General features: G+C 73.5%; 111 protein-coding genes and 1 pseudogene (2 of these 112 only partly in view). 62 read left to right on the plus strand and 50 right to left on the minus strand.

Translation table 11 applies throughout. The features are described 5' to 3' along the window. On the plus strand, window positions 1-241 hold the final stretch of the coding sequence (locus PH189_RS11240) for a hemerythrin domain-containing protein (protein ID WP_274188867.1). It extends 269 nt beyond the left edge of the window; only the last 241 of its 510 coding nucleotides appear in the window; the start codon falls outside the window, past its left edge; the stop codon is at window positions 239-241. 24 nt (window positions 242-265) lie between these two features. Here PH189_RS11240 and PH189_RS11245 read toward each other — a convergent pair whose 3' ends face one another. Then, window positions 266-1,417, minus strand: a complete 1,152-nt coding sequence (locus PH189_RS11245) for a hypothetical protein (protein WP_274188868.1) — start codon at window positions 1,415-1,417, stop codon at window positions 266-268. A gap of 198 nt (window positions 1,418-1,615) precedes the next feature. On the opposite strand from PH189_RS11245, the gene macS reads away from it, so the two are divergent. The 3 genes from macS (at window position 1,616) to PH189_RS11260 (ending at window position 4,867) form a co-directional block, all read left to right on the plus strand. Beyond that, window positions 1,616-2,767 (plus strand): MacS family sensor histidine kinase, encoded by a 1,152-nt coding sequence (gene macS, locus PH189_RS11250; protein WP_274188869.1) that lies wholly within the window; start codon window positions 1,616-1,618, stop codon window positions 2,765-2,767. Beyond that, window positions 2,767-3,405, plus strand: coding sequence for a response regulator (locus PH189_RS11255; RefSeq protein WP_274188870.1), 639 nt, complete (start codon window positions 2,767-2,769; stop codon window positions 3,403-3,405). Before macS ends, PH189_RS11255 begins: the two co-directional genes overlap by 1 nt. A gap of 70 nt (window positions 3,406-3,475) precedes the next feature. Next, on the plus strand, window positions 3,476-4,867 hold the full coding sequence (locus tag PH189_RS11260; RefSeq protein ID WP_274188871.1) for a carotenoid oxygenase family protein: 1,392 nt from the start codon (window positions 3,476-3,478) through the stop codon (window positions 4,865-4,867). Between the two features lie 50 nt (window positions 4,868-4,917). Here PH189_RS11260 and PH189_RS11265 read toward each other — a convergent pair whose 3' ends face one another. From PH189_RS11265 to PH189_RS11280, 4 genes are all read right to left on the minus strand, one after another. Next, window positions 4,918-5,709 (minus strand): SirB1 family protein, encoded by a 792-nt coding sequence (locus PH189_RS11265; RefSeq protein WP_274188872.1) that lies wholly within the window; start codon window positions 5,707-5,709, stop codon window positions 4,918-4,920. A 41-nt stretch (window positions 5,710-5,750) separates the two neighbouring features. Further along, entirely contained in the window at window positions 5,751-7,220 is a 1,470-nt protein-coding gene (locus PH189_RS11270; RefSeq protein WP_274188873.1) for an N-acetylmuramoyl-L-alanine amidase, read from the minus strand. A gap of 202 nt (window positions 7,221-7,422) precedes the next feature. Further along, a complete protein-coding gene (locus tag PH189_RS11275; RefSeq protein ID WP_274188874.1) occupies window positions 7,423-8,037 on the minus strand; it encodes a hypothetical protein in 615 nt (204 codons plus the stop codon). Between the two features lie 39 nt (window positions 8,038-8,076). Next, window positions 8,077-8,727, minus strand: coding sequence for a hypothetical protein (locus tag PH189_RS11280; RefSeq protein WP_274188875.1), 651 nt, complete (start codon window positions 8,725-8,727; stop codon window positions 8,077-8,079). A gap of 199 nt (window positions 8,728-8,926) precedes the next feature. On the opposite strand from PH189_RS11280, the gene PH189_RS11285 reads away from it, so the two are divergent. Further along, complete coding sequence (locus tag PH189_RS11285) at window positions 8,927-10,456, plus strand: carboxylesterase/lipase family protein (protein ID WP_274188876.1); 1,530 nt, start codon at window positions 8,927-8,929, stop codon at window positions 10,454-10,456. Here the strand turns inward: PH189_RS11285 and PH189_RS11290 are convergent. The 5 genes from PH189_RS11290 to recC form a co-directional block, all read right to left on the minus strand. Further along, window positions 10,453-10,722, minus strand: a complete 270-nt coding sequence (locus PH189_RS11290) for a hypothetical protein (protein WP_274188877.1) — start codon at window positions 10,720-10,722, stop codon at window positions 10,453-10,455. The two genes, PH189_RS11285 and PH189_RS11290, sit on opposite strands and share 4 nt — an antisense overlap. Window positions 10,723-10,750: 28 nt before the next feature. After that, on the minus strand, window positions 10,751-12,061 hold the full coding sequence (locus tag PH189_RS11295) for an SLC13 family permease (RefSeq protein ID WP_274188878.1): 1,311 nt from the start codon (window positions 12,059-12,061) through the stop codon (window positions 10,751-10,753). 99 nt (window positions 12,062-12,160) lie between these two features. Next, the gene (gene recD, locus PH189_RS11300; RefSeq protein ID WP_274188879.1) at window positions 12,161-14,032 is read right to left on the minus strand and encodes an exodeoxyribonuclease V subunit alpha; all 1,872 of its coding nucleotides are present in this window, start codon (window positions 14,030-14,032) and stop codon (window positions 12,161-12,163) included. Next, window positions 14,029-17,409, minus strand: a complete 3,381-nt coding sequence (locus PH189_RS11305; RefSeq protein ID WP_274188880.1) for a UvrD-helicase domain-containing protein — start codon at window positions 17,407-17,409, stop codon at window positions 14,029-14,031. Before PH189_RS11305 ends, recD begins: the two co-directional genes overlap by 4 nt. After that, window positions 17,406-20,642: an exodeoxyribonuclease V subunit gamma gene (recC, locus tag PH189_RS11310; RefSeq protein WP_274188881.1), complete on the minus strand. Its 3,237-nt coding sequence runs from the start codon at window positions 20,640-20,642 to the stop codon at window positions 17,406-17,408. The genes PH189_RS11305 and recC overlap by 4 nt, the downstream gene beginning before the upstream one ends. Before the next feature lie 152 nt (window positions 20,643-20,794). Here recC and PH189_RS11315 point away from each other — a divergent pair, with 152 nt between their 5' ends. Beyond that, window positions 20,795-21,742, plus strand: a complete 948-nt coding sequence (locus PH189_RS11315) for a zinc-binding dehydrogenase (RefSeq protein ID WP_274188882.1) — start codon at window positions 20,795-20,797, stop codon at window positions 21,740-21,742. 160 nt (window positions 21,743-21,902) lie between these two features. On the opposite strand, the gene PH189_RS11320 is transcribed toward PH189_RS11315, so the two are convergent. The 6 genes from PH189_RS11320 to PH189_RS11345 form a co-directional block, all read right to left on the minus strand. Next, window positions 21,903-22,454, minus strand: coding sequence for a DUF3558 family protein (locus PH189_RS11320; RefSeq protein ID WP_274188883.1), 552 nt, complete (start codon window positions 22,452-22,454; stop codon window positions 21,903-21,905). Between the two features lie 11 nt (window positions 22,455-22,465). Then, window positions 22,466-22,798, minus strand: a complete 333-nt coding sequence (locus PH189_RS11325) for a PE domain-containing protein (RefSeq protein WP_274188884.1) — start codon at window positions 22,796-22,798, stop codon at window positions 22,466-22,468. Between the two features lie 136 nt (window positions 22,799-22,934). Next, window positions 22,935-23,714, minus strand: coding sequence for a MerR family transcriptional regulator (locus PH189_RS11330; protein WP_274188885.1), 780 nt, complete (start codon window positions 23,712-23,714; stop codon window positions 22,935-22,937). A 45-nt stretch (window positions 23,715-23,759) separates the two neighbouring features. Continuing rightward, the gene (locus PH189_RS11335; RefSeq protein WP_274188886.1) at window positions 23,760-24,149 is read right to left on the minus strand and encodes a hypothetical protein; all 390 of its coding nucleotides are present in this window, start codon (window positions 24,147-24,149) and stop codon (window positions 23,760-23,762) included. Further along, window positions 24,146-25,192, minus strand: coding sequence for an S-adenosylmethionine:tRNA ribosyltransferase-isomerase (locus tag PH189_RS11340; protein ID WP_274188887.1), 1,047 nt, complete (start codon window positions 25,190-25,192; stop codon window positions 24,146-24,148). The genes PH189_RS11335 and PH189_RS11340 overlap by 4 nt, the downstream gene beginning before the upstream one ends. Next, window positions 25,189-25,887, minus strand: a complete 699-nt coding sequence (locus PH189_RS11345) for an SDR family NAD(P)-dependent oxidoreductase (protein ID WP_274188888.1) — start codon at window positions 25,885-25,887, stop codon at window positions 25,189-25,191. Before PH189_RS11345 ends, PH189_RS11340 begins: the two co-directional genes overlap by 4 nt. A 91-nt stretch (window positions 25,888-25,978) precedes the next feature. Here PH189_RS11345 and PH189_RS11350 point away from each other — a divergent pair, with 91 nt between their 5' ends. The 10 genes from PH189_RS11350 (at window position 25,979) to helR (ending at window position 36,586) form a co-directional block, all read left to right on the plus strand. Beyond that, window positions 25,979-26,293: a hypothetical protein gene (locus tag PH189_RS11350; protein WP_274188889.1), complete on the plus strand. Its 315-nt coding sequence runs from the start codon at window positions 25,979-25,981 to the stop codon at window positions 26,291-26,293. Then, window positions 26,293-27,303, plus strand: a complete 1,011-nt coding sequence (locus PH189_RS11355; RefSeq protein WP_274188890.1) for a putative T7SS-secreted protein — start codon at window positions 26,293-26,295, stop codon at window positions 27,301-27,303. The genes PH189_RS11350 and PH189_RS11355 overlap by 1 nt, the downstream gene beginning before the upstream one ends. 223 nt (window positions 27,304-27,526) lie before the next feature. Further along, on the plus strand, window positions 27,527-27,799 hold the full coding sequence (locus PH189_RS11360; RefSeq protein ID WP_274188891.1) for a hypothetical protein: 273 nt from the start codon (window positions 27,527-27,529) through the stop codon (window positions 27,797-27,799). Between the two features lie 56 nt (window positions 27,800-27,855). Beyond that, window positions 27,856-28,725 (plus strand): LysR family transcriptional regulator, encoded by an 870-nt coding sequence (locus tag PH189_RS11365; protein WP_274188892.1) that lies wholly within the window; start codon window positions 27,856-27,858, stop codon window positions 28,723-28,725. A 109-nt stretch (window positions 28,726-28,834) separates the two neighbouring features. Further along, window positions 28,835-29,926, plus strand: a complete 1,092-nt coding sequence (locus tag PH189_RS11370) for a hypothetical protein (protein WP_274188893.1) — start codon at window positions 28,835-28,837, stop codon at window positions 29,924-29,926. Next, on the plus strand, window positions 29,926-30,816 hold the full coding sequence (locus PH189_RS11375) for a fumarylacetoacetate hydrolase family protein (protein ID WP_274188894.1): 891 nt from the start codon (window positions 29,926-29,928) through the stop codon (window positions 30,814-30,816). The genes PH189_RS11370 and PH189_RS11375 overlap by 1 nt, the downstream gene beginning before the upstream one ends. 10 nt (window positions 30,817-30,826) lie before the next feature. Then, window positions 30,827-31,768 carry an MBL fold metallo-hydrolase gene (locus PH189_RS11380; protein WP_274188895.1) on the plus strand — a complete coding sequence of 314 codons (942 nt, stop codon included), beginning with the start codon at window positions 30,827-30,829 and terminating at the stop codon, window positions 31,766-31,768. 125 nt (window positions 31,769-31,893) lie between these two features. Then, window positions 31,894-33,093: an amidohydrolase family protein gene (locus tag PH189_RS11385; protein WP_274188896.1), complete on the plus strand. Its 1,200-nt coding sequence runs from the start codon at window positions 31,894-31,896 to the stop codon at window positions 33,091-33,093. 168 nt (window positions 33,094-33,261) lie between these two features. Next, a complete protein-coding gene (locus PH189_RS11390) occupies window positions 33,262-34,245 on the plus strand; it encodes a sensor domain-containing diguanylate cyclase (RefSeq protein WP_378014877.1) in 984 nt (327 codons plus the stop codon). Window positions 34,246-34,366: 121 nt separating this feature from the next. Beyond that, on the plus strand, window positions 34,367-36,586 hold the full coding sequence (gene helR, locus PH189_RS11395; RefSeq protein WP_274188898.1) for an RNA polymerase recycling motor ATPase HelR: 2,220 nt from the start codon (window positions 34,367-34,369) through the stop codon (window positions 36,584-36,586). Here the strand turns inward: helR and PH189_RS11400 are convergent. Genes PH189_RS11400 through PH189_RS11435 form a run of 8 tightly spaced genes read right to left on the minus strand, consistent with a single transcriptional unit; the run spans window position 36,567 to window position 42,665 of the window. After that, complete coding sequence (locus tag PH189_RS11400) at window positions 36,567-37,262, minus strand: GntR family transcriptional regulator (RefSeq protein WP_274188899.1); 696 nt, start codon at window positions 37,260-37,262, stop codon at window positions 36,567-36,569. The two genes, helR and PH189_RS11400, sit on opposite strands and share 20 nt — an antisense overlap. 27 nt (window positions 37,263-37,289) lie before the next feature. Then, window positions 37,290-38,099, minus strand: coding sequence for a carboxymuconolactone decarboxylase family protein (locus tag PH189_RS11405; protein WP_274188900.1), 810 nt, complete (start codon window positions 38,097-38,099; stop codon window positions 37,290-37,292). Continuing rightward, window positions 38,096-38,980: an NAD(P)-dependent oxidoreductase gene (locus PH189_RS11410; RefSeq protein WP_274188901.1), complete on the minus strand. Its 885-nt coding sequence runs from the start codon at window positions 38,978-38,980 to the stop codon at window positions 38,096-38,098. The genes PH189_RS11405 and PH189_RS11410 overlap by 4 nt, the downstream gene beginning before the upstream one ends. Next, on the minus strand, window positions 38,977-39,384 hold the full coding sequence (locus PH189_RS11415; RefSeq protein WP_274188902.1) for a carboxymuconolactone decarboxylase family protein: 408 nt from the start codon (window positions 39,382-39,384) through the stop codon (window positions 38,977-38,979). Before PH189_RS11415 ends, PH189_RS11410 begins: the two co-directional genes overlap by 4 nt. After that, window positions 39,381-39,770 (minus strand): cupin domain-containing protein, encoded by a 390-nt coding sequence (locus PH189_RS11420; protein ID WP_274188903.1) that lies wholly within the window; start codon window positions 39,768-39,770, stop codon window positions 39,381-39,383. Before PH189_RS11420 ends, PH189_RS11415 begins: the two co-directional genes overlap by 4 nt. Further along, window positions 39,767-40,663, minus strand: a complete 897-nt coding sequence (locus PH189_RS11425) for an NAD(P)-dependent oxidoreductase (RefSeq protein WP_274188904.1) — start codon at window positions 40,661-40,663, stop codon at window positions 39,767-39,769. Before PH189_RS11425 ends, PH189_RS11420 begins: the two co-directional genes overlap by 4 nt. After that, on the minus strand, window positions 40,660-41,469 hold the full coding sequence (locus PH189_RS11430; protein WP_274188905.1) for an N-acyl homoserine lactonase family protein: 810 nt from the start codon (window positions 41,467-41,469) through the stop codon (window positions 40,660-40,662). Before PH189_RS11430 ends, PH189_RS11425 begins: the two co-directional genes overlap by 4 nt. After that, on the minus strand, window positions 41,466-42,665 hold the full coding sequence (locus PH189_RS11435; RefSeq protein ID WP_274188906.1) for an alpha/beta fold hydrolase: 1,200 nt from the start codon (window positions 42,663-42,665) through the stop codon (window positions 41,466-41,468). The genes PH189_RS11430 and PH189_RS11435 overlap by 4 nt, the downstream gene beginning before the upstream one ends. 129 nt (window positions 42,666-42,794) lie before the next feature. Here PH189_RS11435 and PH189_RS11440 point away from each other — a divergent pair, with 129 nt between their 5' ends. After that, window positions 42,795-44,159, plus strand: coding sequence for an MFS transporter (locus PH189_RS11440; RefSeq protein ID WP_274188907.1), 1,365 nt, complete (start codon window positions 42,795-42,797; stop codon window positions 44,157-44,159). 61 nt (window positions 44,160-44,220) lie between these two features. On the opposite strand, the gene PH189_RS11445 is transcribed toward PH189_RS11440, so the two are convergent. Continuing rightward, complete coding sequence (locus PH189_RS11445; RefSeq protein ID WP_274188908.1) at window positions 44,221-45,117, minus strand: SDR family oxidoreductase; 897 nt, start codon at window positions 45,115-45,117, stop codon at window positions 44,221-44,223. Window positions 45,118-45,213: 96 nt separating this feature from the next. Here PH189_RS11445 and PH189_RS11450 point away from each other — a divergent pair, with 96 nt between their 5' ends. Next, on the plus strand, window positions 45,214-45,786 hold the full coding sequence (locus PH189_RS11450) for a TetR family transcriptional regulator (RefSeq protein WP_274188909.1): 573 nt from the start codon (window positions 45,214-45,216) through the stop codon (window positions 45,784-45,786). On the opposite strand, the gene PH189_RS11455 is transcribed toward PH189_RS11450, so the two are convergent. The 3 genes from PH189_RS11455 to PH189_RS11465 form a co-directional block, all read right to left on the minus strand. After that, window positions 45,783-47,267 carry an FGGY-family carbohydrate kinase gene (locus tag PH189_RS11455; protein ID WP_274188910.1) on the minus strand — a complete coding sequence of 495 codons (1,485 nt, stop codon included), beginning with the start codon at window positions 47,265-47,267 and terminating at the stop codon, window positions 45,783-45,785. The genes PH189_RS11450 and PH189_RS11455 overlap by 4 nt on opposite strands. 91 nt (window positions 47,268-47,358) lie before the next feature. After that, window positions 47,359-48,576, minus strand: coding sequence for a cytochrome P450 (locus tag PH189_RS11460; protein ID WP_274188911.1), 1,218 nt, complete (start codon window positions 48,574-48,576; stop codon window positions 47,359-47,361). After that, a complete protein-coding gene (locus PH189_RS11465) occupies window positions 48,573-49,400 on the minus strand; it encodes a TetR/AcrR family transcriptional regulator (protein ID WP_274188912.1) in 828 nt (275 codons plus the stop codon). The genes PH189_RS11460 and PH189_RS11465 overlap by 4 nt, the downstream gene beginning before the upstream one ends. 80 nt (window positions 49,401-49,480) lie before the next feature. Between PH189_RS11465 and PH189_RS11470 the strand changes: the two genes are divergently transcribed. Together PH189_RS11470 and PH189_RS11475 are read left to right on the plus strand one after the other, a co-directional pair. Beyond that, the gene (locus PH189_RS11470) at window positions 49,481-50,416 is read left to right on the plus strand and encodes an ABC transporter ATP-binding protein (RefSeq protein WP_274188913.1); all 936 of its coding nucleotides are present in this window, start codon (window positions 49,481-49,483) and stop codon (window positions 50,414-50,416) included. Continuing rightward, window positions 50,413-51,231: an ABC transporter permease gene (locus PH189_RS11475; protein ID WP_274188914.1), complete on the plus strand. Its 819-nt coding sequence runs from the start codon at window positions 50,413-50,415 to the stop codon at window positions 51,229-51,231. Before PH189_RS11470 ends, PH189_RS11475 begins: the two co-directional genes overlap by 4 nt. Here PH189_RS11475 and ligD read toward each other — a convergent pair. After that, window positions 51,228-52,115, minus strand: a complete 888-nt coding sequence (gene ligD / locus PH189_RS11480; RefSeq protein ID WP_274188915.1) for a non-homologous end-joining DNA ligase — start codon at window positions 52,113-52,115, stop codon at window positions 51,228-51,230. The genes PH189_RS11475 and ligD overlap by 4 nt on opposite strands. Window positions 52,116-52,159: 44 nt before the next feature. On the opposite strand from ligD, the gene PH189_RS11485 reads away from it, so the two are divergent. Continuing rightward, the gene (locus tag PH189_RS11485; protein WP_274188916.1) at window positions 52,160-52,675 is read left to right on the plus strand and encodes an RNA 2'-phosphotransferase; all 516 of its coding nucleotides are present in this window, start codon (window positions 52,160-52,162) and stop codon (window positions 52,673-52,675) included. Here the strand turns inward: PH189_RS11485 and PH189_RS11490 are convergent. Beyond that, on the minus strand, window positions 52,657-53,037 hold the full coding sequence (locus tag PH189_RS11490) for an NUDIX domain-containing protein (RefSeq protein ID WP_274188917.1): 381 nt from the start codon (window positions 53,035-53,037) through the stop codon (window positions 52,657-52,659). The genes PH189_RS11485 and PH189_RS11490 overlap by 19 nt on opposite strands. 81 nt (window positions 53,038-53,118) lie before the next feature. Here PH189_RS11490 and PH189_RS11495 point away from each other — a divergent pair, with 81 nt between their 5' ends. Both PH189_RS11495 and PH189_RS11500 read left to right on the plus strand, forming a co-directional pair. Further along, window positions 53,119-54,390 (plus strand): ferric reductase-like transmembrane domain-containing protein, encoded by a 1,272-nt coding sequence (locus PH189_RS11495; RefSeq protein WP_274188918.1) that lies wholly within the window; start codon window positions 53,119-53,121, stop codon window positions 54,388-54,390. Window positions 54,391-54,413: 23 nt separating this feature from the next. Then, on the plus strand, window positions 54,414-55,241 hold the full coding sequence (locus PH189_RS11500) for an endonuclease/exonuclease/phosphatase family protein (protein WP_274188919.1): 828 nt from the start codon (window positions 54,414-54,416) through the stop codon (window positions 55,239-55,241). A 2-nt stretch (window positions 55,242-55,243) separates the two neighbouring features. On the opposite strand, the gene PH189_RS11505 is transcribed toward PH189_RS11500, so the two are convergent. Next, a complete protein-coding gene (locus tag PH189_RS11505) occupies window positions 55,244-55,663 on the minus strand; it encodes an ester cyclase (protein ID WP_274188920.1) in 420 nt (139 codons plus the stop codon). A 121-nt stretch (window positions 55,664-55,784) separates the two neighbouring features. Between PH189_RS11505 and PH189_RS11510 the strand changes: the two genes are divergently transcribed. Next, window positions 55,785-56,237 (plus strand): DNA polymerase ligase N-terminal domain-containing protein, encoded by a 453-nt coding sequence (locus PH189_RS11510; protein ID WP_274188921.1) that lies wholly within the window; start codon window positions 55,785-55,787, stop codon window positions 56,235-56,237. On the opposite strand, the gene PH189_RS11515 is transcribed toward PH189_RS11510, so the two are convergent. Together PH189_RS11515 and PH189_RS11520 are read right to left on the minus strand one after the other, a co-directional pair. After that, window positions 56,228-56,707, minus strand: coding sequence for a Rossmann-fold NAD(P)-binding domain-containing protein (locus PH189_RS11515; RefSeq protein WP_274189051.1), 480 nt, complete (start codon window positions 56,705-56,707; stop codon window positions 56,228-56,230). The two genes, PH189_RS11510 and PH189_RS11515, sit on opposite strands and share 10 nt — an antisense overlap. 26 nt (window positions 56,708-56,733) lie before the next feature. Then, window positions 56,734-57,093: pseudogene (locus PH189_RS11520) on the minus strand (NAD(P)H-binding protein); the annotation flags it as partial. Window positions 57,094-57,175: 82 nt separating this feature from the next. On the opposite strand from PH189_RS11520, the gene PH189_RS11525 reads away from it, so the two are divergent. Then, window positions 57,176-57,880, plus strand: a complete 705-nt coding sequence (locus PH189_RS11525; protein ID WP_274188922.1) for a TetR/AcrR family transcriptional regulator — start codon at window positions 57,176-57,178, stop codon at window positions 57,878-57,880. A 10-nt stretch (window positions 57,881-57,890) separates the two neighbouring features. On the opposite strand, the gene PH189_RS11530 is transcribed toward PH189_RS11525, so the two are convergent. Then, the gene (locus PH189_RS11530; RefSeq protein ID WP_274188923.1) at window positions 57,891-58,616 is read right to left on the minus strand and encodes a DUF4253 domain-containing protein; all 726 of its coding nucleotides are present in this window, start codon (window positions 58,614-58,616) and stop codon (window positions 57,891-57,893) included. Between the two features lie 70 nt (window positions 58,617-58,686). On the opposite strand from PH189_RS11530, the gene PH189_RS11535 reads away from it, so the two are divergent. The 4 genes from PH189_RS11535 (at window position 58,687) to PH189_RS11550 (ending at window position 61,615) form a co-directional block, all read left to right on the plus strand. Beyond that, the gene (locus PH189_RS11535; RefSeq protein ID WP_274188924.1) at window positions 58,687-59,766 is read left to right on the plus strand and encodes a glycoside hydrolase family 172 protein; all 1,080 of its coding nucleotides are present in this window, start codon (window positions 58,687-58,689) and stop codon (window positions 59,764-59,766) included. Between the two features lie 101 nt (window positions 59,767-59,867). Next, entirely contained in the window at window positions 59,868-60,236 is a 369-nt protein-coding gene (locus PH189_RS11540; RefSeq protein ID WP_274188925.1) for a hypothetical protein, read from the plus strand. 53 nt (window positions 60,237-60,289) lie between these two features. Beyond that, complete coding sequence (locus PH189_RS11545; RefSeq protein ID WP_274188926.1) at window positions 60,290-61,174, plus strand: MOSC domain-containing protein; 885 nt, start codon at window positions 60,290-60,292, stop codon at window positions 61,172-61,174. 93 nt (window positions 61,175-61,267) lie between these two features. Next, entirely contained in the window at window positions 61,268-61,615 is a 348-nt protein-coding gene (locus PH189_RS11550; protein ID WP_274188927.1) for a hypothetical protein, read from the plus strand. Window positions 61,616-61,730: 115 nt separating this feature from the next. Here the strand turns inward: PH189_RS11550 and PH189_RS11555 are convergent, their stop codons facing one another. Beyond that, the gene (locus PH189_RS11555; RefSeq protein ID WP_274188928.1) at window positions 61,731-64,778 is read right to left on the minus strand and encodes a DEAD/DEAH box helicase; all 3,048 of its coding nucleotides are present in this window, start codon (window positions 64,776-64,778) and stop codon (window positions 61,731-61,733) included. A 333-nt stretch (window positions 64,779-65,111) separates the two neighbouring features. Between PH189_RS11555 and PH189_RS11560 the strand changes: the two genes are divergently transcribed. Beyond that, window positions 65,112-65,870 (plus strand): SDR family NAD(P)-dependent oxidoreductase, encoded by a 759-nt coding sequence (locus PH189_RS11560; RefSeq protein ID WP_274188929.1) that lies wholly within the window; start codon window positions 65,112-65,114, stop codon window positions 65,868-65,870. 8 nt (window positions 65,871-65,878) lie between these two features. Here PH189_RS11560 and PH189_RS11565 read toward each other — a convergent pair whose 3' ends face one another. Beyond that, the gene (locus tag PH189_RS11565; protein ID WP_274188930.1) at window positions 65,879-66,367 is read right to left on the minus strand and encodes a hypothetical protein; all 489 of its coding nucleotides are present in this window, start codon (window positions 66,365-66,367) and stop codon (window positions 65,879-65,881) included. 96 nt (window positions 66,368-66,463) lie between these two features. Between PH189_RS11565 and PH189_RS11570 the strand changes: the two genes are divergently transcribed. From PH189_RS11570 to PH189_RS11585, 4 genes are all read left to right on the plus strand, one after another. Beyond that, window positions 66,464-66,814 carry a hypothetical protein gene (locus PH189_RS11570; protein ID WP_274188931.1) on the plus strand — a complete coding sequence of 117 codons (351 nt, stop codon included), beginning with the start codon at window positions 66,464-66,466 and terminating at the stop codon, window positions 66,812-66,814. A gap of 112 nt (window positions 66,815-66,926) precedes the next feature. After that, window positions 66,927-67,580 (plus strand): hypothetical protein, encoded by a 654-nt coding sequence (locus tag PH189_RS11575; RefSeq protein WP_274188932.1) that lies wholly within the window; start codon window positions 66,927-66,929, stop codon window positions 67,578-67,580. Between the two features lie 87 nt (window positions 67,581-67,667). Then, the gene (locus PH189_RS11580) at window positions 67,668-68,210 is read left to right on the plus strand and encodes a YbhB/YbcL family Raf kinase inhibitor-like protein (RefSeq protein WP_274189048.1); all 543 of its coding nucleotides are present in this window, start codon (window positions 67,668-67,670) and stop codon (window positions 68,208-68,210) included. Between the two features lie 15 nt (window positions 68,211-68,225). Continuing rightward, window positions 68,226-68,879, plus strand: a complete 654-nt coding sequence (locus PH189_RS11585; RefSeq protein ID WP_274188933.1) for a TMEM175 family protein — start codon at window positions 68,226-68,228, stop codon at window positions 68,877-68,879. Here PH189_RS11585 and PH189_RS11590 read toward each other — a convergent pair. Next, the gene (locus PH189_RS11590; RefSeq protein WP_274188934.1) at window positions 68,837-69,037 is read right to left on the minus strand and encodes a hypothetical protein; all 201 of its coding nucleotides are present in this window, start codon (window positions 69,035-69,037) and stop codon (window positions 68,837-68,839) included. The genes PH189_RS11585 and PH189_RS11590 overlap by 43 nt on opposite strands. Before the next feature lie 34 nt (window positions 69,038-69,071). Here PH189_RS11590 and PH189_RS11595 point away from each other — a divergent pair, with 34 nt between their 5' ends. Next, window positions 69,072-69,647: a YdeI/OmpD-associated family protein gene (locus PH189_RS11595; protein ID WP_274188935.1), complete on the plus strand. Its 576-nt coding sequence runs from the start codon at window positions 69,072-69,074 to the stop codon at window positions 69,645-69,647. Between the two features lie 43 nt (window positions 69,648-69,690). Here PH189_RS11595 and PH189_RS11600 read toward each other — a convergent pair whose 3' ends face one another. The 3 genes from PH189_RS11600 to PH189_RS11610 form a co-directional block, all read right to left on the minus strand. Next, window positions 69,691-74,493 carry a helicase HerA domain-containing protein gene (locus PH189_RS11600; RefSeq protein ID WP_274188936.1) on the minus strand — a complete coding sequence of 1,601 codons (4,803 nt, stop codon included), beginning with the start codon at window positions 74,491-74,493 and terminating at the stop codon, window positions 69,691-69,693. Window positions 74,494-74,786: 293 nt separating this feature from the next. After that, on the minus strand, window positions 74,787-76,424 hold the full coding sequence (gene mads7, locus PH189_RS11605) for a methylation-associated defense system protein MAD7 (RefSeq protein WP_417281526.1): 1,638 nt from the start codon (window positions 76,422-76,424) through the stop codon (window positions 74,787-74,789). Beyond that, the gene (locus PH189_RS11610; protein WP_274188938.1) at window positions 76,421-80,209 is read right to left on the minus strand and encodes a protein kinase domain-containing protein; all 3,789 of its coding nucleotides are present in this window, start codon (window positions 80,207-80,209) and stop codon (window positions 76,421-76,423) included. Before PH189_RS11610 ends, mads7 begins: the two co-directional genes overlap by 4 nt. A 243-nt stretch (window positions 80,210-80,452) precedes the next feature. Between PH189_RS11610 and PH189_RS11615 the strand changes: the two genes are divergently transcribed. From PH189_RS11615 to PH189_RS11630, 4 genes are read left to right on the plus strand one after another with little or no spacing between them, the layout of a single operon-like run. After that, a complete protein-coding gene (locus tag PH189_RS11615) occupies window positions 80,453-80,659 on the plus strand; it encodes a YdeI/OmpD-associated family protein (protein WP_274188939.1) in 207 nt (68 codons plus the stop codon). 10 nt (window positions 80,660-80,669) lie between these two features. Further along, window positions 80,670-80,969, plus strand: a complete 300-nt coding sequence (locus PH189_RS11620; RefSeq protein WP_274188940.1) for an antibiotic biosynthesis monooxygenase family protein — start codon at window positions 80,670-80,672, stop codon at window positions 80,967-80,969. An 18-nt stretch (window positions 80,970-80,987) separates the two neighbouring features. Then, window positions 80,988-81,296 (plus strand): DUF6092 family protein, encoded by a 309-nt coding sequence (locus PH189_RS11625; protein WP_274188941.1) that lies wholly within the window; start codon window positions 80,988-80,990, stop codon window positions 81,294-81,296. Beyond that, window positions 81,293-81,826 (plus strand): nitroreductase family protein, encoded by a 534-nt coding sequence (locus PH189_RS11630; protein ID WP_274188942.1) that lies wholly within the window; start codon window positions 81,293-81,295, stop codon window positions 81,824-81,826. The genes PH189_RS11625 and PH189_RS11630 overlap by 4 nt, the downstream gene beginning before the upstream one ends. On the opposite strand, the gene PH189_RS11635 is transcribed toward PH189_RS11630, so the two are convergent. Continuing rightward, complete coding sequence (locus PH189_RS11635; RefSeq protein WP_274188943.1) at window positions 81,823-84,084, minus strand: M20/M25/M40 family metallo-hydrolase; 2,262 nt, start codon at window positions 84,082-84,084, stop codon at window positions 81,823-81,825. The two genes, PH189_RS11630 and PH189_RS11635, sit on opposite strands and share 4 nt — an antisense overlap. A 136-nt stretch (window positions 84,085-84,220) precedes the next feature. On the opposite strand from PH189_RS11635, the gene PH189_RS11640 reads away from it, so the two are divergent. The 3 genes from PH189_RS11640 to PH189_RS11650 are packed head-to-tail and all read left to right on the plus strand — an operon-like array spanning window position 84,221 to window position 86,886. Continuing rightward, window positions 84,221-85,045, plus strand: coding sequence for a mycofactocin-coupled SDR family oxidoreductase (locus tag PH189_RS11640; RefSeq protein WP_274188944.1), 825 nt, complete (start codon window positions 84,221-84,223; stop codon window positions 85,043-85,045). Continuing rightward, a complete protein-coding gene (locus PH189_RS11645) occupies window positions 85,042-85,929 on the plus strand; it encodes an AAA family ATPase (RefSeq protein ID WP_274188945.1) in 888 nt (295 codons plus the stop codon). Before PH189_RS11640 ends, PH189_RS11645 begins: the two co-directional genes overlap by 4 nt. Window positions 85,930-85,977: 48 nt before the next feature. Continuing rightward, window positions 85,978-86,886: a vWA domain-containing protein gene (locus PH189_RS11650; protein WP_274188946.1), complete on the plus strand. Its 909-nt coding sequence runs from the start codon at window positions 85,978-85,980 to the stop codon at window positions 86,884-86,886. Here the strand turns inward: PH189_RS11650 and PH189_RS11655 are convergent. Then, complete coding sequence (locus PH189_RS11655; RefSeq protein ID WP_274188947.1) at window positions 86,879-88,072, minus strand: DUF998 domain-containing protein; 1,194 nt, start codon at window positions 88,070-88,072, stop codon at window positions 86,879-86,881. The two genes, PH189_RS11650 and PH189_RS11655, sit on opposite strands and share 8 nt — an antisense overlap. A gap of 254 nt (window positions 88,073-88,326) precedes the next feature. Then, on the minus strand, window positions 88,327-89,286 hold the full coding sequence (locus PH189_RS11660) for an AraC family transcriptional regulator (RefSeq protein WP_274188948.1): 960 nt from the start codon (window positions 89,284-89,286) through the stop codon (window positions 88,327-88,329). A 157-nt stretch (window positions 89,287-89,443) separates the two neighbouring features. Here PH189_RS11660 and PH189_RS11665 point away from each other — a divergent pair, with 157 nt between their 5' ends. The 6 genes from PH189_RS11665 to PH189_RS11690 all read left to right on the plus strand — a co-directional run bounded on the left by PH189_RS11665 (window position 89,444) and on the right by PH189_RS11690 (window position 96,178). Then, window positions 89,444-91,177 (plus strand): PEP-utilizing enzyme, encoded by a 1,734-nt coding sequence (locus PH189_RS11665; RefSeq protein WP_274188949.1) that lies wholly within the window; start codon window positions 89,444-89,446, stop codon window positions 91,175-91,177. Then, window positions 91,174-91,989, plus strand: a complete 816-nt coding sequence (locus PH189_RS11670) for an inositol monophosphatase family protein (RefSeq protein WP_274188950.1) — start codon at window positions 91,174-91,176, stop codon at window positions 91,987-91,989. Before PH189_RS11665 ends, PH189_RS11670 begins: the two co-directional genes overlap by 4 nt. Beyond that, on the plus strand, window positions 91,986-93,017 hold the full coding sequence (locus PH189_RS11675) for a cobalamin-independent methionine synthase II family protein (protein ID WP_274188951.1): 1,032 nt from the start codon (window positions 91,986-91,988) through the stop codon (window positions 93,015-93,017). The genes PH189_RS11670 and PH189_RS11675 overlap by 4 nt, the downstream gene beginning before the upstream one ends. After that, on the plus strand, window positions 93,010-94,074 hold the full coding sequence (locus PH189_RS11680) for a cobalamin-independent methionine synthase II family protein (RefSeq protein WP_274188952.1): 1,065 nt from the start codon (window positions 93,010-93,012) through the stop codon (window positions 94,072-94,074). Before PH189_RS11675 ends, PH189_RS11680 begins: the two co-directional genes overlap by 8 nt. A 152-nt stretch (window positions 94,075-94,226) precedes the next feature. Further along, a complete protein-coding gene (locus PH189_RS11685) occupies window positions 94,227-95,009 on the plus strand; it encodes a hypothetical protein (protein WP_274188953.1) in 783 nt (260 codons plus the stop codon). A gap of 95 nt (window positions 95,010-95,104) precedes the next feature. Beyond that, window positions 95,105-96,178: a sigma factor-like helix-turn-helix DNA-binding protein gene (locus PH189_RS11690; protein ID WP_274188954.1), complete on the plus strand. Its 1,074-nt coding sequence runs from the start codon at window positions 95,105-95,107 to the stop codon at window positions 96,176-96,178. Window positions 96,179-96,191: 13 nt separating this feature from the next. Here the strand turns inward: PH189_RS11690 and PH189_RS11695 are convergent, their stop codons facing one another. The 4 genes from PH189_RS11695 to PH189_RS11710 all read right to left on the minus strand — a co-directional run bounded on the left by PH189_RS11695 (window position 96,192) and on the right by PH189_RS11710 (window position 98,891). After that, window positions 96,192-96,878, minus strand: coding sequence for a hypothetical protein (locus PH189_RS11695; protein ID WP_274188955.1), 687 nt, complete (start codon window positions 96,876-96,878; stop codon window positions 96,192-96,194). Window positions 96,879-97,063: 185 nt separating this feature from the next. Further along, on the minus strand, window positions 97,064-97,396 hold the full coding sequence (locus tag PH189_RS11700) for a hypothetical protein (protein WP_274188956.1): 333 nt from the start codon (window positions 97,394-97,396) through the stop codon (window positions 97,064-97,066). Beyond that, a complete protein-coding gene (locus PH189_RS11705; protein ID WP_274188957.1) occupies window positions 97,393-98,604 on the minus strand; it encodes a WXG100 family type VII secretion target in 1,212 nt (403 codons plus the stop codon). Before PH189_RS11705 ends, PH189_RS11700 begins: the two co-directional genes overlap by 4 nt. Continuing rightward, entirely contained in the window at window positions 98,601-98,891 is a 291-nt protein-coding gene (locus PH189_RS11710; RefSeq protein ID WP_274188958.1) for a hypothetical protein, read from the minus strand. The genes PH189_RS11705 and PH189_RS11710 overlap by 4 nt, the downstream gene beginning before the upstream one ends. A 78-nt stretch (window positions 98,892-98,969) precedes the next feature. Between PH189_RS11710 and PH189_RS11715 the strand changes: the two genes are divergently transcribed. The 8 genes from PH189_RS11715 (at window position 98,970) to PH189_RS11750 (ending at window position 104,660) form a co-directional block, all read left to right on the plus strand. Then, the gene (locus tag PH189_RS11715) at window positions 98,970-99,404 is read left to right on the plus strand and encodes a DUF3293 domain-containing protein (RefSeq protein WP_274188959.1); all 435 of its coding nucleotides are present in this window, start codon (window positions 98,970-98,972) and stop codon (window positions 99,402-99,404) included. Further along, window positions 99,401-100,735, plus strand: a complete 1,335-nt coding sequence (locus PH189_RS11720) for a serine/threonine-protein kinase (protein WP_274188960.1) — start codon at window positions 99,401-99,403, stop codon at window positions 100,733-100,735. The genes PH189_RS11715 and PH189_RS11720 overlap by 4 nt, the downstream gene beginning before the upstream one ends. Window positions 100,736-100,755: 20 nt before the next feature. Beyond that, window positions 100,756-101,169 carry a nitroreductase family deazaflavin-dependent oxidoreductase gene (locus PH189_RS11725; RefSeq protein ID WP_274188961.1) on the plus strand — a complete coding sequence of 138 codons (414 nt, stop codon included), beginning with the start codon at window positions 100,756-100,758 and terminating at the stop codon, window positions 101,167-101,169. Then, a complete protein-coding gene (locus PH189_RS11730) occupies window positions 101,169-101,900 on the plus strand; it encodes a uracil-DNA glycosylase family protein (RefSeq protein WP_274188962.1) in 732 nt (243 codons plus the stop codon). Before PH189_RS11725 ends, PH189_RS11730 begins: the two co-directional genes overlap by 1 nt. 63 nt (window positions 101,901-101,963) lie before the next feature. After that, the gene (locus PH189_RS11735) at window positions 101,964-102,413 is read left to right on the plus strand and encodes a PE domain-containing protein (protein ID WP_274188963.1); all 450 of its coding nucleotides are present in this window, start codon (window positions 101,964-101,966) and stop codon (window positions 102,411-102,413) included. Further along, a complete protein-coding gene (locus tag PH189_RS11740) occupies window positions 102,410-102,976 on the plus strand; it encodes a DUF3558 domain-containing protein (protein WP_274188964.1) in 567 nt (188 codons plus the stop codon). Before PH189_RS11735 ends, PH189_RS11740 begins: the two co-directional genes overlap by 4 nt. Then, window positions 102,973-103,560 (plus strand): nucleoside/nucleotide kinase family protein, encoded by a 588-nt coding sequence (locus PH189_RS11745; RefSeq protein WP_274188965.1) that lies wholly within the window; start codon window positions 102,973-102,975, stop codon window positions 103,558-103,560. The genes PH189_RS11740 and PH189_RS11745 overlap by 4 nt, the downstream gene beginning before the upstream one ends. A 35-nt stretch (window positions 103,561-103,595) precedes the next feature. Beyond that, window positions 103,596-104,660: an EcsC family protein gene (locus PH189_RS11750; protein ID WP_274188966.1), complete on the plus strand. Its 1,065-nt coding sequence runs from the start codon at window positions 103,596-103,598 to the stop codon at window positions 104,658-104,660. Between the two features lie 110 nt (window positions 104,661-104,770). On the opposite strand, the gene PH189_RS11755 is transcribed toward PH189_RS11750, so the two are convergent. After that, complete coding sequence (locus tag PH189_RS11755) at window positions 104,771-109,354, minus strand: AAA domain-containing protein (RefSeq protein ID WP_274188967.1); 4,584 nt, start codon at window positions 109,352-109,354, stop codon at window positions 104,771-104,773. 177 nt (window positions 109,355-109,531) lie between these two features. Here PH189_RS11755 and PH189_RS11760 point away from each other — a divergent pair, with 177 nt between their 5' ends. The 6 genes from PH189_RS11760 to PH189_RS11785 are packed head-to-tail and all read left to right on the plus strand — an operon-like array spanning window position 109,532 to window position 113,228. Next, window positions 109,532-110,740: a DUF2786 domain-containing protein gene (locus PH189_RS11760; protein ID WP_274188968.1), complete on the plus strand. Its 1,209-nt coding sequence runs from the start codon at window positions 109,532-109,534 to the stop codon at window positions 110,738-110,740. 24 nt (window positions 110,741-110,764) lie between these two features. Further along, on the plus strand, window positions 110,765-111,154 hold the full coding sequence (locus PH189_RS11765; protein WP_274188969.1) for a hypothetical protein: 390 nt from the start codon (window positions 110,765-110,767) through the stop codon (window positions 111,152-111,154). A gap of 29 nt (window positions 111,155-111,183) precedes the next feature. Next, a complete protein-coding gene (locus PH189_RS11770) occupies window positions 111,184-111,726 on the plus strand; it encodes an NADPH-dependent FMN reductase (protein WP_274188970.1) in 543 nt (180 codons plus the stop codon). Further along, complete coding sequence (soxR, locus tag PH189_RS11775; RefSeq protein ID WP_274188971.1) at window positions 111,723-112,181, plus strand: redox-sensitive transcriptional activator SoxR; 459 nt, start codon at window positions 111,723-111,725, stop codon at window positions 112,179-112,181. The genes PH189_RS11770 and soxR overlap by 4 nt, the downstream gene beginning before the upstream one ends. Window positions 112,182-112,239: 58 nt before the next feature. Further along, a complete protein-coding gene (locus tag PH189_RS11780; protein ID WP_274188972.1) occupies window positions 112,240-112,650 on the plus strand; it encodes a VOC family protein in 411 nt (136 codons plus the stop codon). Next, on the plus strand, window positions 112,647-113,228 hold the full coding sequence (locus tag PH189_RS11785; protein WP_274188973.1) for a TetR/AcrR family transcriptional regulator: 582 nt from the start codon (window positions 112,647-112,649) through the stop codon (window positions 113,226-113,228). The genes PH189_RS11780 and PH189_RS11785 overlap by 4 nt, the downstream gene beginning before the upstream one ends. Here the strand turns inward: PH189_RS11785 and PH189_RS11790 are convergent. Further along, a complete protein-coding gene (locus PH189_RS11790; RefSeq protein WP_274188974.1) occupies window positions 113,212-114,096 on the minus strand; it encodes an ABC transporter substrate-binding protein in 885 nt (294 codons plus the stop codon). The two genes, PH189_RS11785 and PH189_RS11790, sit on opposite strands and share 17 nt — an antisense overlap. 50 nt (window positions 114,097-114,146) lie before the next feature. After that, window positions 114,147-114,456: the 3' portion of a nuclear transport factor 2 family protein gene (locus tag PH189_RS11795; RefSeq protein WP_274188975.1), read on the minus strand. It continues 53 nt past the right edge of the window; only the last 310 of its 363 coding nucleotides appear in the window; its start codon lies off the right edge, out of view; the stop codon is at window positions 114,147-114,149.

The following is a 114,456-nucleotide window of genomic DNA, read 5'->3' on the forward strand; positions in this document are numbered from 1 at the left end:
CGCGACCGTCGGCAGCCAGGAGTGGTGGGACGCCATCGACGAGACCGACAAGGCGAACAACCACCACATGGCCGAGGAGGAGAGCGACGACCTCGCGCCCTTCCGCAGGGTCACCTCGCTCGCGTTCCGCCAGGAGCTGGGCGCGAAGTTCGAGCAGTTCAAGGTCGAGCACGCCGAGGGTCGTGGTCTGTCCTTCGAGCAGAAGGACGCCGAGGAGTACGTGGAGGCCGTGACCTCCTGACCTCGCCGCCCGGGCTCGAGGGGGTCAGCGCGGCGGGGTCAGCGGCGGGTCCCCGCCCTGGTCGAACCCGATCGGGATGATCGGGGACACGGCGTCGGCGTTCGGCGCGAGGCCGGGGATGTCGGGATCGGTGACGAGCACCGCGGCGGACCCGGCCAGGACGAAGACCAGAAGCGTGGACAGCGCGGGCACGACCCAGCCCGGCCGCTCGCCGCGTGGGCCCTCGGCGCGCGGCAGGGGGACGAGCGCGCCGTCCGGCAGCGGGAAGCCGTCGGTCGGGCACGGGTCGTCCACCGGGCCGGCGTCCTCCTCGTACCGCGGAAGCACCAGGGCCGCGGCCCACGGCAGGGAGCCGGCCTCCGGGGGAGCCCAGAGCAGTGTCGCGTCGGCGCCCTCCGGGTCGGTCAGATGCTCCACGACCGGCGTCTCACGGTCGGCCACGACGATCGTGAGGACGTCGGTTACGTCGTCGCCGAGGCCGTCGGTGATGATCTCGAGCAGCGCGTGCTCGACGAGGCGCGTGAACTCGCCGCGGGTGAGGTAGACCTCGGCCTCGCCCGCGGTCACCACCAGCTCCTCGCCGTCCGAGACGCACATGATGCGGCGGGCCTCGCGCAGCTCGCGGGACAGGTGGGCGGCGTCGCGCCGGCCGACGGCGTCGGAGCGGTCACGCAGCGAATCGGCGAGCTCCGGCGCGACGACCGCGAGCTTGGCGTGCACGACACCCGCCAGCAGGCCGTCGAGGCGCGCGTTCAGGTCGACCGCACCGCCCTCGGCGATCTCGACGCCGTCGTCGGCGGCGCGTACCGGCCACACGGCGAGCTCGTCGCCCCGGGTGTCGACGACCACTGCAGCCGTGCCCGCGGGCGAGCGCGCGAGCTGGTCTCCGGCCCACGCCACCGCGTCGGGCAGCCAGGAGGGGTCGGGCAGGCCCGCGAGGCTGACGGCTTCGGTCAGGACCGCGAACCGGTGCTCGTCGAGGTCGCCGGGCACCACGAGCACGAGGTGGTCGGGCTGACTGCCCTCGGCAGCCACGAGCTCGGCCAGCGAGGCGCCCAGCACCTCGGTGTCACCGTCGGCGAGCTCCGCGTCGATCGCGCGGTACTCGGCCTCGTCCACCCGGATCGCCGCCAGGGAGCCAGGGACGGCTTCCAGCACCATGACCCACCGGTCCACGTCTCCCCCTCCAGCCGCTGTACTCCGAACAGGTCAATCTTCACTCGTCTGTTCAATCGACGAACGCGTGACGTTAGCCGGTTGCCGGGATCTTCACTCATCGGTGATCGAGAGTGATAGTCCGTTCGGCGATTGGGCGAGGACATGTCCGTTAGGCTCGCGCTCCTCGCCCGGGCAGGTGCGCCGACGGGAGGTGTGGTGATCACCGCCGACGCCTCCCCGCGCGCCCGCACCCATCCCCACCTCGTGCCACTGTGGCGGGGGCTGGTGGTCTACCGGGTCGTGGCGCTGGTCGCGGCCGTGGTCAACATCGTGCGCTTCGACGACGAGTGGGCACGCCCGGTGCTCGGGATCGTGGTGGTCGCCGCGATGGCCGTCTGGACCGCGATCTCCTCGCGGCGCTACCTGCGCTCCGGCGACCCGGCCACCGCTGTCGCCGACCTCCTGCTGACCGCGCTCGCGACCGCGTCGACGCTGCTCGTCGACACCCCCGACCGCCTCGCCGCGGGTGGCCCGGTGATCACGACCGTCTGGTCGGCGGGCCCGGTGCTCGCCCTGGCGATCGCGTTCGGGTGGCGGGGCGGGCTGTCCGGCGCGCTGGTCACCCTCGCCGTCCTGTTCGGGGTGCGCCGCGCGCTCGACGCCGACCTGCTCTTCGACGCCCAGCTGCTGCTCGTCGCCGGGCTCGCCGTCGGGCTGGCGGCCGACACGATGCGCCGCTCGGTCGAGCAGCTGCGCGCCGCCGCCGCCCGCGAAGCAGCGACGGCCGAGCGCGAGCGACTGGCCCGCGACATCCACGACGGCGTGCTGCAGGTGCTGGCCCTCGTCCGCCGGCGCGGCGACGAGCTCGCCCGCCACGGGGTCGACGCGCCCGCCGTCGAGCTCGCCCGCCTCGCCGGGGAGCAGGAGGTCGCGCTGCGCCGCCTGATCACCTCGGCGCCCGTGCCGGCGTCCGACGGCACGGTCGACCTGTCCTCGCGCCTCGCCGGCCTGCTGCCGACGCACGCCTCGCTCGCGGTGCCCGCGCACGCCGTGCCCCTGCCCGCGACCGTCGTCGACGAGCTCGCAGCCGTGCTCCGCGAGGCCGTCACCAACGCCGCGGAGCACGCCCCGGACGCCGGGTTGTGGGTGCTGGTCGAGGCCGACGACGACGCGGTCACCGTGAGCGTGCGCGACGACGGTCCCGGCATCCCGGACGGGCGCCTGGAGCAGGCCGCAGCGGAGGGCCACCTCGGCGTCGCGGGATCGATGCGCGGGCGCGTCCGGGACCTCGGCGGCACCCTGTCGCTGCACACCGGCCCCGGCGAGGGCACGGAGTGGGAGATCGTCGTTCCGCGCAAGGAGGCGTGATGGTCCGCGTCATGGTCGTCGACGACCACCCGATCTGGCGCGAGGGCGTCGCCCGCGACCTCACCGAACGCGACATCGAGATCGTCGCCACCGCCCCGGACGGGGCCGCTGCAGTGCGGATCGCGCGCGCCGTGCGGCCCGACGTCGTGCTCATGGACCTGCAGCTCCCGGAGCTCTCCGGCGCCGAGGCGACGGCGGCGATCCGGGAGGCGCTGCCCGACACCCGCGTCCTCGTGCTCTCGGCGAGCACCGAGCACGGCCACGTCCTCGAGGCCGTGCGGGCGGGCGCGTCGGGCTACCTCGTCAAGTCGGCCGGCATGGAGGAGCTCGTCGACGCGATCGACCGCACGGCCCGCGGGCAGGCCGTCTTCTCGCCCGGGCTGGCCGGGCTCGTGCTCGGCGAGTACCGGCGGCTCGAGTCCGAGGGCCCCGACGAGCCGCGCCTCACCCCGCGCGAGACCGAGGTCCTGCGCCTCGTCGCCAAGGGGCTGACGGCCCGGGCCATCGCCACGCGGCTGACGCTCTCGCACCGGACCGTCGAGAACCACGTCCAGAACTCACTGCGCAAGCTGCAGCTCACCAACCGCGTGGAGCTGACGAGGTATGCCATCGAACGCGGTCTGGACGCCGACGAGTGACGGGCCCCGGGGCCGGCCGAGCATCGGCCCCAGCTCGACATGTCCGTACGGACAGGTTGAGGGTGGGGCCATGGCCACCACGCCCGCCCCCGCCCCGATCGGGCGTCGCCCGGAGCTCGGCGGGCGGTTCACCCCCGTGCCCGACGAGATCGACGCCGTCGACCTCCCCGTCGAGGGGACCCTGCCGCCCGAGCTCACCGGGCGCTACCTGCGCAACGGCCCCAACCGGCTGCCCGGCGAGGAGCCCGGCCACCTCTTCACCGCGCACGGAATGCTGCACGGCGTGCGTCTGCGCGAGGGGCGCGCGGAGTGGTACCGCAACCGCTGGGTGCGCACCCGCGCGCTCGAGGGGCACCCGTTCCTGTCCGAGGCCGGCGTCGACCTGGCCGCGGTCCCCGCGAACACCCACGTCATCGAGCACGGCGGGCGGCTGTTCGCGCTGGTCGAGAACGGGCTGCCCTACGAGGTGGACGCCGACCTCGGCACCGTCGGGCCCTGCGACTTCGGCGGACGCCTCACCACGGCGATGACCGCGCACCCGAAGACCGACCCGGTCAGCGGCGACCTGCACTTCTTCGGCTACTCGCCGTTCCCGCCGTTCCTGACCTACCACCGGCTCTCCGCCGACGGCGGCGACCTCGTCAGCCGCGGGGTCGACGTCGCGGGGCCGACGATGATGCACGACTTCGCGGTCACCGCCGAGCACGTCGTGTGGCTCGACCTGCCGATGACCTTCCAATGGCAGCGGATGGCGACGGGCATGCCGTTCGGCTGGGACGAGTCGTACGGGGCGCGCCTCGGCGTGATGCGCCAGGACGACCCCGCGGGCGCGGTGACGTGGTTCGACGTCGACCCCTGCTACGTCTTCCACGTGGGCGGGGCGCACAGCGACGACGACGGGCGCGTGGTGGTGGACGGCGCGCGCTACGCGCCCGCGGACGTCGGGGTGATGTGGGGCGGGCCCGTACCGGGCGACCCCGCGGCGGCCGCCGCGGCGACGGGCGCGGCCCGGATGCACCGCTGGGTGCTCGACCCGCGCGACGGCTCGGTGACCGAGACGGCGCTCGAGGAGCGGGGCGTCGAGTTCCCGACGATCGACGAGGCGCTGGTGGGCCGCCCGGCGCGCTGGCGCTACGCCGTCGCCGACCGCGGGGCGGGCGGCGAGCGGGCCGGCGCCGTGGTCAAGGTCGACAGCGACGGCACTCTGGCCGCCCACGAGCTGGGCCCCGACGTCGTGGCCGGCGAGGCCGTGTTCGTCGCGTCCGAGGCACCCGGGCGCGCCGAGGACGACGGCTGGCTGCTGACGATCACCACGACGCGCGACGGCGCGGCGTCCCGGCTGCTGGTGCTCGACGCGACGGACGTCAGCGGGCCCCCGGTCGCCGCGGTGACCCTCCCCCGCGGCGTGCCCTCGGGCTTCCACGGCAGCTGGATTCCCGACAGGTGCGCTCCGCGCATGTGAGCACTTCGGAGTGCCATGGCACTCCGAAGTGCTCACATGCCGAAGGCACCTCAGTTCAGGTGCGCGCGCCAGCGGCGGGCGTGGCGGCGGAGCTCGTCGGCGTCGCGGGGCAGGTGCTCCGCCCAGTGCTCGAGCAGGGCCGCGGCCTCGCCGAACGCCGCGCGGCGGCCGCGGATCTCGGCCAGCTCGGCGACCTCCACCGCGGAGACCCCGGGCAGGGCGAGACGCATGCGCAGCACCCAGCCGAGCTGGGCGAGGTCGCCGCGCGTCCGGTGGATGCCCCGCAGGTTGGCGAGCATCCGCACGAGCACGGCCTCGCTGCTGACCGGCGCGAGGAAGGCGTCGTCGAACGCCACCTCGGGACCGAGGCCCGTCGACTCCCGGAAGCGGCGCTCGCACTGCTCGCGATCGAGCATCTCCCCGGTGAACGGGTCGAGGTGGCGCGCCGAGCCCACGGGGTGCACGAGGAAGTGCCCCGGCATCCCGACCGGCTCGAGCGCGACGCCCGCGCGACGCCCGACCTCCACGCACAGCACGGCGAGCGTGATCGGGATGCCCGTGCGGCGGCCGAGCACCTCGATCAGCGAGGAGTTCCGGGGGTCGTAGTAGTCCTCGCTGTCGCCGTGGAAGCCCTCCTCGACGAAGAGCCGGTGCACCAGGGCGTCGACGTCGGTGATCCCCACGGCGAGCCGGTCGATCTCGGCGCGCGCCTGCTCCGCGTCGGCGGACGGGTCGGCGGCGCGGGCGATCTCGAGCGCGCCCTCCAGCAGGTCCGGCTCCCCCGCCGCGACGAGGGCGAGGAACCGCTCCACGGCCGCCCGGCGCGCCGCGTCGTCGTCCACCCCGCGCATCCTGCCCCCGCGGGCGCCGCACCGCCGGGTGGTCAGGCGGGCGCGGCGACCGTCCCGCTACCCCGGGTCCAGGTCAGCGCTCCGTGCTCGAAGTTCTGCTGCCGCCCGGTGGGGACGTCGTACTCGGCGCTGGTCGGATAGCCCAGCCGCGAGCCCTCGGCCCCGGCGCCCCGCCAGTGCTCGGCGATGGCGCCGGTCACCGGCCACGCCCCGGTCCGCGGCGACCAGACCACCGTGCCGCGCTCGAAGTCGGTGCGCCGCCCCGTCCCGTCGACGGTCGGCGACTCGACGCGGGTCGGCTCGCCGAGCGCGTCACGGTCGGCCGACCAGGCCGTCCGGACGTCCGACGCCGCCCCGGCGATGAGCGCCTGGACCTTCGCGCGCAGCGGGGCCATCTGGGTGTACGCGATGTCGCCGGGACAGGAGGTGTTCCCGACGTCGCGGTGCGCGAACAGCGCGGGCACCGTCGTCGTCTGACCCTTCGGGAACCGCGAGGTGCCTCCGCCGCTGGAGGTGAGCCGCACCTGCTCGCCGGGGTCGCGGTACAGGCCTCCGAGCTTCCATGCCGCGAGGGCCGCCACGGAGTTCATGGTGGCGGCGTTCGGGGGCAGCGTGGAGTAGTTGCCCATCATCGCGATGCCGAAGGTCTCGCGGTTGAACCCGCCCGCGTGGGCGGCGGTGACGTTGCGGTCGAGCCCGCCCGCGCGTCCCTCGAAGATCGTCCCGTACTTGTCGACCAGGGCGTTGTAGCCGATGTCGCCCCAGCCCTGGCTCTCCGCGTGGTACGCGAAGATCGCGCGGACGATGCCCGGGGAGTCGGCGGGCGAGTAGTCGTTGGACTCGCTGGTGTGGTGGATGGTCACCGCGCGCAGCGCCGGGGTCGTCTGGGGCGGCCAGGTCATCTTCGACTCGTCGGCGCCCCACTGGGCCCGCGTCACGTACTTCGGTGCGGCCGGCCCGCGCGCCGAGCCCATCGACCCGATCGCCTGGTCGTTGCTGCCGACGCCCGGGTCGATCCGCACGACCTGCACCTGGTCGGTCACCGGCTGCCCGGCGCGCATCGCGCGGACCTCCACCCCGGTGCGGTCGCCCACCCAGATCGGGTCGGTCCCACCGCGCCCGGGCGCGCCGGCGTCCTCGCGCTCGCTGCCCGCAGGGTCGAGGTTCGTCCAGGTGCCCCACCGCCCGGCGGCGTCGGTCGAGCGCAGGGACACCGAGTCCGGTGCCGGTCCCGCCCAGGTCACGGCGACGAGACGCAGCGGGCTCTCGCTGCGCACCTGTCGCGCGCCGAGCGCGTCACGGGCACCCGGCGCGTACGTGACGGGCGCGACGCCGGCGGCCACCGGGGCCGCGGGCGGCAGACCGGCGGGCGGCATCACCGCGTGCGACGGGTCGAGCTGCGAGACACCGGTGGGCGCCGGCGGGTCGGGGGGCACCTCCGGACCGGCCGGCTGCGCCAGCGCCGGGCTCGGGAGCAGCAGGGCCCCCGTCGTCAGCAGCACGACGGCCCCTGTCCGCGTCCGCGCCACCCTGCGGGCACGCCCCCTCGGAGCACCGGACCCGACCATCGCGCACACACCTCCGCTCGCGTCGGCGGCATCGTCATGATCCGCCGACGCCCACGATGACCCCCACATGCGCACCACTCGCCACACCACGCGCAGAAGGCGCCCGGTCGGGTGACTTCGCGTCAGCGCATCCCGCTCACAGGTGAGCCTGCGCGAACGTCGCCACCGTCCTCATCGCCATGGCGTCCGACCCCGCGCCGATGGGGCCCGCGACGACGGGGATGAGCTTGGTGACGTTGAGGGCGCCCCGTCGGGTGAAGCGCGAGGTCAGGCGGTAGCCGATGCGGGTGTCCAGCTGCCCGCGCACCTCGGGCGGCAGCCGGCGCAGGCCGTACAGGAGGGAGGCGTTGACGAGGTCGAGTCCCGTGCGCTCGGCGAGCTCGGTGCCGTCGCCACCCAGGACGCAGACGAGCGCCGCCGTCCGGATGACCGGGTCCTCGAGGTCCCGGCCGCGCAGGTGGGCGACCGCCGCGGCGAGGCGCGTGCCGAGCAGGTAGAGCCCGGTCATCCCCGCCGGCGCGGTGACGACGAGCGTCGCGGCGCCCCCGAGGCTGGTCAGCAGGCCCGAGCTGGCCGCGAGCCTGACGTGGCTGCCGACGACCCGGCGCACGGCGGCCTCGACGTCGTCCTCCGTCGCGCGCAACGCGTCCTCGGCCACCGACGCCGCACCCGCGAACGGGCCGATCCCGCCGACCGCGCGCCGCCACAACTCGTCGATCAGGGTGTCGGGCAGACCCCGCGAGCTCGCCACACCGACCAGTGTGTCGGAGGGCCCGCGGCGCGGGCGTCCTCAGGCGAGGAGGTCGCAGGCGGCGGTGAGCGTGCCGGCCCAGCGCTCGCGCGCGTCGCGGTCCCGGGCGCGCTCGAGGCGCACGCGCTGGGTGTCGGCGTGCGCCCAGGCCAGGATCCTCGGGTCGACGCGCGCGCCGTAGAAGGCGTCGACGACGAGCTCGGCGAGGTGGTGGTCCGCGCTCGCGATCTCCTTGTACTCCCAGATCGCGATCAGCCGCGCGGGCGGCTCACCGAGCGCGCCGACGCTGTCGAGCATCCCCACGGCCGTCGCGCCCCCGGGGGCGTCCGGGTGCATGTCCAGCAGCGCCGACCACACCGCGTCGGCGAGGTCGCGCACCGCGTCGCGCTCGAGGTCGCCCCAGGTCGCCCAGTTCTCGGCGATCCGGCCCAGCACGGTGCGCAGGTCCACCCGCTCGTCGGTCAGCGCCGTACGCAGCAACCACGGAGTGAGCGCGCGCAGGTCGTCCGGCGTGCCCAGCGTGTTGCCCAGGGTGAGCGCCAGCGTGAGCGGGTCGGCGTCGGCGACCGACACCTCGCCGCCGTGGCACTGCGGGCAGCCCGCCAGCGACCGGGGGGCCGGGTGCGCCACGAAGGCGGCCTCGAGTCCCCACAGCGCCGCGTCGACACCCGCGTCCGTCTGCACGTCCATCGAGAGAAATCTTCGTCCTCGCAACGCGACACGCTGAGCCGATAGGGCGAATATCCATCAGTGGTGTGACCGAGTGTCGCTCCGCGTACCGCCGAGCGTGTCATGGCGTCCACTCGTCTTGTCGTCGAGGCGCCGGATCTCCACCGCGACACGCCCGGGACGGCCACACAGATCACATCGGCGGGCGTGCGAGGGCGCCGTGGACGAGAGTCGGGACATGCGCTCGCGGCCCCAGGCACTCACTCCCGGTCCCGAGATCAAGACCACCGGCGGCGTCGTCCGGGGCATCACCACGCACGACGTGCACACCTGGCGGGGTGTCCCCTACGCGGCGCCGCCCGTCGACGATCTCCGCCTGCGCGCCCCGCAGCCCGTGGTGCCCTGGGAGGGGGCGCGCGACGGCTCGCGGTACGGGCCGGTGCCGATCCAGGAGCGCATCGGCGAGTTCATCGGTGCCGGCAGACACACGCCGATGGGCGAGGACTGCCTGACGCTCAACGTCAGCGCCCCGTCCACCCCGTCCGACGAACCGCGCCCCGTGATGGTCTGGTTCTACGGCGGCGCGTTCGTCGTCGGGGCGTCGTCGGCGCCCACCTACCGCGGCTACGACGTCGTGCGTCGCGGCGAGTGCCTCCTCGTGACCGTGAACTACCGCCTGGGCGCGCTCGGCTACCTCGACTTCTCCGGCTACGGGACGCCCGAGCGGCCCATCGAGTCGAACCTCGGCCTGCGCGACCAGATCGCCGCCCTGGAGTGGGTGCGCGACAACATCGCGGCCTTCGGCGGAGACCCCGGGCAGGTCACGGTCTTCGGCGAGTCGGCGGGCGCGATCTCGGTGACGACGCTGATGGCCACACCCGCCGCCCACGGCCTGTTCCACCGGGCGATCGCCGAGAGCTCCGCGCCGGGGATGGTGTTCGGCCAGGAGCGCGCGCGGGGCTGGGCCGCGGGGTTCGTCTCCGCCCTGGGCGCCGACGACGACCCGCTCCGTGGCCTCACGACCGCCACCCCGGACGAGCTGCTCGCCGCCGCCCGCATCCTGCGCGAGACCATCGGCGACCAGCCGGGCACGATCCCCACCGCGCCCGTCGTCGACGGTGACCTCCTGCCCGAGTCACCGCTCGACGCGTTCGAGGGCGGCCGGGCGGTGGACGTCCCGCTGATCATCGGCACGAACGACACCGAGGGGCGCCTCTTCGAGCTCCCCCGCATGCGGATGGACGTCCTCGTCAGCGAGGAGCGGGCGTCACAGATGTTCGCGCTCACCCAGCCCGAGCTGCGTGACCAGGTGCTCGCCGCCTACGAGGGCACGGCGCACCGCAAGGACCTCGGCGGGGACTACATGTTCTGGTACCCGTCGGTGCGCGTCATGCAGGCCCACCGCGGGCCGGTGTGGGCGTACCGCTACGACCTCACGACCCCGGTGCTGAACCTGATGGGCGTGCGGGCCACGCACGGCATGGAGCTCTACGCGGTCTTCGGTCTCGTCGACTCGGGCGCGGCCCGCGTCCTGACCGCGCTCGGCGGGCGTCGCCACCTGCGGGCCCTGTCCGAGCGCATCCAGGCCGACTGGGTGCACTTCGCCCGGCACGGCACGCCGGCGGGCCACTGGCCGACCTACGACACCGACACCCGCCTGACGAAGATCTTCGATCGCACCGACCGCGTCGAGTCCGACCCGCGCCGTGAGCGCCGGCTCGCCTGGCAGGGGTTCCGGGGTTACGACTAGGACTTCTGCTGCGGCTTGGCGTTCCGCTTCCGGGACGCCACGCGCAGGGTGATCGCGAGGGCCACGAGCGCCACGACGGCGAAGACGATGCCGAGCACGATGTCCTCGAGCACGAAGAAGAAGATCAGCGCGACGCCCACCGACAGGGCCGTGCCGAGGACCCCGATCCCGACGTTGAGCTTGAGCTCGCTCTGCTTCTCGGGCGCGTGGTCCGGGTCCGCGGCGGGGTTGCGGGCCTTCGGGGTCTTGCCCTGCTCCTCGGTCATGGGGTCCCGGGTACCCGGTCGGGGGCTCCTACAGCCATCCGGGCAGGACGAGCAGGGCCCACGCCAGCAGGGGGCCCGTCACCACGACGATCCCGCTGTAGACGAGCATGCGCCGGTAGAACGCCTCCCGGTCGACGTCGGCCGGTGTGGACGCGAGCACCAGCGCGCCGTTGGTCGAGAACGGGCTGACGTCGACGACCGTGGACGCGACCGCGAGCGCCGCGACCAGCCCGATCGCGCTCACCGCCCCCTGCTGGAGGAACGGCAGCGCCAGCGGGATCGCGACGCCGAGGATGCCCGCCGACGACGCGAACGCCGAGAGCACGCCGCCGAGGTAGCAGAGCAGCAGCGCCGCGATCAGCGGGACGCCGAGCGCGACGATGGCCTGCCCGACGTAGTCCACGGTGCCCGCCTCCTGGAGCACCGCGACGTAGGTGAGCACGCCGCAGACCAGCAGGATCGTGGACCAGGCGATGCCGCCCGCGGCCTCGCGGTGCCCGGCCGGGCAGAGGATCCCGAGCACCACCGCGATCGTCAGCGACAGCACGCCGACGTCGAGGCCGAACGCCACCGTGCCCACCGCGAGCGCCAGGATGCCGATCAGCGTGAGCACCTGGGCGCGGTCGACGGGCGGGGCCTCCTGCTGCTCCCCGGCGTCATCCCCGCCGTCCTCCCCGGCGTCCTCCCCGGTGTCCTGGCCCTCCGGACCCCCCACCGGGACGTGGTGCACCACCCGCACCCCGGCCAGGGACCGGCCGCCGAGGACGACGAAGAGCACCGCGGCGATCACCAGGTTGATCACGAGCGGGGCGAGGAAGAGCACCGTGGGGCTGAACGGGATCCCCGTCGGGCCCACGACGCCGGCCACGAAGGTGCCGTAGACGCTGATCGGGGAGAAGGCGCCCGCCAGCGAGCCGTGGACGACCATCATGCCCATGAGCAGCAGGTCCACCCCGTAGCGGCGGGCGAACGGCATCGCCAGCGGCGCCACGATCGCGACCGCGAACAGCGCGCCGATCGCCGAGAACACCGCGGACAGGGTGAAGAAGATCCACGGTGCGGCGACGAGATGGCCCCGCACGAGGCGCATGGACCAGCGCACCAGCAGGTCGACGGTGCCGTTCTGGTGGGCGACCGCGAAGAGGTAGGTCAGCCCGAGCAGGATGAGGAACAGATCGCCGGGGAACCCGGCGAGCACGTCGTCGAGGCTCATGCCGACGACGAGCACGCCGACGCCCGCCGCCGCCACGAACCCGAGTGCGCCGAGATTGATCGGCAGCACGGTCGCGATCACGAACATCGCGACCAGCACCACGATGGAGACGACCACCGGCGTCACGCGCTCTCCTCCCGCCGGGCAGGCCACCCCGCCCGCCGAGGGGAGGATTCGCCCATACGGGTGGTCGCGGCGTCAATCCCGACGCGCGGGTACGCCCGATCAGCGGCGTCGCCGCAGCCCCGAGGCCCGTCCGATGGGTCGGGCGATCGCGGCCCGGACGGCGTCCTCGCTGCCGACGAGCCGCACCATCGTGCGGGCACGGGTGACCGCCGTGTAGAGCAGCTCGCGGGTCAGCAGCGGCGACTCGGCGGGCGGCAGGATCACCGAGACGCGGGCGAACTGGCTGCCCTGGGCGCGGTGCACCGTCATCGCGTGGACGGTCGCGATGCCGTCGAGCAGGGCCGGCGCGATCTCCACCGGCGCCCCGCCCCGGGCGAACACCGCCCGGGCCCCCCGAGGCGTGGAGATCACCACCCCGGTGTCGCCGTTGTAGATGCCGCGGTCGTGGTCGTTGGCCGTCACCAGCAGCGGGCGTCCGGGGTACCACTCCTCGTCGCGGTCGGCGACGGGCCCGGCCTCGAGCATCCAACGCTCGACGTCGGCGGCCCACCGGGTCACGCCCCACGGGCCGCGGCGGTGCGCGCACAGCAGGCGGTGCTCGTCGAGGCGCGTCAGGGCGAGCGACGCGTCACCGTCGAGCGCGGCGAGTTCGGTCTCGGCGGCGCCGCCGACGACCTCCTCGCGCAGCTCCCGCAGGCCGCCCGGGTCGCGGGTGGTGAGGTCGGCGTCCTCGACGAAAACCACGTCGTGGTGCCCGGCGCGCAGGGCGGCGACCGCGGCGTCGGCGTCGCCCTCGCGGATCGCGGCGGCGAGCGTGGCGATGGTGCCGTGGAACCGCCAGGTGCGGTCCAGCACCGTCACCCCGCCGCGCACCGGCGGGCCCGGCGCGCCGACGCGCTCCAGGGCCCGGTCGAACACCGGCTCCGGGTCGGCGGGCGCGGCGACGAGGTCGCCGAGCACCGCGCCCGCCTCGACCGAGGCGAGCTGGTCGGGGTCGCCGACGAGCACGAGACGTGCGTCGGGGCGCACGGCCTCGAGCAGCCGGGCCATGAGCGTCAGCGACACCATCGACGTCTCGTCGACCACCACCACGTCGAAGGGCAGGTGCCGGTGGCGGTCGTGACGGAACCGCGACGACCCGCGGATCGGCCCGAGCAGGCGGTGGATCGTCGAGGCGGACAGCCCCGTGATGCGGGCGCGGTCGGCGGCCGGGAGGTCGACCTCGGCGAGCGCCTCCGACAGCCGCGCGGCCGCCTTGCCCGTGGGGGCGGCCAGCGCGATGCGCAACGACGGGTCCTGGTCGCGCAGCACCGCCAGGAGCGTCGCGACCGTGGTGGTCTTGCCGGTGCCGGGGCCGCCGGCGAGCACGCTGGTCCAGCGCAGGGTGCACACGGCGACGGCGCGGCGCTGGGCATCGTCCGGGGCGCCCTCGCCTCCTTCGCGGGCGCGGAAGAGGCGGTCGAGCGCGACGTGGAGCCGGTCCTCGTCGACGTCCGGGGGCGGGGCGGCCGCGCGCTGCCCGAGTGTGGCGCGGACCTGCTCCTCCTGGCGCCAGTACCGGTCGAGGTAGAGCAGGCCGTCGACCAGCCGCAACGGGCGCCCGGCCGCGGTGGCGGCGTCGTCGGCGACCAGGGGAGACGCGGCGACAGCCGCCGTCCACGGGACGGGGTCGGGCCACGGCAGGTCCGAGGTGTCGACGACCTCGTCGCCCTCGGCCAGCACCGTACGGTCGACGGCGGCGAGGTCCAGGCAGACCGATCCGGCCCGCAGCGCGCGCACCACCAGGGCGGCGGCGAGCAGGACCTGCTCGTCGTCCTCGCCGCCGAGGCGCCCGAGGCGGCGCGCGACATGGACGTCGGTGGGCGCGAGGACGCCGCGCGCGTTGAACGCGGCGAGCAGGCCCGTGGCCCGCGTCGCGAAACGGATGCCGTCCTCGGCGAGGAGGTCGCCGGCGACTGTCGGCGCGCTCACCGCGGGCCCCCGTCGAGCAGGGAGCCGAGCTCGACGACGAGCGCGGGCGGCGGCGACCACGCGAAGACCCCGCACGTCGTGCCCCCGACGACCGGGGTGTCCGGGCCGCACATGCCGCGCAGGAACAGGTAGAGCACGCCCCCGAGGTGGGTCGCGGGGTCGTAGCCGCGCAGCCGCCAGCGCAGGAACCGGTGCAGCGCGACCGCGTAGAGCACGGCCTGCAGCGGGTAGTGCGCGCCGATCATCGCGGTGGCCATCGCCGTCGGCCCGTAGTGAGCGGCGGTCAGCGGCTCGCGGCCGGTCGGCCCCACCGGCCCCAGCCAGTTCGTCTTGTAGTCGACGACGACGAACCGCCCGTCCGGGCCGCGCAGGACACCGTCGATGCTGCCGGTGAGGTAGCCGCGCAGAACCTGGTCGCCGAGGCCGTGCGCCTGGTGCTCGAGGGCGTCGGGGTAGGCGGCGAGCGGGTCGTCCGCGGGCAGGTGGCGCCGCAGGAGCGCCGCGACGGCGGCGAGCGTCACCAGCGGCGTGTCCGCGCCCGCGCGGTCGCCGCCGGCGAGCGGGAGCTCGAAGTCGAGCTCGGCGAGCCGGTCGGCGGGGGTGACGTCCGCGAGGCTGGCCGGGCCGCCGCGCGGCAGCGGCGTGCGCATCACCGGCAGGAGCGCGTCGGCGAGCGTCGTCGCGTCGACGTCGGCGTGCGGATGGTGGCGCAGCTCCTCGGTGGCCGCGGCGGCGAGCGCGGCGTGCAGATCGCCGGTGGCGGTGTCGACGGTCTCGAGCACGGAGTGCACGAGCGTCCCGAACGCCGCCCCGACCGGCAGGTCCGCCATCGGGGACGGGACGGGCTCGACGTCGTCGGGGGTCGGCGCCGCGGCGTCGTCCGGGTCGTCCTCGTCGACGATCGTGCGTTCCTCGGGCTCGCTGACCGGGGCACCGGCGTGCGCGCCGGCGGTGAGCGAGGAGTACGACGAGCGCCGCCAGGCGAGGTCGAGGGGGCGGTCGAACGGGGCCGCGGCCAGGGCGTGCGCGTGGCCCGCGGACGGGACGAAGGGCACCGCCGTGCGCGGCTCGACCCGCTCGACGGCGATGTCGTCGCCGGCCAGCACGCTGAGCTCTGCGAGGACGCGCTCGTCCTCGACCACGGGGTAGGCGCCGTCCGGGCTGGTGCCCGGGGCGGGCCGGCCGAGGAACAGGCGCTGCACCGCGGAGTTCGCGGTGGTGGTCGCGGGCGCCCACCAGCACACGACCTGGCCCTGCGCGCGGGTCAGCGCGACGTAGAGCAGGCGCAGGTCCTCGCCGTCGTCCTCGGCGCGGGCCGCGGCGACGTGCTCGGGCCACGCGGGGTCGTCCTGCCCGCCGACCGCGCGCACCCGGTGCCCGTGCTCGTCGTGGTGGGTGACGACGGTCGGGGTGTCGGAGACCCAGCGGTCCCACCCGAACGGCACGTAGACCACCGGGAACTCGAGGCCCTTGCACTTGTGCACGGTGAGCACCTGGACCGCGCTGGCGTCGGACTCGAGCCGCCGGCTGCGCTCGGGACGCAGCTCGCCGGTACCCGCAGCGGCCTCGGCCATGCGCACCCGGAGCCACTCGACCAGCGCGACGACGCCGAGACGCGACTCGACCGCCGCGGCGTGCAGGACCTGGCCGATGTGGCGGATGTCGGTGATGCGCCGCTCGCCGTCGACGCGGGCGAGCACCCGCGCGGCCAGCCCGGTCTCCGCCGCCACGGCCTCGAGGAACGCAGCGACGCCCCGGTCGTGCAGCGCGGCGCCCCAGCGGCGCAGCATCGCGCCGACCTCGGGCAGGACGGCGTCGGCGTGGGCGTCGAGGTCGGTGGCGGCGTGGCCGAGGAACACCGTGAGCGCGGCCGCCCGCACCCGTCCCGTGCGGCCGGGCTGCTCGACGGCCTCGAGCAGGGTCAGCCACTCCTCGGCGCTCTCGGTGGCGAACACGCTGGTGGCCCCGGCGAGGACCGAGGGCACGCCGGCGGCGGCGAGGGCCTCGCGCACCAGGCCCGCCTGCGCGTTGGTGCGCACGAGCACCGCGACGTCGCCCGGTCCGAGCGAGGGGTCGTCCCGGCCGTCCTCCCAGCGGGAGTCGGCGGCGACCAGCTCGGCGATGTCGGCGGCCAGATCGGCCGCGATGCGCTCACGGACCGGGCCGACCATCGGGAGCCCGGTCTTCCAGTGCGCCCGCAGACCGGCGCGCGGCAGCACCCGCAGGCGGAACGGCGCCGGCCGGGGCGCGCCGACGAGCCTGCGCGCCGGGTGGGCGGACCCGACCCGCGGCACGACGATCTTCTCGTCGCCCAGCGCGGCGCCGCCGAACACGGTGTCCAGGGCGCGGACCAGCGGCTCGTCACTGCGCCAGTTCGTCGTGAGCCCCTCGCGCGTGCCCGCGGTCTCGACGGCCTGCAGGTAGCTGACGACGTCGGCGCCGCGGAAGGCGTAGATCGCCTGCTTGGGGTCGCCGATGAAGGTCAGCGCCGTGGGCCGCTCCGCGGACTCCTCGTGGAAGGCGGCCCGCAGGATGTCCCACTGGATGGGGTCGGTGTCCTGGAACTCGTCGACCAGCACCACCGAGAACCGCGCCCGCAGCCGCGCGCGGGCGGCGGCGCCGAGCTGCGGATGGCGCAGCGCACGGTGCAGGCGCAACAGCATGTCGTCGAACGTGAACAACCGGCGCCCGCGCTTGCGCCTCTCGACCTCGGCGCGCACGGCCTCGGCGAACCCCGCCCGCGCCCCCGCCGCGTCGGGGGCGTCGCGCCCGGGCTCGATGCGCGCGCCGGGGTCGTTGACCACGGCCTGGCCGATGGCCAGCGCCGTGGCGCGGTCGAAGTCGGGGGGCTTCGCACCGGGGACGGCGTACTTGCGCAGGTAGAAGTCGTCGACGACCTCGGTCACCACGTCGTCGATGCGCTCGACGAACGTGCCGTCGGGATCGGTGTCGCCGACGATCCCGAGGCCGGTGAGCATGTCCTGGCAGAACTGGTGGGTGGTCGCGATCGTGGCGGCGTCGAAGCCCGCGAGCGCGGCGCCCAGCCGGGCGCGCCGGAGGGCCACGACGGCGTCGTCGCCCTCGGCGAGGAGCCGGATCACGGGGTCGTCGTGGCGGCGCGCACCCGCCGGGTCGGCCAGCGCGCGTTCGGTGGCCACGAACCGGCCCCGCACCCGCTCGCGCAGCTCGCGCGTGGCCTCGCGGCCGAACGTCACGAGCATGACCTGCGGCAACGTCGCGTGACCCTCGGCGACGTAGCGGGCCGCGAGCGCGGCGATCGTGTACGTCTTGCCGGTGCCCGCGCTGGCCTCGAGCACCGTGGTGCCGCTCGGGAGGTCGCCGCAGACGTCGAAGGGGCGCGTGAGCGTGGCGGTCATCGGCTGCCCAGCTCCTCGGCCTCGCGCACCGGCGTCCACAGCCGCGTGGCCAGCCCCGCGAACCGGCTCGGCGCCTCGCCCGTCGCCGCCCCGACGAGGTCGTCGAGCAGGCGGCGGCGCCCCCAGACGAGGACGTGCGCGGGGTCGTCCTGCTCGCCAGCGTAGCGATTCGTCCACTTGTCGCGCGCCCGGTTCATGGCCGCGCTCTCGCCCTTCGTCGCCCGCGCCTGGGCGTACGCCTCCGACGTCTGACACATCAGCGGCAGCGGCTCGAGCATGCCGTCGGTGTGCAGGGCGAGGAGGTCGGCGAGCACCTTCTGCGCCACCTCGGGCTCGAGCGGCCCGAGAGTGGAGACGGCCGTCGGCTTGTCCCAGGAACCGCGGCCGACGGTGACGGCCCGCCAGCTGCGGTCGGGGTGGGCGGCGCTGAGCGCGAGCAGGCCGATCCACGCGCGTAGCCGGTGCTTGGGCGCCAGCCGGGAGAACGTCACGGTGACCAGCGTCGACTCGTGCACCCCGGCGACGGAGCCGACGAGGGTGTCCGAGGTGATGTCGACGTCGGTGGCGGCCGCGTCGCGCAGCCCGGTGACGGCGGCGGTCAACGGCTCGACCTGACGGCCGATGTCGCGCACCAGACGGTCGCCGAGCGGGCCGGGCGGGAGATCCCCGCGCCGGCGCTCCGCCTCCATGCAGGCCACCACGTCGCGGCCGTCGAGCCGGTCGCGCAGCAGGCGCTCGCCGATCGCCCAGCGCGCGAGGCCGTCGGGCTCGACCGGCACCGCCTCCGCCGTCTCCTCCTCCTCGCCGCGGGCGAACACCCCGAGGCGCTGGCGCAGGAACGCCCGCACCGGGTGCTCGACGAACCGCACGAGGTCGTCGAGGTCGAGCGGCCCGCGCGGGCGCGCCGGCAGCGGGCCCGGCAGGAACGGCACGACGGCCGAGCGCTCGGCGCGCAGCGCGCGGGTGCCGGCGAGGGCCGCGCCGTCGAAGGAGAACGGTGCGCTGGCGTCGAAATCGCCCGCGTCGAACGGCTGGAGCGGATTGCGCCGCGTGAGGTGGTCGCGAGCCAGCTGCCCGTCGGCGAACGCGAAGGTGGCGTCGAGGGTGTCGAGCAGCTCGCCGATCGGCACCGCGGGCGGCCGGTCGGCGCCGGTGCGCTCGTCGGCGCCGGAGTGGACGACCACCAGGTGGTCGGTGGCGGCGACGATCGCGTCGAGCAGCAGCTGGCGGTCCTCGGCGGCGGGGTCGCGCTCGCCCACGCGCGGGTCGCGGGCCAGCACGTCGTCGCCGTCCGCGCGGGTCTCGCGGGGGAAGACCTGGTCGTCCATGCCGAGCAGGCACACCACCCGGTGCGGCACCGAGCGCATCGGCATCAGCGTCGCCACCGTGAGCGTGCCGGTGCGGAAGTTGGCGCGGGTGGGGCGCCCGGCGAGGCGGTCGGCGAGCACCGCCCGCACGTCGTGCAGCGTCATCGTCGGGTCGTGCGGGGCGCTCTCGAGCACCGCGGTGAGCTCCGCGCGCGCCTGCGCGAGCTGCCACGCGTCGGCCGGGACCGTGGCCGTCAGGCCGTCGAGCCCCCGGCGCAGGGCGTCGATCCACGCGGCGAGGGGCTTCTCGCCGCGCAGGTCCTCGAGCACCGCGCCCACGCGGTCGACCAGCTCGCCGAGGCGCCCGACGCGCTCGGCGTCGCCGGAGTCGACCTCGTCGAGCGGCAGCGCGTCGCCCAGCCAGTCGCCGCCGTCGGCGGACATGGCCACGCCGACCAGGAGGCGGTCGAGCCCCTGCGACCAGGTGTTCTCGCCGAAGCGCGCGAGCGAGAACGCCGCACGGTGCGGCGCGTCGAGCCCCCAGCGGACCCCGGCGCGCTCGGCGAGCTCGCGCAGGCGCGGGAGGTCCTCGTCGTCGAACCGGAAGCGGCGGCGGACCGGGTCGGACTCCGCGAGGTCGAGCAGCTGGGAGGCCGTCACCCGCGCGTCGGCGAGGTCGAGCAGCGTGGCGAGCGTGCCGAACAGCGGGTTGACCTCGCGCAGCGAGCGGTCGGCGAGCCGGACCCACAGCCGGTGCCCGGGGTGGGCGGTCGCCTCCCCGTCACCCGGCCCGAAGGACGCCGTGACGAGCGGGGCGAACGTCTCGATGTCCGGACACAGCACGATGACGTCGCGCGGCTCGAGCGTCGGGTCGGCGCGCAGGATGCCGAGGATCGTCTCGCGCAGGACCTCGACCTGCCGGTCCGGACCGTGGCAGCGGTGCACGCGGATGCTGCCGTCGTCGACCGCGGGGCGGGCCACGGGTGCGCGGTCGTGGCGCAGGTCGTCCTGGAGCTGGGCGAGCAGGGTGGTCGGCGTCGTGGCCGCCGCGTGGTGCCGGTCGGTGCGCGCGGCGCGCCCCGGGCGGGAGAGGCGCAGCTGCAGCTCGCGGACGTCGCGCCCGAGGCTCGCGAGCAGGGGGTGCGCCACCGCCTGCGCGCTCGTGTCGTCGGCACGCCGGCTGCCCTCCCACCCCTCGAGGCTCGTCCAGAGCGCGGGCGAGGGGTGGGGCAGCCAGAGGTGGACGTCGTGGTCGACGGCGAGGGCGTCGAGGACGGTGAGCTCGGTGTCCGAGAGCCGGGTCGCCCCGAACAGCGAGAGGCGTGCCGGGAAGCGGCCTGCGGGCACGCGGACGTCCGCGACCGTCTCGGCCGGGCTCACCGTCGCCACCCGCGCCCGCAGCCGGCGCCACAGCTCGGGCTGCCAGCGAAGGTCGTCGGGCGTCTGCGTGTCGTCCCCGTCCGCCCAGGCGCGGACCAGCGCGGGCCGGTGGTCGGCGTAGCGGCTGAAGAGCCGGGCGAGGTGGCGCGCGGCAGCGAACCGGCGCCCGCGTCGCGTGTCCCCCTGGTCGCCGACGCCGAGGAAGGCCCCGAGCGGCGCGCACCACGGCTCCTCGGCGCACTCGTCGATGGTCTCGAGCAGCGGCCACACCAGGCGCTCCGGACGCCACGGGTCCTCGTCCGGGACGGCGAGCACGCGCCCGACGACGTCCGCGGGCGACGGGAAGACGACGTTGGCGCACACCCCGTCGTCCCCGCCGGTGACGCCGAGCCGGTGGGACAGCCGCTGCGCGAGCCATCGCTCGATCCCGCGCGTCGGGACGGCGACGAGCTCGGGAGCGAAGGGGTCGTCCGGCGGGTCGGCGAGCACGTCGGCCAGGGCCTCGACGAGCCGGTCGGCGCGCTCCGCCCGGTGTACGTGCAGCACGCCCCCACCTCCCCCTGGCGACCCGATCCTGCTCGAGTCGCGACGCTAGACGAGGGGGCCGACAGCGTTGCCCGCCGGGCTCGTGCGTGTCTTGACCTCGACCTTCCTCCAGGCCGCAGCCTCGGGTGCGTCGTCCGGCGGAAGGAGTGGCCATGCGTGCGGTGCTGGTGGAGGAGTTCGGTGGGCCCGAGGTGCTGCGTCCCGTCGACGTCCCGGATCCGGAGCCGGGACCCGGCGAGGCAGTGATCGCCGCGTCCGCGTCCGACGTGATGTTCCTGGACACGCTGCTGCGCTCGGGGTGGGGCGAGGGCTTCTTCCCGGTCCGCCCGCCCTACGTGCCGGGGAGTGGTGTGGCGGGAACCTGCGCCGGGCGCCGCGTCGTCGCCGACACCAAGCAGGTCGTGAGCGGGTCGGAGATCCCGGTCGGGGGTTATGCCGAGCGAGCTGTGGTGCCGGAGTCGGAGCTGATCCCGATCCCCGACGGCCTCACCGACCAGCAGGCCGTGTCCCTGCTGCACGACGGTCCGACGCTGCAGTCGCTGCTCGACGCCGTGGCTCCGTCTCCGGGCGAGCGGGTGCTCGTCCTGGCGGCCGCCGGCGGCGCCGGGGTCCTGCTCGTCCAGGAGCTGACGCGGCGCGGGGTGCACGTCGTCGGAGCGGCGCGGGGTTCGGTGAAGACGGAGCTCGTGCGCTCGCTGGGCGCCGCGGAGGTCGTGGACTACGGGTCCCCGTCGTGGACCTCCCACGTCGGCTCCGTCGACGCCGTGCTCGACGGCGCCGGCAGCGCGCTCGGACGGGCGGCGTTCGCGATCGTGGCCGACGGCGGCCGCTTCGTCTCCTACGGCACGGCGGGCGGTGAGTTCGCGTCGCCCGACCCGGACGAGGCTGCGCGTCGGCGCATCGCCGTGACGGGTCTGACCGACCTCCCCCGCCTCGACCGCGCCGCCCGGCGAGCACACGTCGAGCGGACCCTGGTCGAGGCGGCGGAGGGCCGCTACCGGCCGGTGATCGGCCAGACCTTCCCGCTCGAGAAGGCCTCCGACGCCCACGCGGCCATCGCGGCGCGTGATGCGGTGGGGAAGACGCTGCTGGTGCCGTGAGGCCCGGGGTGGGCGTGGCGAGATCTGCACTTCTGGAGCGGGCGTTCCGCTGAGCGGAGCGTTCGCTCGACGGATCGGGATCTCTCCACGGATCGGGATTTTCGATGTGCGGCAGGGGGCGGGGTGGGGCGCGACGAACCGTGTCCTGAGGACACGGTTCCTACTTGGGGGGGAGGGGTGGGAGGGAGGCGACGATCCGCTCGGCGACCCGGAGCGCTCGGCCGCAGGGATCATTCGCCTGCCCGTCCGAACCCAGCTCGTACTCAGAATGATTCAGGATGAAGCCCTGGTTCTCAGCCGTCCCGACGGTGACTGTGCAGGAGATACTGTCGGGCGCACTCTGCTCCACGGTTGCCGGGAGTGGACCGACCGTCATGGGGCGGAACAGGGCGAACTGCCTAACCCTGTAGGTATCAACGAGGACATCTCTCCCGGGGACGAGAATGAACGACAGCGCCCGCGCACCGTTGAGCCCTTCTCGGTCACACAACCTGTCCCCGGTCATGAGGGTCTGAACAGCGCCCGCCGCCTCGAATCCGAGTTCCCGCCAGCCCCGTGCGTCCAACGGCCCAGCGCACGGGTCTTGGCGTAGTGGGCGAACGTCGCGAGGAGACTCCACCGGCGGCGCGCCGAAGCGATCGACAGTGGAGGCCGGAGGCGAGGGACTTTCTTGCGCGCAAGCGCCGAGGACGAGCAGGAGCGCGACGAGCACGCCAGCTCGTTTCATGACAGCTGACGCAGCTGATCTTCGTTTTCTGCGTCGCCGGCCCGATAGGCCTCGAATCCTGCGCGAAGGGATTCGATCATTCGCGACACTTCTTGAATTCCGTCGTCAAGCGCCTGCATGAATGAAGTGGCCCCGCCTGTGGCTACCTGACCCAACAGCTGAGCGGCGTCAAGACTGACCTGGTCTCGCGCTGGAGGGTTCACCTGCCCGAGCGCTTGGGCCTCGTTCTTGATGCTCCGGAGTTCCTCCCGAGCCTGCTCCAACTCCCGGATCGCCTTCGGCGCCCGGGCGATGTCCACGGCGAACGACCCGCCGACGGGTTGGGTCATCGCGTCGCCCTCCTCCTGATCACCGACAGCTCACGCTAGCCACCGATGCCCCGCCGTGGGTGCGATTCGAGCGAAGATCCAGGGTTCGGTGACGAACCCCCGCAGATCTGCAGGGGTTCGTCACCGAGACAGCGATCTACTGCCGCTCCGCGTTGGCGTGCACCGCGTCCCGGACGTACTGGGCGAGCCCGGGGGCGATGTCCTCGTACGTCTTGGTGAAGCGGGGGTCGGAGACATACATGTCCGAGATGCACGCGTGCATCTCGGCCGGGCAGTCGTAGAACCACCGCGTGATGTGCCGGCGGTGGGCCTCCGCGGCGTCCACCGCCGCCGGCCCGTTCGCGGGCTCACCCGCCTGCAGCGCGGCGACGAAACGGCCGTGGATCTCGTCCATCTCGGCCTTGATCGCCTGCCAGTCGGCCTTCGTGTACTGCGAGGTGCGCTGCTGGGAGTGACGCCACGCCTCCGTCTCGCCCCACCGCTCGCGCGCCTCCTCCTGGTACTCCTCCTTGTAGTCCTCGCCGAACAGTTCGCGCTGCTCGGCGGGGGTCAGCCGGATGCCGGACACTTCTGCCTCCAGGGCTCGGTCGATGGCCGTGACGAGCTCGCCGAGCTCGTCCAGCCGGGACATGACCGCGGCGCGCTGCCGGCGCAGGTGCCCGGCGACGTCGGCCTCGGGGTCGTCGAGGAGGACGGCGACCTCCTCGAGCGAGAACCCGAGCCGCCGGTAGACGACGACGTGCTGCAGGCGCACGAGGTCCTCGTCGGTGTAGAGCCGGTACCCCGACGCACTCCGGCGGCTCGGGCGCAGGAGCCCGGTCTCGTCGTAGTGGTGCAGGGTCCGGACCGTCACCCCGGAACGCTCGGCGACCTGGCCGACCGTCAACGTGGTCGTCCCCGGTGCCGTCTCGGTCATGGGAACCACCCTCGGGCCTTCCGTCGCGTGAGGGTCAAGTGTCGCTCAGGGACGCACGAAACCGATGAGCCGCGGCACCACGCGCCGCGGCACGTCCCCGGCGACGTCCGGCCGGAAGACGTCCCCGACGACGTCCTCCTCGGGCTCGCCGTACATCTCCAGGCGCTCGACCGAGCAGTGCTCCATCACCTCCGCGATGTAGGGGTCGGACAGGCGCCAGTGCTCCACGATCGCCGCCGAGTCCGGATAGAGCTGGAAGCTGTGGGCGACGAGCCGCTCGTCGTCGATGAAGACCTGGACGGCGAGCTGCGGCCCGTGCTCCTCGACGAACGCCACCGCTCGCTCCACGGCCACCCGGAACTCGCCGAGGTGTCCCTCGGTGATCCGCATCGAGTTGTGCAGCAGGAGCGGCGCGTGCCGCGTGGACCGGCTCACGACGCCACCCCCTCCGGCAGCAGGAGCGTCGAGTCACCGAACTCGTGCCACAGGTACCGCTCGGCCACCGCCGCCTCGTACGCCCGCCCCACGAGCGCCGGCCCGGCCACTGCCTCGAGCAGCGCCAGGTGGCTCGCCTCCGGCTCGTGCAGGCCGGAGATCAGCCCGTCGACGGTCCACGCCGGGCGGTGGGGGCCGAGGACGAGGTCGGTCCAACCGTGTCCCGAGGACACGGTCCCGTCGGGCGTCGCGACGGTCTCGAGCGCCCGCGCGACGGTCGTCCCCACCGCGACGACCCGCGCGCCGGCCGCCCGCGCCGAGTTGACGAGACGGGCCGTCGACGCCGGCACCCGGAACCGCTCGGCCGCCGGCGGCTCGTGCTTCTCCTGGCTCGACACCCCGGCGTGCAGCACGAGCGGGGCGGCGGTCACGCCGCGCGCCATCAGGCGCACGAGCAGCCGCTCGGACAACGGGCGCCCGGCGCTCGGCATCTCGGCGCTGCCGGGCTCGGTGGCGTAGACGGTCTGGTGGTCCGCGAGCGGGAAGCGTCCGGCGAGGTGCCCGTACGCGATCGGGTGCCCGTACCTCGCGAGGTAGCCCGCCCTCCCGACCGCCGGCCACGGCCGCGCCCGCCACAACCGTCGCGGGGCGTGCTCGTCCGGGTAGGGCGCGACGAGGGTGAGGACGACGCCGGGCAGCGTGAGCCGGTCGCCGGCCGCGACGTCGCGCTCGGGCCCGTCGGGGCGACGTGGTTCGACCACCCAGTCGCCGTCGTCGAGATCGGTCGCCACGTGCAGCACCATCGCCCGCCCGTCGCGGTGACGGGCGTCGAGGGCGGCCGGGAGGGTGGCGGAGGTGTTGACGACGAGCAGGTCGCCGGGATCGAGGACGTCGGCGAGCTCGTGGAACCGCCGATGCTCGACGACGCCGGGACGGGCGACGAGCAGCCGCACGCCGTCCCGGGCGAGCCCTCGGTGCTCGGGGGGTTCGTGGGCCTCCGCGCCCGGTGGGAGCCGGAAGGACGTCACGGGCAGCACGGTCATGACGCCACCGCCGGCGTGAGGTCGGCGGCGCGGTAGCGGCCGCTCGGGTGGTCGCCGTCGACGAGGACGCGCAGCGCAGGGACCACGGTCTCGGGCTCGGGGCGGTCGCTGATGTCCTCACCCGGGAAGGCCTCCTGGTGCATCACGGTGCGCATGTCGCCGGGGTCGACGACGTGCACGCGCCACTGCGGGTTCTCGACGGCCAGCACCGCGCCGAGGTGCTCGAGCGCCGCCTTCGACATGCCGTAGCCGCCCCACCCGGCCATCGCCTCGGTGCCGGCGTCGGAGGTGACGGCGACGATCCGCGCCCCGGGACGCAGCAGCGGGCGCAGTGTCTGGACGAGGCCGAGCGGCGCGACCACGTTGACGCGCAGCACCTGCTCGAGCACGTCGAGGGGGTAGTCGGCGAGCTCGGGCTGCGGGCTCGGTCCGAGCAGGCTCGCGTTGAGGACGAGCAGGTCGAGGCCGCCGAGGTCGTCGGCGGCCTCGGCGAGCGCGGTCCGGTGGACGGGGTCGGCGACGTCCCCGGGGACCGTGACGACGCCGGGCAGGCCGGCGACGGCGGCGGCGAGCTCGTCGCCGTGGCGCGCGTCGACGACGACGCGCCACCCGTCGCCGGCCAGGTCGGCCGTGAGAGCACGCCCGAGGCCGCGGGACGCGCCGGTGATCAGTGCTGTGGGCTGGTGTCCGCTCATGTGCTCGACGGTGCGACCTGGACGGAAGTCGAGGTCAAGCGTTCCTCCGAACGGCACCCGGCGAACCCGTCGTCGTGCCAGCCTCACGACCGTGGCGGGCGGGTACGCGGTCGGCCTCGAGGCGCTGGGCCGTAGTGCCCGGGGCGTGCGCGACACCGTCGACCAGGTCGAGGTCGGGCGTCTCGACGGCGTCGGGTCTGCGCCTGGTCACGACCGCCTGGGCGCCGCACTCGCGGAGTTCGCCACGCGGTGGCAGCAGGGTGTGGAGGCGCTCGCCGAGGACGGCCGTGCCGTCGCCGACCGGCTCGCGGCGGCCGAGGCCGGCTACCGGCGGGCGGACAACGGAGCCGCCCGCGGTCTCGACGGGCAGGTGCGTGGTGCGGGTCCCGACCCGGGAGGGGGCTGATGCCGGAGCTGGGGGCCTCCGAGGACCCGGCCGCCCTGATCCCCGGCGACCCCGTCGTCCTGCGCACCGCCGGTGCGACCTACCGGCGGTACGCGCTGACGCTCGAGGACGCGTCCACCGGACTCGGCCGGGTCGGGACGCCGGAAGGCTGGTCCGGGCCGGCGGCGGACGGTTTCCGCGCGGCGTTCGCTCCCGAGCCCCGACGCTGGCAGGACGCCGCCACGGCCTTCGGTGACGCCGCCCGCGCCACCGACGACCACGCCGCCGCGCTGGAGTGGGCGCGGGGTCGGGCCGCCGAGGCCGTCATCCGTTGGCGCGAGGCGCAGATGGCGTCCGCGACGGCCCGCGCGCAGTACGACCGGGCGATCGCGAACGGCGCCGCACCCGTGCCCTTCCTCGACCCCGGGGACGGCGCACGCGCCGACGCGCAGCGGCTCCTCGCCCAGGCCCGGCAGCACGTGCGCGACTCCGGCGATCGGTCCGCCGCCGTGGTCACCGCGGCCTGCGCCGCCGCCCCGGCCGCACCGGGGTTCTGGAGTGAGCTCGCCGACGGTGCCGGCGCGGTCGCGGCGGAGGCGGGCAATGCGCTGGCCTCGGTCGGGAACGCCCTGCTCCGGAACCCGCTCGACGTGGCGGCCGTGGTCGGCGGCGGCGCGCTGGCCGCGGTCAGCGCCGCCGGAGTCGTCGGGTCCGTGGCCCTCGACGCGACCGGAATCGGCGCCGTCGCGGGTGTCCCCTGGGCGGACTGTCGCTCGCCGGGGTGGCGACGGGCGTGGGCATCGCCGGCGTCGGCGCGGCGGACGCGATCGCCCACGCGGTCGGCGACGACCGCGTCGCGGCCTTCACGGTCGCCGCGGACGCCGACGCCGGAGCGGACCTGCCGCTCGCGCCTGCGGAGCGGATCCCGACCGTGGGCGAACCCGGCGACAACGAGCGCATCCGCGTACTCCCGAATGCGCAGGCCGTCCGCGACCTCTACGAGGAACTCGCCGAGAACGGCACATCGGTGAGCTGGGGCGGCTACCGGGGACAGGCGGTACTTCTTCCCGACGGAACGCAGATCGGGCTGCGCGACGATTCGAAGTCCGGAGGCCCGACACTGGACGCCAATCTGCCGAACGGAGAGCAGTGGAAAGTTCATCTACCCCGGCGCTGACAGATGACGACGGTGCGGCGAAGATCCTTCTTCGAGGGCAGGACGACTGGGTCAGCCTGGCTGAGGCCCGATTCCTCGTGAGCCTTGCCGAACCAGGTTCACCCGACGCGGTCCGCGAGGCGACGCTGCGGGCGATCACACTGCTCGTCGAGCACGACCTCGCCCGCCTCGGCGAACTCAATCCCCGCTTCGAGCCGTGGTCCCTGTCGAAGGACGAGGGTCTGACGCGCGTCCGCCGGGAGTGGTGGGACCCCGAATGCGCCCTCGTCCCCGGCAACGTGGTCTGGATCGACAACACTCCCGCCGGCGACGAGGTCGCGCGCCGGATCGAGGCGGCCCGCGACACCTGAACCCGTTCCTCCCAGCCCCACCGCGCAGTAGCGTCGCCGGTCACGGAGGCGTTCCCATGGACATCCAGGCGCTCCGCTACGCGGTGACGCTGGCGGAGGAACTGCACTTCCGGAAGGCTGCGGAGCGCCACTACATCGCCCCGCAGGCCTTCGGGCGGCACGTGCGCGCGCTGGAGAGGGAGGTCGGGGCCCGCCTCTTCGACCGCACGAGCCGCCGCGTCACCCTCACCCCGGCCGGGGTCCGCCTCGTCGAACGGGCGTGCGACGTGCTGGCGCGCGTCGACGACCTCGCCGCGGCGGTCCGCGACGCGCAGCCGGCGAACGACGACGGCGTCGTGCGCGTCGGGATCCTCGGCTTCGGAGCGGCCGACCGCTGGACCGCGCTGCGCCGCCTGGTGCAGGCCCAGCTCCCCGAGAGCCTGCTCGTGCACATCGAGCTTGACTGGGACTCGCAGTTCGACGCCGTGCGCGAGGGCGAGGTCGACGTCGCGGTGGTCCACGACGTCGGGCCGGTCGACGGGCTGCGTCTCGACCACGTGCTGACGGCGGACCGGGTCGCGGTCGTCCCGGTCTCGTCGCCGTTCGCCGACGCGGAGCACCTCGACGAGGACGACGTCGGAGGGTCGGCGTGGGTGCGGCCGATCGGGCGCCATCCCGGCCTCGGGCGGTGGGCGGGGCCGGCGATGCAGGTGTCGCGCCGCAGCCCGGTGGTGCGCACCCCCGCCGCGATCCCCGCGGCGGTCGCGACGTCGGGGATGCTCGGCATCCACGGCGACCCCGCGCGGCGCTTCTTCGCCCGCCCCGACGTGCGGTTCGTCCCGCTGGCGGGCGAGCAGTGCCACGTCTCGGTGGCCACGCGCGTCGACGACGACTCGCGCATCGCACTCGCGTTCCGCCAGGCGGCGGATCTCGTCACCCTCGCCTGAGCTGTCAAGGGACGGATCGCAACCGAAACGGCACCTGATCCGGCGGACGACCTGGGCCACGGTGGGTCCACGACCCCGACGACCGACCCCGACGACGTGGGAGGCCACGATGGCCCGGCGACTCAGTGACCACTTCGGCCACCTCTTCCCGACGACCGCGGTGGGCTCCTACCCGCGGCCGAAGTGGAACACCTTCGACCTCGGCGGCGAGGACATCCGCGTGGCCATGCGCCGTGGCGACTTCGCCGAGGCCTACTCGGACGGCGTGCGCGCGATGATCGGCGACCAGATCGACGCCGGCATCGACCTGCCCACCGACGGCCACCTCTGGTACGACCGCCACGAGGGCTTCATCTCGTCGTTCCTGCTCTACCCCGCCTACCACCTCGACGGCATCACGGTGGAGCCCGCGCCGAACCACCTGTTCGACATGTTCGGCACCGAGACCGCGGCGCCCTTCGCCGGGACGTGGAGCGAGACGGCCGTGACCGGCCCGATCGGGCGCGGCACCATGCACCTCGCCGACCTGTGGCGCAGCGCGCGCGCCGTCAGCCCCCGCACCGTGAAGTTCTGCAGCGGGATGGGCCCGGCCAACCTCGCCGGCTGGCTGACCGACCGCCACTACCACGACAAGAAGGCCCTCTACCGCGACCTCGCGGCGGCCTACAACGCCGAGTTCAAGGATGCCGTCGCCGCCGGGGTCGAGGTGCTCCAGCTCGACGACGTCGGCTTCACCCTGCACCAGCCCGAGGACTACCCCCTCGTCGTCGAGACGCTCAACCAGGCGCTCGAGGGCGTCGACGCGCTGACGATCTTCCACATCTGCCACCTCGCCAGCGGCGTCCCGGTCGGCATCACGCCGTACGCCGGGTTCCACGAGCTCGTCGCGAACGAGCTGCGGGTCGACGCCGTCGAGTACGCCTTCGCCGAGACGGGCTTCCCGGACGAGGACTTCGACCTGTGGTCGCGCTTCCCCAGCGACAAGGGCCTCGGCGTCGGCTGCATCGACATCAAGCGGCTCGTCGTCGAGACGCCGGACGCGATCGCCGCGGGCGTGCGCAAGGCCCTCGAGCACGTCTCGCCCGACCGCGTCCACCTGACCTCGGACTGCGGCCTGTTCTCGCTGCCACGGCCGATGGCGCGCGGGAAGCTCGTCTCGATGGCGAAGGCGGCCGAGCAGCTCCGGGCCGAGCTCGCCTGATGCGCTGGAGCACCTTCCGCGACGCCGACGGCGCCGAACGGGTCGGGGTGTGGCGCGACGAGCGCCTGCATCCCGTCCCGGAGCCGACGACGCTGCTCGCGCTGATCAGCGACGACCGCCTCGACGCCGCGGCCCGCGCTGCCGCCGACCAGCCGCCCGTCGACGGCGTCGAGCTGCTCGCCCCGATCCCGCGTCCACCCTCGATCCGCGACTTCATGGCGTTCGAGGAGCACGTCGTCACGGCGAGCGCGGCGATCGGGCTGGAGGTCGACCCGCTCTGGTACCAGCAGCCGGTCTTCTACTTCACCAACCCCGCGTCGCTGCGCGGGCCGCAGGCCGACGTCGCCGTCCCGCCGGGCACCCGGGCGCTGGACTACGAGCTCGAGATCGCCGCGGTCATCGGCCGCGAGGGCAGCGACCTCGCGCCGGCCGACGCCGCCGACCACATCGCGGGCTACGTGCTGTTCTGCGACTGGAGCGCCCGCGACCTCCAGGGCGCCGAGATGGCGCTCAACCTGGGCCCGGCGAAGGGCAAGGACTTCGCCTCGAGTTGCGGGCCGTGGATGCTCACGCCCGACGAGCTGGTGCCCGGGGCCGCCATGTCCGCGTCCGTGAACGACCGGCCGTGCAGCGCGGGCCGTCTCGACAGCCTGTACTGGACCTTCGCCGAGATGATCGCCTACGCGTCACGCGGCACCCGCGTCGTGCCCGGCGACCTCATCGGCTCCGGCACGGTCGGCACCGGCTGCCTGCTCGAGCTCTCGCGCGTGCACGGTGCGCAGGCGTATCCCTACCTGGTCCCCGGCGACCGCGTACACCTCGAGGCCGAGGGCCTCGGCGCCGTCGACGCCGGCGTCGTTCCCGGTCCCGATCCCATCCCGTTGCGCTGAGGAGACCCCGATGAGCTCCCGTCACGACGACATCACCGTCCCCGGACCCCCGCGGTGCGAGGAGGTCTCCGACGGCATCCACGCCTACATCCAGCCCGACGGCACGTGGTGGATCAACAACACCGGTTTCGTGGTCGGCCCGCAGGGCGTGACCGCGATCGACGCGTGCTCCACCGAGCGGCGCACCCGCGCGTTCCTGGACACGATCGCCTCGGTGACCGACCGGCCGGTGCGCACCCTGGTGAACACCCACCACCACGGCGACCACACCTTCGGCAACGCCCTCTTCGGGAACGCGGCGATCGTGGCGCACGAGAAGACGCGGTCCGAGGCCATCGCGTTCGGCCCCGCCCGCGAACTGCCGTACTGGCACAACCCCGAATGGGGCGACCTGCCCCTCGACCCGCCGTTCATCACCTTCACCGACCGCGTCGCGGTGCACGCCGGCGACCTGCGCGGCGAGGTGCTCCACGTCGGCACCCCGGCGCACACCACCAACGACTCGATCGTCTGGTTCCCCGACCGCTCGACGCTGTTCTGCGGCGACCTGGTCTTCCACGGCGGCACGCCGTTCCTGCTCATGGGCTCGGTGGCGGGTGCGATCGACGTGCTCGAGAACGTCCTGGTGCCCCTCGGTGCGCAGACGATCGTGCCCGGCCACGGGCCGGTGTTCCACGACCGGGCGCCGCTGGACGCGACGCTGGACTACCTGCGCTTCGTCCTCGACGTCGCCGAACGCGGCCGCGCCGCCGGCGTCACCCCGCTGCAGGCCGCGCGGGACACCGACCTCGGCCGGTTCACCGACTGGCCCGACGCCGAGCGCATCGTCGGCAACCTCCACCGCGCCTACGCCGAGCTCGACGGCCTCGAGCGTGGCGGGACGATCGACGTCTTCGGCGCGCTCGACGACATGGTCACCTACCACGGCGGCCCGTTGACCTGCTTCGCCTGAGACCCGCCGCCCGGGAGGATCAGCACGGCGAAACCCACCTCTCGAGGTCCTCGGGAGGTCTCTTCCGCCCTGCTGATCTCGGTGCGATGCGACCCTGGTCCCCTGTCGGCAGGGGAGGCAGAGCGATGACGACGATCTCCGGCGCGCGGGTGTTCGACGGGAACGACGCCCTCGGCGTGGCGAGCGTGACCGTCGAGGACGGGGTGATCACCGCCGTGCGCCCCGGGGCGGACGACGGGACGGGGGACGTCGACGGCCGGGGCATGACCCTGCTGCCCGGGCTGATCGACGCGCACGTGCACCTGCGCGGCGCCGGCAACCTCGGCCAGGACCTTCGCCACGGCGTCACGACGGTGCTCGACATGTTCTCCGCGCCGCCCCAGTTCACCGCGATGCTCCGGCGACGGGCACGGGCGCGCACCGACGAGGCCGACCTGCGCAGCTCGGGGCTCATGGCCGGCGCGGTCGACGGCTGGCCCGCGGTGATGCTCCCGCCCGATCCGTCGGGCTGGCGCATGCCCGGGCTCTCGGGTCCGCAGGACGCCGAGCAGTTCGTGAGCGACCGCGTCCGCGAGGGCTCCGACTACCTCAAGATCTTCGTCGAGAACAGCGCCGACGTCACCCGCCCCACCCTGAGCCCGGAGACGGTGGCCGCCGTGTGCGCGGCCGCGCGGTCCCACGGCCTGCAGACCGTGGCGCACGCGCCGACCCGGTGGGCGTTCCGGACCGCGCTCGAGGCCGGGGTCGATGTCCTCACCCACGTCCCGCTGGACGGCCCGATCGACGACCTGGTCCTCGACACCGACCTCGCCGGCCTCGTCGTCTGCCCGACGCTGGCGATGATGCGGGCCCGGGCCGACGCCGCCAGCACCGACGAGCTCCTCGCCGACCCGCGCCTGCTCGCGGGGCTCGACCCCGAGGTCGCCGCCGCCCTGCGCGCCGGCGACCGGGGCCATCTGCCCGTCAGCACCGCGCCCGGCGTGTCCTACGACCACGCGGCCGGGAACGTCGGTCGCCTCGTCGACGCGGGCGCGACGATCCTCGCCGGCACCGACGCCAACGACGTCCCCGGCCACGCCGCGGCGGTGCTGCACGGGGCGTCGATGCACCTCGAGCTGGAGCTGCTCGCGCGCGCGGGCCTCACGCCGCGCCACGTCCTGCGCGCCGCGACCTCGCTGCCGGCGGACGTGTTCGGCCTCGCGGACCGCGGCCGGATCGCGCCGGGCAAGCGCGCCGACCTGCTGCTCGTCGAGGGCGACCCGCTCGACGACGTCACCGCCACCCGCGACGTCCGCGCCGTGTGGCGCGCGGGCGTTCGCCTCTGACGGAGTATCCGGCCGTCTCGCGGAAGCGCTAGACGGCCTGAGAGAGCCCGATCGTCGCCACCCGACGTCTGCCGCTCGCCACAACGGGTGATGACCGGGACCTCCCCGACCGGCGCGGTGCCGCGGAGGCAACACTGGACGGAGCATCGCGCCGGGGGAGGCATGATCGTGACGTCCGCTCAGGATCTCCGCGTCGCCGCGGAGCTCGCACCGCCGCGCGCCTTCGACGCGGCCTGCCGCATGGTGGTCGACTACCTCGCCCGCGTCGTCCCGCTCGACGCCTGGGCCGTCACCCGCGTCGCGGACGGCCGGCAGACGATGCTCGTCACCGCCGACTCGGCCTACGGCCTCGAGCCCGGCGTGAGCGCGGCGTGGACCGATTCGATGTGCCAGTACATGGTCGCCGGGACGGCGCCGCGCATCGTCCCGGACACCCGCGCGGTCCCCGACCTCGAACGCATCGCGTGCACCTCCGCGGAGCAGGGGATCGAGGTCGGCACCTACGTCGGCACCCCGATCGTCTCCGGCGACGGGTCGCTGTTCGGCACCGTCGTCGGGATGAACCGCGAGCCGGTCACGACGACCCTGGACGACCAGGAGCCGCTGCTCGACCTGCTCTCCAGCCTGCTGTCCTCGGTGCTCGAGGCCGACTCCGCCGCGGTCGACACGGCGCGCGCCCTCGAGCGCGCAGTGAGCGACGCCGAGACCGACCCGCTCACCGGGCTGCTCAACCGCCGCGGGTGGGAGCGCTGGCTGGCGCGCGAGGACGAGCGCTTCCGGCGCTTCGGCGACCCCGCGTCGGTGGTGATGCTCGACAGCGACGGGCTCAAGACCGTCAACGACACCGAGGGGCATGAGGCCGGCGACCGGCACCTACGGCACACCGCCGCGGTCCTGCGCTCAGCGATCCGCAGCACCGATCCACTCGCCCGTCTCGGCGGTGACGAGTTCGCGCTCGTGGTGCAGGTGGGCACCGAGGACGCGGAAGGTCTGGTCATCCGCCTGCGCGAGGCCTTGGACGCCTCGGGCGTGCCGTGCTCGATCGGCTCGGCCCCGTTCACGGTCTCCGAGGGCTTCCCGGGCGCCTGCGTGGCGGCCGACACCGCGATGTACGCCGACAAGCGGGCCCGGCGCGGCGGCGACCGCACCTGATCTCTGCCCTTTCCAACGTATAGCCGACCACGGGGCTTGCGGCAAGACCCGGGTCCCGGCGGACGATCGCCGCTCACCAGCACCTGGATCGGCGCCGTCGCGCGGCGCTGTGGGGAGGCCCGTGTCCACGCCGGGGTACGACGAGGAACTGCGATCCGAGCGCGACCACGTGTCCGGGCTGTACGCGCGGCTCGACGCGGAACGCGCGCGGGTGAAGGGCGAGTACGACGCGGCGCTGAAGGGCACCGGCGAGTCGCCCATGGAACGCGACGTCGCGGTGCGCGCCGCGGCCGCGCAGATGACGCGGCTGGACGTCGCGGACAACGGGCTGTGCTTCGGGCGGCTCGACGCGCATTCCGGCGAGCGCTCCTACATCGGGCGGATCGGGCTGCGCGACGAGGACGACGAACCGGTGCTGCTCGACTGGCGCGCCCCGGCCTCGCGCGCCTTCTACGTCGCCACCGGCGCGCATCCCGAGGACATGCGCCGGCGTCGCCAGTTCCACACGCGCGGACGCCGCGTCGTCGACTTCACCGACGAGATGCTCGGCCGTCCCGGCGCCGGCAGCCGCGACGGCGCCGACCGGGACGCCGACGCGGCCCTGCTCGCGGCCGTGAACGCCCCACGCGGCGAGGGCATGCGCGACATCGTCGCGACGATCCAGGCCGAGCAGGACGAGATCATCCGGCTCGACCACCCCGGCGTGCTCGTCATCGAGGGCGGCCCGGGCACCGGCAAGACCGTCGTGGCGCTGCACCGCGTCGCGTATCTGCTGTACACGCAGCGCGAGCGGATGGAGCGCCACGGCGTGCTCGTGGTCGGGCCTAACCCGGCGTTCCTCCACCACATCGGCCGCGTCCTGCCGTCGCTGGGCGAGTCCGACGTCGTGTTCATGACGACCGGCGACCTCGTGCCGGGCCTGCACGTCACGGCCGAGGACACGCCCGAGGCGACCCGGCTCAAGGGCTCGCGAGCGATGCTCGACGTGCTCGCGGCGGCGATCGCGGACCGGCAGCGGCTGCCGGAGGAGCCGCTGACGATCGCGCTCGAGGACGTCACGGTGCGCATCGACGCCGAGACCGTGCAGTGGGCCCGCGAGGAGGCGCGCGAGAGCGGGCTCCCGCACAACGAGGCCCGCCCGGTGTTCGCCGAGATCGTCACCTACGTGGTCACCGAGCGGGCGGTGGGCCGGATCGCGCGGGGCTGGATCACCCGGTCCGACCGTGCCGCGTGGGCGCAGCTGCGCACCGACGTGCTCGACGAGCTGGCGAGATCCGAGGCGTTCACCGCCGCGCTCGGCGAGCTCTGGCCGATCCTGACCCCGGCGACGCTGCTCGGCCCGCTCTACGCCTCGCCCGACCGGCTGCGCGCGGCCGGCGCGGACCCCGCGCTGTGGCGGGCCGACGGCGACGCCTGGACCGTGCCCGACGTGCCGCTGCTCGACGAGCTGGTCGACCTGCTGGGACGCGACAAGGCGGCGGTCGACGCGCAGGAGCGCGTGGCCCGGCAGGAGCGGCAGGCGGAGTCCGAGTACGCCGCCGGAGTCATGGAGATCCTGACGCTGGACCGCGAGGAGCTGGACGAGGACGTCGGGGTGACCGTCCACGACCTGATCCACGACGCACGCCTGGCCGAGCGGTTCGAGGAGCGCGACACCCGCGAGCTCGCCGAGCGCGCCGCGGCCGACCGCGACTGGACCTATCGCCACGTCGTCGTCGACGAGGCCCAGGAGCTCTCGGAGATGGACTGGCGGGTGCTGATGCGGCGCTGCCCGAGCCGCTCGTTCACCGTGGTCGGCGACCTCGCCCAGCGCCGGTCCCCGGCCGGGGCGAGGTCCTGGGGCGCGATGCTGGAGCCGTACGTGCCCGGCCGCTGGGCGTACCGGTCGCTGACGGTCAACTACCGCACCCCGGCGGAGATCATGGCCGTGGCCGCCGCGGTGCTGGCCGAGTTCGCCCCCGACGTCCGGCCGCCGGACTCGGTGCGGGCCTCCGGCGTGCGGCCGTGGTCGCGGCAGGTCACCGAGGACGAGCTTCCGGCCGCGATCGAGGCGTTCGTGCGCGACGAGGCCGGACGGGAGGGGACGAGCGTGGTGATCGGGACCGGCGGGGTGGCGCCGTCCGCGACGAAGGGCCTCGAGTTCGACGCGGTGCTCGTCGTCGACCCCGACCGCATCCTCGCGCAGGGACCGCAGGGGGCCGCCGACCTCTACGTCGCCCTCACCCGCGCGACCCAGCGCCTCGGCGTCCTGCACCGGAACCCGCTGCCGGGTGCGCTGCGCGCACGTGAGCACTTCGAGGTGCTCCAGCACCCCGAACTGCTCACGTGCCGTGAGGCATGAGCTGGGCCGTCGCCGTCGCCGCGGCCGCGCGGATGTGCCGGACGCACGCCTCGGCGGCGGCATCGGCGTCGCGGGCCTCGACGGCGTCGACCACCGCGCGCAGCTCCGCCGCCGCCTCGGCGGGCCGGCCCGGCGCGGAGAGCGACGTCGCGCGCAGCAGCCGCACCCGCGCCTGGAGCCCGGCGAGCGTCTGCTGGAGCGGCCCGCTCGCCGACCCGTCCATGAGCACGTCGTAGAAGCGGTCCTTCGCCCCGAGATGGTCGCCGACCTCGCCCGTCTTGGCGCTGCGGGCGATCTCGTCGACGGCGCTGCGCAGCGCGCGGACCTGGTCGTCGCCGGCCCGTTGGACGAACCGCCGGACGGCGAGCGCCTCGAGCGAGGCGCGCATCTCGTAGATGTCGGCGGCGTCGGACGGCGACAGCGACGTCACCTCGGCCCCGCGCTGCGGGACGACGGTGACCAGGCCCTCGGCGGCGAGCTGGCGGATGACCTCGCGGACCGTGGCCCGCGAGACGCCGAGGCTCTCGGTGAGCTCGCGCTCGATGAGGCGCTCGCCGGGGCGCAGGCGCAGGTCGAGGATCGCCGAGCGCACCCGGTCGGTCACCTGCTCGCGCAACGGCGCGGCGACCCGCGGCAGCGGCTCGGGGCCCCAGACCGACGACGACACGGCACCCATCGTCGCACCACGCCCCGGCGCCACGCGTCAGCGCGAGTCCGCCAGCTCGGCGAGGATCGGCGCCGCGGTCGTCGCGGCGTGGATCCCGACGACGCTGGCGATCTCGAACATCTCGAGGATCTCCGCGACGGTCGCGCCGTGGCCCAGGGCGTTGCGCAGGTGCAGCTTGAGGCCCGGCACGTAGAGGTGGGTCGCCGAGGCGTCGAAGGCGCAGTAGACGAGCTCCTTGACCTTCGGCTCGAGCGTGCCGGTCTGCCAGGGCACCGACGAGAAGGCGACGTAGGCCTCGAACAGGTCTGGGTCCAGCTCGAGGATCTCGTCCCAGAACGTGTGCCAGTAGCCGCGGGTCGCGGTGAACTCGGCCTTGAGCCGCTCCTGGCGCTCGTCGAGCGGCGCCGGGCCGTCGCGCAGGCCCTCCTCGACGAGCACCTCGACCAGCAGCGGCACCCCGATGTTCGCGGCGTGGATGCCGAGCGTGCTCGTCAGCTCGAGCACCTCCATGATCTCGTGCGGCGTCGCGCCCGCGTCGAGCGCGGCGGCCACGTGCTGGCGCACCCCCGGCGTGTAGAGGTGGGTCGCGGCGGCGTCGACGGCGATGGAGAGCAGCTCGCGCACCTTCGGCGTGAGCGCGCCCGGCTCGCGGCGCCACGGCACCGCGGAGAAGTCGAGGTAGGCGCGGACGAACGCCGGGTCGAGCTCGAGCATCCGCTCCCAGGGCTCGCCCCAGGTGCCGCGCACGCGGACGAACTCGTTCTTGATGGCCTGCTGCTCGTCGGTGATCGTCACGGTGTCCCCTCGCTGCTGGGTCGGGTCGAGCTCCCCTATCGGCGTGCTCATCTGTTCGCTACGTCTCCCTGGTCGCGCAGCCAGCGGGCGATCTCGGTGTGGTCGGCGGTCGGCCCGAGCTCGGCCAGCGCCTCGTCCCAGAGCGCGACGGTCGCCGCCGCGTGCCGGGTCGGAACGCTCGTGCTCGCGGCGAGGTCGAGGGCGATGTGGATGTCCTTCACCAGCAGGCCGATGCCGAAGCCGGCCCCGTAGGTGCCGGGCAGGATGTGGTTCGGCCACTTGTTCTCGGTGGATCCGCTGCGCCCCGACGAGCCGTTGACGACCTCGAGCATCACGGCGGGATCGAGCCCGAACTCCTCGCCGACGAGCACCGCCTCCGAGCTCGCGACGAGGTGGGCCGCCGACATCAGGTTGTTCAGCGCCTTGAGCGCGTGGCCGGCGCCGACCGGCCCGACGTGGCGCGGGCGGCCCATGACGGCGAGCAGCGGCTCGAGGCCCGCGACGACGTCGTCGGGCCCGCCGACCATCACCGCGAGCGTGCCGGCGCGCGCCCCGGAGACGCCGCCGGAGACCGGGGCGTCGACCAGCACGCGGCCGGTGTCGGCCAGGGAGGCGGCGAGCGCGCGGGTACGCAGGGGTTCCGACGAGCTCATGTCCACGATCACCCGGGCTGAGTCCTCGGCCGGGTCGAGCTCGGCCACCACCGACTCGACGATCGCCGAGTTCGGTAGGCAGAGCAGCACCGCCTCGGCCCCGTCGGCGGTCTCCGCGGCCGAGCCGACGACCGCCGCTCCGGGCACCGCGGCGGCGAACGCCTCGCGCGCCTCGGGCGAGACGTCGTACGCCCGGACCGTCACCCCGGCGTCGACGAGGCGCGACACCATCGGCGTGCCCATGTGCCCGAGGCCGATGAAGCCCACAGTGCGGATCACGAGCGCTCCCTCGCCTCGGCCAGCACCCCGTCGGCGACCCGGAACGCCTCGAGGCCGGCGGGCGCGCCGCAGTAGGCCGTGGCCTGCAGGAGCGCCTCCTGGATCTCGGTCTCGGTGACGCCGTTGGTGAGCGCCCCGCGCACGTGCACCGCGAGCTCGTGGGAGCGGCCGAGCGCGGTGAGCATCACGAGGTTGAGCAGGCTGCGGGTGCGGCGGTCGAGCCCGGGGCGGTCCCACACCTCGCCCCAGCAGCAGCGGGTGACGTACTCCTGCACGGGCCGGGAGAAGTCGCTGACCTGTGCCATCGACCGCTCGACGTGGGCCTCGCCGACGACCTCCTTGCGGATGGCGAGGCCGCGCTCGAAGCGGTCGTCGGTCCCGTTCCGGCCGCTCTGCGCGCTCACTGCCCCGCCTGCCCGTACTCGTCGGCGGACACCTCGTCGAGCCAGGTCGTCGTGCCCAGGGACACCGCGAGGTGGGTCATGATCGAGCCGGGCCCGGCGCCGTGCCAGTGCCGCTCGTCCGGCGGCACCCACACGACGTCGCCCACCGTGAGCGGCTGCGGCGTCTCGCCGTGCGTGCACACCCATCCCGTGCCGGCGGTGACGACGAGGATCTGGCCGCGCTCGTGGTGGTGCCAGAAGGTCCGCGCGCCGGGGGTGAACGTCACCGAGTTGATCGTGGTGCCGTCGGTGGTCGGCAGCACCGGGTCGCCCCAGACGGTGCCGGTGAAGGTGGCTCCGCGTGCTTCGGTGACGACGCCGTCGGCGCGCCCGTGGACGATCTTCACGAGAACTCCTGGGTGATGGGCTGCTGGATCCGGACGCCGCCGGCGAGGTCGCCGAGGGCGTCCACGACGCGGTTGGAGATGACGTCGCCGTAGCCGAGGTGCGCGGCCATGCCGAACGAGGCGACCGGGCCCGCGGCGTTGAGCGAGGGCACGCCGAGGCGCGCGAGCAGCTCGGTGTAGAGCGTGACGTCCTTGGTCATCAGGCGGCTGGTGAGCCCGCCCTCGAGGTAGTCGCCCTCGACGATGCGCGGGAACCGGTTGCTCGAGGCGAACGACTGCCCGCTCCCGCCGTTGATGGCCGCGAGCAGCGTGCGCAGGTCCAGGCCGGCGCGCTGCCCGGCCACCATGACCTCGGCGGTCGCGGCGAGCGTCACCGCGTTGAGGAAGTTGTTGAGCAGCTTCGCGGTGTGCCCGGCGCCGACCGGGCCGAGGTGGTGCACGGTCGCGGCCAACGGCGCGAGGACGGGGCGGATCGCGTCCACGGCCGCGGCGTCGCCGCCCGCCATGATCGTCAGCGTGCCCTTCTCGGCCGCCGCCGCACCGCCGGAGATGCCGGCGTCGAGGTAGGCGACGTCGCGGGCCGCGGCCTCCGCGGCGAGCGCCACCGTCGACTCGGGCGACGCGGTGGACAGGTCGACGACGGTCGTGCCGGGTGCCGCCCCGGTGAGCAGGTCGCGCACCACCGGCTCGACGACCGTCGAGTCCGGCAACGAGAGCAGCACCGTCGCGGCGCGCCGCGCGACCTCGGCGGGGCTCCCGACGGCCTCGGCGCCGACGTCCTCCGCCCGGCCCACGAGCGGGTCGTGGCCGACGACCTCCCACCCCGCGTCCACCAGCCGGCGGGCCATCCGCCCGCCCATGTTGCCCAGTCCGATCACGCCGACCGTGGTCATGTCCGGTGTCCCTCCACCTCGAGTCGGATCACCAGGTCGTCGATCCCGGTGCCCTGCGCGCGACCGGGGAAGCGGCGTCCCACGTCGGTGTCGTGCCCGGCCACGAGGACCCGGCCCGGCCGGTCGGTGATCTCTCGCAGCGTGTCGAAGCCCGCGTACATGGCCTCGAGGTCGGCGACGACGAAGAACGGCCGGTCGCGGGTGAGCTCGTCGTAGAAGTGCAGGGCATCGGCCGCCAGCACGACCTCCCCGCCCGCCACCGCGACGCGGGCGATGAGCTGGCCCGGCGTGTGCCCGCCGACCTCGAGGAGCCCGAACCCGTCGCCCAGCTCGCAGTAGCCGGTGAACGTCGTGACGCGGCCCTCCTCGTGGGCCCGGGCCAGCGCGGCGATCTCGTTCTTCTCGGTCGAGTGCGCGAACTGCACCCGATCGGCATAGGGGCCGGTCCAGAACGCGAACTCGCGGGCCGTCACGACGATCTCGGCGGTGGGGAAGCGATGCAGGTTGCCGATGTGGTCGTAGTGCGCGTGGCTGACCACCAGGCGGTCGACCGTCGCGGCGTCGACCCCGAGCGCGGCCAGCGCGTCGACCGGATCGACGAGCACCTCGCGCCCTCGGCGGCGCCCGACCTCGGGGTCGAACCCGCAGTCGACGACCGTGGTGCGCCCGCCGCCCCGGACGATCCAGAAGAAGTAGTCCATGCGGAACCACTCGTCGGGCTCGCCGTAGACGTGCCAGTTCAGGTACGCCTCGGTGCGGGTGGTGACGCGTGTGCCGTAGCGGACGGCCCAGACCTCGTTGGTCATCGCAACTTCTCCAGAACCGGCAGCAGGTGCTCGAGCAGCCCCTCGGGATCCTCGGACATCGGGAAGTGGCCGCGCCCCGACATGACCACCAGCTCGCCACCCAGCTGCTCGGCGGCGAGCCGGCTCATCTCCGTGGTGGCCGAGTAGTCGTACTCGCCGCTGAAGACGTACAGCGGGCAGGTCGCGCGCCCGAGGCCGGCGGCGATCGGGGGGAAGTCGAGCGAGTAGAACGCCGTGTCGCCCTGGTAGACGCCGGGTCCGTTGCTGGCGTAGCCCCACAGGGTCTGCGCGCGCGGTCCCTCCGGGCTCGACGGCGCGATCAGCCCGCCGACCCAGCTGGCCAGGAAGCCGGAGTGGTCGACGTCGGCGCGGTGGGTCCACTCGACGAAGCGCCCGGCGCTCCCGAGGCCGCCCTCGAGCGCGCACACCCCGGCGAACCGGTCACCGGCTCGGGCGGCGAGGTAGAGCGCGATCGCCCCGCCCATCGAGCAGCCCAGGAGCACCGGGCGGTCGAGCTCGAGCGCCTCGGCGACCGCGAGCACCGTCGCCGCGTACGTCGCGGTGTCGAGCGTGTAGCGGCGGTGCTGCCAGTCGTCGGGGGGATCGGAGCGCCCGTGCCAGGGCATGTCGAAGGCGACGACGCGGTGGTGGTCGGTGACCCTCGGGTCCTCGAGCAGGCCCCGGAACTGGCGCGAGTCGGCGCCTGCCGTGTGCAGGCACAACAGCGGCGGTCCCTCGCCCGCGGTCTCGACGAAGATCCGCCGGCCGTCGTCCAGGTGCAGGTAGCGCCCCACGCTCGGCCCGAAGCCCGGCGGCCACGGTGCGGGATCGGGCCGGCGCCGGATCGGTGCCCGTTCCGTGTCCCGCAGCGCGTCGAGGAACCGGTCGACCGCGGGCGCCACCCGCGCCCACACCTCGCGCCGGCCGGTGATCCGCTCGCTGCCGCGGGTGGCGACGAGGGCCTGCGCCGACGTCGCACCACGCGGGGGCGGGTCGGCACAGAACTCGGCCCACTCCGCGTCGGTGACGGCGAAGCCGACGTCCCAGGTGGCGTTGATGCCGGGCGCGCCCTCGACACGCACGGAGCCCTCGACGACGCGGAGCAGGACGCGCGTGGCCCCGATCTCGAGCAGGAGGCTCCAGTCGGGTCCCGGGGGCAGACCGGCGAGCAGGTCGTCGGTGAGCGTCTGTGCCACCAGAGTCTCGTCGAGCCCCATCGCGCCTCCCCGTCGAGGACCTGTTGACGCCGTCGGGGCACGACTCTACGTTCCAGATTGTCTGACAGCCAGACGAAGAAGGACCTCGGTGGGCGAGGAGTGGTCTCGATGACGAGTCCCGAGCGGGCCGTGAGCACGGCGGCGCCTGAGGGCCCGGAGAGCCCGGAACGCGCGGAGAAGCGGAAGTCGGCGACCCGCGGGGCGTTCTTCGCGGAGTTCGTCGACATGTTCGACATCTATCTGCCGACCGTGGTGCTGACCCCGGCGCTGCTCTACTTCCAGCCCGCGCAGCTCGACCCGGGCACCACCGCGATCTTCACGTCGCTGGTCTTCGTCACCACGCTCGTCGGGCGGCCCATCGGTGCCGCGGTGTTCGGCGCGCTCGCCGACCGCATCGGGCGCCGGCGCAGCACGATCATCTCGGTGACGGGCTTCGGCGTGATCACGCTGCTCATCGCCCTGGTGCCCGGCTACACGACGATCGGGATCGCCTCGTTCTGGGTGCTCATCGTGCTGCGGTTCCTCGACGGGATCTGCCTCGGCGGCGGATACACCGGCGCGCTCCCGCTGGCGATGGAGTACTCGACGAAGAGCCGCCGCGGGCTGCTCGGCGGGATCATCCTGTCGGCGTTCCCGCTGGCCTACGTCGCGATCACCCTCGTCGGCCTGGCGTCGTTCGCGCTCTTCCCGCTGGCCGGGCCCGACTCCCCGTACGCCGTGTGGGGCTGGCGCGTCCCGTTCCTGCTCGGGGCGCTGCTCGCCTTCGTCCTCGCGGCCTACTACGTGCGCAGCGTGTCCGAGTCCGAGATCTGGGAGGCCGCCGAGGCCGCGAAGTCCGAGGGCACCTCGCAGGGCGGAGCGGGCCGTCCGCTCCTCGCGGTGCTGCGCAGCTCCACGTTCCTGCAGGTCTTCGGGATGATGACGGGGTTCTGGCTGACGCAGAACCTCGTGACGCTCTTCCTGCCGACCACCGTGCTGCGCAACCTCGTCGGCCTCTCGAACACCCAGCTGACCGTGACGCTGCTGATCGCCTACGTCTGCCTGGTCGGCAGCTACATCGCGTCGGGCGTGATCGGCCAGCGCATCGGGCGACGGCGGTTCTTCATCATCGGCGGGCTGCTCATCGCCACCGTCGGCGTGGGGCTCATGGCCGTGCTCGTGAACGGCCGCGGGCTGCCGCTCGGCGTCGTGATCCTCGTCGTGTGCCTGTTCTCGATCGTCGTCACCGCACCCTGGGGCGTCGTCCTGCCCTACATCACCGAGCGGTTCCGCACCGACGTCCGCGCCTCCGGCTTCGGCCTCGGGTTCAGCGTGTCGGTCGTGATCCCGTCCTTCTACGCCTTCTTCCTCGAGGGCCTCGGCGGGCTCATGCCGTACGCGACGGCCGTGCTCGTGCTGCTCGCCGTCGGCGGCCTGCTCGGGGCCGGCGGCGCGGCCGCGGGCCCCGAGACGAAGGACGTCGACTTCGAGTAGGTGCGCTCCGCGCATGTGAGCACTTCGAGGTGCTGGAGCACTCCGAAGTGCTCACATGCCGTCAGGCACCTCGGTAGGCGCCGGCCTTGATGTCCTCGAGCAGGCCGGGGCCCGTGGGCGTCCAGTCGACGACCTTGCGGGTGTGGTCGCTCGACGCGGCGAGGTCCATCGCGAAGAACATCCCGATGAACCCGAAGTGCTCGACGGCGTCCTCGGGAGCCACGGAGGTGACGGGGACGCCGAGCGCGTCGCCGATCGCCTGCGCGATCTCGCGGCTGGGGATCGCCTCCTCGGCGACGGCGTGCAGCCGCGTCCCGGCCGGGGCCTGCTCGAGCCCGAGCCGGACGAGCCGGGCGGCGTCGGAGACATGCACCGCCGACCAGCGCGTCGAGCCGTCCCCGGCGTAGGCGGACACGCCGTGACGGCGGGCGGCGTCGGTGATGAGGGCGATGAAGCCGTGGTCGCCGTCGCCATGGGTGGTGGGCGCGAAGCGGGCGCTGACGGCGCGGACGCCGCGATCGACATGGCCGAACGCCAGATTCTCCGCGCCGCCGCGCGGGGAGTCGGCGCCGATCGCGGGCGACGGGTCGGCCTCGGTACCTGGCCGTCCCGCCGCGAGCCCGGCCACGCCGGACGCCATGAGGAGCGGCTTCCCCGTGCCGACCAGTGCCTCGGCCAGCGTCTCGACGGACACGCGCTCGGCCCGGTTCGACTCCGCCGGGTTCGCCCAGTCGTGCTTGTTCGCGAGGTGCACGACCCCCTCGGCGTCGGCGGCTCCGCGCCGCAACGCCTCGAGGTCGTCGAGGTCCCCGCGCAGGACCGTCACGCCCCTGGCCTCCAGCGCGGCGGCCGAGGCGTCGGAGCGGGCGAGGCCGACGACCTCGTGTCCCGCGCCGAGCAGCTCGTCGACGGTGGCGGAACCGATCCAACCGCTGGCTCCGGTGACGAATACACGCATGATGCGTGGCCTCCTCTGCCCTCACGGGCGACCATGTCAGGTACTGACATCACTGTAGACCCTGATGTCAGCGACTGCCATCAGTACGCTGTGCCCATGGTCCGCTGGAAGCCCGGGGCGCGCGAGCGGCTGCAGGCCGCCGCCCTCGAGCGGTTCGCCGCGCAGGGCTTCGACGGCACCACGGTCGCGGAGATCGCCGCCACCGCCGGGCTCACCGAACGGACCTTCTTCCGGCACTTCGCCGACAAGCGCGAGGTGCTCTTCGCCGGCCAGGACGAGTTCGAGCGGTTGTTCCTCGCGGGCATCGAGGAGGCGGCCGGCTCCGACCCGATGGCGATCGTCGCGGCCGCGCTCGAGGGCGCCACCGCGTTCTTCCCCGACGAGCGCCGCGCGTGGTCCCGGGCGCGTCAGCGCGTCATCGACGCCGATCCGGGCCTGCAGGAACGCGAGCTCCTCAAGCTCTCCGGCCTGGCCACGGCGATGACCGACGGCCTGCGCCGCCGCGGCGTCGACCCGACGGCGGCCGCCCTGGCCGCCGAGAGCGGCGTCGCCGTCTTCCGGGTGGGCTTCGCGACGTGGATCGGCGAGGGTGAGGAACGCCCGCTCGCCGAGGTCCTGCGCGCCGTGCTGGCGGAGCTGCGGACGCTGGTCACGACGCCACAGGCCTAGGCGCGCCGCTGCTCCGCGGCGAGGAAGTGGGCGGCGTCCGCGGTGGCGGGGTAGAGCGCGCGGTAGTGCTGGTGGAAGGCGTCGTAGCGGGTGGTGCGGTCGGGGTCGGGCGTCACGGTGGCGACGATCGGGTTCCAGCTCGCGAGGTCGGCGGCGAGCCCGAGGGCCCGGGCGGCGAGGACGGCGTCGCCGAGCGCCGCGCCGGTCGTGTCGGCCGGGACGTGCTGCTCCTGCCCGGTGACGTCGCTGACGATCTGCGTCCAGAGCCCGCCGCGGGTCCCGCCGCCGACAGCGACCAGGCGCGGGTCCGGCCCGCCGGCCTCGCGGAACGCCTCGAGGTTGTGCCGCACCCCGTGTGCGATGCCCTCGAGGGCGGCGCGGTACAGCTCGGCGCGGCCGTGGCCGGTGGTCAGTCCGAGCACCAGGCCGCGGGCGTCGGGGTCGAGGATCGGGGTGCGCTCGCCGGCGAAGTAGGGCAGCAGGAGCAGCCCGCGGGCACCCGGCGGGACATCGGCGGCCTCGTCGGTCAACGTCGCGTAGTCGGCGCCGACGAGGTCGCGCAGCCAGGCCGTGATCGCACCCGAGGTGGCCATCCCGGCCGCGGTGGTGAACGAGCCGGGCGCGACGCCGCGGGTCGCCCACAGCGCCGGGTGCCGGACCGGCGCGTCCGCGACCTGCACCAGGAACATCGTCGTGCCGTACATGACCATCGTGTCGCCGGCGCGCTCCACGCCGACGCTGGCCGCCTCCGCCCAGGCGTCGATCGTCCCGGTGACCACCGGCGTCCCGGCCCGGAGCCCCGTCTGCGCCGCCGCGTGCTCGGTGACGACCCCGGCCACCTCCCCCGGCCACCGAAGCCGGGGCAGGGCGAGGCCGGGAGCGACGAGCTCGGCCAGGTCGGGGGCCCAGTCGGCGGCCTCGAGGTCGTACATCGGGTCGCACTGGCTCGCCGAGTGGTGGTCGAGGACGTACTCGCCGGTCAGGCGGTGCACGAGGTACGAGCTCGCCATGAAGAAGTGCCGCGTCGCGTCCCAGACCTCCGGCTCGTGACGCTGCAGCCACCGCCACTTGGGCCCGACCGCCTGGCTCGACAGCGGTGTGCCGCCGCGCGCGACGATCACCTCCGCGCCGATCTCGTCGGTGAGCTCGGCGATCTCGCGGGTGGCGCGGGTGTCGACGCCGTAGAGGATCGCGGGACGCAGCGGGCGGGCCTCGGCGTCGGCGGGCAGCAGCACCGGCCCGATGCCGCTGACACCGACCGCGTCCGGCGTGCCGTGGGCGAGCAGCTCGCGGGTGATCGACGCGAGGTCGGCCCACCACACGCCCTCGGCGTCGTGCTCGACCCACCCGGGGTGCGGGAACGACGTCGCGTGCTCGACCTCCGCCCGCGCGACGACCGTGCCGTCGCCGGCGTCGACGACGACACCCTTCGACGACGACGTCCCGATGTCGATCCCGAGGACGAGCGTCGCGGGCGGCACGGTTCGCGACCCTAGAGACCCGGTCCGAGTGCCTTCCAGGACATGCTTCGGAAACCGAAGCGATCTCCCGAGGTGACGCAGGCCCGGAGCCTCACCAGGCCAACGGCAGGCGGTGCAGCCCGTAGATCAGGGTGCGGTGGCGGAACTCCGGCTCGCCGGCCAGGCGCAGCCCCGGGAAGCGCTGCAGCAGGGCCGGGAACGCCACGCGCATCTCGATCCGCGCCAGCGGGGCACCCAGGCAGTGGTGGATGCCGTGACCGAAGGCGAGGTGCGGGGACGGCGGGCGGGAGATGTCGAGCTCCTCGGCGTGCTCGACCACCTCCGGGTCGTGGTTGGCCGCGACCAGCGACGCGATCACCAGCTCGCCGGCCGCCACCGGGTGCCCGCCGAGCGTCGTGTCCGCGACGACGGCGCGCGGGAAGCTCCCGTGCACCACGGTCAGCCGGCGCAGCAGCTCCTCGACCGCGCCGTCGACCGCCGAGGGGTCGTCGCGGACCCGGGCCAGCTGGTCGGGGTGCTCGAGCAGCGCCAGCGTGCCCAGCGACAGCATGTTCGACGTCGTCTCGTGCCCGGCGACGAGCAGCAGGTTGCCGATGCCGATCAGCTCGTCGTCGGTGACGTCGCCTGTCGTGTCGCCCGTGTGCTCGCGGATGAGCATGCCGAGCAGGTCGTCGCCCGGAGCCTCGCGGTGCCGGGCGACGAGGTCGCTCATGTACTCGCGCGACGCGTCGGCGAGGCGCATCCGTTCCCGGGGCTCGATGGTGCTGTCGAGCTGGCGCGCGCTGCGCTCGGTGAACTCGCCGCGGTCCTCGTACGGCACGCCGAGCAGCTCGCAGATCACCATCGACGGCACCGGCAGGGCGAAGTCGGCGACGAGCTCGGCGGGCGGGCCCGCCTTCTCCATCGCGTCGAGGTGCTCGGTGACGATCTCCTCGACGCGCGGGACCAGGCGCTTCATCCGCTTGACGGTGAACTCGCCGGTGAGCATCCGGCGCAGCCGCGTGTGGTCCGGCGGCTCCTGCCCGAGCAGGTTGCCGGCCTGGCGACGGCGGAACTCGGCGGTGTCGCGACCGGCCGCCACCAGCGCCGGCGGTGCCGGGACGCCGTCGAGGCGGAAGCGCTCCGGGTCGCCGTGCAGCTCACGGACGTCGGCGTAGCGGCTGACCATCGTCGCCTCGTGCCCGAACGGCGTCGCGACGCGACGGGTCTCCCCCGCGTCGCGCACCGCCTCGACCTCGGGCAGCAGTGTGAAGCCGTCGCGCTGCGCGGCCACCTCGCCGGTCCACGCGTGGGTCGCCTGGTCGGTCATCGCGGTCCTCCCGGTGACGGTGGTGGGCCCCCCGCCCTCGATGGTGCGCCCTGCCGTCGGGCGACGCCCGCGTCCTGCCCGGAACCTCCGGAATGCACCCGGACCGCGATCCCGTCGAGATAGGCCTCGACCGCGCGCTCGAGGATCCCCTCCTCGGCCAGGACGTCCTCGCTCTCGAACCCGCCCTCGTACCAGAGCCGCGTCATCGAGGGGTACCGCTCCTCCTCGAAGTACCGCTCCCAGAACACCGCGTTGATCGACGACCAGTACTCGGCGAGCCCCACGCCGGTGCGCCGGACCTGGTCCTGCTCGCTGGTCGAGTCGCGTGCGAGACCGGTGACCAGCGAGCGCAGGGCGATCGCCGCGTTGGCCGTCTCGGCCGGGGCGAGGCCGATGTCGAGGAACGGGGCGAAGAAGGCGTCCTCCATGCCGAGCACGTGCGGCCCCATCGGCAGGCGGCTGCCGTGGTGGAGGATCCACGGGTGGCGGGCGTAGAGCTCCCACAGTGCCCGTGCCTGCCGGGCCGCGGCGTCGCGCCAGGGCTCGCCGGGGTGGGGGTACAGGTCGCCCGTGATCTCGGCGAAGGCCGCGTCGATCATCAGCGCGACGAGGCCCTCCCGGCTCTCGACGTGCGTGTAGAGCGCCATCACCCCGACGCCGAGGTCGGCCGCGACCGCGCGCATCGAGAGATCCTCGAGCCCGGCGGCGTCGGCCCGGGCGAGGCCGGCCGCGACCACCTGCTCGCGCGTGGTGCGGGCCGGGCGACCCCGTCCCGTCGCGGCACCCCGTCCCCAGAGCAGGTCGAGGTGGTGCTCGTCGCCCATCGGCACTCCCTTGCCTTTCCGGACAGCGTCCGCTTAACCTAGCGCAGCCACTTTCCAGACGTTGTACCGAAAGGATCGCGATGATCCGCACCGAGGACCTGCGGCGCACCTTCCGACGGCGCGGCGCAGTGGTCGAGGCGGTCCGCGGCATCTCGCTGCGGGTCGAGCCCGGCGAGCTCGTGGCCGTGCTCGGCCCGAACGGCGCCGGGAAGTCGACGCTGCTGCGGATGCTGACGACGCTGCTCGGGCCGACGTCGGGCACGGCGGAGGTCGCGGGCATCGACGTCGTCGCCGACCCCACCGGGGTGCGGCGACGGATCGGCTACGTCGGCCAGGGCAACGCCGGCGGCCACAACCACCGCGTGCTCGACGAGCTCATCACGCAGGGCTCCTTCTACGGGCAGACGCGCGCCACGGCCCGCCGACGGGCCGGCGAGCTGATGGAGGCCCTCGAGCTGCAGGGCCTCGATCGCCGCACCGTCGCGTCGCTGTCCGGCGGGCAGAAGCGGCGCATGGACGTCGCGATCGGCCTGATGCACCGGCCCGGGCTGCTCTTCCTCGACGAGCCCACCACCGGCATGGACCCGCAGGCCCGCGCCAACCTGTGGGAGCACATCACCCGCCTGCGCGAGGAGCACGACACCACCGTCGTCCTCACCACCCACTACCTCGACGAGGCCGACGCGATGGCCGAGCGGATCGTGGTCGTCGACCACGGCGAGGTCATCGCCGACGCCGGCAGCGCCGAGCTGCGCACGCGCCACGCCGACGACCGTCTGGTCCTGCACGTCGACGACCCCGCGGCGGTCGCCGGCCTGGTCGAGGGCTCGCGGGCGCTCGCCGACCGGGTGGAGCTCCGCCTCACCGGCGGCGCCCGGGTGCTGCCCGGCCTGCTCGCCCGCCTCCATCGGGCCGGCGTCACCGTGCATTCCGCGCACCTGCACGAGGCGAGCCTCGACGACGTCTTCCTGGCCCTGACCGGCCGGAGCCTGCGCGAGGAAGGAGCTGCGGCATGAGCGTCGACACCACCGCCACGGCCGCACCCCCCGACCTCGTCGCCCCCCGGTCCGGCTTCGTCCACGACACCGCCGCGGTGTTCGTGCGCGAGTTCGCGCTCGTCCTGCGCGACCCGTTCTCGCTGATCTTCTCGCTGCTCCAGCCGCTGGTCTTCCTCGGACTGTTCGCCCCACTGCTCGCCGGCTCGCTGTCGGCCGACCAGCTCGGCGGCGAGTCGCCGCTGACGTGGTTCCTGCCCGGCGTCGTCGTGATGATCGCCCTGTTCGGCACCGGGAGCACGGGCGCCAACCTGCTCTTCGAGCTCATGACCGGCAGCTACGAGCGGGTGCTCGCCACCCCGATCTCGCGGGCGTCGATCCTCGTCGGGCGGGCGCTCAAGGAGCTCGCCCCGCTCGCCGTCCAGGCCGTGATCATCACGCTGGCGGCCGTCCCGTTCGGCGTGACGTTCTCGCCCGTCGGCGTGCTGGTCGGCCTGGCGATCCTCGGGGTGTTCGGCGTCGGGCTCGGGGCGTTGTCCTACGCGCTCGCCCTGGCGTCGAAGAACCGCGAGTGGCTGTTCTGGGGCGTCCAGCAGACGCTGATCTTCCCGCTGCTGATCCTCTCCGGGATGATGCTGCCGCTCGAGTCCGGGCCGGCCTGGATGCAGACGGCGGCGACGGTGAACCCCCTGACCTACGTCGTGAACGCGGAGCGGGCGGCGTTCACCGGGGCGCTGGGCGACCCGTCGATCCTCCACGGCGCGATCGCCGCCGCGCTGACATGCGCCGTCGGGCTCGTCGTCGGCATCCGGTCGGTGCTGCGCAGCGCGGGCTAGCCCAACGGACGGGCCTGCGCGGCGAACCCGGCCCACGGGTCGGCCTTGCGGGCGAGCCGGCGCGGGATCGAGCGGACGTCGTGCTGGTCGGGCGTGACGCGGCCGAGCTCGTCCCAGTCCAGCGGCGTCGCCGTCGGACCGCCCGGGCGCGCTCGCGGCGAGTAGGGCATCACCGCGGTCTGCCCGTAGGCGTTGCGGCCGATGTCGAGGAAGGTCCGGCCGCCGCGGGCGTCCTTGCGCACCTCCGTCGTGAGCTCGTCGGGGTCGTCGGTGGCCACCGCCTCGGCGATCCGGATCGCGGCCTCCCGGACGGCCTCCTGGTCCGCGGAGCCGTCCAGCGGCGCGACGACGTGGTAGCCACGGCTGCCGGTGCTCTGCAGGAAGGCGACGAGGCCGCGGCCCTCGACGGCGCGCCGCACGGCCCGCGCGACGTCCCGGATGCCGGCGAGGTCCTGGCGCTCGCCGGGGTCGATGTCGACGATCAGCCGGTCGGGCCGCTCGAGCGCCCCGGCGACGGCGTTCCAGCCGTGCAGCGTGACGGTGCCGAACTGAACGAGCCGGATGAGGTCGGCGGTCTCCTCGACCTCGGGGTGGTGCACGACATCGTCCGCGTCCTTCTTGCGCTCGCGCCGCGGGGTGTCGACGGTGTGCAGGCCCTTCGGCGCGCGCTTCCCGGCGTCCTGCTGGACGAACCCGCCGGCGTCCAGGCCGTCGGGGAAGCGCTGCAGCGTCAGCGGTCGGCCGATCAGGTGCGGGAGGACCGTGCTCGCGACGGCCTCCCAGTAGTGCGCCAGGTCGGCCTTCGTGAGGTCCTCGCCGCCGTCACGGGCGGGCAGGAGCACCTTGTCCGGATGCGTGACGTCGATGCCGGCGACGGTCGTCATGTCGGGCGTTTGCCTCCCGCGGCCGGTCGACAAACCTGCTGGTCGTGGACCGCGTCCGGCTCTCGAAGCGCCTGTCCCGCGCGCTGCGGCACGACCCGGGCCGCGTGGGGCTCACGCTCGACGCGCAGGGGTGGGTGTCGCTGGACGCGCTGTGCGCGGCGCTGGGGGTGTCCCGGGCCGACGTCGAGGACGTGGTGGCGCACGGGTCGAAGGCGCGCTTCGAGCTCGAGGGGAACAGCGTGCGCGCCCGCTACGGGCACTCGCTGCCCGGCCAGGTCGCCCTGCCGTCGGCCGACCCGCCGGACGAGCTGTTCCATGGGACCTCGTCCTCCGTGGTCGACGCGATCCTGCGTGACGGCCTGATCCCCGGCGGCCGCCAGTACGTCCACCTGTCGCCGGACCCCGACACCGCGCTCACGGTCGGCGCGCGGCACGGGCGGCCGGTGGTGCTCGTGGTGGACGCCTGCGCCGCCGCCGGGAACGGCGTCGTCTTCCGACGCGGCAACGACGACACCTGGCTCACCGCCGCCCTCGACCCCCGCTACCTGCGGCGGGCGTGAGCCAGGACGAGGTCGGCGAGCCGTCGCGGGCGGACGTCTGTGTCGTCGAGGTCCTCGAGCCGGTGCCACCCGGCGGCGAGGTGCGGTTCCTGGCTGACCGGATCGGCGGCGTCGATCCGGACCGCGAAGACGTGATTGATCTCGTGGTGCCCGTCCCAGCGATTCTCCAGCTCGCCCCAGCGCGCGGTGATCGTCGCGCCGACGTCCAGCTCCTCGCGCAGCTCGCGCCTCACCGCGTCCTCCGGCGTCTCCCCCTGCTCGACGTGCCCGCCGGGGAAGAACCAGTAGCCGACGGCTCGCTCCTGTACGAGCAGCACCGCGCCGTCGCGGAGGACCACGGCCCGGGCGATGAGCTCGGTCACGGGTTCCCTCTCGGTCACGAAAAGGTCACAGCGCCACCGAACGGCACCGGCGCCATCGGGGACCGGCCTAGCTTCCGCGCCATGAGCGAGCAGGGTCGGACGTGGGTCATGGTCCTCGCCCTCATGGTGCTCATGCCGATCGTGGCCCTGATGATCTCCGCCGGCTCGCCCCAGCTCGCCGAGACGGTCTCGCTCACCTCGGGCACGGGCCTCGTCGCGGCGGTCCTCATGGTCACGATCGTGGTGGTCGTGTCCCGGGTGCGCGGCCTGACGCGCGTTCTCGGGGTGGAGCTCGGCGTCGCGCTCCACCGTCGGCTCGGCGTGGCCGTCGTCGGGATCACCGTCACGCACGTCGTGTCCGCCGTCGCGCACTCGCACCGCGGCCTCGGGATCCTCAACCTGTTCGCGGTCGGCCCGCCGATCAAGGTCGGCATCATCGCGGTGGTCCTCATGGTCGTGCTCGTGGCGCTGCGGCCCCGCGCCAGGTCCCGTCGCTACGGGCTGTCCTCCCGCATCCATGCGGCGCTCGGGATCATCACGGTGCTGCTCGTCGTCGCCCACGTGGTGCTGTTCGGGCACCTGCCGGAGAACCCGCTGGTGGGGGTCACGCTCGGCGCGCTCGGCGTCGTGCTGGTGGGCGTGGTGGTGCGGCGCTGGATCGCCGTGCCGCTGCTCGACCGCGGCCTGCACCTCGTGTCCGCGGTGCGCCCGGAGTCGTCGGACACCTCGACCGTGGTGCTCGTCCCGGCGTGGCGCGCGCTCGACCCCGCACCCGAGCCGGGGCAGTTCGTGTGGCTGCGGCTGCGGCGGCTGCCCCTCGCCGAGGAGCACCCGTTCACGATCGCGGCCTCGACGCGGGCGGGACGGCTCGAGCTGACCGTGCGCGACCGCGGACCCTTCAGCAGCGGTCTCCAGGCCCTCGAGGTCGGGCGGCACGTGTGGGTCGACGGCCCGCACGGCGCCTTCGTGCCGATCGCCGCCACCGACATCACCGGCGGCGGCCTCGTGCTCATCGCCGGCGGGGTCGGCATCACGCCGATCATGAGCATCCTGCGCGCCCACGCCGCGGCGGCGGATCCCCGCGCCCACGCCCTCCTGCTCGCCGAGCGCGAGAACGAGGCGCTGTTCGCCACCGAGATCCTCGCGCTGTCCCGGCGTCTCGACCTGTCGGTCCTGCGCACCGGAGGCCACCGCCTCGACCCCGGCATGCTCTGCGCCGTGCTGCCGACGGGCGTCCCCGAGAGCCACCGGTACTTCGTCTGCGGGCCGCCCCCGCTCGTCGGCGCGGCGCTCGACGGCCTCGGCAGCCTCGGCGTGCCCGCCCGCGCCATCACCACCGAGCGCTTCGGCTGATCCGGAGCCGCCATGATGGTGGCGTGCAGCGACGCTGGCAGGCGCTCGGGCTCGCCCTCCTGGTCGGCCTGGCCGTCGCCTGCGGCTCGGAACCCGAACCGGTCGCGACGACCCCCGATCCCGCCGATCCCGCTGCGCTGCGCGTGATGACCTGGAACGTCCAGACCGGCGAGCACGACCCACCGGAGTGGGCCCCGGTCGTCGCCCAACTGCGCCCGGATGTCCTCGCCCTGCAGGAGATCTGCACGGCCGACGCCGAGGAGCTCGCGCGGCTCCTCCAGCTCGAGCACGGCCTGACCTACGAGGTCGTCCCGGGACCCATCCGACCGCCGACCCCCGCCGAGGCCAACGCGTCGGTGAACGCCGCGCTCGGCCCCGCCTGTGACACGAGCCCCGACGACGTGCAGTTCGGCCTCGCCGTGCTCTCGCTCCTGCCCGTCACCGGCCCGCGCGTCACGACCTACCCTCCCGACGCGCGCGACGAGCAGCGCGGCTACCTGTCGCTGCAGGTCACGACGCGGGCGGGGCCGACCGTCTCCGTGCACACCACCCACCTCGGGCTGGACGGGACGCAGGACGACCAGCTCCGACGCCTCGCGGTCGACGCGGCGGGCGCGGCGCCCGCCGTGGTGCTCGGCGACCTGAACCTCATTGCCTCCCAGCCCGAGCTCGCGCCCCTGCGCCAGGGCTTCACCGAGGTCGACCCGGACGCCCGGCTCGCGACCAGCCTGCTCGGCAAGATCGATTACATCTTCCTGCGCGGGCTCGCACCCGTCGGGGCGCCCGAGGCGCCGACGGTCACGGCGTCCGACCACCGCCCGCTCGTCGCGACCCTGCGTCTGTCGCCGTGACCTCAGGACGGGAGCGCGCCGATCTCCCGGAGCAGCCCGTACGTGTCCCAGTTGACCCACTCCTCGACGAAGCGTCCGTCGACGATCCGACTGAGCAACTGCCCTTCCATCAGCACCTGCTTACCGGTCGGCGCCTCCCCCATGAGCTGGCCGGCGTGGGTGCCACGCAGCGTCCAGTGCGTCTCGACCAGGTCCCCCTCGGCGAGCTGCCGCTCGATCCGCAGGTCGAAGTCGGCGAGCACACCGCGGTAGGCCGTGACCCGGGCCCGGAAGCTCTCCGGTCCCGAGCCCTGGTCGCCGTTGAAGGGATCGTGGTTGACGTAGTCCGGGGAGAACATCTCCTCGAGCGCGTCCCACTTGTCCCCGTTCCACATCTCGGAGAACTGTCGCTCCACGAGCTCCTTGTTCTGCTGGGTCGACACGTCGACCTCCTCGGCCTCGGGGCACGCCCGACCGTGCCCGGGGGCCCAGGGTGGCGCCGGTCCGACACGGTCTCCACGTCGTAGTTCCCGCACGGGTCGTCGAGCTCGAGGAGGCACCGGGGTGAGCCACCGCTTCGTCATCCAGCGCCACCACGCCTCGACGCTGCACTTCGACGTGCGGCTCGAGATCGACGGCGTGCTGGTGTCGTGGGCGGTGCCGAAGGGGCCGTCGACCGATCCGGCGCAGCGCCGTCTCGCCAAGCGCGTGGACGACCACGCGCTCGACCACATCGACGTCGAGGGCCGCCTCGGCACGGGCACGGTCATCGTCTGGGACACCGGGACCTACGAGATGCGGACCGAGGGCACCGCCGCCGAGGCCCTCGCGAACGGCCACCTCACCGTCGAGCTGCACGGCCAGAAGCTCGGCGGCGGCTACGCGTTCCTCCGCACGGGCGGCGACGACTGGCTGATGATCAAGACCAAGGACGACGCCGCCGACCGTCACCGTGACCCCGCCCAGGACGAGAACACCTCGGTGCTCACCGGGCGCACGAACGACGACTACGCCTGAGCCGCCGGCACCGCCGCGGCCAGGACCTCCTGCAGCGGCGTCGCCGGCCGGCCGAGCAGGCGGGGCAGCGTCGGGTCGACCGCGGCGAAGTCGCCACGGCGGCTCGCGGCGAACATGCCGACAAGCATGTCCGCCGCCGCCTCCGGCGCGCCGTGGCCGACCAGCTCGGCGCGGTACTCGGCGTCGGACACCACGACCCGACGGATCGGGCGGCCGGCGACCTCCGAAGCCAGCGCGGCGACCTGCTCCATCGTGAGCGCCTCCGGGCCGGTGAGCGGCGGGGTGAGGCCGTCGAGCTCGTCGCTCGTCAGGGCCAGGGCCGTGAGGTCGGCGAGGTCGCCGTGGGTGGTCCAGGCGACGGGACCGTCCTGGGGGACGCGGAGCTCCCCGGTGTGCCAGGCACCCTGCAGGAGCCTCGGCACCGTCGAGGCGTAGAGCCGTTGCGCAGCGAGGTGAACGGCGCCCCGCACGTGCGGAGGACCTCCTCGTTGGCGGCGTGCTGCGGCATCGGCGGGAACGGGGAATCCGGCCGAGCGCCGGCGTGGCTGGTGTAGAGCACGCGCTCGGCGCCCGCAGCGACGGCGGCCTCGATCGCGGCGTGGTTCTGCCGCAGGCCCTCCTCGCCGAGGGTGTTCGCCGACACCACCAGCACCCGCGACGCCCCCTCGAACGCCTCAGCGAGGCTCGACGGCTCGGCGTAGTCGCCGCGGCGCACGCGCACACCGCGCTCCGCGAGGTCCGGCACCTTGTCCGGGTCGCGGACGCTCGCGCCGACCTGCTCGGCGGGAACGCGGTCGAGCAGCCGCTCGAGGACGGCGCGGCCCAGCTGGCCGCTCGCTCCGGTCACGACGATCATGAGGACTCCGTTTCCAGTGGTAACGACTCGACAGTATCACTGTTGTTAGCGGTGGAAGCGTGTTCTCGCTATCGTCGTCATCATGGAGACCGAGGGCGGTGCCGACGGCCCGCGCGAGCGGATCGTCGCGGCGGCGCTGCGCCTGCTCGAGGAGGACGGCGCCGAGGCGGTCTCGACCCGCGCGGTCAGCGCTGCGGCCGGCGTCCAGGCGCCGACCATCTACCGGCTCTTCGGCGACAAGCAGGGGCTGCTCGACGCCGTCGCCGCGCACGGCTTCGCGTCCTACCTCGCGACCAAGACCGCCACCGAGCCGGGCGACGACCCGGTGCAGGACCTGCGCGAGGGCTGGGACCTGCACGTCGGGCTCGGCCTCGCCCACCCCGCGCTCTACCGCCTGATGTACGCCCGCACCGGCCCGGGCTCGCCGGCCGCGACCGCCGCCGTCGACGTCCTCGCCCAGCACATCGGTCGGATCGCCGAGGCCGGGCGCCTGCGCGTGCCCGAGGACCGGGCGGTCGGGCTCGTCCGGGCCGTCGGCGAAGGCACGACGCTGACGCTCATCGCCACACCGGAGGGCCAGCGCGACCCGCTCCTCGCGACCTCTGCACGCGAGGCCGTCATCGCGGCGATCACCACCGACGCGCCGGCCCTCCCCGACCCCGGCCCCGTTCCCGCGGCCGCCGCCCTGCGCGCCGCCCTGCCGGACGTCGACACCCTCAGCGCGGCCGAGCTCGGCGTCCTGCGCGAGTGGCTCGACCGGATCACCGCCGCACAGGGCGGGACGTAGGTCGCCACCGTCAGTCCCACCAGAACCGCCAATGCCGCGCCTTGCGGATCGTCCGCCCGTAGCTGCGCGGTGTGTACACGGTGCCGGCCATGTCCTGCGGGTCGTGCTGGTCCGGGCAGAAGGCGAAGTGCTCGGCGGCCACCTGTTCAGCCTCCTTGAAGGTCGTCGGCGGGTACGCCACCGACAGCAGGAGAGTCGACTCGGTCATCACCACGAGCAGGGCACCGAACCGATCCTCCCAACTGCGAAGAACCGCGCTGATCCGGACGTTGTCCTGGTGCCTGTAGTTGCCCGCACCGACCCAGCCCGTCACGGCGGGGACGTCCGCCGGCCGCGCCGCACGCACCACAGCCAGAACACCGACCCCGTACGACACCACCTCGTCGGCCATCGCGGCCGCTTCCTCGACCGTGCAGCGCGACGTCGAGCGATCCACGCGGCCAGCACGGACGAGGCCCGGCAACTGACCGGAGAAAGGCTCCAGGCATGTGCACCCTTCGGGGCACGGTCCGGGCCACCAGTCCGCCAGGACGCGGTACGGATCGTGGGCGTCGACGTCCACGGCGGGATCGTCCGGGACCGGCAGGACCCCGACCCCGGCATCGCCACCCCGGCCGAGCCAGACCGGCGCTCGGTGGGTCGTACGGGCCTTGCCGAGCAGCTCGCGATAGGTGTTCGGGCCCGCGCCGGCAACGCGTTCCACGAGGTCGGAAGCGGGAAGATCAGAAGTCGTCATGCTGGGTTCGACGGGCCCACCCTCTCGACGGTTCCATCGCCCCGGCGAACCGCCACGGCAGGCTGGGCCCATGACCGTCGACTACGGCCCCCACGGATCGAGCCTGCGCGACCTGCCGCGGCTGCGGCGCACGCGACGGCGGCGCTCGTCGAGCTGGGACCGCACCGGTGGCAACGACGACCGCGCCACGCTCCGCCCCGGCGAGACCGCGACGATGCTCGACGTCGCCGGGGCCGGCGTCGTCACCCACCTCTGGATGACCGTCGCCGCGCCGCGCAGCATCCGCCGGCCCCTCGGCGGGGCGGACGACCTACTGCGGCGTCTCGTGCTGCGCGCCTGGTGGGACGGCGAGGAGCACCCGAGCGTCGCCGTCCCGCTCGGCGACTTCTTCGGCGTCGGCCACGGCCGCACCACCAACTTCGTGTCGCTGCCGCTGCAGATGAGCCCCGAGGACGGCAAGGCGTTCAACTGCTGGTTCGCGATGCCGTTCGGGTCCGGGGCGCGGATGGAGGTGACCAGCGAGGTCGAGGACGCGGACGTCGTCGTCTACTTCTACGTCGACTACGAGGAGCTCGACTCGCTCGACGCGGACATCGGGCGCTTCCACGCCCAGTGGCGCCGCCAGAACCCGACGGCGGGCGCGCGCCCCGGCCCGTCCAACGCCGCCTACCAGTTCCACGGCACGAACCTGACAGGCCGTGACAACTACACGATCCTCGAGGCCGAGGGCCACGGGCACTACGTCGGCTGCGTGCTGAACATCCAGAACAGGCGGCGCACCCGGAAGTGGAACTGGTACGGCGAGGGCGACGACATGATCTTCATCGACGGCGACGAGTGGCCGCCCACCCTGCACGGGACCGGCACCGAGGACTACGTCAACACCGCCTGGTGCCCGACGCAGACCTACTCCGCGCCGTACCACGGGGTCACTCTCGCGGGCGGGAAGAACTGGCGCGGACCGGTGAGCCTGTACCGCTTCCACGTCGAGGACCCGGTCGTCTTCGAGCGCTCGATCCGCGTGAGCATCGAGCACGGCCACGCCAACAAGCGCAGCGACGACTGGTCGTCGACGGCGTACTGGTACCAAGCCGAACCCCACCGACCCTTCGAGCTCGCGCCGGTGGAGGATCGCCTCACGGGTCCGTGAGCCGGACGTCACTGCCCACTTGGCCAGGGTCACACCCCTCCGCACTGGCAGGACCAGCCCTGCTCCTCGCACCATCGGTCATCCGTCCACGGAGGTACGCCTTGAACGACCAGGAGCGCTACGACCGCTTCCTCTCTGCCCTCGGTTTCCGCGCCAACCTCGACGGGACCCCGTCGGGTGGCGTGGACCTGATCGACCTCGACGGCGAGCCCGTCGACCCCGCCGTGCGCCTGCACGTGTGCCCCGAGACGCTGGCCGCGCACGTCTGCGACGAGCAGGGTGTCGTCCCCAGCGCCCGCCCGTCGCTCGACGACGACCCGGACGCGCTCGACGACGCCGAGGCCTCCTCGCTGCAGTCGCTGCTCGCGCAGATCGAGGAGGCGATCCTCGTCCGCGAGCCGGGCAAGGACCACCTCGTGCTCGTCGACGGCGGCGTGCGCGCGGTCTCGGAGGACCAGGTCCCCGCCTGACCCTCGGTCGGCCCGACGCCTCCTGGCCGTCACTCCGCCAGGCGCGCAGCGGCGTGACACGCTGGCTCGCACACGGCGTCGGGAGCGGCATGGTCGAGGAGGGCGGGCGACCGATCGCTCGCATCGCGTCCCTGACCGTCTTCCCGATCAAGGGCTGTGCGGGGATGGCGGTCGACCGCCGCGAGGTCACGACGACCGGACTGGCCGGCGATCGGCAGTTCATGGTCATCGGCCCAGACGGCCGGTTCAAGACCCAACGGCGCCGTCCCCTCCTGGCGACGGTGCGGCCGCACCTCGACGGCGACCGCCTCACCCTCGCCGCGGACGGCCGTGAGCAGTGCTCGGTCGACATCGTCAGGGACGGTCCGCGGCGCCAGGTCGAGATCTTCGGCAAGGACCATCCCGCGCTCGACCAGGGCGAAGACGCCGCCGACTGGCTCTCCGACGTACTCGGGGTGGAGAGCCGGCTCGTCGGCGTCACGCCCGAGCACCACCGCCCCACCGACGGCCTCGTGCCCGGACTCTCCGGGTGGGCCGACAGCGGCTCGCTCCTGCTCCTCTCCCGCGCCGCGGCCGACGACCTCTCCGACCGCGCTGCCGAACGCACCGGCGAGCCGCTCCCCCTCGAGCGCTTCCGCGCCAATGTCGTCCTCACCGACTGCGCGGCCCACGCGGAGGATTCGCTCGACCGCGTCCTTCTCGGGAGCACTCACCTGGCGTTCTCGAAGCAGGCCGTGCGCTGCGCCGTGGTCACCGTCGACCAGGGCACCGGCGAGCGCGCCGGCCCCGAGCCGCTGGAGACCCTCGCGACCTACCGCCTCACCGACAAGGGCGTCGTGTTCGGGGCGAAGTACACGGTGCTGGCGCCGGGCGAGGTCGCGGTCGGTGACGAGCTGCGCGAGGCTCCGGTGACATCCCGAGAGGCTGCTGACCCGTAGCGACCCGTCGCGCCGCCACCACGGTTCTGCGGCGGGGTGCTGCGCGGCGCGTCGCCAGCAGGCACGGCGACCGGCCGAGAGACCATGACGACGATGCCCGAAGGCCTGACGAGAACCCGGCAACAGACCGAAATCGGCGAGGGTCTCGCCGTCGGCTGCCTGGTCGCGGGCGTCAACGCGATCAGCTCGACCGCCCCGCTCGACACCGCGCTGACGACCGCCTTCGACTCGTGGCCGTGGGTCTCGCGCTACCCAGCGGCGCGTCGTCACCCGAGACTCGCCGAGATCCTGCAGCGCAGCTCCGGGCGCCGCGGGAGCCGGGTCGCGCGGTGGAGCTCCTCCAGTGGGCTCTTCGTTCCCCAGCTCTGCGACGACGAGTGGGATCTATCCGCAGCCTGCGTCCAGCTCGAGGAGGCGACGGCCATCCCCGCGCGACGGTAGTGCGAGCTCGCCACCGCGTTCCTCGAGGGCCTCGAGCCCGTCTTCGTGTGGCGGGCGCACCCCATCGATCCGCTCGACGACATGTGACTCGGACACTCGCTGAACGGGCTTCCTCCTAGGCAGCGTCGACGGCACCAGCTTGGAGTAGAGACTGCGGCATCGGCCGGTCGAGACGCCAGGTGATCGATATCGGGCGCTCGCCCGCGTGCTCTACGGCAGTAGCCGTCCCGAGGCATAGGAACGGCGCGGACCCGAACTCGTCGGCGCGGGTCGCCCTCACGAACAGCACGACGTTGCTCGTTCCCTTGATGTACCGCTGACCCATCGGCGACGCGAGCGCTGTGGCGTTCTGCGATTCCCAGTGGAAGAGGTCCGAGGAGATCGGGTAGTCCCGATATCTCGTCGATGGCGCGAAGTCCTTCTCCTCCTTGTGCAGAGTGACCAACAGCGCGTCCACGTTCGTCGCCTCCGAGTACACGACCCCGGCGGCCTGCCCACGCGTCTTACGCGTCCCGTCCGCCCAACCGATACCCGCCAGGACCTCATCGCGCCGATAGGTGCAGTGCGACCGAAGCGAGACGCCCGGAACGCTGAGCTCCCTCGGCACCATCCGCGCCCGGTCCGCAGCGAGCGCCATCAGCGTGCCCAACTCCTCGGCAACAGCCGGGTGCCTGCGCAGCGTCCGCAGCGCCGCCTCGAAGGAGGCGTGGCGACCGAGGTCTGGCCAGATCGTGTAGACGAGCATCCGCGCGAGGGCCTGGTCGTCCGCCGACAGCGAGGGGAAGGCCGGACACTCGGCACTCAACAACTCACTGTAAGTGGCGGCGCGACCTGGATCGTCCACGTGAATCAGGCTCGCGACCCGCCGGAGGAGTTCGTCCTCCCGATGACCCGCAGGCTTCGTCGCGAACCCGGCCTCCCTCCGCAAGCCGGTCCAACTGACTCCAGCGACGCGACCGTATACATCGGCGAGCTCCTGTCCACTCGCCTGGAGGTAGTCCTCGAGCGACAGGTCGCCATGCGACCGGACGTCCTGCACCAGCGCCTTCCGGCCGCCCTTCAGACCCTGGCGCACGTTCTCGAGCACGACTCCCTGCGCGACACGATCGAGAATCAACCGCGAACCAGAAGGGAGGAACGGGAAGCCATCCTCGATGTCGCGAACGAGCCCTCCACGGGTCGATCCGGTCAGCGCGCGATAACGGACGTCGAAACGGAACTCACGGCGATGCTGGCCGATGAAGTCGAGGACGGTGAGCACCGCTTTCCCGGGCGTTCTTCGAAGCCCGCGGCCGAGCTGCTGAAGGAAGATCGTCGCGCTCTGGGTGGGCCGGAGGAACAGGACGGTGTCAACCGTCGGGAGGTCGACGCCTTCGTTGTAGAGATCGACGGTGAACAGGCACGCGACTGCGCCCGAGCGAAGGTCGGCCGCGGCCTGGTCGCGCTCGACCGACGCGGTTCCACCGTGCACCGCGCGTGACGGGATGCCGGCCTCGCTGAACTTCCGCGCCATATACTCGGCATGCGAGACCGAGACACAGAAGCCGAGGGCGCGTACCCGCCGAGGATCAGCCACCCGGTCATATAGAGCGCTGAGAACGATCCGTGTTCGAGCGTCGTTGCCGGTGTAGAGCTGATCGAGGGCCTCAGCTTCGTAGGAGCCGCGCTTCCATTCGAGCGTGCTGAGGTCGGTGTTGTCCGCGACCCCGAAGTAGTGGAACGGACACAGCAGGTCCTGCTCGAGGGCTTCCCCGAGACCGATCTCGACGGCTGTGCGGCCGCCGAAAAACTCCCGCACGTCGACACCGTCGGCGCGGTCGGGCGTAGCGGTCAAACCGAGCAGTTCAGTGGCCTCGAGCTTCCTGAGCAAGTCGCGGTACGAGGGCGCCTCCGCGTGGTGAAACTCGTCGATCACGGCCACGTCGTACGCCGGAAGGTCTACCTCGCGCAGCGACTGGACTGACGCAAAGACGTGTTTCCACCGACTTGGACGCTGACCACCGACGAGCAACTCGCCGAACGTTCCGTCGCCCAACACCTCGCGGTAGGTGCGCTGTGCCTGCTCGAGCAGTTCCCGGCGATGCGCGACGAACAGCAGGCTCTTCTCGCTGCCGCCGAGTCGCCGGTAGTCGAGCGCGGCCACGACTGTCTTGCCCGTACCGGTCGCGGCGACGACGAGGTTGCGGTGACGGTCGTGCACAGTGCGCTCGGCCTCGAGGGCTTCGAGGATGCGCTCCTGGTGCGGGCGCGGCCGGACCTCGAGCCCCGAGAGGACCAAGGTGGACGGACCGGCCCCCGACTGGGCGCCGAGCGCGCGGTCGAGAAGTTCGGCGTCGCGGTCCGGGTCGTATGGCCGGAACTCCGGGTTATTCCAGTAGGTGTCGAAGGTGGCCTCGAACTTGCGGACTAAGGTCGGTGTAGCGACCGACGAGATGCGGACGTTCCACTCCAACCCGTCGACTAACGCGGACTTCGACAGGTTGGAACTTCCGACGTACCCCGTGTCGAACCCGCTGTCCCGCCGAAATAGCCAGGCCTTCGCGTGCAGCCGCGTTGACTGCTCCTCGTACCGAATACGCACCTCAGCGCCGTAGCGTCGGACTAGTTCGTCCACGGCGCGCCGTTCAGTACCGCCCAAGTACGTCGTGGTGATGACCCGCAGCGGCACTCCGCGCTCGCGCAACGCCGTAAGCTGCTCGGCGAGAAGGCGCGTGCCGTGGAACTTGACGAACGCGCACAGCAGGTCGACCCGATCTGCACTCGCAAGTTCAGCGTTCAGCTCCGCACCCAGACTGGGCTCGTCCGGCGTGTTGGTCAGCAACGCCGTGTCCGACAGCGGCACCGTCGGTCGGACGACCCGCTGAACGCCGGGCGCCACCGCGACGGCCAGCAGCTGCTCCAAGGCCACGACAGCGTCGTCGCCCTGGTTCTGGTTCACCATGTCGACGATTCCGTTGACGAGATCGCGACGACGATCGCTGTCCGTCTGATCGGTCAGTGCGCGTCGGACGACCTCAGCGACGTGCCGGGCGAGAACGTCAGGCGCGCTCGCCTTCTCGACCGCGTCGAACCGAGCGGCGCCGTCCGGCAGAGCGCGCAGGCGTCGTTCGAGACCCCGCGTGTGAAGGAGTTCGTATAGCCCATCGTCCACTTCCCCATCCACGACGGCAGAGTGGCACATGGCTCAGATGGGTCTCGTGACCCGGTGGCCCGAAGATCAGCCTGGTGATCAGGCCGGCTAGGTCCACGACTACGGCGACCGGCTGCCTCGACGTGCCGCTCGACGACGGCACCACCCGCCAGGAGGAGATCGAGCGCGTCACATGGAGGAGGACACTGGCGTACTTCTGACGCCCCGAACTTGTCCCACGACGGACAGCCACGACACGCCGACATCGCGACGCAGGCACCACCCGGCCGTGCCGCGACCGTGACCTCCGGGCCTCCAGAACGCGCCACGCTGCGCCTTCGAGAGCGACGCGAGAGGAGGCCAATCATGGCGAGGTTGGACGGCAAGGTCGCCATCATCACCGGCGGGGAGAGCGGGATCGGGCGGGCGTCGGCGGGCGCGATGGTCGACGAGGGCGCGCAGGTGCACCTCGTCGGACTCGACGCCGACGCGCTGAAGCGGACGGTCAGCGAGCTCGGGGACGATCGAGCTGCGTTCACCAACGCAGATGTCACCGACGAGGACGCCGTGCGCCGTGCCGTCTCGGAGGCCGTCGAGCGCTTCGGCCGCCTCGACGTCGTCTTCAGCAACGCCGGCAACACGGGGGCCGTGGCGCCGATCGAGGACTACCCGTCCGATGAGTTCGCCCGCACGCTGCAGGTCCACGCGCTCGGCGCGTTCCACATGATCAAGCACGCGTCCCCGCACCTCGGCGAGGGTGCGAGCATCATCATCACCTCGAGCGTCGTCGGGCTGATGGGCTTCGGTGGCATCAGTGGGTATGTCGCCGCCAAGCACGCGCAGGTTGGCATGATGCGGGCGGCCGCCAAGGAACTCACCCCGCGTCGCATCCGGGTCAACTCCCTGCACCCCGGGCCCACGTCGACGCCGTTCCAGGACTCCATCGAGATGCGCGCGACGGGCCTGCCACAACAGGAGGCCGCAGCGGCATTCGACGACCTCGTCCCGCTCGCCCGGCACGCCACGCCTGCGGAGATCGCGAAGACTGTCGTCTACCTCGCCTCCGACGACAGCGCCTACATGACCGGGGCAACGGTTGCCGTCGACGGCGGCCTGACGATCTGAGCGCGACCTCAGTGCCCCTCGAGGTCGAGGAGGTAGGTCGCTGAGTGCTCGAGCCCCGACGGCCCGGGCAGGCTCTCCAACTCCTCGGTGCCCTCGTCCCCGATGCGGCGGATGCGGTCGACCGACCACATCCGCACGCCCTCGGGCAGGAGCGGCCACAGCATGCCGTCGGCGGCCCAGAGGTAGGGCTCGACGACCAAGCGCCCGGTCACGGCGAGCATCGCGTCCGCCGGCCACCGCTCGTCGGCGCTCGCGAGCAGGGGCTGGACGAACCCCGCGTCGAGGACGGGTGGCACCTCGGTGCCGGGCAGGCGCACCGTGCCCGCGACGGTGGTCGTGGGGACGGGGCTGCCCTCCTGCGTCACGCCGGCACTCGACGCAGCCGCGGTTGACGTCACCTGCAGCGCGAAGCCGAACCCGGCGAGCCGACCGGCGACGACGTCGTCGTACTCGCCGTCCGCGAGCGTGTGGGTCGGGACCACCGCCACCAGCCGCACGGTGCGACGGTAGCTGCCCGACCGGGTGGAGGCGCAGAGATGGATGGAACCGTTCGAGCGTTACCCGACGCGCGACCCAGCCTGAGGAGGCACGTCGTGGAACCGACTGACGCGGAGCTCTACGACCAGCTCGTCGGCTACCTCGCCGCCGAGGGCGCGGTCGACGAGGACCGCGTGCAGGGACTGGTCGTCCTCGTTGAGTTCGATCACCGTCCGCTCCCCGTGCCGCTCCGCCTCCACATCACCGCAACGGGCTTCGAGGACCATTTGCGCGCGACGGCTCCGGATGCGGCCCCCGTGTGGCCCGACGTACAGCCCGTCGAGGCAGCGTGGCGGCTCTTCCTCGTTCACCTCGAGGAGGCCGTGCGGACGGCGAAGCCCCCGGCGAGACGGAGCTCCACCTCGACCGCACCGGCGTGGTGTCGCGGGCCCGCCGAAACGCGATGAGCCCCGCGGCTCCTCCGCGAACACGAATGGGCGTTCTCGCGCCGGAGATCTGTCACCGAGCGGCACATCGCAGTGGGATGAACGGGTCACACGAGCGCGGAGGGGAACGGCCATGACGAGCACCGAGACGAAGATCGGCGGAGCGTGCGGGGTGCTGGCCGCGGTGGCCATGATCCCGGCCTACCTCGTCGGCACCCCGAACCAGCCGCGCACGCTCGAGGAGGCGGCCGGCTACTACGAGAGCGCGGCCGGCTTCGTGACGGCGAACGGCGCACTGCCGTTGCTGCACGTCCTCCTAGGTCTGGTGTTCCTGGGCGTGCTCGTCCACGTCCTGCGCCGGGCCGCAGGCCCGTCGGGTGGCGTCTACGTCGCCCTCGCCGGTGGGGTGCTCTTCTTCGCCCTGACGTCCGCGGGCTTCGCGGCCGAGGTGGCCTATCCCGCAGCGGTCGTCCGGTTCGGCGAGATCGTCCTGCCCGCCCTCGCGCAGCCGCTCCTCGCGCTGTCGGTCTGGAGCTACCACTACGCGCAGATCGGGGCGGCCGCGATGATCCTCGCGACCTCGCTCGTCGCGTATCGCTCGAAGGCCCTCCCCGCGTGGGTCGCGGGCGCCGGCGTGCTCGGCATCCTGCCGCTGCTGCACCTCTGGCTGCCTCTGATCGCCGCCCTGAGCAGCCTGCTCTGGTTCGCGGTGATGGGCGTCGCGCTGCTCGTCGCGCCGACAGCGACCACCACCACGGACAGGGCGACCGCGCCGGCGACCGTCTGACGAGCCGCTGCCCGGGGAGGCGTGCGCGACCCGAAGCGCGGGGTACTGCGCCGACGCCAAGCACGCCCGACCGAGGAGGCCACCACCGTGTCCCACCAGCCGCCCGACCCCTACGAGTTCCTGCCCGACGTTGCGTCGTTCACCGTCACCAGCACCGATGTCGCCGACGGGCAGCCGCTCCCGAACGCGCAGGTCAGCGGCATCATGGGCGCCGGGGGCGAGGACGTCTCGCCGCAGCTGGAGTGGTCCGGCGCGCCCGAGGGCACGAAGAGCTTCGCCGTGACCTGCTACGACCCCGACGCGCCGACCGCGAGCGGGTTCTGGCACTGGGCGGTCACCAACATCCCCGCCTCGACGACGAGCCTGCCCGCCGACGCCGGCGACCCCGAGAAGGGCCTGCTCCCCGACGCGGCGATCACCCTCGCCAACGACGCCGGGGCCAAGCGCTACATCGGCGCCGCGCCGCCGCCCGGGCACGGCGCGCACCGCTACTTCTTCGTCGTCCACGCCGTCGACACCGACGACCTCGGCGTGGGCGCCGACGCCACCCCGGCGTTCCTCGGGTTCAATCTCTTCTTCCACAGCATCGGGCGCGCGATCATCACCCCGACCTACGAGATCAGCGGGTAGAGGCAGGGGGCGGCGGTGGCGGACGACGAGGACACGCCGCCACCGCCGACCCTCGACCGCGTCCAGGCGTTCAGCGACGGCATCTTCGCCATCGCGATCACGCTGCTGATCCTCCCGCTGACCGAGGCCCAGATCCGGGACGGCCATGTCATCGAGGACCTGCTCGCGCTCCAGCACCAGTTCCTGGCCCTCGGACTGAGCTTCGCGGTGATCGGGCGCTTCTGGCTGCTCCACCACGACGACCTGACGATGATGACGAGCGCCGGGCGGCGGATGCTCGTCGGCAACCTCGTCTTCCTGTTCTTCATCGTGCTCCTGCCGTTCCCGACGGCCCTGCTGGGCAGCGGGGACAGCGCCACGGCCACGATCATCTACGCGCTGTCGCTCATCGCGACGTCGCTGAGCGGCCTGCTGCTGTGGCGGTGCGCGGAGCTCGACGGCGTGGCCGGCAGCGAGCGCGCCCGGCGGTGGGCGCGCGGGAAGTACTGGGGCACCGCGGCCGTCGTGACGGGGTTCCTGCCCTCGCTGCCGCTGGCGCTCGTCTCGCCGATGTGGGCGCGTGCCAGCTGGGCGCTCGTGTTCCCGCTGGGGCTGCTCGCGGACAGGATCGAGGAACGGCCCCGGCGTCAGGAGCGGCGCCGCAGGCCCCGCAGGACCACGGCGCAGTAGACCGCCACGACGAGCAGCACGCCGCCCAGCACGACCGGCGCCCACAGGGACACCACCAGCCCGTAGACGACGGCCGCGGCACCGAGCAGGCTCGTGATCGCGACGATCAGCAACAGACGTCCGCGGCGGCCACCGCGGTCGGGCCCGGGCGAGATCACGGCCGGGACGCTACGCGCCGGCGGAGGGGGAGCCATGGTCACCGGCGAGCAGGTGCACCCCGAGGACGTCGACGCGTGGCGGGCGTGGCTCGCCGAGCACCACGACCGCGGCGTCGGCGTGTGGCTCGTGGCCTGGAAGGCCCGCATGCAGCGCCCGACCGTCGGCTACGAGGAGGCCGTCGAGCAGGCCCTGTGCTTCGGATGGATCGACAGCACCGCCCGATCGCTCGACGACGAGCGCTCGATGTTGTGGTTCGCCCCGCGCCGGCGCGGCAGCGGCTGGGCCCGGTCGAACAAGCAGCGCATCGAACGACTCGAGGCGTCGGGTCAGATGGCACCCCCTGGGCGCGCTCTGATCGACGCGGCGAAGGCCGACGGGTCCTGGACGATGCTCGACGACGTCGAGGACCTGGTGGTCCCGCCCGACCTCGCCGACGCGTTCGACGCCCACCCCGGCTCGCGCGCGCAGTGGGACGCGTTCGGCCGTTCCAAGCGTCGGGCGATGCTCGCGTGGGTCGCCGAGGCCAAGAGGCCGGCGACGCGCGCGGGGCGGGTCGCCCAGGTCGCGGAGCGGGCGGCGGTCGGGGAGGTCGCGTTCCCGAAACTATGAGGTGCGGGCACCTTGGCGTCGGAGGTGCCAGGGCGCGTTCGGGTCAGTCGCGGGCCATGTAGACCTTCCGCGCTTCGGCCCTGTCGGGGGTCGAAACGTAAGCCTGCCCGACATCGAGACCCTCAAGAGCCACCGACATATTCTGACCGGCGCGACCCCGGAGGAAACCACCGACGGTCTTGCTCTGTGGGAAGTTGCAACGGAACGCCACCTTAGTCCCGGCGTTGCCGAGTACGTCGCGGTGAAAGTCGTCGACGCCTTGGCTTGCCGCCACCACTGAGACGCCGTACTTGCGCCCCTCTTTCATGATCTTGGGTAGCGTTACGTCTTTAGCCAGGCGGTGCGCCTCATCCAGGACGACAGCCAGCCGGAGCGATCGACTCTGTCCCCACCGAAACATCTCACGATAGACTTTCCGCAAAACGAACGCACCGGCGGCAACCTGAACCTGCTCCATAAGATTGTGAACATCGATCACAACGCCACCGGAGAGCAAGCTCGCGAAGCCCGGTCCGGCACGGTCAACGAAGAGCCCAAAGTCGGTGAGAGGCCGCAACCTGGCCGCTACGTTCCGCCCTCGGCCGGCGCGTTCACTTTCCACGATTGCGGCCGCGAGTTCCTCCATGGAAGGAAGACCTGTCGGACCGCTCTCGGAGCCGAATCCGTGCGCTCGATAAAGCTCGCGGGCCGCCTCGTAAACGGCATTCTGCTGAATTTCGCCGAGCCCGCAGACGAACCCAACAACCTCAGAGAGCTCCCACGCGGCTTCGGGGTAGCGGCGGTGGTTGTCGTCCCGCATCTCGAACGGCGAAATCTCCAGCCCCTGGGACGCGTCGAGCACGGTTGCGCCAGCCGGCGGCGCTGCCGCCATATCGCCGTGGAAGTCCAGGACCAGGGCCGGCAGGCGCTGCGCCGCGAACCCATTAAGGACACGCCTTGTCGTGACCGACTTGCCCTGCCCGGGGATGCCGAGCACGAACATGTGGGGGCTCCCGGCCGTGCTGATGCGCCAGCGCACATCTGACGCGTGAGCGTCGTGTCCGAGCACCACATCGACCTCCGCGGGCCACGATTGCTCTGCGACGCTGGCTGGTGGATTCGCGGGATCGGCTGGCGCCGCGACAACCTCCGCAGTAGTAGCGGCGGAGTCGTCTGGAGTCGACGACGCTTCGGCGTCGGGCTGAGCATGATTGGCTTGGCGCGCCTCGTTACCGGGCTCTGGAAGCAGTGACGGATTTGGCGGCGAGGAGGACCGACCGGGAACTGCCGTGAGCGTCACGGGGCGTGGCCGGGGGGACGGGCGGCCCGCCTGCGGGGCAGATTGGCGGTGTGACCCCGTGGCTCCAACTTCCGTACTCGAGGCTGCGGCTCCGCTCGGCGACTCTTCCGACCTCGGAACCAGACCAGGGGAGACATCTACGGGGCGCGGGGGCACCTGGTCAGGCGACGGCTTCCCGGTGGAGGTGAATCCCGCTGACCCCAGATCGGCCGCAGTCAGGACTCGGATCGGGACACCGCGGTGCTCGCGCGGAAAGGTAGCGCCGTCGCCGGCCAGGCTTACCACGTAACCACGCCGTTCGATGTCCGGCACGAGCGAGCCGTCCTCGACGCGCTCGAAGAGCCGTTCTGCGTCGGCGCGGCGACGGTCGTCGAGGAGGCCCGTGACATGGGCGCGATTCGCGTGATGGCGCAGCACTCCAGCCAGCCGCGCACGCTGGAGTTCGGCGTCGATCCGCGGAGGATCGGTGCGGAAATATGTGTCCCGCAGCATGGACACGGTCGCGTCGAGTTGGTCGACGATCTCGCCGACCAGCGCCGCGGGGAGAGCTGCCGCGCGCCGCGACTTCACCTCGACGCACTCCATGCGCAGGGTGCGCGAGGTGCACCGGACGAGGATGACGTCGCATCGGCGCGCTCCGCTCTCGCTGTTGACATCACCGAACATCTCCTGGTGAGCGTCGACGGGGACGACGATGGTGTCGGCGAGCCTGCCTTCGGTCCTCAGGTATGCCATGAGCGCCGCAAGGCTCACGGCCTCGGTTGCAAGTGTGGATCGTCCGACCAACCGCATCGCGAGGCGCCCGGAGACCACCTGCAGGTGCGCGAGGATGTCCCGGACCGAGTCGGCGACCGCCGCGAGGTGGAGGTCGGACATTGCGTCGGCCAGCAGTCGGTAGACCTCGTCGCGACGAGTGGTGGTGACGGTGAGCCGGGGTCCCAGGCCCTCGAGGAAGTCGGGCGCGTAGTCGAGCAGGTATGGGGCCTCAGTGCCTGCGAGACTGGTGTAAAGGTCGAGACCTAGGTTGCGGTCGACGGTTAGAACCCAGTCTGCGCGGTCGTGTGCGGCGCGCAGCGACGCCAGCTCGTTGGTACCCAGCCAAGCGGTAAGCACCACTCGGCCGGTATGGCCGAGCGCAGCAGCGAGCGCGGTCTGGTAGCTGCGATGGGCATCGACGGCGTCAGCGGCTCCATCGCGCCCCACCGAACGCAACGCTGGTGCAGTCCGCCAGGCAACCCCGGTCTCGGAGGTGAACCGCCGATTGGACGCTGGGGTGAGGAGGTTACGGAACGAAGCGGCCATCTCGGGATAGTCAGTCTGACCTCCAGCCTCAACGACGGCCAGATCGGCTAGCACGCCCAGGTGCGCCGCCGACGTGTCGCTAGCGAGACATCCGTCCTCGCGGACACTGATACCGAGTGGGGGCACGAGGTGGGAGCGAGCGCCCTGGCCGGTCCGGGCCGCAACCTCGCGCTGAAGGTCGGTTAGCGCAGGGAGCGGGTCCGTGAAGGAGGGACGCCGACTGTAGGCCACCACCTGGACATCCTCGGCACTCTCCGGAACGTCGTCTTGGTCTTCATCGCTCGGGCGACCAAAGACCGACGTGCGTAACGCGCCGCTGAGCAGCTCCCCGGAACCGGCGTTATAGGCCAGGATCTGCAACGACTCCTGCCCTGGGTGGGCGACGCGATAGGCGTCCACCCGCTCCCCCACGATCCGTGGGGGGACCTGCGCGGCGACATCCACCCGCGCCAGGCCTAGCACATTCAGGACTGCCTCGACGGCCGCGCCGGGCTCAGCTTCGCCGGGATGCAAATAGATCCCGGTGCCGAGCGTCGCCTCGCGGATGTAGACGAAGGGAGACCCGTCGACGCCGTACACCGCAAACGGCAGGTTGGCTGGTGCGACGCGGCGTGCGAGGTCGACGTCGACGGAGCGCCGTCGCTCGCGGGCCGGGCCCGCGCCACGAAGGGCATCAACCCACCCGCGCAGGGTCTCGTCGTGACCGGCTAGCCATGCGATTCGGATAGGGTGAAGTGGGAGCACGATGACCGCAGCGATGGGTTCGTGACCCGCCGTAGCGACGCTGAGGGTCATTGTGTCCAAGCTGAGCAAGCTCAGGCGCGCGTCTTCGTCGGCGGCGGCGTCGAGGGCCCGCCGGTAGGTCTGACAGTAGCTTCGGACCTCTTCTCGCAGCTCAGCGTCCCAGTCCAATGCCTCGACGACATCGTAAGGAGCGCGCTCGGCGAGCTGGGCCAACAGGTGACGCCGCCGCTCGGCCAGTGTCGGCGGCAGCGCACCCTGCACTGGCGTGATCTCGGTTGTCGCCAGGACCTCGCCAAGCCGGCCAGACGCTTCCCACGCAACGGCCCGCGCCGGGTCCTCGCACAACATGCGTTGAACTGCGGCGAGCGCTGGGCTCACTGCCAGGAGGGCGCCCCGACGGCCACCAAGGCGAAACGAGAAGGTGCCGGGGTCGTCCCACGACGGGGCGTCGCACCCAAGGTCATCCTGCCCGTCGAGAGCAGCCTCGAGTCGGGCATGAGCAATCGACGGCGTCGACGATCTGCGTCCCCGGGCGGGCAGAGGATCGGAATCCCACCGAACGACGAACTGCTGACTCTCCTGAACGGCGTCGGCGTGGTCGGCAAGCAACACGGTCTGCCCGGCACTGTCCAATGCCGTCACTCGAACCAGGAGCAGCCCGGCACCATCGAGGTCTTCTTCGGCGAGCGGTAGATGGACGATCGCCTGCCGCTTGTCTCCCTTGACCGTCTGGGCGCGAAGCGGCTCAGTGTCCTGGTCGCGGAGGTCGTCAGGCGGCAAGACCTCAAGGCGCCACCGATGGATGGCCTCCGTGGTTGGTGGGTCGGTACGCCAGACCAGTTTGAGCGAGGCGGGGCTCTCTGGTCCCGCTTCGGCGTAGGGAGGATCTCCGGGAGAATCCTGTTTGAGGCGGGTGCCCGCCCGCAAGGTTCCGTCCTCCTTGAGGAACGGATCGACCCTCAGGCTACGAATGTTCTCCGGGCGTCGCTGAGCCAACGGCCAATGCTCAAAGCTCAGGGTCTCGACGTAGGGCTCCACGGCCAACGGTGCCGCCCACCCTGCGGCGTCCGACAGGTCTACTCCGGTGCGTGAAAGGTACGCGACGATCCGGTCCCGGGCCGGGCCCTCTTCGAGGCCGGCTTTCGTCACACGGTCAGGAACTGAGGCCACCGCACGGAGAGGCCGAGAGATCTCCTTGGCGCAGCGGGCGTTGTCCGAAAGCCGCCCGAGCAGGCTCTCCCCGCCGACGTCCGGTACGAGGCCGACCATCCACAGGCGGGCACCGACAGTTCTCCACTCGGGATCCTCGACGACGTCAGCGAGGTACCGGGCCCAGGTCTCGACCGGCCGTGTCCGGCCGAGAACTCGGCCCACCTGGGTCGTCGCGTGGCGCATCTCGGGATCGAGCCGCGCCGCCAGCCGGTCGCCTACCGCCCGCAAGAGCTCCGCGACGTCGTGGCGCTCGAAGCTGTTGTCCAGTGAACTCGCGGCGGCGCCGGCGCCGACCGGCACCAGCAGCATCAGGAGGCGCTGCTTACGGTTCCGGAGCTCGACGGCACGTTCGGCCGGAACTGTCACACCGTCGCCATGACCAGACCCCTCGCCAAGTACGACCACGTCCGCCGACGCGGCGCCCAGCTCGGCTCGCACCCCGCGCGCCAGCCCTATGCAGTCCTCAGGCCGGACACCGTCGACGCGCACGCAATGGCCCGCTCCGCGACCAAACACTCTGTCAGCAAGCTCCGACGCCAATGTCCGCACAACAAGCTCGGGGAGCTCCCCTCGGTCGGGCCGGGTCATCGTGCGGGCTGCCATCAGGAGTCCCCCAAAGGATGACGGACGACCTGCACCGAGAAGTCGTCGGAGAGGCCGTCGAAACAACCGAGGAGCTGCAAACGGCGTTTGAACGCTTCCAAATTCGCGGCGGCCGCCGCGCGCGCTTCGGCCCCGTCGAGAAACTCAGGTGGTCGTTCGATCAGCAGACCAAAGCGGTCGCGCAGAGCGTCAATCACTTCGCGCAATGGCATGGCGGGGCGGGGCTCGTCGCGGTCGGGTCGAACGAAGACTGCGAGTAGCAGTGCAGTGAGCAGGTCGTCGCCCGGTGCGTAGCGCCAAGACCGACGGCTGCGGGGGGTGCCTTCGAGCAGACCATAGGGCTTCGCAATTCCGCCGACCGATCGAAACCAGGCGACAGAGTTCTTGGTCGCCCTCTCCTGGTTCACGAACTCGAGAACATCGAGCAGCTTGTCGACCTCGCTCCCGAAGCCGGCCTGGATATAGGTGAGGAAATCGCGCTCGGTTTCGGTCGTCGTGCTACCTGCCATCTCAGCCTCAGCGACGAGATCGTCTATTCGACCCTCGGCCCACGATTGGACGCGACGGTGGTCGCGCAGCTCGGCAAGCAACTCCAGCTGTTGAGGCCGCGCGGCTGCCCGGTGCCGCTCCTGCTCAGCGGGAAGGCGGGCAAGCGCATTCTCGACCAGGCCGAATGTCACACGATCGCGGAACGCGAGCCGGGCCCGGTCGAGATCGCGCTCGACGCAGCGCCGCGACAGGCGGGCAGACTCTCCTCCGCGATCACCGGTGAAGTCGCAGTAGAGCTCCAGGCGCGACGGTGCGTCCTCGAGCATGTCCGGCGGAAGCGCGCCGCTATCCAGGAGTTGCCGGGCCGCGCGGTCCACCCGAAGGCTGAAGCCCAATACGCCCAGTGCCAGGAGCGCAGCGAACCCCGACATGAGCGCCGGGACGGCGAGCCGCTCTCCGTAGGTGGTGACGTGTGAGAGCAGGGTGCGCCCGAGTGCTGCCGATACAGCTGGGAGCGGGCTATCAGCAAGGAGATCGCCCCGTTGGCGGGCGTCGCCCATCTCAATACCCTCCACGAAGCGCAGCTCCAAGAGGGCGCCGATGTCGAGATTGTCTGCGTCCTCGAGGTGCGGCTCCCAGCGCGGTTCGGGGCCCACGCTGAGCCCACGCCCAACCGTCCGGATGATGATTGAGCGCAGCTGCGCCGGCGGATTGTCGACGCCCCGCCGACGTAACTCGTCAACCAGCAGGGAGTACACGACCTCATCGATGCCGCGGTGGCGCTCGCGCCGAGTCGGAAGACCGGCCCTGTAGGCGGCGAGGGTCAACGGGGCGACGCCGAGCATCTGCTCGCCACTGCGGCTTCGCCCGACCGTGCCCATCTCCACGACGCACGAGCGCAGCCAACCGTCGAGCAATGCCTGGTCGTTCCGGGAGTCGAAGCCGACAACGCCCCCGCCGTCAACCAAGCGTTGGCGGTAACCCGCGAAGTCGGCGGCGTCAACGCGCGATCGGCTCGACCGCCCGCCCTTGACGCACAGTTCGAACAGGTGGGGAAGCAGCCGATCGGTGTCGGTATCGAGCATCGAGAACAGGGTGAGCGGCCGATACTGGTAAGTCCGGAGAGGTCGCGGCAGGGAGATAGTCACGGGGCCTCCCGTCGAATGCGACCGCCGGGAACGACCGCGGCGGTCACTGAGCGGCCCGACCCGTCGACGATGCGGACCCGCTGAGCCGGCTGCAGGCGCAAGCGGTCGCCGAAGCCCTCGATCTCCCGGCGCAAGCTCGCCGACGCCGTGTCGCCCAAGATCTCGCCATCGGCTGCGCGGAACAGCAGCTCGGCGGTGTCCAACGGTATGCGCAGCTGTGGGCCCGATCGGTGTCGGAGCACCAGCTGGTCCGGGAAGGACTCGACGTGAGGCGACGTGACCGTGCTCGTGGTCAGCGTGAACTCCTCAGGCGGCAGCTCCTTGACCACGACGATCGCGCGCGTCGCGGGGTCGTCGAAGGTCCGTTCACGCAAAGCCAGGCCCGGTTCGGCATATCCGGGAAAGGCGAGGACCCGGGATAAGCCCAGCAAGAGTGCCGAGACTGCGTCCTCGGGCGTGCGTAAGGCGGCAATATATGACCGCAGGTAGCGATAGCTGCGGACCTCAGGCTCGGCGCCGGGTGCAGGCCACAGGGCGAAGAACAGACGACGCTTGAGACTCCTCATGACCTCGCGCTCGACCGCAGACAGATCAGGAACGAGGTCACGGTCCGCCCGCGCCGCGCGGGCGACGCCTGGTGCAGGTAGTCGTGCTGGGTCGAGCTCGCTCCACTCGTCGACGAGGTAATCACCAGAGTGAGGGCTGAAAGCAAGGTCGGCGACGTGCCGATCTGCTCCGCTGGCCGGGTCCTGTCCCGCACCGTGCTCGCGGTGAACATCCGTGCAGGAACGGTCGCCGGTGAGCAGCCACGACAGGGCCGACCGAACGTCGCGAACGGTCGCGCGCCGCCGCCGACGCAGATGGCTGACGAGCAGGAGCTCGACGACGGCGTCGCGCGCCCCTTCTCGCCGCATCACGGCGACGTTGGCGCGTATTGGGCAGGCGGAGCGCGCCGTGCACCCATCACAAATGGCCCACCGACTGGGATCGGTGAACAGGTCGAGCACCGCGCCACCCAAACTCGGCCCCTGCTCAGAAGGCTGGGCCAGAGCTCGGCGCTTGAGGTCGACGAGCACGATCCGTCCCGTAGGCGCAGCCCCCTCGTGTAGCTGAGGGGCTAACGCGGAGGCGAGCCGTGGATAGGTGCCGCCGTGCTCGGAGAGGAACTGTGCGATTCGTCCGTCGTTGGCCGCCAGCAATACCGTGCGCGCCGGCGCTTCCTCGGGACAGCCGTCGAGTGCGGCCCGGATGAGGTCATCGGAGGTGAGTTCGCCATGGGATTCCGAGGCGTCGTAGACAGCGGCGAAGGTTCGGCCGTGGAGGGTTTTGCGCCATCCTGCGGCGTCGGCGGGCCCCTCGGCTCCCGCATGGTCGAGGGCCTCGCCGACGCGCACCAGGAAGGACGTCTTCCCGTCCCCTGGGTTGCCGCTGAGTACGACCACATCGAGCTCACCGGCGAGGACAGCCGGCAGGAGAACTGTGTCGAGTCGGGTCGCTGCGTATGTCCCGAGGGCGAACTCGTCGTCCATACCGCGGTTACCCGCGTTTCCACGGGCGCTGTGCCGGTACAGACCACGGAGCGCCTCGACAGTGGGGTTGACCAGTCGCTGCCCCATGGGCAGGCCATCCGAGTCACGCGCGTGCCGCACCCGCTCGGCGTAGGCAGCAGCATCGCCCGGGCGGTCCTCGCGGTCCGGGGCGACCCCGGCATAAAGCGCGCTGAGCAGGGCTGATCCGTAGCGCTGCACGTCTTCGGTTGTTGGGCCGACCAATGTGCGGTCGCCAGTGTCCGCGTAGGGGTAACGACCCAACGTGGCCCACAGCACGGTGACCGCAGCGCTGTAGACGTCGGCCGCTGGAGACCAACTCCGGCTCGCCCACACTTCCGGCGCTGTGAACGGAGGCGATCCGACCACGGATCGCGCCGCGTCCACCGGGGCCGCAAGCCCGAAGTCGATCAGCACCGCGCGGCCGTCCTCCCGGACGATCACGTTGTTGGGACTCACGTCGCGGTGGTAGATGCCCTGTTCATGAGCATCCGCCAGCCCAGTAAGCAGGTCCACGGCGATTCGACGGACCTGCTCGCGTTCCAGACGCCGACCCGCAGCGGTCGTGCCCTCGGCGAGAGAGCTCAGAGTCTGGCCCGGCACGTACTCCTGCACGATCACGCCAGGGCCTGGCTCCGGCAGCAGGTCATACACCCGTGCACAACAACGGCTCCGTAAACGGTCGCTGTGGGCGAACTCGGCCTGGGCCTGCTCGAACGTGACCCTGTCGGGACGTAGGTGCTTGAGTGTGCGCTCCTGATCGAGCTGCTCGTCCCTGGCGAGCCAGGTGACCGCCCAGGAGCCTTCGCCAAGCCGCCGGATGAGTCGATGGCGGCCGGCGATCAGCTCGTCCTCGGCCATCGTGGCCGAAGGCGACGTGGGCTGCGGCGACCGCTGCTCGGTGGCCGACGCCGCTTCCGATGCATCTGGTCGATTGGCGGGATCCAGGGCGAGGCACCGCGCTAGCGTCGCGCCAACCTCTGGATAGTCCTCGGCGCGTCGACGAGCAAGGTCGTGGTCCGGGTCATCGGCCGCGTCGCCGTGCAGCCACTGCACGAGGCAAAGGGCGAGGCTGTAGACGTCGTCCCGAGGCTGGGCGAAGCCGAGTGGAAGGCCAGGCGGGCGGAACATCGCGGACGGATGATCGTCGTCGAGGCCGACGGCGATGCTTTGTCCGTCAGCAATACGGGAGCGACCGAAGTCGCGAAAGCGGACCCGGCCCGCTGGAGTGACCTCGACGCTGCGCATCTGTAGCGCTCGGTGGGTGATGCCCTCAGCGTGGACGGCGCTCAGCCCGACGAAGGCGTCGTGCACGATGGCCACGCCGGCTTCAGCAGACACACGCGCGCTGCTGTCTGGAGCTGGTCGACCGGTGGCTGCAAGCTTGCCCAGGCTGGTGCCGTCCATCGCCACTACGACCGGCGTCACGGTGTAGCCGTCCCACTCGAACCAGCTCTGCACCCGCCAAGTGCGCTCCTTCGACGCGAGCGCTGCGAGTGCGTCGTGTTCGCGTGTCGCGAGGCGGTGGGCCTGCGCGGCATCTGGCGCTGCCGCGACCGGGACGCAGTAAAGGAGGACGTTCTCCTCCGTGGGAAGCACAGCCGGGTAGACGAGGACGTCGGCCCGACGGTCCGGAGCGCCGAGGATCGAGTACTGGTGGATGCGACTCGGGTGCTCGGTGTCGCTGCGGCGCCCAAGACCGAGTAGGTAGGTCATCAGGCGGGGCCGCAGCGCGGCCATATCGGTAGGGAACCGCGCGTCGCGCTCCTGCAAGACCTTTGAGGCTTCGGCAAGCCGGAGCACCACGTCCTCCCCGAGCTCACCCGCGCCCTCCAGCAAGAGGCGGTCGTGCGAGAGGACGACGTGCCCGAACACCGGTCGGTGCCCCCGAGGAAGGGCCTTCTGCGCAGCCGCCCATCCCGTGACGCGGTCGCGGAGCCTGCCTGCCAGCACCCTCGCGGCGTGCGCGGTCTGGCCGCTGGGGTCGGGTCGCCTCTCGCCCCCGACGTACCAGGCCACCTCGCCCGCGACGACGTGTGGACCCCAAGCCTTCTCTTCACACACGTAGACCGCGCGCTCGCCGACCACGATGAGGTCGATGTCAACCGCGCCCATGGCGCTGGGTAGCTGCCTCCCAGCTATCACGTCCCAGCCGTCCGGGAGCTCGTCGCGTAGCCGCTCGGCAGTCTTCTGCTCACCTGGCCCGTGCCACTCCGCCAAGACATGGAGACGTGCCATCAGCCCTCCCCCTGCGGCCGTAGGTCCCTGAGGTTCCGGCCGCCGCACGGCCTGTCCGGCCTCTGCCCGCGATCATCTCTGACGGGTCAGTGGCCGTCGTCACGGGTGCCCGTGGGGAGCAGCCGCAGCGGGATGGCAGGATCGGCGTGGGTAGAGCCTTGTGGTACTTGCGCGTACCTCTAAGCAATACACGGGGTCAGGTAGCCCCCGCCGGGCGCGCTGATCGACGACGTCGAGGACCTGGTGGTCCCGCCCGACCTCGCCGAGGCCTTCGACGCCCACCCCGGATCCCGCGCGCAGTGGGACGCGTTCAGCCGTTCCAAGCGGCGGGCGATGTTGTTCTGGCTGGTCGAGGCCAAGCGGCCCACGACCAGGAACAGCCGCGTCGCCCAGATCGCGGAGCGCGCGGCGGCGGGTGAGATCGCGTTCCCTCGGAGCGCAGGCGGGTAGCCGTGTCGTCATGATGACCGTCATCACCCACGTCACCCTCACGCCCGGCCGCGAGCCGGAGTGGGACGCCGCGATGCGCGACCGGCTCGAGACCGCCCGCGACAAGGAGGGTTGGGTGGGCAACCAGCTCGTCATCCCGCTCGACGCCCCCAACGAGCGCACGGTGATCGGCACCTGGACCACCCGCGCGGCGTGGGAGGCGTGGCACTCCGACGAGGCGTTCCTCGAGACCCGCGAGCGCATGGAGGGTCTGCAGGACGGGCCGAGCGACATGAACTGGTACGAGGTCGTCTCGGACGAGCGCGCCTGATCGCGCCAGGATGACGGGGTGACCGCACCCTGGGTCCTCGACGAGGACGACGCGCTGGAACTGCTCGCCTACCTCGTCACCGCGGCGAGGACCCAGGTGGACGAGGCCGCCGAGTACGGGCCGATGCGCCTGCTGACCGCCGCCCACCGCCTCGCCGAGGCGATGGGTCCGCGCGCCACCGAGGCCACGGCGGCGGCGCTCGGCGGCCCGCTGCAGGACATGCCGCTGCTCGCCGTCCCCCGCGGCGACCGCACCGCGTATGTCGAGCAGCTCGACGACGTCTGCCGGTCGCTGGCCGCGCACCTGAGCGCGAAGTACGCACCATGACCGACCCGGTCCTCGCTGCCATCCGCCGCCGGCGGGTCACCCGCGCCATGACCGACGAGCCGGTGTCGCGCGAGCAGGTCGAGACGATCCTCGACGCGGCGCGCTGGGCGCCGACCGCGGGCAACCGGCACCTCCAGCGCTACGTCGCCACGACCGACCCGGGCACGCTGCGGGTGCTGCGCATGGTGTCGCCGGGCATGATCGCCCGCCCGACCGCGGCCATCGCCGTCTGCGTCGACCACGGGCTCGCCGCCGAGTACGGCTTTCCGCCGGAGAACCGCGGCCCGTGGATCGACGTCGGCACCGCGACGGCGACGATCCTGCTCGCTGCCCAGGCCGTGAGGGTCGGCGCGGGACCGGTGAGCTCGTTCAGCCGGGCGGCCGTCGGCGTGGTGCTCGGTCTGCCCGGGGGCTGGACCGCCGAGCTGATCATCGGTCTCGGCCACCCGGCGCCCGACCAGCCGCGACCCATCAAGCCCGCGCGGCTGACGTGGCGCGATCTCACGCAGTGGGTGCCCGAGGACGTCTAAGGCACCGCGACCGCCCGCGACACGACCACGACGTCGCTGGAGTTCCCGCGGGCCTGCCGCAGCTCCGGCGGGCGGGGGGTGAAGCCCGGGACGGCGCCGAGGCCGAGGGTCTGGTCGTCGACGCGCAGCGCCACGGGCCCGGGGATCGCCACGTCCACCACGACGCCCTCGCGCCCGACGTCGTCGAGGCGCAGGTCCAGCGGGCCGGGACCGGGGTCCACCGAGACCGGCGGCCGGCCGGGATAGAGCACGGTGATCGGCCCGCCGCGCTCGCCGCGCAGGAACATCGTCGGCGCGCCCCGGGGCGAGCTCAGCAGCAGGCGCACGCCGGCGGGCGTCCGCTCGAGCACGGTGGCGACGGGGCCGGGGACGGGCAGCGGCGGCGCGGGTCCGGTACCGACGGGCCCGTCGCCGGGCCAGACGGCCAGCGGAGCACGCGCGCTCCCCGCGTAGCTGCGGATCCAGGGCGCCGGGGCCTCGTCGGCCGTCACCCAGCGGGCGTCGCCCCGGTCGGCGTCGACGACGTAGGCGAGGCTGCTGTCGTACGGGGTGCGGGCGTCGGGCCGGTCGAGGAACAGGCCGCCGGCAGCGAGGATCAGCACCCAGACGACCGCGAGGATCGGCAGCGCGTAGCCGCGCACCGCGCCGGGCTGCGGCAGCGCGGACAGCGCGGCCCCGATCGGCACGCCGACCAGCACGAACACCGCGAGGGCCAGGCCGTCGGACACCTCGGCGACGCCGTACGAGGCGACCGCGAACGGGATCAGCAGCGCCACCGCCGGCGCTGCGCCGAGCACCAGGAGCGGCACGGCGAGCCACAGCCGTTCGCCGGCGAGCAGGACGAGCGTCAGCCCCATCGCGAGCCCCACGACCGGCCAGGCCAGCAGGAACACGGAGCCCGGCGCCACGACGGCCAGCGCGGCGGCGAGCAGCGCCAGCACGAGCAGGGCGCCGGCGCACAGGGCCGCACCCCCGGGCCGGCGGCGCAGCAGGCTCACCACCAGCGTCGTCACGGCGAACGCGAGCACCCCGACCGCGATCTCGTAGAACAGCGGACGTCCGAGGAACGGGCCGGTGTCGGCGTACGCGGGCCGGATCGCGACGAGCGCGGCCCAGAACCCGACTCCCGCGGCGACGGCGGCGACGAGCGCCACGAGGTAGGTGAGCGCCCCGCCGAGGACGCCCGCGATCGTCGCCTTCCGCCGCGCCCGGGCCACGGCGATCAGCACGACCACGAGCAGCAGCGCCAGCCCGGCGACGGGCCAGGCCCAGAAGGTGGCGTAGGTGACGAGGTGGCCGAGCGCGGTGAAGTAGGTGCGGTCACCGGTGGCGGGCGCGCCGGAGGCGGCGGGGTCGAGCGGCGCGAGGTCCCGCTCCCCCAGGGCCCGAGTCAGCGCGAGGGCGTTGCCGCCGTGGTTCTGCACCGAGGCCGGGCTGAGGTTCGCGGGCACGTCGCCGGGGGTGTGGTACTGGTACGCGCCCTCGATGAACGCGGCGTTCATGCCCGGCCGGCCCGCGTCGAGCACGGGCGAGAGGTCGGTGTCGTTGGGCAGGAAGCGGTAGATCTCCACCTGCGACGAGTCACCGCGGGGATAGGGCACCGACCGCGCCCACGCGTCGACGAGCCCGGCGTTGCCCGGTGAGGTCTGGAACAGCAACGACGGCCCCTCGACGCCCCGGGCCTCCCAGTTGAGGACGACGGTGGGGCGGTCACGGGGCAGTTGCTCGCGCACCCACGCCCGCGCCCCGTGCAGCCCGGCCTCCTCGCCGTCGGTGAGCACGACGGTGACGTCGTTGCGCAACGGCGGTCCGGCCCGCAGGGCCCGCACGGTCTCGAGAATCGTCGCGACGCCCGACATGTCGTCGGCCGCGCCGGGCCCGGCCGCGACCGAGTCGTAGTGGGCCATGAGGACGACGGCACCGGTCGGGTCGGTGCCGGGGAGGGTGGCGACGACGTTCTCGACGCGCGCGGCCCGCGCCTGCCCCTCCTCGGCGGCGAGCGAGGCCGTCGCGTCGACCCGTGGCGCCAGCCCCTCGGCCCGCAGGCGCCCGACCAGCGCGTCCCGGGCCGCGTCCGACGCCGGGCTGCCGATCGGCCGGGGCTCCCGGGCGAGCTGGTCCACGGCGGAGACGGCGCGGTCGGCGCTGAAGTCGACGGGCGGGGCCGAGGCGGGCGCCGGGTCGGGCGGGCGCTCGAGGAGCACGGCGTAGACGCCGATCACCGCCAGCAACACCACGGCCAGGAGGCGACCCCACACGGCGAGCACCGTGCCGTACCCGGGAAGTACTCGCCAGCGATGAGCAACAAGATCGGCCGTCCGGCCGTGGCGTGATCGACGTGGTGTGGGTCACGGTGGAGGGGACACCGATGTCGAATGCTAAGGAGCCGCGAGCATGGGACAGCTCGACGGGAAGGTCGCCTTCATCACCGGGGCAGCGCGGGGGCAGGGACGCAGCCACGCCCTGCGGCTCGCGCGGGAGGGCGCCGACATCATCGGCGTCGATCTCTGCGAGCAGGTCGGCACCGTGCAGTACGCGATGTCGACGCCCGAGGACCTCGCCCAGACCGCGAAGGAGGTCGAGGACCTCGACCGCCGGATCGTGACCCGCCAGGCCGACGTGCGCGACAAGCGTGGGCTGCAGGAGGCGTTCGACGCGGGGGTCGCGGAGCTCGGCCGGGTCGACATCATCCTGGCCAACGCGGGCATCGCGAACCAGGTCGGCGGCGAGCCCGACGACGAGGAGCGCGGCTGGCAGGACGTCATCGACATCAACCTCACCGGCGTCTACAACACGGTGCGGGTGGCAGCGCCGCGGATGATCGAGCAGGGCGACGGCGGCGCGATCGTGCTGACGAGCTCCACCCAGGGCCTCTCCGGGCGTGGCGGCGACGGGGGCGGGGCAATGAGCGGCTACGCGGCCGCCAAGCACGGGGTCGTCGGCCTGATGCGGACGTTCGCGCACTGGCTCGCGCCGCACAGCATCCGCGTCAACACCGTGCACCCCACCGGCGTGAACACGCCGATGGTCGTGAACCCGCAGCTCGAGGCGTGGATGGCGGCGAACCCCGAGAAGGGCGACGCGCTGGCCAACCTGCTGCCGGTCGAGATGGTGGAGGCCGTCGACATCTCGAACGCGATCCTCTATCTGGTGAGCGACGCCGGGCGCTACGTCAGCGGCGTGACCCTGCCGGTCGACGCGGGGTTCAGCGTCAAGTGACGGACGACCTCGTGGGCGTCCGGGAGAAGGTCGCCGCGCGGGTGGTCGGCCGGGAGCGGGAGCTCGACCTGCTCCTGGCCGCCGTCGCGGCCGGGCGCGACGTGCTGCTCGAGGGCCCGCCGGGGACGTCGAAGTCGACGATCCTCGCAGCGATCACCGCGGAGTGGGACGTGCCGCTGGTGTTCGTCGAGGGGAACGCCGACCTCACCCCGACCCGGCTGGTGGGCCACCACAGCCCGGCCCGGGTGCTGCGCGAGGACTACTCCGCCGACACCTTCGTGCCCGGGCCCCTGCTCGACGCGATGCGCTCGGGCGGCTTCCTCTACGTCGAGGAGTTCAACCGCGCGCCGGAGGACACCCTCAACACCCTGCTCACGGCGATGGCCGAGCGCCGGATCGCCGTGCCGCGCGTCGGCACCGTCGAGGCCATGCCGTCGTTCCGGGTCGTCGCGACCATGAACCCCTACGACACGATCGGCACGACGCGGCTCTCGACGTCGGTGAGCGACCGGCTGTGCCGCCTCGCCGTCGGCTACCAGGACGCGGCCGCCGAGCGGGCGATCGTCGCGGTCCGCACCGACCTGGAGCAGCCGCAGCTGATCGCCGACGCGGTGGCCCTCACCCGGGCCACGCGGGAGCACGAGGCGATCCGGCAGGGCAGCAGCGTGCGCGGAGCGATCGACCTCGCGCTCGTGGTCGACCGCCTGGCCCGGCTGCGCGGCGACACCGATCCGTACGCGGACCTCGTCCTCGACGGCATGCTGCTCGCGCTCTCGGGACGCATCCACCTCGACGAGGTCGTGGAGGCGACGCCGGAGAACGTGCTGCGCTCGATCTGGGAGTCGTACTTCGTGCTCGACCCGGCGCGCGCCGAGCCGGGTTGAAAGCAGGTCGCAGCCGAGGGACCGGTCACCCGGCGGGCGAGGCGGCCGTTGCGCCGGAAGCCGAAGCAACTCAGCGAGGAGCCGGCGCTCTACGAGCGGGGCGGCGCGGGCGGCGGGCTCGTGCTCTCCGACGGCACCCGGCGCCGGCGTCGTCGCGACCGATCGGCCGGCGGCCCGACCGCGCCCGGGGCGTCCGACGAGCCCGCCGAGGTGGTGCCACTGGAGGAGCTGGGTGACCGCCCCGAGGACGCCGTCGCCCGCGAGCGCCTGCGGCGGATCGCCCGCCGGCTCGCCCTGCGCCGCCCCCACGAGGCGGACGCGACCGGGACCGCGGGCGAGCTCGTCAGCGCGCGGTGGCACGGCGCGGGCGACGACCTCGACCTGGACGCGACGCTCGAGGTGCTCGCCGCGAACCCGATGCCCACCGACGAGGACCTGATCGTCCGCGAGCGTCGTCGCAGCGCGCGGACGGTGGTGCTCGCCGTCGACGTCTCGGGGTCGATGACCGGGGAGCGCGCGCTGACCGCGGCCGCCACCGTCGGCGCCCTGGCCGGCGAACTGGGTCGCGACCGGCTCGCGGTGCTCGCGTTCTGGTCCGACGCCGCGGTGCTCGTGCGCCCCGGCGAGCGCGTCGCCCCGCTCGCGGTGCTCGACCTGCTGCTGCGCGTGCCCACCCGCGGGCTGACCAACGTCGCCTTCGCGCTCACCACCGCAGCGCGGATGGTCGGCGCGACGCGCGACGCGCGGGTGCTGCTGCTCTCCGACGCCGTGCACAACGCGGGCCCCGATCCCCGCGGCGTCGCCGCCCGGCTGCCGCGCCTCGACGTGCTGCTCGACGTCTCCGGTGAGCGCGACGTCGAGCTCGGTCGCGACCTCGCGCGCGCCGGCCGGGGTCGGTGCCGACCGGTGCGCGATCACACCGACGTCGCGCCGGCCCTGACGACGATCTTCACCTGACGGGCCGGTGCGTGAGCAGCGCCGCGGCCACCACGACCGGCCACACCGACTGCACCAGCATCACGATGCGCTGCGACGACCCGTACCAGGTGCCGCCGGTGATCAGCTGCACCGTGAACCAGGCCACGAGGACGGCCAGCACGACGACGACGGTCGCGGACCCTCGCCGCAGCCACGGCGGCGCCGACGGCGAGAACGCGAGCCCCAGCGGCCAGAGCGAGTAGGCCAGCCACGCCAGGCCTGCGGCCACCATGTGCACCGCGGAGTAGCCGCCCACCGGCTGGGGGTTCAGCGCCGCGACGAGCAGCATCACCCCGGCCGTGCCGAGGAGCACCCAGGCGGCCGAGGGCACGCGCGGACGCAGACCCGCCGCGACGAGCACGTGCAGCACGGCGGCGACGCCGAGGGTGGCCGCCATGATCCACCGGCTCGTCGCGGCGAGACCGGAGAGCGCGCTCAGCGACTGGTTCCACGGGTCGGGCCCTGGCCACGCGGACTGGGCGGCCCCGAGACCGACGACGAGCACCACCGGGGCGAGCACGGCGAGCGCGAGCGTCGTCCACCCGGCCCCGCCCCACGGGCGTCCCATGGGTCCGCGCCACGACGCGACCGCGACCCGGACCGGCCAGACCGTCTGCACCAGGAGGATCGCGCGCTCGGCGGCGCCGAGCCACGTGCCGTCGGTCCACGCCTGCGCGCACAGCCAGCCCAGGGCCGCCGCCATGGCCGCGAGCGCGACGGCCGAGTCCCGTCGCAGGCCGGGGTCGAGGCCGCGATCGGCGGCGAGCGGGACCGTCCAGGCGATGAAGGCGAGCAGGCCGGTGACCGTCGCCGTCATGTGGATCGTCGAGCTGCCGTGCGCCGGCTGGGCGGCCAGGGCGGCGACGACCACGGCCACGCCGCCGACACCCAGGAGCAGGCGTGCCGGGCGCGGAACGTGGCGCAGCCCGAGGGCCACGACCAGGTAGATCACGCCCATGGCGGCCAGGACCGTGGCCATGATCCACCGGTCGGTCGCCCCACGGCCGGCGAGCGTGCTGACGGTCTGCCCGACCGCGTCGTAGGTGCCCGGCGGCTGCACGGACTCCGCGACCAGCCCGCCGACGACCAGCAGGAGGGGCGCCGTGACGGCGAGCGCCACCAGGACCGGACCCCGCAGGCGCTCGCGAGGAGCCTCCGTGGTCACCACTGACATGCTCGGCCCCCCTTCCGCTCGTCTCGACGCGGCGACTACCCCATGATCTCGCGGCGGCACACCCACGCTGCACGGTCACCCCTCCGGTGCGCGCAGCATGAGCCATGTGGGCGGTCCGACACGGTTCGAGCGGAGCTCGGGCAGTGGCGTCCGGCGCCCCCGGAGATCACCAGTGCACCAGACACCCGGATCGCGCGTCCGAGGTGCTTCTCGCACTGCTGATCATCGCGAGGGAGCCCGGCGGATCAGCGACCCAACGTCGCGCTCGGCGTCTCGCCGAAGCGGGCGCGGTACTCGGCGGCGAAGCGGCCCGCGTGGGCGAAGCCGTGCCGGTGGGCGACGTCGGCGACCGTTGTGGCGGCACCCGGGTCGAGGGCGAGGAGATCGGCGCGCGCGGCGTCGAGGCGCCGTCGTCGCAGGTAGGTGACCGGCCCGACGCCGAACTCCGCGTGGAAGATCGTGCGCAGCGTGCGCTCGCTGACCCCGGTGAGCCGGGCGAGCTCGGGCGCCGTCGGCGGGCACGCGGGGTCCTCGGCGGCGCGCTCGAGGACGCGGCGCACGACCGTCGACGACACCGGCGGCGCGGGCGCGTGCAGGGCCTCGCTGAACGAGTGCGGGTGGCCGAGCAGCAGCGTCGTGCACACCAGGGTCTTGAGCGACGACCACACCCGCGCCGGCGGTCCCTCGGCGCCGGCGGCGGCGCAGGTGCTGCGGACCAGCTCGGCGGGCCCGCCCAGGGCGCCGCGGACCCGGGGCGCCTCGAGGTCGAAGGCCACCGGCCGCTCGGGCGCGCGCCCGAGCAGCGTTGCCAGCTCGCGCTCGAGGTCGTCCCGGGCGATCTTGAGCACGAGCAGCTCGAGGCCCGGGTCCCACTGCATCGTCAGCGGCCCGGACGACGAGAACACCGCGCCGGTCGTCCGGTCGGCACGCACGCGCATGCCCCGGTGCTCGGCGCGGAAGCCGCCGCGCGAGGGCAGGTGCACGGTGGCGAAGTCGTCGAGGGGATGGGAGCGGATCTCGACCTCGGCGCCGTAGGAGAACCGCAGCAGGCCCAGCCCGTCGCCCCCCACCCACCCGACGTCGGCGCGGAACGGGGCACCGCGGCGGTCGACCGTCATCCGGTGCCCGGTCATCAGCCGCTCGGTGCGCTCGTGGGCGTCCTCGGGGTCGTCGGTGCGGAACCCGCCCCGGAGCACTGGCGCCACAAAAGCACCTCCCTTCGCGCAGTGACCCAGACCACTGGGCCGGCGACCGGGTGTCAAGGCGCCGGAAGAGGACGTCCCTCGCCGGAAGCGGCTACCGGCCCGCACGACCCGCTCCTACGTTCGGGACCACCGCTGAACCCACGAGGACGTGACGCCGGTGTCGAACGAGACCGTCATCCCGCTCGGCGAGTACGCCGACGGCGACTTCTACCCGGGGTACGAGCCGCGCCTGGAGTCCCGGCCGTTCCTCGCCGAGCCGTTGGCGCCCTTCACCCGCGAGGACGAGTCGCGGTTCTGGATGCGCGACTCGCAGCACTTCTCCGAGGGCATCACCCCGGCGAGCATGGGCCTGCTCGAGGACGCCCAGACCTGGGGCACGCAGTACGGCGCCGAGATCGTCGGCATCCCGCCGACCGCCGGCATGGTCAACCGCATCGCCGGCGTGCACGTCTACCTGGGTCAGTGCCCGATCACCTCACCGTGGCAGATCGGCACCCGCGCCGAACGCTTCGGTGCCTTCGCCGGGCCCCGCCTCGCCGACTTCGCGACGTACTGGGCGGGCTACCGCGCCGAGCTCGAGGCCGCGTACGCGCACTTCGACGGGCTCGACGTCGACGCCTTGTCGCTCGACGAGCTGCACGACGCCCTGAAGGACGCGCACGCCTTCCACCGCCGCGGGTGGGGCGTGCACTTCGAGGTCATGTACCTGCTCGCGGCCAACTACGTCGGCTTCTTCCAGCTCGCCACCGACCTCGGGCTCGACACCGGGCAGATCGCGCAGTGGCTGGCCGGCGAGGAGACGTCGTACCTGCACACCGACGCCGAGCTCTGGCGCCTCGCCGGGCGGGCCCGCGAGCTGGACGTCGCCGCCGCGCTCACCGAGCCCACCGTCGAGGCCGTCCGGGCGGCGCTCGACGCGGCACCGCAGGGCACGACGTGGTGGGCGGAGTTCGAGGCGTTCCTCGAGGTGTGGGGCCAGCGCACCGACGAGACCGCGACGATGGACCGGCCGTCGTGGGCCGAGCACCCGGCCACCCCGCTGGCGTCGATCCGGGAGTTCCTCACCCGGCCCGAGGGCCACGACTTCGCCGCCGCCCGCCGGGACGTGCTCGCCGAGCGGGACCGGCTCGTCGACTCCGCGCGCGCGACCCTCACCGAGGAGGGGCGGGTCGCCTTCGACCAGGCGCTGGCCTCCAACCGGTCCGCGAACTTCGTGTGGTGGAACGAGGAGCACAACTTCCTCATCGACCGGCGCATCCACCTGCCGGTGCGCCGGCTGACCCTCGCCGTCGCCGACCGCCTCGTCGCCGACGGGCGCCTCGGCGCGCGCGAGGACGTCTTCTTCCTCTTCCGCCACGAGCTGCTCGACATGCTCGCCGGCGGCGGGCCGTCGGACGTCCCGGCGCTCGTCGTCGCCCGCCGCGACTACTACGACCACTGGTCGGCCCGGGGCAGCGAGCTGCCGCCCGTCGTCGGGAACGTCCCCGACGCCGTCCACGACCCGATCATGACCGAGCTCTTCGGGCTGACCCCCGAGTACTTCGCCACGATCAAGGCGCAGGGCACGGCGAAGTCCCTGAGCGGCTTCGCGGCCGGGCGCGGCACCGTCGTCGGCACCGCCCGCGTGGTGCGCGCGGCGCAGGACATCGACCAGGTCCGAGACGGCGACGTCCTGGTCTGCGGCGGCACGACCACCGAGTGGACGCCGGTGTTCGGGCTGGTCGTCGGATGCGTCACCGACACCGGTGGCACCCTGAGCCACACCGCGATCATCGCCCGCGAGTACGGCATCCCGTGCGTCGTCGGCACCGGCGTCGCCACGTCCACGATCAGCACCGGCGACCGGGTGCGCATCGACGGCGACCGCGGCGTCGTGGAGGTCCTGGCGTGACGGATCTCGATCTGGAGGCCCTCGCGGGCACGGCCGAGCGCGCCGCCCGGGCCGGTGGCGCGGTGCTGCTCGAGTACCAGGACCGCGTGCTGGAGGTGACGCTCAAGGACGAGCGCGTCGACGTCAGCTCGTCGGCCGACCTCGCCGCGCAGGAGGCGGTGCTCGCCGCGATCGCGGCCGAGCGTCCCGACGACGTCGTGGTCGGCGAGGAGTCGCCGTCGGACACGGGCGTCGCGTCGGAGGGCCTGGTCTGGTGGGTCGACCCGCTCGACGGCTCCCGCGCCTACATCGACGGCTTCCCGTGGTTCGCGACGGCGGTGGCGATCACCGTGGGGGGCGAGCCGGTGGTCGCCGCGGTGTACGACCCGCTGCGCGACGAGCTCTACCGCGCGGTGCGCGGCGGCGGGGCGACGTGCAACGGGCGTCCGCTGCGGGTGGCGACCGCCGAGAAGGTCGCCGAGGTCGTCGTCATCGTCCAGGCGCAGTCGTCCGACCCGGCCGTGATCGCCGAGTTCGCCCGGCTGATGCGGGCGATGCTCACCGTGTCGGCCGGGGTGCGCTTCCCCGGCGCCCCGGCGCTCGTGATGGCCCACATCGCCGCCGGTCACCTCGGCGGTTACGTCGAGCGCGACATGAACCCCTGGGACGTGGCGGGCGGGCGCCTGCTCATCGAGGAGGCCGGCGGGCGCGTGACCGACTTCGAGGGCCGGACCCGGGACGCGTCGTCGCGCTACGACGTCGTCGCCAGCAACGGCGCGGTGCACGACGAGCTCGTCGCCGCCACCGGCATGCAGTTCGAGGAGGGCGGATGACCGTCAACACCGAGATCGCAGTGACGACGACCGGCGGCTGGGCGCGCCCGGGCTGGTGGGACGTCATCGAGCCCGCTGAGGCCGCCGGGCGCTTCGGGCCCGACGACGAGCGCGAGCTCTACGACGACTACTGCCGCCTGGCGATCTCCGACCAGGAGCGCTGCGGGCTCGACATCGTCACCGACGGCGAGCACCGCAGGCGCGGCTGGATCGAGAACATCACCGCCGCGCTGCCGGGCCTGGTCCTGCAGCCGGCACCTCGGCGGCTCGGCGCGCTGGGCTACGACATGCTCGACGTCTGGAAGGTCACCCAGCCCCTCGACGAGCTCGCGTGGATGTGGGACTTCGTCGGCGAGTACCGCTTCCTGCGCGCGGCCACCGACCGGCGTCCGCGCGTCGGCATGCCCGGGCCCTACGGGATGACCACGGAGCTGGACTTCCGCGACGTCTACCCGTCGCGCAAGGCGTGCGCGGAGGCGCTGGTCCCGGCGCTCCGGGGCCACATCCGCGAGCTGCTCGACGCGGGCTGCGACTACATCCAGCTCGAGGAGCCGATCACCCCGGCCGTCGCCGACGACGACCGGAGCCCGGCGTCGATGGTCGAGATCATCAACAAGGTGGTCGACGGCTTCGACGACTGCACCTTCACCGTCCACATCTGCTTCGGCTCGTTCCGGCGCCTGCCCTACGCCAAGCGGACCTACCGGTGGCTCTTCCCGACGCTGCTCGACGCGAACGTCCACGGCTTCAGCCTGGAGTTCGGCGGGCGCGAGATGGCCGAGATCGACCTCGTCAGCCAGTGGGACCCGGGCCGCATCCTCTCGGCAGGCCTCGTCGACATCAAGACGCACTACGCCGAGACCCCCGACGACCTGGTCGAACGGCTCCACACCTGCCTGAAGTACCGGAACCCGGACGCCCTGGAGATCTCCACCGACTGCGGGCTGCGGCGCGTGCCGCGCAACCTGGCGATGGCCAAGATGACCGCCGCCGCCGAGGCGGCGAGGAGGGTGCGCCGCGATGGGTGACGTCTCCTGGCGCGCCGAGACCGTCGGCAGCCTCCTGCGGCCGGCCGAGCTGCGCGACGCCATGCTCGCCGGGACGTCCGATCTCCGCGCGCTGCAGGACCGGGCGGTGCTCGACGCGCTGGCCCTGCAGCAGGAGGTCGGGCTGCCCGTCGTCAACGACGGCGAGATGCGGCGGCGGATCTGGCACGGCCCGGTGCTCGACGTCGCCGACGGCTTCGACCCCGAGGGCTTCACGCGCACCTGGACCGCGCCCGACGGCCGGACCGCCTCGCACACCTCGCCGGTCGTGACGTCACGCCTCACCGAGCGCGGCAGCCTCGTCGACGTCGAGGCGGCGTTCGTGCTCGCGCACACCGACCGGCCCGTCAAGGTCACCCTGCCGGTGCCGACCAACTTCCTGAGCTACTGGACGCCGGGCGTCTCCGACCGGGCCTACGCCGACCCGCAGGAGTTCCTCGACGACCTCGTCGCGATCCTCCAGCGCCAGGCCCGCGCCCTGGTCGACGCCGGCGTGCGCTACCTGCAGCTCGACGCCCCGAAGTACACGTTCCTCGACAACCGGCTGATGTTCCCGGAGCCGGAGAACTGGGCGGACCAGCTCGCCACGCACCTGCGCACCGACCGGCGCGTGTTCGACGGGCTGCCCGACGACGTGGTGACCGGAATCCACATCTGCCGCGGCAACTACCGCAGCATGTTCGAGAGCACGGTGCCCTACGACGAGATGGGCGAGGTGCTGTTCTCCGAGGCCCGCTACGACCGGCTGCTGCTCGAGTACGACGACGCCCGCGCCGGCGGCTTCGACGCCCTGCGCCACGTGCGGCCCGAGAGCACCGTCGTGCTCGGCCTCGTCACCACCAAGCATCCCGAGCTCGAGGACGTCGACGACCTGCGCCGGCGGATCGACGCGGCGGCGGAGCACCTGCCCCTCGACCGTCTGGCCCTGAGCCCCCAGTGCGGCTTCGCCAGCACCTGGGAGGGCAACGAGCTCTCCGCCGACGACCAGCGACGCAAGCTCGAGACCGTCGTGCGCACCGCGGATCTCGTCTGGTCGTAGGTCGGGATCACGCCTCGTGGATCACACGTTCGTGGTTCGCCATCGATCACGAACGGGTCACCGTCGTGTTTCGGGCTGGGGGTGATAACGCGCGAATGGGTGAGTTATGGTGCCGCCTTGTGAGCCAGTCGGGGGACGCTACCCAGACCAACGTGTTCGACCTGACGAAGCGGGGCTACAACCCGAACCAGGTCGACGGACATGTGCAGGCGCTGCTCGCGCGGGTCGAGATGCTCGAGCACGCCCATCGCCAGGAGCAGCAGCGCGCGGACGACGCCGAGGCGGAGCTGACGCGCAGCAGGGCCCGCCCCGCCGGCGACACCGAGCACGGCGACGCCGTCCAGCAGGGCTTCGGGCACCGCATCGAGCGCGTGCTGCGGGTGGCCGAGCAGGAGGCCGCGAACGCGCGCGCCACCGCGTCACGCGAGGCCGCCGCCCTGATGGAGCGGACGCGCCGCGAGGCCGAGACCCGCCGTCAGGAGGTGGAGCAGAACCTCGCCGGGCGTCGCAAGGCGCTCGACGACGAAGCCGCCCGGCGCCGCGGGGAGCTCGACGAGCGCGAGCGGGAGCTCGACGAGCAGGCCGCCGCCGCCCGGGAGGAGGCCGAGCAGACGCTCGCCGAGGCCCGGATGGGCGCCGAGCAGATCACGCGCGACGCCGAGGCCGAGTCCCAGCGTCGCCGCGACGACACCGAGTCGATCATCCGGCGGCGCCACACCGAGGCCGAGAACGAGCTCCAGCGCCTCAGCGGCCTCCACGACGGGGTGCGCAACGACCTCGGCCGGCTGCTCGAGTCGCTGTCGGGCCAGCTGCCCGCTCGTCAGGGCGGGCGTCACCTCGTGGCGGCGAACGCCGAGGTCCGGGGCGACGGGCCCCACGACCCGCAGGACGAGCGCGTGCCCGCCGAGCAGACCGGCGGAGCCGACGCGTCATGACCCCGGGGCGAGCGGTGCCCTCGACGCCCGGCGCTCCGGCTCGCGGGTCCGTGCCGTTGCCCGAGCCTGCGGGTGAGCGGGGTGCCGACACCACCGTGATCCGGCCGATCCCGCGTGGGATGGCGGCGCTGGACGCCCTGCCGGCGGTGCAGCGGCGCGCGCTGCTCCTGCGGCACGCCCGCGGGATGACGCCCACCGAGATCGCCGCGCTCGACGGCGTCGCCGTGGACGTCGTGGAGCGCCGCCTCGCGCACGGCGCGCTGGCGCTCGCCCACCGGCTCGGGGTGCCGGGCACTCCCGACGTCGTCGCGGCACGGGAGCTCGCCCCGCTCGGAGGTTTCGCCGACGCCTCCCTGGCGCCGACCGCGTCCGGGGTCGACGGTGCAGAGGGACGTCGGCGACGGCTGCCGATCGTCGCGGCCTCGCTCGCGGCCGCGTCGATGACCGCGCTCGGCGCGGCCGTCGCGACCTCGCAGGGCCTCGACCAGGTCGGGGACACCGCCGGGCCGGGTTCGCCGATCGGCATCGGCTCCGCCCCCGGACTCGGCGCGATGCTCCCGCCGCCCGCCGCGGGGACTGAGGCCGGCGCCGTCCTGCCCGGCCCCGCCGACACCGCGGTCGACGACCTGGGCCTGCGCCCCGAGCCCTCCTCGGGGCCGGTGCCGTCCTTGGCCGCGAGCCCCGGGCCCCTGGCCGGCGTCCCGGCAGTGGGCACCGGGCCGGTCGACGCCGGGGCGCCGAGGGCGGCCGTGGGACCGGGCGTCCCGACGTCCCGGCCGTCGCCGTCCTCCTCCCCGGCACCCTCCTCTGCAGTGTCGGAATCCTCGCCAGCACCGTCCTCGTCGGGCTCGCAGCCCTCGGGCTCGGCGTCTCCGTCGACCTCCGCGACGGGCCCCGGCCCCACGACCCGCCCGGAGCCGCGCGAACGTCGTGACGACCCGCCCCCGCGCGCCGGCGCGTCGAGCGGTGGCTCGGGCGACGACCGGAAGGGCGGTCGGGACGGGGGCCGTGACGGTGGTGGCGATGCCCCCCGCGGGGGCGAGCGTGAGAGCGACCGCGGTGGTGGCGCCCGCGGTGGCGACGACTCCGGTGGTGGTGACGGGCGGGGTGGCGACGGACGGGACGGGGCGTCCCCGTCCGGGTCGGGCTCGTCTCGCGGCGGACGCTGAGCAGCCAGAGACGTCAGCGGGAGGCCACCTCCCCTACGAGCGCCGCGTCCGGCACGTCGTCGACGAGACGCAGGTCGGCGACGTACATCGCGTCGTCGCTGACCTCGTCGGGCTCGGGCACGGCGTCGAGCCGCACAGGAGCGCCCGGGCGGAAGGCGGTGCGGAGGTAGCGGCGGATCTCCCGCACCCGGTAGCGCCGCCGGCACAGCGCCACCGCCTCGCCGTGCTCGGTGCCGGCCGACAGCTCCGGGTCGAGGTAGAGCGCCCCCTCCAGCCAGAGGCGCCCGTCGGCGGGCTCGGACGCCGCCCAGTTCACGGGGAAGAGCCGCCCGGCCACGTCGAGCACGTCGACGTGACAGGTGCACTCGTCGCCGCTGACCGGCGCGGCGATCACCGTGCCGCGACCGTCGAAGCAGCCGAACTCGTCGACCATCCACGTCTCGCTGCCCGAGAGCGCCGGCAGGTGGCCCGCGGTGTAGATCGCCGGCGCGACCTCGAGCTCCCGCCCGACCACCACCGACGGCAACGCACCCGCCGCGAGGTGCTGCGGGAGGAGCTGCACCGTCAGCTCGCCGTCCCACCGTTCCTCGCGCGGCGCCCGGCGACCGAGCGTGCGCCGGACGAGCTCCTCCCGGTCCTCGTGGTGGCGCCCGGCCACCCGCCGTTCCTTGTCCCGTCGCGCTCGCGCGGGCTTTCCCATGCCTGCCTCCTCGGGTCTCCTCTCCTCGTTGGAGGTGCGCGAGGTCGCGGTGGTTCCATCCGTTTCCGCGGGCTGTGGACAACTCGGTGGAGACGGCGCCACAGCCGAAGAATTGCTTCGGTTTCCGAAGCGTCCTCTCGGCACCGGCAAAGGCCCGAGAGTCCGGTGGAGCGCTCAGCTCACGCTCATGGCGCCGCCGCGAACATGCAGGGCTGCCATGGCTCGAGGGGCTCGTCTCCCGCCAGGACTGCCTGGGTGTGGCGTTCGAGGGCCTGCGCCGCGTCGCCGGGAGCCATGTCCCACGCCGCGAAGGCACCCGGGGCGGTGCCGATGTCGCCCGGCACGAGTCGGCCCTCTCTCACGAGTCGGACCACGAGGTCGGTAGCCCGGCGGTAGCGCTCGACGCGATCATCCCCCCCTTCGACGATCTTCACGACCGCCATCGCATGCCCGAGGTCGATCCAGTCGAACTGCGCTTCGTTGACGATGTCGGCCATGAGGTCCTCGTCGGCGCTCATCCGCTCTCCCGTCGGGGTGTGTGGATCCTGATGACCCCGTCGTCTCCGGGGTTGATGTCGACAGCGGGTTCATGGGGCGGCGTCGAGGACCGGGGACGATAGGTCATGTAGGTCCCGTCCCCGAGGAGGACCACGGTCCGCTCGCCCGAGGTCTGCACCGCCTGGCCGCCCACGGACAGCGCCCGATAGATCTCTTCGACCTCCGCCACCGTGTCGACCTCCCGCACCGGGATCTTCATCTTCTTGGCGCTCCCTTGGCGCCCGATGTGTTCGCCTCCACTGAGAGCGTGCTGGCGGGCCGTCAAGCCGCCCCACGTACCGACCGCAGGTCCAACGTCGCGCGTCGTCGCGTCCGGGGAGTTCGACGGCAGCGCACCCGCGGCTCGGGTGGCACGTTCGATCCGTCCGGCCGCTCCGGCACCCCCGAGGGCCGAGAGGCCCGCGCCGGTGAGCACCTCGCCCGCCCAGCGGGTGGGGTTGGTGGCGGCCTCGCGCGGCTCGAGCGCGGCCGCGACGGTCTCCGCCGGGTGGGTGACGGCATGCGCGACGCCGGTGCCCAGCTCCTGCCAGCCCTGCGCCGCCGCGGCGGGCTCGACGATGAAGCGGGTGGGGTTGACCTGCCAGAGGAACTGTCCCGTCGCGGAGAGCTCCGACCATGCCCCGCCGGCGAGGTCGCCGAGGAAGCCGCCGAGCTGCTGAGCCACCGACGGCGCCGGCGGGGCGAGGTCGCGGGCGCGCCCTACGAGGGTCGTGGCGCGGTCGCCGGCGGCGAGGACCTCGGTCCGGGCAGCACGCAGCCGGTTCAGCGCAGTGACGCGGCCGGCCTCGCCAGGGTCGGGAACGTCGACGGTGCGCGGCTGGGCACTGAGTCCCTGCGCGGTCTCCCACTCGCGGACGGCGGCGGCGGCCTCGTCTCGGGCTCCCTCGAGGACGTCGGCGTAGCCGGCGAGGGCGTCGGCGACCTGCAGGAACGCCTCTCCGGTACCGATCCATTGAGGCGGCACGGGCTCGAACACCCGGCGGAAGGAGTCGGCGGCGTCGCCCTGCCACTCGCCGGTGTCGATCCGTCGCAACCCGTCGCCCGCGCCGACCAGCGCGGCGCCGAGCCGCGCCATCCTCGCCCGAACCTTGCGGACCCCGGCGGGGTCGCCGGGCACCAGCGCGGCCGGGTCCGTGGTCTCGCCGAGCTCGGCCACGTGCGGCGTCACCGACCCCAGCGGAACTGGTCGACAGCGAGCTGCTCGGCCTCCGCGTAGGCCCCCGCGGCCTCGTCGAGCCCGCGGGCCAGGGCGTTTCCGTCGTCGGTGAGGTTGTCGAGGCCGCGGGACCAGCGCGTACCGAAATCAGCCGTGACGACCTCGAGGGCGTCGTGGCCGAACGTCCCGGGGGTCGTCCCGAGGTCGCCGACGTCGTGCGCGGCGAGCTCGTCCATCACGGCGTTCACCCCGTGGGCGGCGTCGAGCAGCGCCTGGAGCACCACCTGCACGTCCGCCACGACGACGGACGCTAGGCACCGGCGCCGTCCCGTGGGTGCGCTTTCGCCGGACTCGACCCCGGCACAATCCGGGACGTCATGGACGAGAGAACCGCGCGGACCGCCGACTACCTGCGCGCGGTCCTGCGCGTCCCCGACCTCGGGCTCGTCCTGAGACCGCGGCCGCCCGGGACGGTGCGCGGGACGTTCCCGTTCGACGGTCCCGTGCACGTCGTCACCGCGCACAACCCGGGGGCCGAGCGGCCCGGGGAGGCCGAGAACGCCGCGCGGCAGGCACGTCTCGAGGCCGACCTCGACGCGCGGGGCCTGCGCCGGTGGACCACGGTGGCGAGCGCCGAGGACGGGTCGTCGGCGGAGGTCGGCGCGCTGGTGGTCGGCCTCGACGACGCCGTGGCCTGCGCGTTCGGTGCGGCCTGGGGTCAGGACGCCGTCTTCCGCTGGAGCCCGTCGGCGTGGACCGTGCTCGCCTGCGACGATGCGCCCTCGGTGGACCTGGGGTGGGAGATCGTGTGACCGAGCGCTTCGGGCCCTACGAGCTCATCGAGCTCCTCGGCCGCGGCGGCATGGGCGAGGTGTGGCGTGCCGTCGACACCCGCAAGGGGCGGACCGTCGCGCTCAAGCGCCTGCCGGCGGAGATGACAGGCGAGCGCGAGTTCGAGGAGCGGTTCCGGCGCGAGGCCCAGGCCGCGGTGCGGCTCAACGACCCGCACGTCATCCCGATCCACGACTTCGGCGAGATCGAGGGACGGCTCTTCCTCGACATGCGGCTGGTGGCCGGCGACGACCTCGGCGCCGTGGTCGAGGAGGGTGCCCTCGAGCCGGCGCGGGCGGTATCGGTGCTCGAGCAGGTCGCGTCCGCGCTCGATGCCGCCCATGACGAGGGGCTCGTGCACCGCGACGTCAAGCCGTCGAACATCCTGCTCACGCCGTCGAAGGGCACCGCTGCGCCGCGGGACTTCGTCTACCTCATCGACTTCGGCATCGCGACCGGCGCCGCCCTCGGCACACGCCTGACCCAGACCGGGCTGGCCATCGGCACGGCCGCCTACATGGCTCCGGAGCGGTTCACCGACGGCGTCGACACCGACCGGCGGATCGACGTCTACGCGCTCGGCTGCGTCCTCCACGAGATGCTCACCGGCCACGCCGTATTCGCCGGCCGCGACTTCGCGAGCTTGATGTACCAGCACATCAACACCGCGCCCACGGCTCCGTCGCGGATCACCGGCGGGCTGCCGGCCGGGTTCGACGAGGTCGTGGCGCGGGCGCTGGCCAAGGACCCGGAGGAACGCTGGGGCCGTGCGGGCGACCTGACCGAGGCCGCGCGCCGCGTCCTCGCACCCACCCGTCCGACGCCGCAGGGACGCGTCGAGACCCAGGTGCCGCCGCGACCGGCGCCCCCGGTCGACCGCCCGGCCCCGCACGCGGGTGCGACGCCGCCGATCCGTCCCGGGACGGCCTTCGGTCCGCCCGCCTTCGCCCAGCCGTGGCAGCCGGGCCCACCGCGCTACGGGCCACCGCCGGTGATGCCGGCCCCGCCGCCCACCCGGACCGGCGGGCGCACCGCCGCGGCGATCGGCGCGCTACCGACGGCCGCCCTCCTCGCCCTGATCTGCGTGGCGGGGGCGGTCTCGGAGCTCGGGGCGTGCGCCACCCGCGCGACCTCGTGCGTCGCCGGCGGGAGCGCCCTGCTCGGCGTGCTCACGGCCGTCCTCGGCGCCGTCGTGGCCGGGACGGCCCTGAGCGCGCTGGGGCGTCGGACGACGCGACGGGCCGGGCTCGCCTGGGCCGCGGTCGGGGTCGCGTTCGTCCTCCTCATCGTCGCGGCGGCGTTGTCGGCCTGAGTTTCGGCAGGATGGGTGCCATGAGCGACACGCGTTCCTGGAACGACCAGGTCATCGACGAGTTCCGCGCCAACGAAGGGCGCGTGGGCGGGCCCTTCGAGGGCGCCCCCCTGCTGTTGCTGCACCACATCGGCGCCAAGTCGGGCACCGAGCGCGTGACGCCGATGATGTACCAGGCCGTCGGTGACGACCTCGCCGTCTTCGCGTCGTACGCGGGCATGGACGTCCACCCGGCCTGGTACCACAACCTGCTCGCGAACCCGGACGTCACGGCCGAGGTCGGCACCGAGACCGTCGCCCTCCGCGCCCGCGACCTGCCCGCCGACGAGCGCGCCCCGATCTGGGAGAAGCAGAAGGCGGACTACCCGGGCTTCGCCGGCTACGAGCAGAAGACCTCGCGCACCATCCCCGTCGTGCTCCTCGAACGCCGCTGATGCCGCGCCCGGTGTGGAACAAGCTCGCCGACAAGCGCGGTGAGCTGCTCAGCCGAGAGCTCGCTCCGGACGTGCACGCCGAGCGCTGGGCGCGGCGCTACGACGGCACGGTCGGTCCGCTCAACCGATGGGTCGACCACGTCCGGGACACGACCTACGAGAACATCCCCTACTTCGACCCGGCGAGCGCCGGTGCCGGTGCGCACGTCCTCGTTCTGCTCCAGGACCCGTCCGGCGAGGCGGAGGAGGGGTCGGGCTTCGTCAGCAAGCACAACAACGACCCGACCGCGCACAACACCAACATCGCGACCGAACGGGCCAAGCTCGGCTACGACATCTCGCTGCACTGGAACGTCGTGCCGTGGTGGGTGGCGAACACCGCCAAGCCGGTGCGGTCGCTGTGGAAGGAGTCGGTGCGCGCCCAGCCATACATGGTCGAGCTGCTGGAGATGCTCGACCCCGCGCCGACCGAGGTCATCCTGCTGGGACGGCCGGCCACGCGCGCCTGGGACCGGCTCGTCCGCGCCGGCCTTCCCGAGGCGTTGCGCGGTGCGACGGTGCAGACCGCGCCGCACCCGAGCCCGCTGGTCTTCCCCCGCACCGACGCGGCGACGGGTCGCGGGAACAGCGATCTGATCGTCGAGGCGATGCGCATGGCCGGGCAGCGGGCGCGGGGCGAGAAGGTCCGGCCGGCGGCGGGTGGGCCCGCGGGTCGGCGGCGCCCGTTCTGAGGTGGTTCTCCCCAGGTCCTTCTTCTCCGAACCGGGCCGTCTCGCCGCGAGGATCTCGCTACCGTGATCCGCGACCGGCGCGGCGAGCGGAAGGACGGCCCGATGACCGAGCCCCAACCCCCGCCGCTCCAGGCCGACAGCCCCACCGTGCTGCCCGACGGCCGGGTCGTCGAGCGGTACCGGCCGCCCGGGGTCGGGGGCGGGGACTTCGCGGTGGACCTGGCCAACGCGCCCCGGGCGATCCGGGAGCTGGAGGAGGCGGCGCGGGAACTCTTCGATATCCGAAGAGAGGCCGAGCGACTCGGGAAGGTCACGCCGCCCTCGCGAGACCAGGTCAGCATCGACGCAGCGACCCTGCTCGGGGTATCCGCCGTCGGCGGCAGCGGGTCCTTCCTCCAGGCACTGGATCAAGGCATTCAGCAGGTCAACGACATGATCGCAGGTCTGCGAAGCGCGATGGCCGGCTACGACGAGGCGGACGCGCAGAGCTCAGCTGCGTTGAGGGAGCCGTGAGACGGGCCCTCCTCCTCGGCGCGACCGCGGCCCTCACGGTCCTCGGCGGCTGCTCCGCGGCGCCGACGCCCGGCCCCGCGGCAGCCCCCGACCGGTACGGCGCGCCCGTACCGAGCAGGTCGCTCAACGCGAGCGGCGTAGCCGACCGACCGTGTGGAGTGCTGCGGGCCGAGCAGCTCGAGGCGGTCGGCCTCGAGCCACGCGGGCAGCTCGATCCCCTTCCGGCCGGACGACCCGCGTGCGTCTGGGAAGACTCCGCGTTCACGCAGCAGACCTCGGTCGCGCTCTACCCCGATCGCGACTACTTCGTCGACACCTACCGCGCCCGCGGTATGTACCAGTTCTTCGAGCCCGTCACGGTCGGTGGCTTGCCTGCGGTGCTCCAGCAAACGACTCCCGGGGCGCTGACGTGCACCGTCACCACGGGGATCGCGGTAGGGCAGGCCGCTGACGTCACCGTGAGCGAGATCGGCGTTGCACCGGGCACGAGGTCGAGGTCGTGTGAGAGGGCCACGCGGGTATCCGAGATGGTGATCGGAAACCTGCCCGCCTCGCCGAAGTGAGCACGTCGGTCGACGAGTTCGCCGCCTCGCTCGCGTCGCTCCCGCCCTCCGCCGGCGACACGATCCTGGTCGGCGTCGACGGCTTCTCCGGGGCCGGGAAGACGGCGTTGTCCGAGGCCCTCGGTCGCCGGGACGGTCTGCAGGTCGTCTCGATCGAGGAGTTCTATCTGGGCTGGGACGGCCTCGCACAGGGTCCGAAGCGCGCGGTCGACGGGCTCGTCGAGCCGTTGCGGAGCCGCCGCTCGCCCCGGTGGAGGTCGTGGGACTGGGAGCACGACCGCGAGGGCGCGGAAGCGGAGCGCCCGCTGCCCGGACCGGTCGTCGTCCTCGAGGGCTGTGGGGCGGGAGCGCGGGTGCTGCGGACGCACCAGGCGCTGACGGTGTGGGTCGACGCCGCACCTCAGGAGCGCGAGCGGCGGCTGCGCGAGCGGGAGGACTGGCCGCTCTACGCGCCGCACCGCGAGGCCTGGCAACGTCGCGAACACGCGCTCGCCCTGCAGGAGGGTCTGCCGGACGCCGCCGACGCCCTCGTCCGGTATCACCCGGACGGAGGCCTCGACATCCGTCCGTCACCTCGGGGATGAGGTCGGATGCTCCCGCGGTGGGTAACGTCCCGCACGTGACCGCGACGACCGAGGACACCGCACCGACGACACCGGACGTGTCCCCGGGCGACGTGGAGCGCTGGCGCGAGGTCGCCCAGTGGAAGGACCGGTCGCTGCAGAGCTCGTCCGGCATGCTCAGCCCGGTCCTCAACGGCCTCGCCGGCGTCCGCGGCGAGATCACGTCGTTCCTGCGCCGGGTTCCCGGCGTCTCCCAGGTCGACGACAGCGTCCAGGGGTTCCTGCACCAGCTCGCCGCGGCGGGCGCGGGCGCGGGCGCGGCGACACTGCGCCGGGAGGCGGTCTTCGCCGACTTCCGCGCCCAGGGCCACGACGTCACCGACTTCAAGGACATCCGCAAGCTCGACATCGCCCAGGTGGAGGCGGCGATGCCCCGGCTGGACATCGGCTACACGGTGTTCGCGGGCGTCCAGGGCGGGGTGACCGGCTTCCTGTCCGGCGCGGGCATCACCGCCGCCGCCGGCGGCACCAACGGCGCCGGCATCGGCAGCCTGCCCGGCATCGCGATGACGGTCGCGACCTTCACCGGCGACACCCTCGTCACCGTGGCCTCCTGCACGCGGGCCGTCGCGCACGTCGCGGCCTACTACGGCTACGACGTCACCAAGCGCTCCGAGCAGATCATCGCGCTGGCGGTGCTCGCGGTCGGGCTGTCGTCCGACGAGGACGCACCCGGCGCGTACCAGGAGCTCACCGAGCTCATCACGGCGAAGACCGAGGAGAACCAGAAGCGCAAGCAGCAACAGGCGCAGATCAAGCGCCTCGGGCAGGCCGTGTACCGCCGCCTGCTGGCCCAGATCGGGCAGAAGGAGCTCGCGCAGCTCGTGCCGGTGCTCGGGATCGGCGTCGGGGCCGTGCTCTCGGCGCGACTGCTGGCCACGGTCGTCGACACCGCCGAGCACCTCTACCGCGAGCGTTTCCTGCACGACAAGTACGAGCTGCCGTTCGGCGTCGACCTGCCGTTCGATCCGGCGACCTACCGGCCCTACGTCGACGGCGAGCCCGACGACGGTGGCGACGACGCGGACGACGAGGGCGACGAGATCTTCGCAGGGGCCTGACCGCGCCCCCGGCCTCGCGGAGCGTGACCGCGCGACCTGAGTGCCCCGGTGATCGACGGAAGAATACGGACACTGGGTGTCAGCGACGCGCCGTCGCTGACATCTGGCCCCTAACGCTCCGTCGACTCCCCGAGGTGGGCACGGATGTCGGCGAAGGAGGTGAACACCTGGTACCCGAGGGCGCGCAGGCGGCCCTGGGCGGGTTCGGTGAGGTCGGGGTCGAGGACGACCGGCGGGGCGAGGGCGCGCCGGCTCAGCCCCGTGGGCCAGAGGGCCGCGGCGTCGGTGAGGACGTCGCCGCCGCGGGGATCGTGCACCCGGGCCTCGCGGCGCGGGGGCGGGAAACCCTGGGCGGCGAGGTCGTCGACCAGGTCCTCGAGCGTCTCGGGCACCGCCTCGCCCAGCACGGCGCGCCCGGAGCGCCCGCGCCGCGGCCGGTACTCGGTGTGGTCGCCGGGCGCGGACTCGACGACGGCGAGCGGCCCGGTCGGCGCCGACGGCGTGATGCCCGCGGCGGCGGCCGCCTCGAGCACCGGCGCCAGCGCCGCCTCGGGGTCGGTGACGTAGCGGGACTCCGCGACGCGGACCACCGGCCAGCCGCACCGCCGCAGGTCGTGCTCGGCCTCGACGTCGGCCCGGGTCGCCGTGCGCCGGTGCTCGTCGCCGTCGCACACCACCGCCAGCCGACCGTTCGCCCCGGTGACGACGAGGTCGAGGGTGCGGCCGTGCACCTCGACCTGCGGGACGACGGCGAACCCGGACGCGGAGAGGTCCGCGAACACCCGCTGCGCGAACAGGCTCCCGAACGCCGGGTGGCGGTGGTCGCGGTCGACCAGGGCGGGCGCCGGGCGGTTCTCCGGCGCGCCGGCGGAGCCGTCGGGCTCGGTCGCGGTGACGTGCTCGAGGAGCTTCCGTCGCAGGTCGGCGGGGGCGAGGTCCTCGGCGGGGACCGAGTGGAACAGCCACATCTGGTCGCGGGCGCGGGACGCGGCGACGTTGAACGCCTGGCGGTAGCGCTCGGCGGTCAGCGACACCAGACGGTGCCCCGGCGCGACGACCATGGAGAGCCAGACCACGTCGCGCTCGTCGCCCTGGAAGTCCGCGGCCACGCCGACCCGCAGGCGCCGGGTCTCCCACTCGTCGACCCCGAGCCGCTCGCGCAGCAGGCCCTCGATCAGCTCGACCTGCCCGTGTCCCTGCAGCACGACGACCCCGAACGTCGCGCCGTCATATGCCGGGTCGGCGGCACAGCGCGCGACGGCGTCGACGAGCGCGGCCGCCTCGGCGTCGTTGGCCAGCGACGAGCCCTGGCCGCGCACCGTCGCCTCGGGCACGAACGTGGCCCGCAGCGGCGGGAGGCGGTCGGCGCCGAACTGGCGCAGCGGCACCAGCGGTGCGCCCGCGCCCGTGTCGTCGGGCCCCGAGTAGAACTCCCGCGACGACCAGCCGACGATCTCGGGCATCGAGCGGAAGTGCTCGCGCAGCCGGATCGGCGGGCCGAACGTCGCCCGGAACACCGAGAACACGCTCGCGCGCGGCGTGAACTGGCTGCGCAGGTAGAACGGCACCTCGGGCAGGTCGGTCTCCAGCCGCGCGAACGCGGGCTCGAGCGAGCCGACGCCGACGTCGGCGGGCGTGCACTGCCGGTCGTCGCCCACGACGATCACGCGCGGGGCGAGCCAGAGCAGGAAGAGGCTGGTCAGGTCGGCCTGGCTGGCCTCGTCGACGATCACCACGTCGAACGCGTCCGGCCGCGGCTCGACCACGGAGAGGACCTCGCGGATCGGCATCACCCAGGCGGGCACGGCGTCGCGGGCGACGGCGACCGCCTCACGGGCCGCGGTGCGGTAGCGGTCGGCGAAGCGCCCGGTGCCCCGGCCGACGGCGGACACCGACGCGCGGTGGCTCTGCAGCGCGCGCATCTGCTCGGCGGTGATCCGGGACAGGCACGCCCGCCATGCCTGCGCCGCCGCCAGCCGGGCCGTGACCCGGGCGAGCTCGACGTCGAGGTCGGCGAGGCGGTCCGGGGCGCCCTCCGCCGCGGTCCACTGCGTCACACGCGCCGCGGCCCGCGCGAACGCCCACGCCCGGTCGAAGCGCGCCTCGCGCTCGGGCCACGCCTCGCCCGCGTGCGCTCGCAGCAGGGCGAGCACCCCGGGCGCCGCACGTTCCAGGCGCTCGCCGAGGGCGTCGGCGCGCCGCTGGTCGCGGGCCTCGTCGTGCGCCGCCTCCACCGCGAGCACCGCGTCGACGTAGGCGTCGGCGTCACGGCGGCGCAGGGCCTCGAGCACGGCGATCAGCTCCGGCGCCTGGCGAGCCAGGGGCACGCCGCCCTGGACGCGCTCGACGACCTCCTCCAGCTCGCTGCGGGCGAGGTCGGCGGCGCGGGTGTCGTCGACGTCGAGGCTCAGGGTGGCGAGCACCCGCAGCCGCGCCAGCGAATCCACCCGCGGGCGTTCGGCCGGCGGCAGGGCGGAGAGCAGGCGCCGGACGTCGACCGCCGCGGTGAGCACCTTGCCGACGGCCAGGCAGGTCGCGCGCAGGGCGAGGACCTGCTCGACGAGCATCGCGCGGTGCTCGGCGCGACGCACGGGGCGGCCGAGCGGCCCGAAGCCCTCGGCCAGCCGGTCGGTGATCTCGAGGATCCGCAGGTGGTGGGCGATGGCGGTGGCGCCGGAGACCGTGGTCGGCTGGGCGCCCTGCAGGCGGATCGACGACAGGTACGGCTCGACGGCCTTCTGCTCGTCGGGCTTGAACAGCCGCTTCGTCGTGCCGCCGTCGGCGAGGAACGCCGCGAAGCGCTCGAACACCGGAGCCGCGGCCGCGGGATCCACCCCGTCGTCGACCAGCACCTGAGCGGGCCCGGCGCGACGGTCGTGGTCCAGCACCGCGTCCACCGCGCGCAGCCCGTCGACCGCGCGGCCCCACAGGTGCCCGGCACGCCCCGAGAGCACCGCGTCGGCGACCCCGTTCGCCCACTCCGCGTCCTCCCCGGTGTCCTCGAGCTCGGCGAGCGCGTCGGCCACCCGGCGGCTGACCGTCGGCAGGTTCGCGGCGGCCTCGGACGGTAGGCGCCCCAGCGCGGCCACGACCTCGCCCGCGTCGCCGCTGGTGGCGTCGAGGCCCCGGGTGACGGTCTCGGCGAGGTCGGCGACGTGGCTCTCCGGCGGCAGCTCCACCGGGGGCGGGAGCACCTGGCGGGCGCGTTCGCGGCGCGCCGGGGTCTCGGTGGCGAGCAGCGCGCGGAGCTCGGCGAACTCCTCGGCGGTCAGCGCGGGCTCGAGCGGGATCTCGGTGTCCGGCCCGACGACGTCGGCGATCCAGCCGTCCTGCGCGCGGGCGGCGAGCACGCGACGGGCGACCTCGGTGCGGGTGCCGGTCATGCCGGGCCCGAGGTCGCGCTGCACCGAGGTCTCGGCCGCGCGCTCGGCGACCAGGGCGTCCAGCGCGGCGTCGCGGTCCGCGCGCAGACCGTCGCGGCGCTCCACGAGCTCGGCGATCGTGCGGTCGGCCTCGTCGGGGTCGAACTCGGTGCTGCGCGCCTCGAGACCCGCGATGCCCGCGCCGAGCCCGGGGTCGCCGCCGTCGGGACCCTCCGCCAGCGAGATGCACAGGTCGCGCATCTCCGGCGGCAGCTTGTCGCGCAGCACCCGCAGGGCCTGCGCCTTCTCGCTGGTCACGAGCACGCGGCGACCCTCGGCGAGCAGCGCACAGAGCAGGTTCGCGATCGTGTGGGTCTTGCCGGTGCCCGGCGGCCCCTCGACGACGACCCCCGAGTCGCGACCCAACCGGCTGAGGATCCGGCCCTGCGCCGCGCCGACGGGCAGGGGGAAGAGCGGGTCGGCGACGGGCGCCTCGTCGTGCCCCGTGCGGGCGAGCCAGGCGGCGCGGTCGGCGGGCTCGATCGCCTCGACGAGCTGGGCGAGGCCGACGGGCAGGGGGCGCTCCGTGTCGGCCAGGTCGGCGACGATCGCGTCGTAGAACGTGCGCAGCGCCGCCGCCCCGCGCCGGCGGGCGACGAGAGTGGGGGCGGGCACGAGCGCCGTGCCGGGCCCGGTCGGGGCGATCCAGTCGTCGCCGCGGGTGTGCTCGACCCGCAGGTGCCGATGCGCCCACCCGGCGAGGACGGTGACGAGGTCGGGGTCCAGCGGCGAGGCGGGGGTGACGTCCTCGGCGGGCGCGGCGTCGTCGACGAGCCCGGTGCCGGCCAGCAGCTCCTCGTGCTCCCAGCGCGCGCCCTCGCCCGCCAACGTCACGACCATCTCGTCCCCGTCGTGCTCGATGCGCACCGGGCGGGCGAGCAGGAGGACCCGGACGTCCTGGTCGGGCGCGTGCAGCAGGCCACCGGCGAGGACGAGCTCGACGGCCTCGGGCTGGTCCGCCGCCGCGCGCATGAGGTCGAACAGCGCGTCGAACGTCGCCCGCATCGGGCCCTCGGCGGGGGCGCGCAGGATCTCGTCGCCGGCCTCGGTGGGACGCCGGACCGCGCTCTGGTCGGCCACGTCGACGAGGGCGAGCTCGCCGACGTGGTGACGGGTGTGGCGGACGGGGCGGGCACGCGCGAGAGCCGCCCGTCGCAGCACCTCGACCAGGCGCTGGACCCGGTCGCGCAGGGCCGGGTCGTGCTCGGGACGCACCGGGGCCGGGGTGTCCTGCGACGATCCGCTCGCGATCCGGAGCGGTTCCTGCGGCACGGCCACGACCTCGCTCCCTCCGCCCGCGTGCTCGGTCCCCCGGCGGACCACAATCGCATCCCGGTGCAGGTGCGGGCACGCGAGCCCGTCCTTGCCGCGAACCCTGCCGCGAAACTCGAGGGAACCGTGCGGGCCCCACGCCCGTCGAACCCCGTGACCGACCCGAGAGGAGGACCCATGGGAACGACGGAGGCACGTGACCTGCACGACCCCGCCGAGGTCGCGCGGTTCCTCACCGGCCTCGCGGCCGTGGACGGCCGGGCGGAGCGGCAGAACGCGGAGATGCTGCGGGGGCGGTACGGACGGTCGCGGGCGCTGTCGGCCGGGGCGGATCTCGCCCTGCTGGACGCGGCCGACGCCTTGCACGAGCACGGCTGGGGTCCCCGCGACGTCACCGAGGTCGTGCGCCGGCGGCTCTCCGCGGGACGGCTCGTGCTCGCGGTCGACGTGCTCGGCGCGGCCGCGGCACGGCGACCCCGCGGCGACGCGGCCACCGACGCCGACCTCGCCGACCTGGGCGCGGGGCTGGGCACGGGGCCGCCGGCGCGCGACACGCCGCTGGTGGTGCAGTGGAGCACGGTGCGGGGTGTCGAGCCCGACGCCGCCCTGCGCGCGGCGGTGGCGCTGGTCGGGCTGATGCGCTCGCTGCCGGCGCTGCCGCGCCTCGGGGAGGAGGCGCGGCCGCCGGACGGGGTCGACGCGCGGGTGCTCGCCCGCGTCCGGGGGCTGCTGGCGAAGGCCGAGTCCACCGAGTACCCCGAGGAGGCCGAGGCGCTCTCGGCGAAGGCGCAGGAGCTGATGGGACGCCACGCCCTCGCGCAGGCCCTCGTCACCCCGGCCGCCGGGACCGGCCCGCGCGCGGCGGCCCGGCGTCTCTGGCTCGACCCGCCCTACGCCAGTGCGAAGTCGAGCCTCGTGCACCAGGTGGCGGCGGCCAACCGGTGCCGGGCGATCGGCCTCGCCGCGCTCGACATGGTCACCGTCATCGGGCACGCCACCGACCTCGCGACGGTCGAGCTGCTGGTCACGTCGCTGCTGGTGCAGGCCGACCGCGCGATGCTCGTCGCGGACGACGGCACGGTGCCCCGCTCGCGGACGCGCTCGTTCCGGCACGCGTTCCTGCTCGCCTACGCGACGAGGATCGGCGAGCGCCTCGCCGCGGCCGCCCACGAGGCCCAGGCGCAGGCCCGCGCCGAGCTGGGCGAGGGCCTGCTGCCCGTGCTGGCCGCGCGGGCGGAGGTCGTCGAGCGCACGGTCGGCGAGCTGTTCCCCCGCGTGACCCGCCGGCGCTTCAGCGTCAACAACGGTGCGGGCTGGGCGGCGGGACGCGCCGCGGCGGACGCCGCCAGCCTCACCCCGGGCCGCGACGCGCTGGCCACCAGGTAGCCACCGGTAGTCCAGGATGCCCCCGTGGCCGGGAACCGCGAGCGACGCGCCGAGAAGAAGCGCCGCCGCGACGCGAAGCGGGGCTTCGACGCCAAGGCCGGGCCCGACGACCGGGGCCTGCCCCCCGAGTCTCTCCAGGCGATGCTGCGCAGCACGGCCGCCGACCTCGCCGGCGGCGACGAGGACGCGCTCACCGAGCTGCGTCATGTCCTCGTCGAGCACCTGGCCCGCCGGCGCGACCGTGTCCTCGAGGCCTGCGACGCGGTCACCGCCGAGGTGACGGTTCCGGCCGAGGGCCCTCTCGGCGCCGAGCTCGCCGGCGGCGGCACCGTGTCGTCCTGGGCCGAGCGGGACGGTGTGCGCACCGAGGAGGCCGCCGTCGCGACCGTCCGCCTGCTCGCGTCCTTGACCTGAACCATCGTCGAGGTTCTAGCGTGACGCCCATGACCGAGAACATCCGGCTCGCCGTCGTGGTCGGCAGCGTCCGCGAGGGCCGCTTCGGACCCGTGGTCGCCGCGTGGTTCGCCGACCGTGCCCGCCGGCGCCCCGAGCTCTCCGTGGACGTCGTCGACCTGGCCGACACGGGGCTGGACGAGGCGTTCGCCGAGCGCGTCGGGCTCGCGGACGCCCTCGTCGTCGTCACCCCCGAGTACAACCACAGCTTCCCCGGCCCGCTGAAGACCGCGATCGATGCGACGTCGGGGCAGCTGCGGGACAAGCCGGTGGGGTTCGTGGCCTACGGCGGCATGTCCGGTGGCCTTCGCGCGGTGGAGCAGCTGCGGCCCGTGCTCGCCGAGCTGCACGCCGTGGGGCTGCGCGACACGGTGAGCTTCCACGGCGCGGCCGGGGCGTTCGACGCCGGCGGCCGGCCGCGCGAGGAGAGCGAGAAGGAGGCCGCCGCGGCGGTGCTGCTCGACGCCCTCGTCTGGTGGGCCCGCACCCTGCGCCGCGCCCGCGACGAGCACGCCGTCGGGAGCCCGACGTGAGCGAGCACCCCCGCCCCTACCCGGGCCAGGAGCTCTCCGTCGGCGAGGTGGCCGAGCGCAGCGGCGTCCCCGTCACCGCGCTGCACTTCTACGAGCGCGAGGGGCTGATCTCCAGCCGCCGCACGTCCGGCAACCAGCGCCGCTTCCGGCGCGAGGTGCTGCGCCGGCTGTCGTTCATCCGCATCGCACAGCGTGTCGGCATCCCGCTGGCCGAGGTCCGGGCTGCGCTCGACTCCCTGCCCGACGGGCGCACCCCGACCCGCGCGGACTGGGAGCGGCTCTCGGCGCAGTGGCGCGAGGAGCTCGACGACCGCATCCGGCGTCTCGAGCAGCTGCGCGACGACTTCACGGGATGCATCGGCTGCGGCTGCCTCTCGATCGACCGCTGCGGCCTGGTCAACCCGCACGACCGTCTCGGCGAGGACGGGCCGGGGCCACGTCGTCTCGTGGGTTGACCACGTCACCTGTCGTGGTTAGTCTGACCACGACAGATGACGTGGTCGGGAGGCCTGCATGCAGTTCAGCACGCTCGGGGTGTGTGTCCACACCGAGGACGTTCCGGCGGTCCGGGCCTTCTACGTCGACGTCCTCGGGTTCACGATGACGCTGGACATCGGCTGGTTCGTGAGCCTGCGACACCCCGATCACGGCGACCTGGACCTGTGCGTCGTCCGCCGCGACCACGCGCTCGCCGGGATGGGCGGGCCGGTGGCCGGGGTGGTGCTCGCGTTCCTCGTCGAGGACGTCCACGCGGAGCACGCCCGGCTCGTCGAGCTCGGCGTGCCGGTCGACGTGGCGCCGCGCGACGAGCCGTGGGGCCAGCGCCGGTGCCTGGTGCGCGATCCGGCCGGCACGGGCGTGGAGCTGGTCCAGGCCACGGCACCCGACCCGGCCTGGCTCGCCTCGGTCGCGTCCGCGTCGTGACCACCCGCCCTGCGCGCAATCCGCAGCGCCGCGACCAGCTCCTCGACGCCGGCCTGGCCGTGCTCGCCGAGCAGGGCGCGCGCGGGCTGACGTTCCGCGCCGTCGACGCCCGTGCCGGGCTGGCCACCGGGACCGCGACGAACTACTTCGCCGACCGGGACACCCTGCTCGCCGAGCTCGGCGAGCGGATCCACACCCGCCTCGAGCCCGACGAGTCCGAGCTGGCGGCCGCCCGCGGAGGGGACCCGACCTCGACCGTGATGCGCCGCCTGCTCGAGCGGGTGCTCGCGCGGCGGGAGGTCTACGTGGCGCTGCTGGAGCTGCGGCTGGAGGCGACCCGCCGGCCGGCGCTGCGCGAGTCGCTGACCGCGACGGTCCGGGCGCGCTTCGAGGCCGACGTGGCGCTCCACGAGGAGGCCGGGGCACCGGGTGGGCGTCAGGCCGTCGCGCTGCTGCACCACGCGATGGAGGGGCTGATCCTCGACCAACTCACGCTGCCCGGGGCGCTCGGCGACCCGGCCGACGCCGGGGCCGTCGCCGAGCGGCTCGCGACGGCGGTGCTCAGCCGAGAGCCGTGATCCGGCCCGGCGGGGGCGCCGGCACGGCGTCGGGGTGCAGCGCGGCCGCCAGGGCCTCGATGCCGTCGACCAGCCGCGGGCCGGCGCGGACGACGTAGGACGCGGAGTCGATCGCGACGAGCGGCACGCCGGGGAGCTCGGCCCGCACCGCATCCGCCTGCGCGATCGCGTCGTCCAGCCCGAACCCGCAGGGCGCGACGAGCGCGACGTCCGGGGCGTGGGCGCGCACCTCGTCCCAGGTCGTCGCGACGCTGCGCCCGCCGTCGATCCCCGCGAGCGGCTCCCCGCCCGCGCGGCGCACCATCGCCGGCACCCAGTGCCCGGGCAGGAAGGGCGGGTCGACCCACTCGAGCGCGAGCACCCGGGGCCGCGGCCGGTCCTTCACGGCCTCGTCGACGGCGCGCAGGCGCTCCTGCAGCTCGGCGACCAGCGCCTCGCCCGCCGCCGGACTGTCCGCGGCGCGTGCCACGGAGGCGACCGCGTCGAGGACCTCGTCGAGGGTGTGGGGGTCGACGGCCAGCACGGTCGCGTCGAGGTCGAGGGCGTCGAGCGCCTCGGCCACCGTGGACGCCGGCAGCGCGCAGACGCGGCAGAGGTCCTGGGTGAGGACGAGGTCGGGCGCGGCGTCCCGCAGGGCCTCGCGGTCGAGCGAGTACTGCGGCAGGCCCTGCGCCGCGCGCTCGCGGACCGTCGCGTCGATCTCCGCGGGCGTCAGGCCCGCCGGCAGGGCGGTGTCGACGACCACGGGGCGCGTGGCCCTGATGGCCTCCGGCCGGTCGCACTCGAACGTCACGGCCACGAGGTCGTCGGCGAGACCCAGCGCGCCGACGATCTCCGTGGCCGCCGGCAACAGCGAGGCGATCCGCACGTGCTCGACCCTATGTGAGCACTTTCCTGCCCTATAGGGGCGGAAAGTGCTCACGTGCTCAGCAGCGGGCGGGGGTCGAAGACGGCGCGGATGCCGGTGACCCGGCCGTCGACCACGTGCGCCCAGTTGACGGTGAGCATCGGGGCCTCGGTCGCGGTGGTGTGCAGGTCGTAGATCGTCGCGACCTCGGGGCCGTCGACGAAGACGTGCCGGATCGTCACGGCGGTCACGATCCCGAACAGGCCGCGCAGGCTCGCCACGTTGTCCTCGAGCCCCTCGACGTGGCCCATCGGCCCGTCGAAGACGACGTCGTCGGCGAGGACGTCGCGCAGGGACTCGGCGTCGTGGCGCTGCCACGCG

It is taken from the genome of Actinomycetospora chibensis (genome assembly GCF_028737215.1).
Classification (GTDB): Bacteria; Actinomycetota; Actinomycetes; order Mycobacteriales; family Pseudonocardiaceae; genus Actinomycetospora; species Actinomycetospora chibensis.

Coding starts and splice junctions, on each gene's coding strand:
- PH189_RS11470 (WP_274188913.1), top strand. CDS start 49,481: ATGATCCGCACCGAGGACCTGCGGCGCACCTTCCGACGGCGCGGCGCA.
- PH189_RS11380 (WP_274188895.1), top strand. CDS start 30,827: ATGAGCTCCCGTCACGACGACATCACCGTCCCCGGACCCCCGCGGTGC.
- PH189_RS11595 (WP_274188935.1), top strand. CDS start 69,072: ATGGTCACCGGCGAGCAGGTGCACCCCGAGGACGTCGACGCGTGGCGG.
- PH189_RS11535 (WP_274188924.1), top strand. CDS start 58,687: ATGACCGTCGACTACGGCCCCCACGGATCGAGCCTGCGCGACCTGCCG.
- ligD (WP_274188915.1), bottom strand. CDS start 52,115: ATGACGACCGTCGCCGGCATCGACGTCACGCATCCGGACAAGGTGCTC.
- PH189_RS11495 (WP_274188918.1), top strand. CDS start 53,119: ATGAGCGAGCAGGGTCGGACGTGGGTCATGGTCCTCGCCCTCATGGTG.
- PH189_RS11575 (WP_274188932.1), top strand. CDS start 66,927: ATGACGAGCACCGAGACGAAGATCGGCGGAGCGTGCGGGGTGCTGGCC.
- PH189_RS11770 (WP_274188970.1), top strand. CDS start 111,184: ATGACCGAGAACATCCGGCTCGCCGTCGTGGTCGGCAGCGTCCGCGAG.
- PH189_RS11715 (WP_274188959.1), top strand. CDS start 98,970: ATGGACGAGAGAACCGCGCGGACCGCCGACTACCTGCGCGCGGTCCTG.
- PH189_RS11425 (WP_274188904.1), bottom strand. CDS start 40,663: ATGACCACGGTCGGCGTGATCGGACTGGGCAACATGGGCGGGCGGATG.
- PH189_RS11255 (WP_274188870.1), top strand. CDS start 2,767: ATGGTCCGCGTCATGGTCGTCGACGACCACCCGATCTGGCGCGAGGGC.
- PH189_RS11620 (WP_274188940.1), top strand. CDS start 80,670: ATGATGACCGTCATCACCCACGTCACCCTCACGCCCGGCCGCGAGCCG.
- PH189_RS11700 (WP_274188956.1), bottom strand. CDS start 97,396: ATGAGCGCCGACGAGGACCTCATGGCCGACATCGTCAACGAAGCGCAG.
- PH189_RS11640 (WP_274188944.1), top strand. CDS start 84,221: ATGGGACAGCTCGACGGGAAGGTCGCCTTCATCACCGGGGCAGCGCGG.
- PH189_RS11445 (WP_274188908.1), bottom strand. CDS start 45,117: ATGCGTGTATTCGTCACCGGAGCCAGCGGTTGGATCGGTTCCGCCACC.
- PH189_RS11610 (WP_274188938.1), bottom strand. CDS start 80,209: ATGGCACGTCTCCATGTCTTGGCGGAGTGGCACGGGCCAGGTGAGCAG.
- PH189_RS11760 (WP_274188968.1), top strand. CDS start 109,532: ATGGGAACGACGGAGGCACGTGACCTGCACGACCCCGCCGAGGTCGCG.
- PH189_RS11340 (WP_274188887.1), bottom strand. CDS start 25,192: ATGACCGTGCTGCCCGTGACGTCCTTCCGGCTCCCACCGGGCGCGGAG.
- PH189_RS11680 (WP_274188952.1), top strand. CDS start 93,010: ATGGGTGACGTCTCCTGGCGCGCCGAGACCGTCGGCAGCCTCCTGCGG.
- PH189_RS11450 (WP_274188909.1), top strand. CDS start 45,214: ATGGTCCGCTGGAAGCCCGGGGCGCGCGAGCGGCTGCAGGCCGCCGCC.
- PH189_RS11325 (WP_274188884.1), bottom strand. CDS start 22,798: ATGACCCAACCCGTCGGCGGGTCGTTCGCCGTGGACATCGCCCGGGCG.
- PH189_RS11675 (WP_274188951.1), top strand. CDS start 91,986: ATGACCGTCAACACCGAGATCGCAGTGACGACGACCGGCGGCTGGGCG.
- PH189_RS11525 (WP_274188922.1), top strand. CDS start 57,176: ATGGAGACCGAGGGCGGTGCCGACGGCCCGCGCGAGCGGATCGTCGCG.
- PH189_RS11465 (WP_274188912.1), bottom strand. CDS start 49,400: ATGGGCGACGAGCACCACCTCGACCTGCTCTGGGGACGGGGTGCCGCG.
- PH189_RS11600 (WP_274188936.1), bottom strand. CDS start 74,493: ATGCTGCTGGTGCCGGTCGGCGCCGGCGCCGCCGCGAGTTCACTGGAC.
- PH189_RS11550 (WP_274188927.1), top strand. CDS start 61,268: ATGCCCGAAGGCCTGACGAGAACCCGGCAACAGACCGAAATCGGCGAG.
- PH189_RS11375 (WP_274188894.1), top strand. CDS start 29,926: ATGCGCTGGAGCACCTTCCGCGACGCCGACGGCGCCGAACGGGTCGGG.
- PH189_RS11560 (WP_274188929.1), top strand. CDS start 65,112: ATGGCGAGGTTGGACGGCAAGGTCGCCATCATCACCGGCGGGGAGAGC.
- PH189_RS11365 (WP_274188892.1), top strand. CDS start 27,856: ATGGACATCCAGGCGCTCCGCTACGCGGTGACGCTGGCGGAGGAACTG.
- PH189_RS11460 (WP_274188911.1), bottom strand. CDS start 48,576: ATGACCGACCAGGCGACCCACGCGTGGACCGGCGAGGTGGCCGCGCAG.
- PH189_RS11370 (WP_274188893.1), top strand. CDS start 28,835: ATGGCCCGGCGACTCAGTGACCACTTCGGCCACCTCTTCCCGACGACC.
- PH189_RS11730 (WP_274188962.1), top strand. CDS start 101,169: ATGCCGCGCCCGGTGTGGAACAAGCTCGCCGACAAGCGCGGTGAGCTG.
- PH189_RS11440 (WP_274188907.1), top strand. CDS start 42,795: ATGACGAGTCCCGAGCGGGCCGTGAGCACGGCGGCGCCTGAGGGCCCG.
- PH189_RS11530 (WP_274188923.1), bottom strand. CDS start 58,616: ATGACGACTTCTGATCTTCCCGCTTCCGACCTCGTGGAACGCGTTGCC.
- PH189_RS11355 (WP_274188890.1), top strand. CDS start 26,293: ATGCCGGAGCTGGGGGCCTCCGAGGACCCGGCCGCCCTGATCCCCGGC.
- PH189_RS11260 (WP_274188871.1), top strand. CDS start 3,476: ATGGCCACCACGCCCGCCCCCGCCCCGATCGGGCGTCGCCCGGAGCTC.
- PH189_RS11405 (WP_274188900.1), bottom strand. CDS start 38,099: ATGAGCACGCCGATAGGGGAGCTCGACCCGACCCAGCAGCGAGGGGAC.
- PH189_RS11345 (WP_274188888.1), bottom strand. CDS start 25,887: ATGAGCGGACACCAGCCCACAGCACTGATCACCGGCGCGTCCCGCGGC.
- PH189_RS11475 (WP_274188914.1), top strand. CDS start 50,413: ATGAGCGTCGACACCACCGCCACGGCCGCACCCCCCGACCTCGTCGCC.
- PH189_RS11780 (WP_274188972.1), top strand. CDS start 112,240: ATGCAGTTCAGCACGCTCGGGGTGTGTGTCCACACCGAGGACGTTCCG.
- PH189_RS11630 (WP_274188942.1), top strand. CDS start 81,293: ATGACCGACCCGGTCCTCGCTGCCATCCGCCGCCGGCGGGTCACCCGC.
- PH189_RS11725 (WP_274188961.1), top strand. CDS start 100,756: ATGAGCGACACGCGTTCCTGGAACGACCAGGTCATCGACGAGTTCCGC.
- PH189_RS11280 (WP_274188875.1), bottom strand. CDS start 8,727: ATGGACGTGCAGACGGACGCGGGTGTCGACGCGGCGCTGTGGGGACTC.
- PH189_RS11695 (WP_274188955.1), bottom strand. CDS start 96,878: ATGGGAAAGCCCGCGCGAGCGCGACGGGACAAGGAACGGCGGGTGGCC.
- PH189_RS11385 (WP_274188896.1), top strand. CDS start 31,894: ATGACGACGATCTCCGGCGCGCGGGTGTTCGACGGGAACGACGCCCTC.
- PH189_RS11290 (WP_274188877.1), bottom strand. CDS start 10,722: ATGACCGAGGAGCAGGGCAAGACCCCGAAGGCCCGCAACCCCGCCGCG.
- PH189_RS11330 (WP_274188885.1), bottom strand. CDS start 23,714: ATGACCGAGACGGCACCGGGGACGACCACGTTGACGGTCGGCCAGGTC.
- PH189_RS11305 (WP_274188880.1), bottom strand. CDS start 17,409: ATGACCGCCACGCTCACGCGCCCCTTCGACGTCTGCGGCGACCTCCCG.
- PH189_RS11400 (WP_274188899.1), bottom strand. CDS start 37,262: ATGGGTGCCGTGTCGTCGTCGGTCTGGGGCCCCGAGCCGCTGCCGCGG.
- PH189_RS11430 (WP_274188905.1), bottom strand. CDS start 41,469: ATGACCAACGAGGTCTGGGCCGTCCGCTACGGCACACGCGTCACCACC.
- PH189_RS11315 (WP_274188882.1), top strand. CDS start 20,795: ATGCGTGCGGTGCTGGTGGAGGAGTTCGGTGGGCCCGAGGTGCTGCGT.